Source organism: Sporomusaceae bacterium, from assembly GCA_031460455.1.
In the GTDB taxonomy this organism is placed as follows: domain Bacteria; phylum Bacillota; class Negativicutes; order Sporomusales; family UBA7701; genus Anaeroselena.
The window spans coordinates 1-115343 of the sequence record JAVKTQ010000010.1; the positions used below are offsets into that span (position 1 = coordinate 1).

Consider the following 115343-nt stretch of genomic DNA (forward strand, 5'->3'; position numbering starts at 1 on the left):
TCGACTTGCATGTGTTAAGCACGCCGCCAGCGTTCGTCCTGAGCCAGGATCAAACTCTCCAAAAAATTTATTCTTGGAGCCTTTGATGGCTCTTTGAAAACCGAATCATTGTGTTTTTGACTACACTTCCGAAGAAGCGCAGCCCGCACATCTGGCTTAATTACCTACATTGTTCAGTTTTCAAGGAACACTCCGGTCGCTGATGAGAGCGACCTCGTTCCGGCGCTTGACCGGAACTCTATGTTAACATAACCTCGCGGCCCTGTCAACATTCAGTTTTTGGAAACCTTGTCGCTGCTTGCCTTGCCTGGTCTTTTGCACCAGCTCCGCTTGCGGCGACTTTGTTATATTAACACGTCCCGACGGGCCGTGTCAATAGGTACTTATTGGTTTTTTGCGCTGTTGCTCCGCTTAGAGAGGCGCTTTATTAATATATCATATTAGCAGCTATTACTCAACTGCCGTAAACGGCGATTATCGGATGGTCGCGGCCAAATTTTTACGTGTGTTTATAGCTTTGATTATATGCTTGTATATGCTAAATTATGCTCGTGCTTGGATAAATAATTAGCCTGCCTTTTTACAGGCAGGCTTTTTCTGACTACCAGAAGGTCCTCGGCATGATGCGCTCCAGGGGCCAGACCGGGTTGCCGACGGCGTCGGCGGGACCGATCTTGTCGGCGATCTCCTGGACGGCGGAGGTGGCGACAACGGACAGACCAAGTATTTTGGCTGCTTCTGAGACGCCTATGGCGCCTTTCTGGACGATGTCGACGGTGGTTTCTTCGGCCATGTGGGTGTTGTTGAGGAGGGCGTCGACCCGTCCTAAGGTGGCGACGTATTCGAGGATGTTTTCGACGGTGGAGGTGAAGGGGCGCGACATGTTGATGACGGCGATTATTTTAAGGAAGGGATTGTCGAAGGCTCCTTCGATTAGGTTGAATATCCGCGCGCCATGAACGCCGTAGCCTACGTCCATGATGATGTTGCCCGGACGCCGGAGTACCCAGCGCATGGAGCCTTTGATGACGCTGCCGGCTTCGCCCAGGCCGACGGTGTCCCGTGTTTCCCAGGCGACGACGTTTATGCCCATGGCTTCGAGTTCTTTTTTGATCGGGCGGATGGTGTATACGGGTTCGACGGTGTCGAGGTCGACGAGCGTGACCGGCAGGCCGCGACGGCAAAGGTCGATGGCCCGGTTGACGGCGTTTTCGCTTTTGCCGCTGGCGTATTCGCCGACGTATGCTTCGATGATCGGTTCCATGTTGTCACCCCTTGTCCAGCGAAAGGGCACTTCATACCCGGGGGCCAGGTATCAAGTGCCTTGTGCGTCATTTTCTATAGTCTATCATATGGATGGGGAAAAAACCAATCAGGCGACAAATAATTTGAAGAGGATGAGGAGGACGACGCCGGGTATGCCGAGGAAGCCGGCTATGAGGGCGGTGATGGGATTGATGGCGATGGCGAAGCCGAAGTGCCCGCCGATGAAGTTGACGATCCAGAGCATGATGCCGCCAATGATAGCGTTGTAGACAAGTTTGAGGATGAGCTTGATGGGCATGAGGAAAAGCCGCCCGATGAGGTAGAGCAGAAAGATCCCGAAGACAAAGGCGATGATGACGTTCCAGTCCCAGGCGAGTCCGGGTATGCTCGGCATACTCATTCTCCTTTCGGCAGATGCCTATTCCTATTGTAAACGAGATCACCCGTCCTGTCATGCGTCGGGTTATCTTCCTTACAATATATCTGTGGCACGTCCTAAGTATGCCAAAAAAACGAGGCTGTTTGCTTTTTCAAACAGCCTCGTACTGTCAGCAGTATTTTGTGTTGGTGACGCCCTCGCTGCGGGCTTTTTTCAGCAGGTATATGTATTTCTTTTCTGCTGCCTGCATGAGGTAGACGGCGTGGTCGACAAGGTCGCTGTCGGATACGGAGTTATAGTAGTGCTGGGCGGCCAGCCACTCGCGCCTGGCCTGCTCGACGACGTCGGTGAGGGCGGGCATGGGGGCGGCGGGGCATGGGTCGCTGTCGACCAGGTTGGCAAACAGCCGTTTCGTCCAGGAGATTTTCATTGTCTTCCCCTCCCGGTAATATTATTACCAGAAAGAGGGAGAATTATTCCTACTATTTGTCCCGGATTTTTACCGGCTACATTTCGCGGCGGTTTTCGAGCGCCTTGGACAGCGTGACTTCGTCGGCGTATTCGAGGTCGCCGCCCACCGGCAGGCCGTGGCCGATGCGGGTGACTTTGACGCCGAGGGGTTTGAGGAGCCTGGCGGTGTACATGGCGGTGGCCTCGCCTTCGACATCGGGGTTGGTGGCCATTATGACTTCCTGGGTTTCGCCGTCCTTTATCCGGGCGAGCAGTTCTTTGAGGCGCAGTTCGTCGGGGCCGACGCCGTCGAGGGGCGACAGCGAGCCGTGGAGAACGTGGTAGCGGCCGCGGTATTCCCGCGTTCTCTCCATGGCGGCGACGTCCTGGGGTTCTTCGACGACGCAGATGAGGCCCGCGTCGCGAGTGTCGCTCCCGCAGATCTGGCAGGGGTCGCAGTCGGTCAGGTTGAAACAGACTGAGCAGTAGCCTATTTTCTCTTTGGCTTCGATGATGGCCTCGGCGAGGTCACGGCTCTGTTGCCGGTCCATGGCCAGCACGTGGTAGGCGAGCCGGGTCGCCGATTTGGGCCCGATGCCCGGCAGCCTGCGGAATTGTTCGACCAGTCTGGCGAGGGGGGCGATGTGCGGCATTTAAAACATCCCCGGTATTTTCATGCCGCCGGTCAGCTTGCCCATTTCCTGGGTCATCATGTCGTCAACTTTCTTGAGCGCTTCGTTGACGGCGGCCATGATCATGTCCTCAAGCATTTCGATGTCTTGCGGGTCGGCGGCGGCCGGGTCGATTTTGATGGACAGTATCTGTTTTTCGCCGTTGACGACGATTTTTATCGCGCCGCCGCCGGCGGTGGACTCAAGGGTCCTGGTTTTGAGCTCCTCCTGCAGTTTGGCCATGTCGGCCTGCAGTTTCTGCACTTTTTTCATCATGTTGGCCATGTTGCCCATGTTGCCGAACATCGATCAGACCTCCTCGTTCTTTTCCTCTTTGATTATTTTGCCGCCAAAGATCGCCAGGGCCTGGCTCAGGGCCGGATGCCCTTCGCCGGGGGCTGCGGGTGCGCCGCCCGCGGCTGCAGGCGGCGGGGCCGCGTCCGGCGACGGCGGGACGGTGGCGGCCACACAGTTCAGTTTCACCGGGTGACCGGTGATCTGGGCGAGGCTTTTTTCGACGATCTGGCGGTAGTCTTCTTTGTCGCTGCGTTCTTTGGCGAACGAGGATGCGAATTGGACGGTCGCCTGGCTGTCGGTTAAGGATACTATTTCGCCTTGGGAGACGCAGGCGTGGACGGAGCGTTTGCCGCCAGCGACGAGTTCTTTGAGGACGACGTCCCAGATTTCTTTGGGGCTGGCGCCGGCCGGCAGGGCCGGGGCAGCCGGCTTGGGTACGGGAGCCGCCGGCGCCGGAGCTGCCGTGGCGGCGGCCGGCGGCGGGGCGGCCTGCGTTGTCGGGACGGGGCGCGGCTGCGGGGTGGAGGCGGGGGCCGGACGGGCGGGCCCGGCGGCACCGCCGCCGGCGAGGGCGGCTTCGAGGGCGGCGACCCGCTCGGCGAGGACGGCCAAGTCGCCTTCGCTTTCGCGGCGGCAGACGGCGAGCAGGGCTATTTCGGCGGTGATGCGCGGCTCGACGGCCCATTTGGCTTCGTTGGCCGCGTTCTGGAGCAGTTGGATCATCCGCACGAGTTCGTCGTGGCTGAAGCGGGCGCTCTGGTCGGCGAGTACGGTCCTGTCGTCGCCGTATGTGTCGAGGCCGGCCGTTTCGGGGGCGGCCTTGTATATCATGAGGCTGCGCCCGTGCTGGGCGAGCTCGAGGAGGAGCTGCCGGACGTCTTTGCCGAGGGCGATGAGTTCTTCGAGGGTGAGCAGCACGGCTGACGCATCTCGCGCGGCCATGGCGTCGGTCAGCCGCCAGACCCATTCGTGGCCGACAAGGCCGAGGAGGCCGCGGACGGCGTCGGCGCCGATCGGTCCGTCGCCCAGGGCGGTGCACTGGTCGAGGATGCTGAGGGCGTCGCGCAGGCCGCCGTCGGCGTGCAGGGCGATAAGGCGCAACGCTTCGGCGGTGATGTCGAGACCACTGTCGGCGGCGACGACAGCGAGGCGTTTTTCGATATCCGTTACCGGAATGCGGCGGAAGTCGTAGCGCTGGCAGCGGGAGTGGATGGTGGCCGGTATTTTGTGCGATTCGGTGGTGGCGAGTACGAAAACGACGTGGGCGGGCGGCTCCTCAAGGGTTTTGAGGAGAGCGTTGAAGGCTTCCGCGGTTAACATGTGTACTTCGTCAATTATGTATACTTTGTAGCGTCCCTCGACCGGCGAGAACTTGACGGCCTCGCGGAGGTCGCGGATTTCGTCGATGCCGCGGTTGGAGGCGGCGTCGATCTCGAATACGTCCATCGAGATGCCGGCAGTGATGCGCTCGCAGTTCGGGCACTTGTTGCAGGGCGTCGGGGTGGGTCCGTGGACGCAGTTGAGCGCTTTGGCGAGGATTTTGGCGGTGCTGGTTTTGCCGGTGCCGCGGGGGCCGGCGAATAGGTAGGCATGGGCGACCTTGTTGGCGGCGATGGCATTTTTCAGGGTCGTGTTGATATGTTCCTGGCCGATCAGGTTGTCGAAGTCCTGCGGCCGCCATTGGCGATAGAGCGCTACATACGCCATGAACCGACACCTCCATAACAGGTGAATAGATTCCACACGCGTCCCGGCATTCCCTTTCGGCGCCGGCGGCCAAATACAAGAAAAGCAGCCCAGGGAGGCTGCCGTTTGCGGATAACATCGGCCCAAGGCAGCCGTCAGGCTCCCTCGCGGCACATAAGAATTGTCACTTACCGTTGCTTCCTTCCGGACCTGGCGGGGTTCATGAGTTCCTATTGCGCAAGACCCAACGGCTACCGTGGGCCGACCTTAAGAAGCGAAATCAGGTGGCGGAGAGAGAGGGATTCGAACCCTCGGTACAGTTTCCCGTACACACGCTTTCCAGGCGTGCTCCTTCAACCGCTCGGACATCTCTCCGTGTTGACGTAAATGATTATATATGAATTTTGTTTTGTTGGCAATATGGCGGGGGTGTTTGCCATCCCCGATAACCATGTAAAACCGCGAATATTATTTTACATCTCCGGGCCGCCGTTGTCAACTGGCGGCCGCCTTGAATTATCTTCCTGCCCCGGGACTTCTTCCGCCGTCATTTTCGGCGCCGCTAATAATTGGCTTTCCCCATATTATGTAGCGTTAGTTCTGTCCTCACCAAATATGAAATGCTCTCATTCAATAAAATGACCGATTCTCCCCGATGGCTTGCCAAAAAACACTTTTTTATCCGCCAGGACAACGAAAAACGCGAGGGCCACGAATAAAAATGTTTCGATACATTTGGCGATGTTTCCCATGAGGAATATTCCCTGCAGATTTGCCGAAGCGTGAACAAGTACCGCAACGAGAATACACCCCCTGTTTTTGTACCAGAGCCAGTTGATCAGGAAACCCGCCGCAATCGCGCTGGCGAAGTAATTCAGGACATAAAGCCAACCCGCTCGCCACAACAAGTTCATATAATAGTTGTCGACAAAAAATAGCGGCGCATGCCACAGACACCACACCAGCCCAAAGATCAGCGAAGCAGTAAAAAAATTATATTTGCTGCGCAAACTGTCCATCCCGTAGCCTTTCCAGCCCAGTTCTTCCGACAGAGGCGCGGCAAACAAAAAAAACGGCGCAGGGATAACGCCTGTTGCAAATATGACCCCTTTATCAATACGGAACTGTTCCAGGCTTTCCCCCATAAAAGCCGACAAATAAATGGATGCTGCCGCCAATGCAGGCATCGTAAACAGTATCATGGGAAGGTAGTTCAGCTTTATCCTTCGCAAATCAAAAGCCCGACTGAGAAAATCCCGTGTAAGTTCGCGGCTCCCTGACAAAAAAATCATCAGGAGCGCCACAATGCACGGGGTAAGCAGCGCAATAAATAGCATTAGCGAAAAAAGCTCTTCATACGCCCGCTGCTCACTACGGTTGCAGCTCAACCAAACCATGCCCGACTCAATTATCCAGGTTATAATGATCACGCTGGAAAAATACTTGAACGGCTTATAAACGTAGCCCGCGTTCACGCTATTCCTCCTCCCGCAAAGGTCAGATGAAAATCGCCGAGGTCCAGGCGCTTATTGAAGCCAATTAATTACAAATTTCGTTATTCCAGTCAATAATCCTTCGACTTATACGGTTTATAGGGGGCGGGGTTGGGGAGAAAAAAACAAACCAGGCAGCCTGCCTGGTTGTTGTTTATTATGGCGGAGAGGGTGGGATTCGAACCCACGGTACCTTCCGGTACACTTGATTTCGAGTCAAGCACCATCGACCACTCGGACACCTCTCCGTATGCTGCGGCGGCTGATAAGGGCCCATCCGCGTTGTTGCTCCTGCGGTTGCTTGCTTGCGTACGTTTCGAGTACGCGGCGCGGCGCAATCCTCGTCGCGCCTAGCGGCTGCACCCTTCTGAGCCGCCTTAACTTTACTCTTTACTGCGGCGTTCGCGGAAGAACTGTTTCATCAATTCGCCGCATTCGTCGCCCTTCACGCCGGCGAGTACTTCCGCCTTGTGGTTGAGGGCGTCGTTCTGGGCGACGTTGAAGATCGACTCCACCGCACCCGCCTTGTAGTCGGGGCTGCCGTACACCAGGCGGTCGATCCGGCTCATGACGAGCGCGCCGGCGCACATGGGGCACGGTTCTATTGTGACATAAAGCGTAGCGCCGGTCAACCGCCACCGGCCGAGTTTGCGGCAAGCTTCGCGGATAACGATGATTTCGGCGTGAGCGGTGGCGTCATGCCACGTTTCGCGCATGTTATGGGCGGCGGCGATGATTTCGCCGTCGATAACGAGAACCGCCCCGATGGGCACTTCGCCAACGGCATAAGCCTTGCGGGCCTCCGCCAGGGCCAGTTCCATATAGTAATCATCGTTCGGCATCCGGTTCACCACGCTTAAAAAGCCTGGTGCGCCCGAGACGAATCGAACGTCCGACTCGCGGTTTAGGAAACCGCTGCTCTATCCCCTGAGCTACGGGCGCGTCATCAGTTTTGCGTTGAGACTATTTAGAGTAGCGCCTCTGAAGACGACTACTCTACCGGAAGAATTATAGCACTCCGGCCCCGTGATGTCAATAACGGGCCGCCTGGCAAATTATGCGGTACGGCGGAAAAAGGCACGGGACTTACGCCCCGTGTCTTGTCGGTATGACGCCTGTCAGGTTCGCGCAACGAATTCTAGCATATCGGTCGGGTCGCGGTCAAGCGGGCGCCGACCGTCAGGCGGGAAGTTATAAACAGTAATCGGCGCTAATTTGACATAATCCAGCAAAACGCAATTACAGGCGGTTTTTTATCCACAACTGTAAGTGTTTTGTGGATAGTTTTGTGGATAATTCGGCAATTCTGCCGATTACGCTGTCGTCCGCGTCAGGACGCCGGTACCGGGCGGCTCCAGTCCACATAAACCCCGGTCTGCTGCCACAGGCTGGTGAGCGAGAGTTTGAGGGCGGCCAGGCTTTCGGTCGGCATGGCGGTTTTTTCCCGGAAGTCGAGCAAGGTGCGCTGCGCTTCCCTTAGCAGGTGCTCGCTGTGAAGAAAGGCTTCCACCGTTTTGCGGACGACCGCGTCGGCAATAACGACCGTGACTTTCTTGGTCTCGATGTCGTATTCGATGTACCCGCAATCGTTGTCGTGATGAATGGCTACCCGGTATTTTTCTCCCATAGTACATCCTTCCCTATCCGTCGCAGTATGGCAGTATTAATTATACTTCTTGCGCCGGGAAAATCCTGCTCATTTACATATATTTTTTCCGCGAAGACGGCGTTTTAGCAAGGAAAACCGGCAGGAAATAATCCTGCCGGTTTTTGAAGCGGCGCTTTACAGCTTGAATTCGCTGACCGGCTTGCCGGGGGTGATTACGTGGACGGCGCAGGCGAGGCAGGGGTCGAAGGAGTGGACGGCGCGGACAACGGCCAGGGGGTTGTCGGCATCAGGCACCGGCAGCCCGATGAGGGCCTGTTCGAGGGCGCCAGCCTTGCCGCCGGCGTCGCGGGGCGAGCAATTCCAGGTTGTGGGTACCACCGCCTGGTAGCGCTCGATACGGTGGTTCCTGATGGTGATCCAGTGGCCCAGGGCGCCCCGCGGGGCTTCGACAAGGCCGACGCCGGACGCGGTGTAGGGGATCTCGACGGCCGCTTCGCACGGGGCTCCGGGTTCGAGTTCGTCGAGCCACTTGGCCAGCGCTTTGGTGATGAGGGCGGCTTCGAGCGTCCGGGCGACGATGCGGTCCATGGCGGATACCCCGGAGGTGTAGCGGCCGGATATCCACATGCGGGCCAGCGGGCCGACTTCGCATACTTCGCCGCCGTAGCGCGGCGCTTTGACCCAGCTGTACGCGCCTGCTTTGCCGTACTGGGCGTTGGTGGCCGTCTTGGCGGGCGAGCCGTCGGCGGTTTTGTCGTACCAGGAGTGGGCGGCATCTTCGGTGATCTTGCCGATGTCGAGGTCGGCCGGCTTGCCGCCGATGTGGACGCCTGCGCCGATGAGCTTGTCGCGGCCGATGTCGTTGAGCGGGAAGACGCCGTAGGAGAGGAAGTTGGCCGGGCCTTTGCCGACCTGGAAGTAGTCGCTGTAGGCGTTGGCCAGGAGGCGGGTGTCTTCGGCGTATTCCTTCTCTACGAATTGGGCGATTTCGGCCAGCAGTTTGCGATAGGCGTCGATCTTTTCCTTCTGAGCGGTCATGGAGGTGCCGCCGGCGATGATGGCGACCTGATGGGGCATTTTGCCGCCGAACAGGGCGACCATTTCGTGGCATTTGCGGCGGATTTCCAGAGCCTTGAAGTAGTTGCCGACGAGCCGCTCGTTTGTTTCTTTGTTGAGGCGGTAGTCGCCGGTGTAATGGTGGGTGAAGGGGGCGATCGCCGGGAACTGGGCGTAGTCGGGCAGGGAGAGGTTGTAGAAGTGGATTATGTGCGACTGGAGGTAGTTGCCGCCCAGGATGAGGTTTCTGATGATGCGGCCGTTGGCCGGCACCTGGACGCCGAAGGCGTCGTCGAGGGCGAAGGCGGCGGCGGTGGCGTGGCTGACGGGGCAGACGCCGCAGATGCGCTGGGTGATGTAGACGGCGTCGCGCGGGTCGCGGCCGGCGAGGATGGTTTCGAAACCGCGGTACATGGTGCCGGCGGCTTCGGCGGCCACGACCTTGCCATTGTCGGCCATAACTTCAACCTTGAGGTGGCCCTCCAGGCGGGTTACGGGGTCAATTACGATTTTGCGCATTATTTGTCACCCCCGATGATGTTGCCCTGGCGGGGCTGTGGCGAAGGTGTGCCAGCCGGGCCGTATTCGGGCATGCGCTCGAAGAAGGGGCTGGTATGGTCGGGGAAGCCGGGCTCTACGCAGGCGATGCAGGGGGCGTTGGCGGCCACGCACCAGCTGGTGTTGTTGTTGTATTGGCGGGTGGGGCAGTCGTTGTAGGCCATCGGGCCCTTGCAGCCGAGCTTGTAGAGGCAGCCGGGCTCGGACAGGCGGGTGGCGAATTTGCCTTCGTCGAACATCTGGCGGCGCCCGCAGAGGTCGTGGACGCATTTGCCGAAGAAGACGGTCGGTCGCTTGAGGTGATCGAGCTCGGGTATGCCGTACTTGATGGCGTGCACCAGCGTGCCCAGCACCCGGTCGGGGTGAATGGGACAGCCGGGGACGTTGATGAGCGGCACGCCGCTGATTACGTCGCTGACCGCCTTACTGCCAGCGGGGTTGCTGCCGGCGGCGGGGATGCCGCCGAAGGTGGCGCACGTGCCTACGGCTATGACCGCTTTGGCGCCGGCGGCCATCGTTTTGACCCACTCGGCGAAGGATACGGGCTTGCCGTCACGTTCGCCGAGGGTGGAGTACATGACTTTGTCGCCGGTGGATACCGAGCCTTCGACCACCAGGTAGTACTGGCCGGCATACTGTTTTTTGACTGCCGGCAGTATTTCCATGGCCGGTTCGCCGGCGGCGGCCATGAGGGTCTGGTGGAACTGGAGGCTGATGACTTCGGTGAGCACCTTGCCTATTTCGGGCTGCACGCCGTTCAGCAGAGACACCGAACAGCCGCTGCACGAGCCGCCCTGGAGCCAGACGATCGGCGGCTGGCCGCCGGCGGGGCCGGCGAAGGCTTCAAGGATTTCCGGCTTTATCGCGTGGGTCAGGCCAAGCGCGGCTCCGGTCGCACCGCACAGGCGCAGGAATTCACGACGGCTTAAATTTCGCATCTTTTTCCCTCCTGGCGGCTATATGATGTAGAGCAGGGTCGGCTTGGTGCCGAAATCGGGCCTGAGCTGCTTGGCTTTGGCCAACTGCTTGGCGAATTCGCCCTGGGGGTTGTCGAGGTCGCCGAAGTAGCGGGCTTTAGTGAGACAGGTAGCCACGCATACCGGCTCCTCGCCCTTGCTGACGAGCGACAGGCACATGTTGCAGGCTTGGACGACGCCCTCGTCCTTGAGATAGGTGCGGGCGTTGTAGGGGCAGGCGGGCACGCACCGCCGGCAGCCCATGCACTTGTTTTTGTCGATCATGGTGAGGCCGTTCTTGTCTTTGTGGGAGGCGGTGGTGGGGCAGACGGGAACGCAGGGGGCGTCCTGGCAGTGCTGACACTGCAGGGGGACCATGACGTATTTGGGGTTGGGATATTTGCCCGTTTCCCGGTCCTCGAAACGGATAAAGGCGTTTTCCGGCCCCAGTTCGTTCTGCATCTGGCAGGCGACCTGGCAGGCGTAGCAGCCGACGCATTTCTTGGCGTCGATGATTATGGCGTAGCGCGGCATGGTTATTCACCCACCTTTCTGATGGTGACGGTGACTTCCATCATCATGGCGTGTCCCGAAATGGCCTCCGCCCGGCAGGGAGTAAAGTCGTTGGGGTTGATGCCGTAGCCGACGCCCGTCTTGAGGAAAGGGGCGAAGCGGCCGTAACCGGCGGGAAGGTAGGCGGCCTCTGGGTGGACGCGTTCGGTGACTTTGACCCGCACCTTCCGAGTGGCCTGCGGCGAGGCGACTTCGACAAGGTCGCCGTCTTTGATGCCCATCTTTTTGGCCCGGTCGGCGTTGATCCACAGCCTCTCAAGATCGCCCCGCTTGGCGACGGCGAGGAGATAGGGGTCGCTGATGCTGGTGGTATGAGACAGGAAGCCCTGCTTGCCGTGGATGAGGACGAAGCTGTTCTTGTCGGCCTTGGCGAAGGGCGGCTCCCACTCGGGCACCGGTTTGTGGCCGTGGTCGGCGAAGGCCTTGCAGTAGAGTTCGACCTTCTTCGATCCGGTGGCAAAACTGAGCGGTTTGGCAGCCGGGGCTTTGACCTTGACGGTGCCTTTGGCCCTGAGGTCCTCCAGGGTTACGCCGAGTGGCTTGACCATAGCGGCGGCCACTTCTTCGCGGGTGAAGTTGAAGTATTTCTCCAATCCCATGTGGCCGGCGAGTTCGGTGACGATCTCGGGCAGCGGCTTGGTCTCGGAGTGGACGACATCGATGGCGGCGGTGCGCATGGTGACGGTGGCGCCGACGATGGCCGGCAGGTCCTCGCGCTCGGCGGCGCTGCACTCCGGCAGTACGTAATGGGCGCACATGGCCGACTCGGACCACTTGATGTCGCAGACGACAAAGAGATCGAGAGCTTTGTAGCCTTTGGTGAGCAGTTCGGGCTGCGGGGCGTTGCGGGCGACGTTGATGCGGTAGAGGAAGCCGGCCTTGGCTTTGCCTTCGAGCGCGCGCTGGGGCATCATGTGGACGATGCCCTGGTTGGGCTGGCAGAGGGGGTATTCGCCCTTGATGCCGACGCCGTCGCAGCGGGCGGCCTTGGGTTTGGGCGGGGCCGGGTATTTCTTGGCGTCGAGCGAGCCCAGTTTGGGCGCGTTGCCGAATTTCATGCCGCCGTCCTGGCCGTAGTTGCCGAGGAGGGCGTTGACGCAGGCGACCATGCGGAACATCTGGGTGCCGTTGGCGTAGTTGCAGCCGTTGGGGGCTTTGTAGCCCTGCTCGATGCAACTGGTCGGCCTGTTTTTGCCCAAGCCGCGGGCGATGGCGTAGATGGTGTCCGCGGGGATATCGGTGACGGCGGACGCCCACTCCGGGGTGTAGTCCTTCATGCCTTTCTTGAACTCGTCGAAGCCGACGCACCATTCGTCGACGAACTCTTTGTCGTAAAGGTTCTCGGCGATGAGGACGTTGGCCACGGCCAGCAGAAGGGCGAGGTCGGTGCCGGGCCTGATCGGCACCCACTCGGTGGCGAACAGGCAGGCGTTACTGTGGCGGGGATCGACGACGATTATGGTGGTGCCCTTCCCGTGGGCTACAGCCATGCCGGCCGCCGATGAGGGAGAAAGACCCTCGACGTAGTTGCGGCCGAGGAAGACGATGTACTTGGTTTTGCCGAGGTCGGCGTTCGCCATGCCGCCGGTCGTCCACTTGTAGGCGACATCGCGGCCGGTGCTGCACATGGAGTGGTGGGACTGGATGGTGTTCGAGCCGACGGCCGCCATCAGCCGCGGCCAGTAGAACGCGTTGGTCGGCCGGGGGTTATGGGAGAAAAAGACCTTGTCAGGTCCATGTTCTTTGAGCACCTTCTTGAGCTTGGCGGCAATTTCGCTGTACGCCTGCTCCCAGGTGATCGGCATGAAGTCGTTCTCACCGACGCGCTTCATGGGGTGGGTGATGCGGTCCTTGTGGTAAGCCTGGGCGATGCCGGCATGGCCGCGGGCGCACAGCTGCCCCTTGCTCTGGCCATGATCTTTCTGGCCGGTCACCTTCCAGATTCTGCCGTTCTTGACGTGCACCCACATGCCGCACGCCGCGGAACAGGTCTCGCACAGGGACGGAATCTTGGTAACCGGAGCGGCACTGGCCTGTTTCATCCACTCGCCGAAAGAAAAGACATCCCCCGCCCCCACGGCGGCCGCTGTCGCTGCCGTGGCCTTGAGGAAGGTCCGTCTGGGGAACTTGTTGGCCCACATACTTGTTCTTCGCCTCCCGTTCCAGTTTGTGAAACAATTCACTGAACTTCCTAGATAATATTACTGAAAATACTGTTTAAACTTTTTTTGCTTATTCCCCTCCCAAAATGCGTTTATATCTGCATCAAAATCCATTATGGGTACATAAGCATCCTCTATGCAAGAAATAAAGGAGGGCTCGTCGGCCCCCCTCAGCTGTATTAAATATGGTTGTCGCGGCTCGCGGCAATGCCTCTCACCAGTAGAAGTTCGGCCCCTCGCCGCCTTCGGCGGCCTTGTCGCCTTTTAGGACCTTCTCGGCCTTGGCGAGATCGTCGACCTTCAGTACGACCCGCGCCTCCTCGGCGGCCGGGGCGGCAAAAGCATAGACATACTCGATGTTGATGCCGGCGGTGGTCAGTTTTTTCACTTCGGCGAGCAGCCCGCCCGGCTTGTCGGAAACCTTCATGGCCAGCACCGGCGTCGTCTTGACGGCAAGGCTTGCACCCTTGAGGGCCTGTTCGACTTTGTCGGGTTCGTTGACCACCAGCCTGAGGATGCCAAAGTCGGCGGTGTCGGCCACCGACATGGCCCGGAGATTGATGTTGTGGCGGTCCAGCACGGACAGCACCTCTGCCAGTGTCCCCGGCTTGTTCTCGAGGAAAACCGAGATTTGCTTGATGATCATGCTTGTCGCTCCCCCTTTACAGTTTGCGGTTGTCGATTACGCGTTTGGCTTTGCCTTCGCTGCGCTCGATGCTCTTGGGTCCCACCAGCCGGACCTGGGCGGTCACGCCGAGCACGCTGCCCAGGGCGGCTTCGATTTTGTGCTCGAGCGTTTCCAGCCTGCGGACCTCGTCGGAGAACATCGACTCGGTGACCTCGACGAGGACGGTGAGTTTGTCGAGATTGTCTTCGCGGTCGACGATGAGCTGGTAGTAGGGCGAGGTCTCGCCAAGGCCGAGGAGCACCGTTTCCACCTGGGAGGGAAAGACGTTGACGCCGCGGATGATGAGCATGTCGTCGCTGCGGCCCAGCACCTTGCCCATGCGGACGAGCGTGCGGCCGCAGGCGCACGGCTTGTGGGTCAGCACGGTCAGGTCGCGGGTGCGGTAGCGGATCATGGGCATGCCTTCTTTGGTGATGGTGGTCAGCACCAGTTCGCCCTTTTCCCCGTCCGGCAGCGTCTCGCCGGTCTGGGGGTTGATGATTTCGGGGTAGAAGTGGTCTTCGTTGATGTGGAGGCCGTCCTGGCACTCGCACTCGCTGGCGACGCCCGGCCCGATGATCTCGCTGAGGCCGTAGATGTCGATGGCCTTGATGGCCAGCCGCTCTTCGATTTCTTTGCGCATCCGCTCCGACCACGGCTCGGCTCCGAAGACGCCGGCGCGGAGGGAGAGATCTTTGGGTTCGAGGCCCATCTCGCCGAGGGTCTCGGCGATGTACAGGGCGTAGGAGGGAGTGCAGGCCAGCAGGGTGGTGCCGAAGTCCTTCATGAGCATTATCTGGCGGGCGGTGTTGCCACTGGAAACGGGGATGACCGATGCGCCGACGAGCTCGGCGCCGTAGTGGACGCCCAGGCCGCCGGTGAAGAGGCCGTAGCCGTAGGCTACCTGGATGAAGGACTGGCGGTTGGCGCCGGCCGCGGTCAGCGTGCGGGCCATGACTTCCGACCAGATGCCGATGTCGCGCTTGGTGTAGCCGACGACAGTCGGTTTGCCGGTGGTGCCGCTGGAGGCGTGGATGCGGACGATTTCGGCGAGCGGCACGGCGAACAGGCCGTACGGGTAGTTGTCGCGCATGTCCTGCTTGGTGGTAAACGGCAGCCGCGCAAGGTCTTCGAGGCTGGCGATGTCTTCGGGCAACAGACCGGCCGCCTGCATGCGGCTGCGGAAGAATGGCACCTGGCGGTAGACTCTGTCGATGGTGTCGCGCAGTCTGGTCGTCTGCACGGCGGCGAGCTCAGGGCGATTCATGGTTTCTATCGGTTTATTCCAGAACAATTCAATCCCTCCTGCTTTTTCGGTCGCACGGGTCACCCGGCCGGCAGCGGCAGGGTGTCGGCGGCGTGGGGCATGACGGTGGCGGTGTAGCCGTCGCGCCCGATGCGGGCTTCGGCGAGCGCCAGGGCGGCGGCGAAGTCGGCCGCCGGCGTCATGCCCGCTTTTTCGATAAAAGCCCGGTTTTCGGGCCGGGTAACGATTATATGTTGGATACGCCGGGCGTCGAAGCCGGTTTTCAAGGCCACGTAGCCCGGCACGGTAAATCGTTCCCTCAGCGCCCGTTCCCGGTCGAAGAGCGAGGATATGTCGAACCAGCCGCTGAAGTCGGGCGGTTCGGCGATATTGCGGCATTCCATGAAGGCGATGACGACGCCGTCCTCTTTGCAGGCCGCGAGCGCGTTCTCGGTGGCTTTGGTGGCCTGATAGAAGTTGATGTCCTTGGGATAGCCGCCGGCCGAGGCAACGACAAGGTCGGTCCGCGCGCGGACAGGCACGCCGTAAATGGCGGCCACCTGCCGGCAGCCCTCTTCCCACGCGGCGCGCCAGTGGCCGGCCACGAAGCCGGCGTGGCCGCCGCCGGGCGCGGGGATGACGTTGAGCAGGAAGGCGGGCGCAAGCAGGGCGGCTATTTCCATCTGGTCTTCGTGCAGTGGGTTGCCGGCCAGCAGACCGCTGCCGCACAGGGGGTTGACGCCGCCGCCGGCCGTGTCGTTCAGGCAGAAGCGATGATTGGCTTGGATGGTGCCGTAGCTCGCCACCCCCGGCACGACGCTTTTCCGGCCGCCCGCGAAGCCCGCCATGGGATGGTAGGCGATGCCGCCGGTGAGGATGACTTTGTCGGCGGCGGCGACGTGGCGGCTGATTCTGGCCGTGACCCCGCGGGAGGTGGCGCCGATGCGGACGAATTCGGCCTCGTCCTGGGCGAAACTTTGCTCGATATGGACGCGGCCGACCGTTTCCCGGCCGTAGGTGGCGACGTTTTCCTCATGAGTATGGCGACGGTGGGCCCCCAGGGCGACGACGAGCGTGATGTCGTTGTCGGGGACGCCGGCGGTGTTGAGTTCGTCGAGCAGCACAGGCAGGAACAGGTCATGCCGCAGGCTGCCGCGGGTCAGGTCGCTGGCTACGACGGCCACCCGTTCGCCGGCCGCCACCAATTCGCCGAGAGGCGGCGCGCCGATAGGACGGGCGAGCGCCTGACGCACGGCGGCGGCCACGTCGGCCACTGCCGGCGCCGGTTTGCCGTCCACCACCTGGATTTGCCGCGCGGCCGGCAGTGAGATCGCCACCGTACCGTCGCCGAAGGGGAGAGAGAATTGAGCCATGCCCGCTACACTCCTGTGTTCCGAAAATAGTAAAACCCCAGCGAAAATTCCCTGTGGAACTTTCCGCTGGGGTATTTTATACCCACGGTGTCGACCCTGTCGCAGGGTCTTGCGCCGCTTGGACCTGACGCCGCCGGAGCGGCCGGAACCCTAGGCGCACTTCCATCAAACCATTGTATACATTATACATATGTTACAATATAGTATACGTGGTGCGGCTGGACCCGTCAAGGGGTTATGGGCCGAAACGGTGGATACTCTACACGTTGCGGCGGTAGGCGGGCTTGAGCCGCTTCTCGAGCGGCAGTTCGTCCCGCAGCGCGGCTTGGCGGGCCTGATGGAGAAATTCGGCCTGGCAGCTCACGGCCTTGGACCGCTTGTCGGCGCGGCGGTAGTTGCCGTCGTTCCTCATGATGTAGGCTTTTTGGTTGTCCTGCAGCAGGAGGTCGATGATGCCCGTGATGCGCTCCACGTGGGCTGGGGAATCGACCGGAAAGAGGAGCTCGACCCGTTCGCTGAGGTTGCGGAACATCCAGTCGGCGCTGGAGAGAAATATGCGTTCGTCGCCGCCGTTGGCGAACAGGAATATGCGGCTGTGTTCGAGGAACCGGCCGACGATGCTCCTGACGGTGATTGTTTCGCTGACGCCGGGGATGCCGGGTTTGAGCTGGCAGATGCCGCGGACGATCAGGTCGATTTTGACCCCGGCGTGGGATGCCTCGTAGAGTTTGCGGACGATTTCCTTTTCGACGAGGGAGTTGATTTTGGCAACGATGCGGGCCGGTTTGCCGGCGCGGGCGAAGCCTATCTCCCGGTCGATCAGGTCGCCGAATTTCTGCCGCAGGCCGATGGGCGCGACGGCGAGCTTGTTCCACACCGGCGGATCGGAGTAGCCGGAGATGACGTTGAAGAAGGCGGAGGCGTCGGCCCCGAACTGGTCGTTGGCGGTAAAAAGCCCCAGGTCGGTGTATACTCTGGCGGTGGCGTCGTTGTAGTTGCCTGTGCCCATATGCACATAACGTTTGATGCCGGACGTCTCTTTTCTGACGACCAGAGCGATCTTGGCGTGGGTCTTGAGGCCGACAAGGCCGTAGATGACGTGGCAGCCGGCCTCTTCGAGCCGGCGAGCCCAGAGGATGTTGTTTTCCTCGTCGAACCGCGCCTTCAGCTCGACAAGCACGGTCACCTGCTTGCCGTTCTCGGCCGCCTGGGCCAGCGCGGCGACGATGGGGGAATCGCCTCCCACCCGGTACAGCGTCTGCTTTATCGCCAGTACCTGCGGATCGGTGGCTGCCCTACGGATGAACTCCACCACGGGGGCGAACGATTCGTACGGGTGGTGGAGGAGAACGTCGCGCTGACGGATGGCGGCGAAGAGGTCTTCTTCGCCGACGAGGTCGGCAGGCACGGCGGGGGTGAAGGGCTCGTAACGCATCCGGCTGCACCCCGGCAAGTCGGCGAAGCGCATGAAATAGCTGGTGTCGATCGGGCCGCGGATCTCGAACACGTCCTGTTCGCCGATCTTGAGGCTGTCGACGAGGAATTCCCGCAGCGTGCGGTTGGCCGTCCTGGCGATCTCCAGGCGCACCGTCTGGCCGCGTTTGCGCTGGCGGAGCGATTTCTGAACCTCGGCGAGGAGATCGTCGGCGTCTTCTTCGTCGATGTCGAGGTCGGCGTTGCGGGTGATGCGGAACGGGGTGACATCCTTGACGGTGTAGCCGTGAAAGAGTTCGCCGCAGTAGGCTTTGATGATCTCTTCGAGGAAGACGAACCGCCGTTTCCGGCCGCTCGCCGGGGTCTCGACGATCCTGGGCAGCACGCTGGGCACCTGGATGACGGCTGTCTTGGCCTCGCTTCCCTGCCGCAGTTCGACAGCCAGGTTGAGGCTGCGGTTGAGCAGGAAGGGGAAGGGGTGGCTGGAGTCGACGGCCAGCGGCGTGAGGACGGGATAGATGGTATTGTGGAAGTAGCGCTCCGTCCAGGCGCGGTTCTTCTCGGGCAATTCGTCGACGGGAGCGAAAAAGATGTCCTCTTTTTCCATTTCCCGCCTCAGCACCCGCAGATAGTTGTATTTCTTTTTAACCAGTTCCCTCGTCGCCAGCGATATCTGACGCAGTTGTTCGTCCACCGTCAGCCCGGCGGCGTCGAGTTTGTTGATGCCGTTTTCGAGCTGCCGCCGGAGACCGGCCACGCGGATCATATAGAATTCGTCAAGGTTTGAGCCGGTGATGCCGATGAAACGCACCCTTTCCAGGAGGGGGTTGCGCTTGTCCTGGGCCTCGCGCAGAACGCGGAGGTTGAACTTCAGCCAGCTCAGCTCGCGGTTGAAGAAGTATTCGTGTTTATCGAACACGGCGTTCTTCCCCCTGCCTCACCAGAATCGGCCTGATGCCGAAGACGTTCTCGAAGAAGTCGGCTTTGTCGATGAAGGTCCATTCCTCCAGCGATATGTCCTGGTCGGCGGACACGGTGATGACGACTTCCTCGCCGCTCAGGGATATGTCGCGGATGGTAGCTTTCTGCATATGGCTGCGGTCGACCGCGTCGGCCACTCTGATGATGGCCGCGAGCTTGGCGAGCGTTATCCGCTGGTTCGGCGTCAGGGCGGCGAAGTTGGCGTCGCTGAGGGAGGGCGTGCCTTTGGAGTGATAGTAGGCAATATTGGCCATCAGCGCCCGTTCCTCCTCGGAGAAGCCGATGATGTCCGAGGAGATGATGAGGCGGTAGGAGTAAAAATAATGGCGCCGCAGGCTGACGTATTTACCGATGTCGTGCAGGATGGCGGCGATCTTGAGCAGGAAGCGCTCGCGCTTGCCGAGCCCGTGGTGCTTTACCATGCGGTCGAAAAGCAGCAGTGCGGTGCTTTCGACGCTGGCGGCGTGCCCTATGTCGCGTTTGTATTTGTTGCCGAGGGTGTGGGCGAAGCTGACGATCTGCTTTTCGATGACTTCCAGCCACTTGTCGTGCGATTTTTCGGCGATATGGGAGATGGTGATACCGTCGCCGAACTGGGCGCCGGAAACGACGATCTGAGTGACGTTGCTCAGGGCAAGGATCTGCTGGTACAGCACGATGGTGGGCAGAACCATCTCCGCCCGGCTTTCCGACAGATTGAAGGCCTGCATGAGCTGGGGAAGGTTGAGCTGCTTGACGCGGTCGTAAAGCGCGAGGAAGTCGTCAATGCCGACATAGGTCAGCTTGGCGGCCTCGTCCCGTCCCAGCATTTTGAGCAGCAGCCCGGTTTCGACGCCCGACAGCACAAGATACTTGATCTTGTGCTGGTTGAGTTCGAGTTCGACGAGGTCGATGGTGCTGTAAATGTATTCGGTCAGCGCCTGGTAGAAATGGGCCGAATCGCGCTGGTACCGCTCGAAGCTTTCCTTGATGCGCAGCGCGCCGATGTGGATGTTCTGCTGGTACCGGAGGACGCCGGCCTCGTACAGGGTGAAGGACAGTCCGCCGGAGGATATGTCGACGAACAGGATGCCCTCCTGCTCGGCCGCCAGACCTTCGGCTTCGATGGCGCGGAACAGGGCGATGTACTTGTGGTACATCTCCTGGAGCATGTCGACGACCTCCACGGTCAGCCCCGTCTTCAGCTTTATCTGGTCGATGATGTACTGCTGGTTATCGGCTTCGCGGATGGCGGTGGTGGCGAGCAGCCGGTAGTCCTTGACGCCGTATTCCTGGAGGATGCGCCGGTAGCCCCTGAGGAGCTCGCACAGTTCCCGGACGGTGGCGAAGCTGATCCTGCCGGTCTTGAAGGTTTCCTCGCCCATGGTGACTTGGGAGCTGGCCCGCTCGACGATTCTCATGTCTCCCAAAGAGGTATATTCGACTATCTGCAGGCTGACCTGCTCCGAACCGACGTGCATAACGCCGAAAAAGTTGGACATTGTGACATTCCTCCACAAGCTTATCGGTAAAGGTTTCGACAGTACAACGATCAAACTCCTCTTTCCCGAGATTAAGACTATGTTAATTTGCCGTAAAAGTCTGTCAATTCAGCCGCAATTGTTTTTTCCCGGCGCCGGCAAGGTTTTTGCAAAAAAAGCCGAATACTATGGTGGGGAGTGATAGATAATGACGGAAAGAATCGCCATCATCGACCTTGGTTCGAACTCCGCCCGCCTTATTGTCATGCATATTTACGCCAACGGCGCCTATAACCTCGTCTATCATCAGAAAGAAACGGTGCGGCTAAGCGAGGGGATGGGCAAGTCGCACACTCTCCGCCCGGACGCTGTCGGGCGGGCGGTTGAGACGATGCGGATATTTGCCCACATGTGCCTGCTGTTCAAGGTCGACAAGACGCTGGCCGTGGCCACGGCGGCGGTGAGGAGCGCCAAGAACGGCCTGATGCTTATCGAGCTGATCGAGTCGGAAACGGGCATTCGCCTCGAATCGATCACCGGTCATACCGAAGCGCATATCGGCTACATAGGGGTCATCAACACCATCGATGTCGAGGACGCCGTCATTTTTGATCTGGGCGGCGGCAGCACGGAGCTGACGCTCATCCGCGGCCGCAAGCCGCAGAAGGTCGTCAGCCTGCCTTTCGGCGCCGTCAACCTGACCGAACAGTTCGGTACCCAGGACAGGATCACCGATCTCCAGTTGGAAAAGCTTCGCAGCTATATTATGCACCATTTGGAAAAAAACCCGTGGCTCAAGGACGTCAGTCTGCCGCTCGTCGGCGTGGGGGGAACGGCCCGCAATATCGCCAAGATGGACCAGAAACGGAAGAACTACCCCTTCAACAAGGTTCACAATTACCGCCTCGGCGACATTTCGCTCACCGATCTGTGGCGGGGCCTGACGCTGGCCGACTATAAGCAGCGGCTTAAAATCCCCGGGCTGAGCAGCGAGCGGGCCGACATCATCACCGCCGGCTCCACCATCGTCAAGTGCCTGTTCGACCATACCCGCGCCAACCGTCTGATTGTTAGCGGCTGCGGCCTGCGGGAAGGTCTCTTCCTCCGCCATTATCTCGCCCGCACCGGCCAGCCGGAAGTTATCGCCAACATTCTCCTGCACAGCACTAATAACATGCTGCTCTTCTACAAGGGCAACGCCCCGCACGCTTATCACGTCGCCGAGCTGGCCGAGGCGATGTTCGACGGCTGGCAGGACCTGCACAAGCTCGACGACCGCGACCGCCTGCTGCTGAAAGTGGCGGCCCTGCTGCACGATATCGGCATAACGATAAATTATTACGACCATCCGCGTCATAGCGCCTACCTGGTGGAGAACGCCCGCCTGTTCGGCCTCACCCACCGCGAACAGATGCTTACGGCGGTGGTGGCGGGCTGGCACGAGGGCCCGACCGCCAAATATATGCGCAACCGCCTGTATTCGGAGTTTCTCGATGACACCGACTGGCAGAAAGCCCGCAAGATGGCGCTGCTGCTGGGCTTGGCCGAATGCCTCGACACAACCCAGATGGGGGTGGTGACCAAGCTGACGGCCAGCCTGAAGCCCAAGACCGCCAACCTGCTTATGACGGTGGGCAGGCAGGGGGCGGCGATCGAGATTCAGGAAGCGGAAAGACACCGCAAATGGTTCAAGAAGGAATTCGGCGCCGAGATCGTCTGGCAGCAGATGCCGTCCGCGCTTCAATAGCCCCGCTTTTCAGGAGGAACAATGCCTTCGCTTTTGTCTACGGCCAATAGCCTTAATCTTATCAGGCGCTTCGTCAGCCAGGCATTCCCGCTCGTGGACGGCGAACTGGCCGGCTGGCGGCGGCGAGCCGCGGACGCCGAGCCGGAACTGGCCGCCCAGGCGCTTGCCAGCATCAGGGATAAGCGGTTCCACTGCCAGGGGGGCGCCATCTACAGCCTCTACCCCGGCGTGGATGCCGGCCGCTTCGTCCGGCTGGTCGTCGCCCTGCAGACGATCAGCGATTATCTCGACAACCTGTGCGACCGGGCCGGGATCGCGGATGAGGCGGCCTTCCGCCAACTCCACCTGGCGATGACCGACGCTCTCGACCCTGACGGCGAAACCCGCGATTATTACGGCAGCTACCCGCTGAAGGCCGACGGCGGCTACCTCGCCGCTCTTGTGGCGGCTTGCCGCGAGGAGACGGCGCGCCTGCCGAAGTACGGCCTGGTGAAGCCGGCCGCGCTCAGGCTGGCCGCTCTCTATAGCGAGCTGCAGATATACAAGCACCTCGACCCAGCGGTGCGGGAGGATAAGATGCGCGCCTGGGGCGGACGGCACCTGGCGGATTATCCCGGCGTGACGCTGTGGGAATTCGCCGCCGCGACCGGCTCGACCCTCGGGATGTTCATGCTGTGCGCGCTGGCGTCCGACCCCGACCTGACCGCCAACGAGGCGGAGACAACCTGCGCCGCTTATTTCCCGTGGATATGCGGCCTTCATATTCTCCTCGACTACTTCATCGATCTTGCCGAAGACCGCTGCCACGGCGATCTTAACTTCGTCGCCTACTATGAGAGTCCGGACGAAATCGTCGCCCGTCTCACCCATTTCTGGCGCCAGGCGCTGGACGGCGCTGGCCGCCTGGCCCAGCCGGGCTTCGCGTCGACGGTCGTGCACGGCCTGCTGGCCATGTACCTCTCCGACCCCAAGACCCAGGCGCCGCTGGAGCGGAAGGTTAAAGCCGCCCTTTTGGGCACCGCCGGCGGTTACGCGCGCCTGCTCCACAGCCTCTGCCGGCTGCTCCGCCGCCAGGGAGTGCTTTGACAACGCCGCCTAAGGCCGGCACACCAAAAGGAGGAAAGCCGGACATGGATAACTGGCCGGAATTCATCAAACAGCACTTCATGACCGTACCCTTCATCCGTTTTCTCGACGCCGTCGTCGTCGAAACGGCCCGCGGCCGTTCGCTCCTCACCGTGCCGATGCGGGCGGAGTTCGCCAATTCGTACGGCATGACCCACGGCGGGGTCATCGCCGCCCTCGTGGACATGGCGGCCGGCATCGCCCTCCGCACCCTCAAGGTGCGCGTCGTCACGGTGGAGACGGCGGTCAATTACTTCCTGCCGGTGACGACCGACGACAGCCTCACGGCCGAGGCCCGCCTGGTGCACGAAGGCCGCAAGCTCCTCCACGCCGAGGTCGATGTCGTGAACGGCGAAAATACGCTGGTGGCCAAAGGGCGGGCGGTGTTCTACGTCACCGGCGAGGATACGGGAGAATATTAGTAAAAGCCCTGGCGGGATATCCCGCCAGGGCTTTTTGTGCCGATACTTTACGGCTGTTCTAATATTACTGTTTCTTGACCTTGGCAGCCTCTTTGATGATCGCTACGACAAGCTCGGCCGTCTTGTAAAGGTCGGCCTCCTTGATGAATTCGGCTGTCGTGTGCACCTTGGACATGCCGGTCGCCAGCACGGCCGACGGTACGCCGAAGGCGTTGAAGAAGTTGGCGTCGCTGCCGCCGCCGGTGGCTTCGAAAACGGGGGTCAGGCCGATGCTTTCCGCCGCCTGGCGGGCCAATGCGGCCACCGGCATGTCGGCGGTCAGCACATAGGGGTCGTAGGCGGTCTTGACGGTGATTTCCGCTTTGGCGCCGTTGGCCGCGGCCACCCGCTCGAAGGTTTCGACCATGTGCTTAGTCTGGGCGGCGAGCTTCGCTTTGTTGCGGCTGCGGGCCTCGCAGGCGATCTCGACGTAGTCGGGCACGATGTTGGTGGCCTGGCCGCCCTTGATGATGCCGACATTGGCGGTCGTCTCGTCGTCGATCCGCCCCTGGCGCAGCTCGGCCATGGCCTTGCCGGCCACGACGATGGCGTTGATGCCCTCTTCGGGGGCCACGCCGGCGTGGGCGGTCTTGCCGCGGATTATGACCTTGATGCTGTCCTGGCCGGGAGCGGCGTTGATTATCCGTCCGGGAGCGCCGCCGGAATCGAGGATATAGCCGAAGTCGGCCGCCAGCAGTTCGCGGTTCATGTTCTTGGAACCGTTGACGCCGCCTTCCTCGGCCACGGTAAACACCACCTGGATGTCGCCGTGGGCGGCGCCGGTCTCGCGGATGATCCGCAGCGCCTCAAGGATGCCTACCACTCCGGACTTGTCGTCGGCTCCCAGCACGGTATCGCCGCCGGAGGTTATCACCCCGTCCTTGAGCTGCGGCTTGACGCCGCCGCAGGGCTCGACGCAGTCGAGGTGGGCGCTCAGCATCAGGACCGGCGCGCCAGCGACGTTGCCTTTGAAGTAGGCCAGCACGTTGCCGCAGTTGCCGCCAATACGGCCGCCGACATCGTCTTCTTCCACCTTGAGGCCCAAAGCGGCCAGCTTGGCCTTGACCACGTCAGCAACTTCCCGTTCGGCTCTTGTCGAACATCTGATGCTCACCAGTTCGAAAAACTCGGCCAGCATTCTTTCTTGATTAACCATTGTTCATCGCCTCCCCAAACAGTCTGTTTTAATCTTTAGGCGAACACCGGTCCCGTTCCTGCCTCATAGGCCTCGCCGCCACATATTTTTTCCCGCCGGAGGGATACTAGCGGCAATCGCCGATCAACAGCGAAGGAACGGTCCGAGATGAAGAAAACCGTCGCCCTCCAGCACCCCGCGACCTGGCTGGCCGAAGCGCTGACCGCCAGGGGGTACAAGGTCATCAGCCTGCAGGAAGCCGTCAGCTTCCGCGCCGAGGTGGACGCCGTCCTCTACTCGTCCCGCCGGGCGGAGACCGTTCCCGCTTTCCATAGCGGGCTCGAATCCGCCGACATCAGCGTGGGGCACCGCGGCGAAGAGGCGACGGGCGACGCCCTGCCTGGCGCTATTATGCTCAACATCACCGGGCTGCATCCCGAGCAGGTGGCGGCGGAGTTGGAGGCGCGGCTTCGCCACCGCCCCTGGCGCATATAATTCTCGGCCGTTGATAAGCCCCCATCTGCGTCGTTGCTCCTCGGATGGCCCACTCGACGTACGCAACCAAGTACGCCTTCGCGGGCCATCCTCCGGTGCGCCTTGCATCTGGGGGCTTCTGAACGGCCTTTTGCCTTTTTATCTTTGGGCAACCCATTAGGGTTGTTTTATTTTTCCTTTTTCGGCGGCATGAGGCGGCCGCGAGTGACGGCGCCTTCGCCGAATTTGTCCTTGAGGCGGTCGACGGCGACCGAGGCTTTGAGTTTTTTGTCGTCGTCGCCGGCGAACAGGCTGATCTGACTGCCGTGGACCTGCAGGTTGGACAGGGTCACCCCGAGGAGGCGCACGCCTTCCGTGAGTTCGATGCCGGCCATGATGGCCTGGGCGGTCTCGTAGATGGTGTCGCCGAGCAGGGTAGGCTCGCCGAGGGTACGGCTGCGGGTGATGGTACGGAAGGAGCCGAAGCGGATCTTGACCGTAACCGTCCGCCCGGCATAGCCGGCCTGACGCAGTCGGCGGCCGACTTTCTGGCTGAGGGCCAGCAGGCAGGTACCGATATCGTCCCGCGTGCGGAGGTCCTCGGCGAAGGTGACCTCGTTGCCGAGCGACTTGGGCTCATGATCGGGGATCACCGGCCGGTCGTCCTCACCCCTCGCCAACCGCCGCATGTCGTCGGCCGAGTTGCCGAAGTGCTTGCGGAGGATGGCTTCGTCGGCGTCGGCGAGCTGGCCGATGGTGGTGATGCCGATCCCCTTCAGCAAGGAGGTTGTTTTCTCGCCCGCCCCCCACAGGCGGGCTATGGGCATGGACCGCAGGAAGGCGGTCACTTCTTCCGGCCGCACGACCACCAGACCGTCCGGCTTGCCCCAGTCGGACGCCAGCTTGGCGAGAAACTTGTTGGGCGCCACACCGGCCGAGGCGGTCAGGGCCAGCTCGTCCCTGATGCGCGCCTTGATGGCTGTGGCGATGTCCTTGGGGTCGCTATAGAGCCATTCCATGCCGGAGACGTCGAGGAAGGCTTCGTCGAGGGACAGCGGTTCGACCAGCGGCGAAAAGGCGGCGAGGATGTCCCGTATCTCCCCCGCCACCTGCGCGTACTTCCGGTGGTCGCCCGCCATAAAAACGGCGTGGGGGCAGCGGCGCCGCGCCTCTTCCATCGGCATAGCCGAATGGACGCCGAAGCGGCGGGCTTCGTAGGAAGCGGTGGAAACGACCCCGCGCCGGCCGACGCCGCCGACGATGACCGGACGGCCGCGGAGGGCGGGGTCGTCCCGCTGCTCCACGGCAGCGAAAAAGGCGTCCATATCGACGTGGATTATCCAGCGCTGCATATTTTCACCGCCCGGTTCCGCGATATTTCCCGCGCGCGGGGAAAAAAAATTCACACCTGTTCCCATGCGCGTCCGGTGTGAATTTATCCTATTATTATTTTAGAACACACGTTCCGGTCTGTAAAGCCAATTAAGAAACGAAGTAGTCGTGGCCGCCGAGGGTCGATTTGGGCACGGTGACAGGGTCGAGCGCCTGAAACCGGGTTGTTTCGAGTATTTTGAGCTCGTCGCCGAGCTTGCTCAACTGGTTATGCAGCAGGGTTTTGGTGTAGCCGAGGTCTTCCAGCCTTGACGCAGCCTCGTCCAGCTCCTTCATCTTGGCTTCGTATTCCTTATGCAGCTCCACGATTTCCAGCCCGCTCCGCACGTTCATGCCGATGCCTCCGTTCGTCGCACTATTCCAGTATAGAATAACCCCGCGCACGGGGAAATATTCCAGCCGGATAGCGCAGCCGCAAAAAGCGATCGCACTGAATAATACGTTGCCGTCGGCGGTTTACCGCTGCCGCCAGGCCCACCAGTTGGACAGGACCGCCCCGACGGTCAGTAAGGCGAAAATCTCCATTGCTGCCCCCAGCCTTCTCGACAGAATACGCCTCATTTACTTTCTTTATCGTCGTTTCTGCCGGGGGACTTAACTTTTTGCGCCTCAGCCCGTTTCTCACGGCCCCATTTTCGCCATCCACTGGTACTTCTTGCGCGGACGGCCGACCTTGCCGTAGCTGCTCGACGCGGTGAGCTCCCTGCGGCCCTGCAGGAACTGCAGGTAGCGGACGATGGTCTGATAGGCGAGGCCGGTGCCTTCGGCCACTTCCTCGGCCGCGAACGGGCCGGCGGCGCCGCGGCAGAAGGACCGCACCAACCCCAGGGTGGCTTCGTTGATCCCCTTGTCGCAGAAGGGCGCCGGCGACTGCTCCTGCTGCTGCCGCATGTGCATATGGACTCTGATCCTGGCCGCAAGGTCGGCGATTTTTATCGGTTTGTTGGCGAAGTCGTTCGCGCCGGCGTCGAGGAAGCGGTCGGCGATTTCCTGCCGCTCGTCGACGGTGAGGACGATGATCGGTGCACTGTGGTCGTGGGTGCGAATCAGGTCCACGGTCGAGAGGCCGTCGAGGCCGGGCATGTGGTAGTCGACGAGGATTATGTCGGGCTTCAGGCCGCGGACTTTCGCCGCCGCCTGCCGGCCGTCGTTTTCGGTTATCACCCGCCAGCCGTAGGTCCTGCCGATCGCCGCCAGGGTAAAAAGGATGTCCTGGTCGTCGTCGATCGCGAGGATGGTGATCGCTTTATCAGTCATGGTCCGTTACCTCCGGCAGGGTGATGATTACGCGCGTGCCTTGGCCGCCCACGCTGTCGATGACGATGGCGCCACCGTTCGTTTCGACCGTCTCGCGGACGAAAGGCAGCCCGAACCCGGATGAGTTTTTGGTGGAAAAACCCGGTTCCCAGATGAGCTGCGACTGGTCGGAAGGGATGCCTGAGCCGTTGTCGGTTATCTCGATGACCGCCCGGCCGTCCCTGGCCGACACCCGGACGCCGACCCGGCCGTTGTCGCCGCCGACCGCCTCCATGGCGTTTTCGAGCAGGTTGACGATCGCCCGCGACATTTTGATCTTGTTGACCGCCACCGCCGGCAGCGGCTCGACGGCTTCGATGCGGAAGCTGCGCAGGCCGCTGAGTCCGGGGACGTGGGCGGCGGCGTATTCGACGATTTCGCGGCCGCTGATGATCTGGCGGGTATCGTCGCGCAGCATTTCGCTGATCATGCTGCTCATCTTGTCGCTGGCTTCGACGATGCGCGCGGCGTACTGGCGGTTAGGGTCGTCGGCGACCGAGACGGCCAGCACCCCGGCCAGCCCCTGGATGGAGGTGAGCGGTGTTTTGAGGTCGTGGACGAGCGACTGCATTTCCCTGAGCGACCTGTTCTCCAGCGTCCGCAGCTTGAGTTCGCTGTCGAGGCGGACCTGCTCGGCGACCTTGAGCTCCTTGGTGTAGACGCTCAGCAGGCGGGCAAGGATAAAGGAGTTGGTTGTGCAGATTATGAACAGGGCGATGCCGGTGATGTTGAGTATTTCCTCCGCCTCCAGGAAGGCGGCGATTTTTTTCAGGTCGGTGGAAATCTCGCCGCGCCCGAACCAGTAGCCGCTGAGGAGGGGCACGGTGTCCAGCCACTCCACCCCGAACAGCAGCAGGGCGAGGACGAGGATTTTGTGGAATACCCTGCGGGTCATATTCTCCAGCCGGCTCATGAGGAGGATGGCCAGCATGAGGCTGATGGCGGGGATGCCGAAATCGTAGGCGATGCCGTAGATCAGCTTGATCGCCTCATAGGCCGCCGGGATGACGGCCAGCGGCAGGACAAGGAGGATGCGGGGTGCGCCGGCGCGGAAGGTGCCGAGCCCCTGGGCGAGCAGCAGCGTGCCGATGTAGATGGGCAGGGCGCGGAGGGTGTTAAGGGCAACCAACTTAAGGGACGCGGTGAGGAGGGCGCCGCTGCTGGCGTGGACGAGGCTGCGCTCCATCAACGGAAAGATGCCGAAGCCCTTGACGCTAAGGACCGCCGGGGCCAGCAGCCCCAGGAGGATGAGGCCTAACCCGGAAAGGATGTGGGGATAATTTATCGCTTTCAGCGACATGGCCCGCGCCACCACTCTTTCCTGCGCCCGCCGTACCACAGCACCCAGACGGCGGCCGCCAGCCAAGCGGTTATCGCCAGACGGGTGGCTGCCGGCACGGCCCGTGCGTACATCACAGCGCTCGTTCCCGGAGGATTGTCGGCTTTGATGCCGTTGGCGGCCGCCAGTTGGCCGATGTTGAGGAAGTGGATTACCGGACGGTTGTTGTCGACGAAGGGGGCCGCAAGGCCATCGGCAACCTGCCGCCGCGGGGTGTAGCCGGCGGTGAGGGCTTGCCGGAGGGGCGAATGGTGGCCTTGCCGGCCGAAAATGACGTGGCTGCCGCCGACGTTGACGAGCGCGGCCGGCAGCTGGCCGTCCCGCCGGTAGACCGCCAGGCGCAGCGCTACCGCTTCGTCGAGGTCGGCGGGCCGCATTTCGGCCACTCCCGCCCGGCTAATGGCGGCCTTGGCCGCGGCTACGCCCTCGGGGGTCAAGCCGCCGCCGACGTCGCCGACACCGCCGACCGAGGCGGCCGCCGACCGCCATGCCCACAGCCCCTGGCCGGCGAGCGTCTGCTCGATATCCAGCCAGGTATAATCCGGGTCGCTGGCGCCCCAGGTGGAGGAACCCACTGAGCTGGTTATCGCCGGCTCGGCGCCGACGGCCTGGATGGCGGCGAGGACGGCGACGTTGATGGCCGGGAAGGAGCCGGAGAAGTTCACAGCCACCCGGTCGCCCGGCCCGACGCCGGCGGCCAGCAGGTAGCGGACGGCGAGGGCGGCGAAGTCGGGGTGCCGGGACAGTTTTTTGGCGGCAAGCGGGCCGAGGGTGGTGGTTATTTCGGTGTATTCGGGGCCGATGAGCCGGTCGCCGACAACCGCCTGCGCCCTGACGGCAGTAGCCACGGCGGCGGCCATAACGGGGTGGGCGGCGTCGGGCTCGTGCCTGACCGTTCCCCGGGCGCAGGCGAGCAGCAGGAAGCTGGCGAGCACCAGCAGCGCGAGGCGGGGACGGCTCACCATAGCAGCCCCTCCCCGGCCAGCGAGGCCAGCGCGGTCAGCGCCACGGCCAGCGCCAGGGCGAGGAGCGTGGGCACGATACCCTGGCGGGCGAAGTCGCGGGCGATCAGCCCCGGCACGAGGTAGCCGATGACGAGCAAGCCCCAGTCGAAATAGCTCCCGCCGCGGGTGACGAGCATCGCCCCCTGGCCGACGAGCATGCCGACAAGGATATATACGGCGAACTGGCGGCGGCCGTAAAGGAGCAGGCGCTTTTCCAGCAGGCGGCCGGCGGCCAGCGTCACGAGCGCGGCGGCGACCGTGCCGGCGAGCCAGACCGGGTGGCCGAGGAAGAGGGCGAGGTAGCCCGCCACGACGATGCCTCCCGGAGAAAACCCGGTAAGTTCGGCGGTAAGCAGCGATACGACGATGCCGATGAAGAGTACGTGCATATCAGGTGTTCACTCCTGCCGTCCGGCAATTGAGGAAATTCTCCAGCCCCTGGACGTTGCCGGCCGCGAAAACGGTCAGTTTTCCGCCGTCCGTGACGCCAGCCAGGTCGGCGGGGCTGGACGGGCGGGCGATCACGCGGATATCGGCGGCGGCAATGCCCTGCTTGAGGAGTTGACGCCTGGCGAACGCGCCGTCGCCGGTGACGAGGTACGGGCCGCGATGCAGGGCGGCGAGCGCCTCGGCCAGCTGGACGGTGCGGTATTTGCGGTCGGGGCGGCAGTTGAGCATTATTACGGACGCCCTGCCGGCGGCGTACCGCTGCCACAGGATACGGGTCGATTCGGGGTCGTTGGCGGCCAGGGCGTTGACGAGGGTGACCGTCCGCCCGGCGGCCGCGTATTCGCCGACAGTGACGTTGCCGGGGTCGGGGCTGGCGGTCTGCATGCCCCGCAGGGCGGTGGCGCGGTCGACGCCGGCCAGTTCGCACGCCGTCAGGGCGAGGGCGACATTCTCAGGGAAAACCTCGCCCGGAAAAGCCTCCAGGCAGGCCGGCGGCAGCTCGTCCGGGCCTGCCAGGCGCACCGCGCCCGCGGGAGCGACGCCGGCGGCTGCAAGGGCATCCAGCGCGGCGGCGGTGGTGACGAGCGCGCCCTGCCGGGGGATTGCGCCCGCCAGGGCGCGGGCGACGCCCGGTCCCTCACCGGTCACTTCTTCGTGGTCGGGCCGGATGGTGGTAATGACACCGATATGGGCCCTGACAAGCTTGTCCTCGGCGAAGCGCTGCATCTCCGGCCTCACGGCCATGCACTCGACGACGATGGCTTCGGCCCCGAGGGCGGCAGCCTCGGCCGTAAAAGGGACGAGTTCGCGAATGTTGGCCGGCCCCCGCCTCGCCAGGGGCCGTTCACTGCCGTCCGGCAGGATGACCCGCGCGGCCGAGCCCGTCGTCTTGGCGACGACCACGCGGCCTCCCGCCCTCAGACCGGCGGCGATCAGGCGGGTGACCGACGATTTGCCGCGCGTGCCGTTGACGTGGATACGCAGGGGGATGCGGTTTAGGTTACGTTCGTGCTTTAGCCGTTCCGCCGCATAGTAGCAGGCGGTCAGGAGGAATACGGCGAGCGCCGCGAGGTACTCGCCGGCGAAACCGGTCACTGTGCGTCCACCCATTCCTGGCGAAGAAGGCTGCGGACAATGGCGACATGCTGGGCGGCGCGCTCCTCAATGGGCTGCTGCCCGCTCGTCTCCACGGTGAAGGCGGCCAGGCCGAGGGCGGCGCCGGCGTGGTAGGCGGCGCTGCCGGGGATGGGATGGGCGCCGAAGGCGAATTTCTTCACCGGGTCGGCGATAAGGGCGTTGATATGGTCGATGGCGGCGAGCGCCAGCTCGGCGCTGCGGTCGTTGGCGGCGAACAGGATCATCTGCCCGAGCGAGGTATGGTCGAGGCGGTGGAAGGTGCGGGCCTCGTGGAGGTCGATGAGCATTGTGACGCCGTATTGCCGGATGAGTCCTTCGACAGCGGCCGCGATCTGCTCGGCCGGCGTGCCGCTCTCGCGGCCGGGGTAGGCGCGGTTGATGTCGCCGATTTCCGGCAGCGTCCTGATGCCGGCGGCCAGAGCAAGCTTGTTCACCCGCGGAATGACGATAAGGGCGCCCTTGCTTACGGCGAACCCGCGCACCTGCTCCGCGGCCAGCGCCCCGGCCGGCTCGTTGCCGTGCACCCCGCCCATCACGAGGACGGCGGGGCCGGGGGCGGCGCCGCTGACGTAAACCTCGGTGGCGTAGGGCGTCCCCGGCAGGAGGAGAAGCTGTTCCGGCGCCGCGGCCGCCGCTACGGCCGTAGCCAGGACGAGCAGCACTAACACGATCAACGATACGCGCATATTCCCACCTCTACAAGAAAAATTCCCCGTTTTTTTCCATTCCCCTGCCGAAAAGAGGCTGAACAGCAAGAGGGGGGAGCCGGAACTCCCCCCTCAGCGGGCTGTGTGAATTAGTAGCCGAACGCCTGGCCGAGGCGGCGGTTATCGGCCGCGCCGTGCAGGCTGCCGTCGGGCAGGATCATAATGCCCTGAGCGCCGCCGAAGTACGCGGAGCGCTCGGGCCGCAGGTTGATTTTGTGGCCCCAGCCCATGAGCTCGTTGACGGTCGCCTCGTCGATGGTCTGCTCGATCTGGGCGACCGCGGCGTTGGGGTTATGCATCCGCGGGTCGGTGATGGCGGCTTGCAGATCCATCTTGAAGTCGACGACGTTCATGATTATCTGGGCGACGGTGGTGATGATGCGGGGCCCGCCGGGGGTGCCGAGGGTCATGAACGGCTTGCCGTCTTTGAGGACGATGGTCGGGGTAATGCTGCTGAGCGGCCGTTTGCCGGGGGCGGGCGCGTTGACCGAGTTGGGATTATTCGTAACAAAGTCGTCCATTTCGTCGTTCATGAGGATGCCTGTTCCGTCAGGCACGACACAGGCGCCGAGGAAGTCGTTGATCGTCTGGGTTACGGTGATCATGTTGCCGTCTTTGTCGACAACCGAGAAGGAGGTGGTGCTGCCGGCGCTGTATTTGCCGGGATCGCCGGGTTTGACGCCGTTATTGGCGGTATCGGGGCTGATGCCTTTGGCGCGCTCGGCGGCATAGTCTTTGTTGACCAGTCCGGCCATCGGCACCTTGACGAAGTCGGTGTCGGCCATGTAGCGGCCGCGGTCGGCGTAAGCCAGTTTCTGGGCTTCGATGAATGTATGGTGGAAGGCGGTCGAGGAGCGGCCCATCTTGGCGACATCGAATTTTTCCATGATATTGAGGATGTTGGCGAGGGTGAGGCCGCCCGAGGAAGGCGGCGGCGAGGTGACGAGCGTGTAGCCGCGGTAGGTGGTGGTGACAGGCTCGCGTAGTTTGACCTGATAGTTGGCCAGGTCGGCCTTGGTTATCCAGCTGTTGGCGTTTTTCTCGTAATAGGCGGCGAGCTTGTCGGCGATGACGCCTTTGTAGAAGACATCGACACCGCCGGCGGCGACAAGTTTGAGCGATTCGGTGAGTTCGGGGTTTCTCAGGACATCGCCGGCATCCAGGGGCAGGCCGTCTTTAAAATAGTGCTTTTTGAACCATTCCAGCGACGGGGAGTATTTCTCCATCCGGTCAATCTGATCGCCGATGATGCCATTGAGGTTTTTCGTAACCGGTAGGCCGGCCTCGGCCTGGGCGATGGCGGGGGCCATGAGATCAGCCCATTTCTGGGTGGCGAATTTGTGATGGATCATTTCCATGCCCCGCAGCATGCCGGGCACGCCTGACGCATAATAACCGGTGACGGTGGCGTTGTCTTTGACTTTGCCTTTCTCGTCGAGCGCGTACATGTCGGGGGTTGCCTTGGCGGGCGCCATTTCGCGGTAGTCGATCATGTAGGTCTTTTTCTCTTTGGCCACATAGACGATGGCGAAGCCGCCGCCGCCCATGCCGGATGCATTGGGCTCCACGACGTTGAGCATGAAGGCGGTGGCGATGGCGGCGTCGAAAGCGTTGCCGCCCTTCTTGAGGACTTCCACCCCTGCCTGGGCAGCCAGCGGGTGCGCCGCCGCAACCACGCCGTGCGCGGCGATTACGTCGCGTTTGTCCGCGGCATATGCGGGGATACTGCAATTGCCGACGATGCCGACGGTGAAGACGGCGATCACCAGCCATGCGAGGATGTTGAACTTCTTGCCCTTCACTTAATAAACCTCCCTTTTTGTGTTATAAAAAGGCGCCTACGCCTTTGGTAACAATCTCGCGGAATGAGGGAACGCCGGTTATGACGACCGCCTGGCGCGGGTCTTTCTCGAAAGAGTCGCGGATGAGTACCATGGTGGCGGCGACGTGGCGGGCAACCCGCAGGCTGAGGGGCTGGCCGTTTTTGTCGTAGGGAATGAACAGCCGGCCGAGTTTGGCGGCCCGTTCGTACATCCTATCCTGGCCGGTGACCACCAGCGCTTCGTTGGTGGCGCCCCGCAGGCGTCCCTGGGCGGGGTTGCCGGTCTCCATCAGCACGGCCATCGCCTGGGTGGCGTCGCCCCACTCGCGGTGCGACAGGCCGCGCAGCGTCTTGGGCGAGGGTTCGAGCCCGATTTTGATTTTTTCCATTTCGAGGTCCAGAGCTGCGACCGCCGCCACGTCCATGGCGCGTTCATGGAAAACCAGGGCGTTGATGACCGGATACTCCGGCGAGGCTTCGTGCAGGTCGACGGCCAGGTTGACCTTCTCCTGACGAATCAGTTCGACAATGCCGTAGGCGATCTGTTCGGTAAGCGTACCGTCCGGGCGGCCCGGATAGGCCCGGTTGAGGTTGCGGGTCTCGCTGCCCGACAGCTTCTGGCCGGAGGCGGCGTGGACGTAGATGTCGGGGTCGGGCCACTGGTGGATGGGGTTGGTAGCCCGCGACCCGTAGCGGAACGAGCGCTCGCCGCCGGGTGTCGTCAGCGCGAACCGCTGCGGCGACCCCTCTGAATAGTCGTTGTGGGTGAAGCCGCTGGCGTTGGCCTGGGGGATGACGATGAGCTTGCCTTTGGTCGGCCGCGCTTTTTCGACCAGCAGGATAGCGCCGATGTAGCCCGAGGGCTCGTTGGGGTGGGTGCCGCCGACGACGAGCACCGTGCCGCCGGGTTTGCCGCTGTCGAGGACGTAGACCGCCGTGTCGCCGGGGGTGTTCTTCAGGCCGGCGAAGTAGTCGCTCAGCATCTTGACCGCGGTGACGCCGGGGCCTTTTTTGATGGTGTCGGCGCTGTGCATGGCGGTGAACTGGGGCGTCACCAGAATAAGGATGGCGACGACGCCCGCCAGCAGGGCGAGGGCGGTCTTCTTCGTTCCAACCATGGCTTCCCCTCCCTACACGAGCATGAAGGCCCGCAGCACGAGGGGAATGAGCACCAGCGCGGCGTTGGCCTGCCATTTGATTTCCTTCTGGGAGAAAAGTTCCCAAACCACCAGGACGGCTACAACGACGACGATGAGCCGGTAGACGACAGTTATCATCGCTTTCCCTCCTACAGGACGAGCTTGCCGATCGGATTGGCGTACATGATCATCAGGATGCCGATGATTATGGCGACAAGCGAGGGCAGGATAAGCGGTCTCACGATCCGCAGATAGTTTTCTTCCCCCACCACCTGGGCGGCGATTACCGCCGTCAGCGCGACCGGCGGCGTGAAGCTGCCCATGGCGGCGATGAGCGACAGCGCCGTGGCCGTGACGATGAGGTTTTGGGCGAGGAAGGCCAGGATGAAGGGCACGCCGAGGACGCTGGCGGCGCCGAATACCGAGATGCCGCCGAACAGGGGCAGACTGACGGCGATGCTGCCGAGCAGCAGGTAGGCCGGCAGGCTGAGGCTGCTGACGGCGATATAGCCTCTCACCCCGGTGAGGGTGATGATTTGCAGCAGCATACCGACACCCATGAGGATGCCGATGACGGGGAGGATCTCCCTCACCCCGTCCCGCGCCGCCTGGGAGAAGGAGAACTTCCGGCCGACGAACAGGCCGGCGATGCTGCCGATGACGAAGGTGAGCGGCATCCGCGGGTCGGGGAATATGCCGGGCAGCGCTTTGGGGCCGACCATGAGGACGGCGATAAGGATAAGGGGCAGGTATAGCGCCCAGCCGCGGCTGGTGTCGGCATCGCCGAGCTTGTCGACGAGTGCGGCCAGGTTGGCGCTCCGGGCGTAGCGGTAGCCGAGGAATACGGTCGTCAGCACCGCCAGCGGCACGGTCACGAGCAGGAGGATAAGGTCGAAGCCCACATACGGCATGTCGATGCCGCCGCCGATGATCATGACGACAATGTTGACCGGCGGGGCGATCATCCCGTACACCGAGGCCATGGCGATTATCGCGCCGGCGATATGGCGCGGCATGTCCATGCCCAGCAGCACGGGGGCGAGCAGCACGCCGGTGCTCAGCACCGAGGCGGTGCAGGAGCCGGTTATGGCGCCGGGGAACATGATTATGAGCGTAAGCACGGTGAGCATAGCCAGCGGCGAATGCCCGAACCGGCAGGTCAGGTCCCGCGTAAGGCGTTCGAGCAGGCCGTTGCGTTCGATCACTTTCATGAAGATCATCGCTGTGAACAACACGAGCGAAACGTCGAGATAGCCGAACATGCCCTCGACGAGATGCCTGAGCGGCAAGCCCTGCCCGGCGGCGACGGCCAGAGCGGCGCTGGTCGCCGCCAGGGAAAGGCCGACCGGCAGCTTCAGACAGAGCACGCAGGCCAGAAAGACGGCCAGCATGACGACTGCGAGCATGATTTCCGACATAGAACAACCCCCATCAAAAACGGGACGTGATTATTTGAAAGCCGCTTTCAGGTAGCCGCCGGCTTCGCCGACCGTGCCGGGATAATCGACGGGAATGGTTTCGCCGGCGATCTGGCCGAAAATATTGTCATGATTACCGTCAGCCACGACGATCAGATAGTCGGCCTTGGGAGCCGTGGCCCGCACGAAGCGGTCGGTGAGGTCGCCGCGCCGGGATTCGCCGCCCACGTGCATGACGACGACGCCGATGCCGCTGCTTTTGGCGGCGGCGATCAGGGCATTGGCGCGCTGCTCTTCCTGGTCGAGGTTGATGCCGGCGGCGCCAAGTCCCTTAGAGCTGCCGCCGACGACCAGCACAAGTGTCCTGTAACCGGAAACGGCGTCGGCGCCGGCCAGGGAGTCGTAGGTGAAGTTAAGACCCCCGCGCTGGGCGAGAACCCGCACCATTTGCCCGTCGGCGCTCTGGCCGACACTGGTGATCAGCAGCGGCTGCTCGAACTGGGCGCCTGTCAGCCCGGCGGCCGACACGGCGCCGGCAAAGGCGAAAACAACCGCGAATACTAGCCCAAGTACGGTCAGGGTCAGTAATCTTTCTTTCATTGCTGCATCCTCCTTGTAAAAAAGGTTTTCCCGTTTACATTTTGCCGTCTTTTGAATAATCCCTATTTTTTCTCTTTTTTATCTTAACCGTATAATGTATTCACTGTCTGTCACCGTAAATTCCGGCTCTGAAAAAACAAAGCCGCCCCTGAAGGGCAGCCGAATATCGGTATGATTTCTCAAAGTTTATCCTGTGGCCTGTGGTTGCTCCGCCTTGATGATGAACATGTCGATTTTGCCGTCGGCGTTTTTGCGCAGCACCAGCCGGCCGCATACCGTCCACCGCTCGGTGTCGAAGTAGATCTTGTTGTCGTTCGTGTCCCAGCGCATCGCGTTTCCCAACTGCAATTCCCCGGCGTTCATGCCGCTTACCTCCGTCTCCCCCCTTGGGGGTGATGGATTTAATTGGCTTAATACGGCCGATAATCCTACCAACTTTAGTACGCATTTTCTGGGCCTCTGGTCCTATTTCGCCCGTCTTGCCGCGGCGCGGCAAAAGTGGTATTCTGGTTGCGGATAAATATCGCCCGAAGGAGACGCCGCCCTTGGAAACCGCCGCTCTCGACAACCTTTACCGCCTCTTCGCCGCTTATGTCAAAACCTTTTACTGCGACGACGCCGAAATACAGCCGAAGATCCTTCAGAAAGAGGAGCATAGCTTTATTGTCGCCGGGCTCAGCGGCGATCTGGCCCGCAGCCTCGGCCTGGACGACGCCGAAACGCGGCTGGCCGAAGCCATCGGCCTGTGCCACGATTTCGGCCGCTTCCGGCAGGCGACCGTCTACCGCACCTTCCGCGACGCCGATTCGGTCGACCACGGCCGCCTCGGGGTCGAGGAGATGCTCGCCGCCGGCGTCTCGGACCTCGTCCGCCCCAACGACTGGGAGGCGCTCGCTTTCGCCGTCCGCTGGCATAACGCGGCCGCCCTCCCCGCCAGCGACCCGCGCCTCACCCTCCACGGCCGGATTATCCGCGACACCGACAAGCTGGACATTTGCCGGGTGCTGCCGCCCGCTCCGCCGGCAACGGGCTGTTCGCCGCAGCTGGAGGAAACTTTCCTCGCCGGCAAGCTACTCTATTACGAAGACATCAGGACGGCCGACGACCGCAAGCTCGTGATGCTGAGCTGGCTGTTCGACGTCAATTTTTCCTGGACGGCGCGGGAGATCGCCGGACGCGGCTACATCGACCGTCTGCTCGCCTCCCTGCCCCCGTCGGCTGCCATGCCGGCCATCAGGGACAAGATCGGCCTGCTCCTGGCCGAGTTCGATTCCCGCAAGGGTTCCCGGTAAAAGGATTTCCCCGCCGCGGGGCGAAGTAAGCTAAAGATTGTCGTGCTAACAGGGGGCGCTATGCTTACCAAAGTAACTGCCGCTATCATCGTCCGCGACAACACCATCTTCATCGCCAAACGGGGGCCCGAAGGCAGGTTCGCCCACCGCTGGGAGTTCCCCGGCGGCAAGATCGAGCCGGGGGAAAGTCCCGAGGACTGCCTGACGCGCGAGATGGCGGAAGAGTTCGCCATCGAAGTCCGCGTGGGCGAATTCTTTACCGAGAGTCTCCACACCTTCCCCGGCGGCCAGATCCTTGTCCTTGCTTATTTCTGCCGCTGGACCGGCGGCGATATCCGCCCGGTCGAGCACGAGGAATACCGCTGGGTGGCAGCGTCAGAGCTGGGCGGCTACGATTTCGCCCCCGCCGACGTGCCGATCGCCGCGAAGCTGATGCGCGAATTCCCCGGCGCAACTAAAGCTACGGAGATGTGATTTTCCCATGCATACCGCAGGGGGCTTTAGCCTCCCCATCGCCCGGCTGCTGGTGGAAAGGGGCGATCCCCACGCCCGGGGCGCCTGCTTTCCTTTGGAGCCGGACAAGATAATCCTCGGCCGGGGCACCGCGTCGTTCAGCCCCGACATCGCGTTTGCCAGCCTCCTCGTATCGCGCCGGCATTGCAGCTTCGAACTGCTCGACGGTCGCTGGACGGTCCGCGACCTGGGCAGCCGCCACGGTACGACGGTCAACGGCCGCTCGCTGCCCCAGGACCCGTCGCCACTGACGTCCGGGGACAAGATCGGCCTGGCGGCGAACGTGGTCATGCTGCGCTTCACGCTCGCCGAGGAAGCCGAACAGACCCTCACTTTCGGCGACACCCAGCCGGTCAACGATCCGCCCCAGCCGGCGCAAGGGTTGCCGGTCGTCGTCGACACGGCCCGAAAAACCCTGTTCGTCGACCATGCGGAGGTATCCCTGTCGGTCAAGGAATGGCGCCTGCTGGAGCTGCTGTACGAGCACCGCAACGAGCTGGTCCCTTACGCGGCCATCCGGCCGGCGGTGTGGAGCGAACGGCCCCTGCTGGCCGGCGCGCCCGATGTGGGGCTCGACGAACTAAGTATCCTGCTTTACCGGCTGCGGCGAAAACTCGGCGCCCACGGCCGCATTCTTAAAACCCGCCGCGGGCAGGGCTGCATATTGACGATCTGACAGGCGCCGGCGCCGCTTTTTGCGGCAGCGCCTGTTTTTTTGTAAGAAAACTGTAAGCCTGCGGCTATTTTTTCCCCGGTCGCCGCCGATTAGAATGGAGGCAGAACGCGATCAAGGGAGGAAAAAAGATGAAAAAAATACTGTGGTTCCTGTGCGCGCTGCTGCTCGCCTGCGCGACAGCAGCCGCCGAGGCTTCGCCGGCGGTCGAGGTCCGCGACGACCTGGGAAAGTATTTTCGGGGGTATGCGGGAACGATGGTCATATACGACCAGCCGGGCGACAGGTATATCGTCTACAACGAGCCGCAAAGCCGCAAGCGGCTGTCGCCGTGTTCGACCTTCAAGATTTATAATTCCCTCATCGGCCTTGAGACCGGGGTGCTGGACGCCGCCGACGAGAACACCCTCATGAAGTGGGACGGCACGCACCGTTCCATCGACGGCTGGAACCGCGACCACACGCTGGCGTCCGCCACCAGCAATTCGGTGGTCTGGTACTTCCAGAACCTGGCGGCGCGCATCGGCGAGACAAGGATGCAGGAGCGCCTCGACGCCATCGGCTACGGCAACCGGGATATCTCCGGCGGCCTGACGACCTTCTGGCTGCGGTCGTCGCTGCGGATTTCGGCGGTGGAGCAGGTCGATTTGCTAACCAGGCTGTATTCCGGGCAGTTGCCGTTTTCCGCCGGCAATGTGGCGATCGTCAAACGAAACATCACCCTGGCCGAAAACAACGGCACGGTATTTATGGGCAAAACCGGGTCGGGGTTCGAGGACGGCAGGTGGCTGCATGGCTGGTTCGTCGGCGGCGTGGAAAAACAGGGCGGCCGCTATATCTTCGCCGTCAACATCGAGGCCCCGGACGGCGCCACCGGCGTAGCCGCGCGGAAAATCGCCGAGGCCGTACTGAAAGACCTGGCCATCCTGCCGTAGAACACCCTGTTCCATGCAAAAAAGCTTCCGGGTTGCCCCGGAAGCTTTTCGTTCCTGCCGCTACTGCTCGGTGGTGTAAGTGTTCGTCGCCACGTTGTATTGAAGCCAGTCGGTCGCTATCTGCTGGCCGTTGTCGTCGATCTTGACGTTGTTGCGGAAGATTCCCTGTTTCGTCTGCCAGTTGAAGTCGGCTTCGTCGGCTGTTATGTAGATGTTGCCCCGTTTGAAGGTGACGCCGCCCTTTATCGTGGCGCTGTTCTGCGGCCCGTTGACGTAGACGCTGTCGCCGGTAAAATAGGTGTCGTCCTGCTTGAGCGTGATGCCGCCTTCGCCCCAGACCTCGAGCGTCAGCACCTTGACGCGGGCCTCGCCGGCGGTTATAATGCGGCTGCCCACCTCGACGGTGACGTTGCCCTTCAGGACATACATGCCCTTGGCGAAGTCGAAGGAGGTGCTGTCGGCTTTGATGACCGGCTTGGCGGCGTGGGCGGTGGCGGCGAAACCAAAGCACAGGATCGCCACAACCAGGAACAAGCAAATTCTGCTTCTCATATATTTCTCCTTTTTGGTCGAATCAGGGTACCTATTTAGTTTTCTTGCTTTGTGGCCGTATTCCTCTTAGAATTATGTGGAATTTGCCTTAGCAGCTGACCATCGCGGTAGCAAGCCCGCCCTTCCCCGTCTCCCCGAACTGCTGCGGCGTAGCCCTGCCATTTTCCAGCATGGCGGCAATTACCCGGTCGAGGTCTTCCCCGTGGCGGGCCGCGATCTCATTTTTGGCGACGAACCAAGCGTTATAGGCCTTGACCGCCGCAAAGGCGTTCCTTTCTATGCAGGGCAGCAAAACATAGCCACCGACCTGGTCGCAGGTCATGCCCCGATGGTGCTCGAGAGCGATGGCGGCCGCGAGTTCGGTTACTTCGAGCGGGGCTCCGGTGGCATGGGCAAGCATGGCCGCCGCCATCGCCGCGGCGACGCCGATCTGGCCCGGGCAGCCCGCCGCCGCAACGCCGGCGTTGTTCCTGCACAGAAAACCCACCAGCGCTGCGGCGAGAAGGCCCTTGCGCATCGCTTCGCGGGTAAGCTGCAGGTGTTTCTTCATATAGTAGACGATCGCCGGCATGGTACCGGCCGAGCCGAGCGTCGGCGCGGTGACGGCGAGGCGTCCGGCGGCGCTGCCTGCGGCGACGGTGAGGGCGTAGCTGCTCAACAGGCCCATAAATCGCTCGTCCGCGCCCGCCAGCAACGCCCCCCCGTATAGCTGTTTCGCTTTGCGGTGGAACTCGAACGGCGCCGGCAGCTGGCCCTCCTCGCCAAGCCCGCGGCGTACCCCTTCCTCCATGGTCGCCAGCACCAAGTCGAGATGGGTGTATATCTCGCGCTCGCCAACCCTGCGAATGGCTTTTTCGTTGGCGAGCATTACCTCGTCAAGGCTTTTGCCGCTCGCCTGCACGATTTCCCGGAAACGCGCCATACTGCCGTAAGGGTAAACCGGCTCACCCCGGTCATCGGCCGGCTGGCCCTTCCAGGCGAAGAAGCCGCCGCCGGTGGAATAGTATTCCCGCTCGCAGACGACCGACCCGTCGGCGGCGAGCAGGCTCATGACCATGGTATTGGCGAACGGATAGTCGTGTTCGTGTTTATCCCAGACGATGGTCGCGCCGCTCAGCGCGAAGCCGATGCCCCTTATAGCGACGACGTACTTGCGCGCCGGGTCCTGCAGTTCGTCCATCAGCCGGGTGTCGCACGTTCCGGGCTTCTGACCCAGGAGACCGGCGAGGATGGCGCGGTCGGTGCGGTGCCCGCGACCGGCGGCGCTCAGGCTGCCGTACAGGCGGGCTTCGATTCTGGCCCCGCGGCGGAGGTCGTCCTCCGGGAGCCGCTCAAGCACCGTCCAGAAATCGTTGGCGATCCTGAGCGGAGCGAGCGTGTGAGAGCTGGACGGCCCAGGCCCAACCTTGAACAGCTCAGTCAGCGTTGTGCCGATAACCCCTGTAGGCGGCCCCTGATAGCACTTGCCGGGAGGGGACCCGGGAAAGGCTGCGGCAGATATGCCCCTTGCCCCGGCGGGGCGAAGGTCGACCGCCGCCCCGCCCGCCAGAGCCGCCAGAAGGGCAAGTTTCAGAAAGTCGCGCCGGTCCACCGCATCATCTCCCTATAGGCGTCGTTCACTCCTCCCTTCGCTATAATCCGATAATTTCCTCCCCCGGAAGCGGCCTTGCACTTGCGCCCCGGCACAAAAAAGGCTATCAGCATCTCTGCTGATAGCCTTTTGCTCTTATGTGTGGCGGAGTGGGTGGGATTTGAACCCACGCACGGTGTAACCCGTCTAACGATTTAGCAAACCGTCCTCTTCAGCCACTTGAGTACCACTCCGTAGCGAAAGCTGCCAAAGTACGATCCCGCCGCCAGGCACGTGTGGCGGAGGGGGTGGGATTCGAACCCACGGTCCCTTGCGGGATCACTGGTTTTCAAGACCAGCTCCATAAACCACTCGGACACCCCTCCGTGTCCGGCACATATTGTATTATAACAAAAGGCCCCTACCCTGTCAATAAAGCCTTCCTGGGAATTTTGGCCGCCGTCGGCCGGCTGGTAAAGCCGCCGCCGCCGGGACAGAATATAACCGACGCCCCTGTATTGACTAATCGCTGTCATGGGAGTATAGTTTTAGTGTTAAACAAGTCCTACGATGAAAGCGGGTGAGAAATATGGATATAGACCCATCTAGATGTCTCAAACGTCCTACAATAAGCGAATACAGGGAAATATCCTTATTTTTTGCCTTTTGTTTGGCAAAATAGGATGGCGTGTTTCCCGGCACGAAGGAGGGAACATCCATGCTGCGCATTTATAAAACCAACTGCGAAACGCTCCGCGAGCTTTCCCTGGCGGCGCTCGAAAAAGGGGCCTGGCTGAATCTGACCGCTCCCGACGCCGACGAACTGGCCGCCGTCGCCGACCTCACCGGCGTCCCCCCGGATGCCCTCAGGGCGGCGCTCGACGAAGAGGAACGTTCCCGCGTGGAGATCGAGGACAACTACATCCTCGTCATCACCAACGTCCCCACCCTTAGGGACAGCTACAGCTACGACACGCTGCCGCTCGGCATCGTCCTGACCAAGGACCATTTTATCACCGTCTGCCTGGAAAGTCATCAGGTGCTGGAGGAATTCGCCGCCGAAGGACCGCGGACTTTCTCCACCTATAAAAAAACGCGCTTCCTTTTCCAGATACTATATAAGTCGGCTATCCTGTATCTCAAATACCTCAAACAGATCAACCGCCGCACTGACGAGATCGAGCGCGACCTCCGCCAGTCGGTGAAAAATCAGGAGATTTTTCAGCTCCTGGAGCTGCAGAAGGGCCTCACCTACTTCACCGCCTCGCTGCGCTCCAACGGCATCGTGCTGGAACGGCTGCTCCGCCTGCGCTCCAACCGCGAACTCCAGCACCTCATCGCCATGTACGAGGAAGACGAGGATCTGCTTGAAGACGTCATCATCGAGAACAAGCAGGCCATCGAGATGGTCGAGATGTACAGCAACGTCCTCAGCGGCATGATGGGAGCCTTCACGTCCATCATCTCCAACAATCTTAACTTGGTCCTCAAGTTCCTCGCCGCCGTGACCATCCTACTGGCGATACCGACGATGGTCGCGAGCTTCTGGGGGATGAATGTCGGGGGCCTCCCTTTCAGCGGCGAGAACGGGTTCGCGATCGTTCTCCTCATCGCGGTGGCCGCCGCCGGCGTCAGCGCCTACGGGTTGTGGCGGCGCGGCCTGCTGTGATCTGCCGGCCCCGGGGCGTATGCCCCGGGGTTTTCGTTTGCCGAAACGGGTAGGAGAAATTGTCGAAAAAAGTGGTGCTGAGCAGGATATCCGGAGATCGGCAGTTAAGTACATATATATGTTACAAAAAACTTTATAAGGAGCTGTCCAATGAGAAAGTTGCTTTGCGGGGCGTTATTCGTCCTGGCAATCGTAGCCTTCGCCGCCCCCTGCGCGGCGGCGTCCGCCGACCAGCCGGTCGGCGCGGAAAAAATTGTGGCTATCGGCAACCCGAATGTCTGCATCCTGGTGGACGGGGCGATCGGCAAAAAGACCCCCGACACGCTCGCGAAACGGCTGCCGAATCTTGTCGATCAGACCAAGTACACCCTGATCCCTCTCGAGAAAAGCAACGCTGCGGTTCAACAATACAAGACGGCCAACAAGATGGTTATCAACCAGTTCTACACCGAACCGCTGCACACTTCGGACGCGACCGCCATCGCCCGCAGCCTGAACTGCGACTACGCGGTCTTCGTCCGCCTCGTCCATTCCATCCCCAAGCTCGACGGTGGCCTGATCAACACCCGCTATGAGGTGTTCCTCACCTTCCATGTGCGGGTGATCAGCACCGCCGACGGGAAGATCGTGCTGAACAAGAATACTGTCAAATCGGGCACGAGCAACGCCATCTACATGGGCTCGCCCTCACTGGAGAACGCCTACGCCGAGGCTCTGGGCAGGATCCTCGACGAGGTCACCGCCGCCCCCCTCGTCTTCGCCCCGGAGCCTGCCCAGGCACCGACGAAGTAAACACTGCATACGACAGCCTCCGGCAAATTTTTTTGCCGGAGGCTGTTTTGCTGTTATCCCGTATATGCCGGTTACTGCTGCCAGGGCTGCTGCCCCGGCCGGTCCCGCTCCTCACGGCGGCGGTAGTCATCCTGCCTCCCGGCGCTGCGATGGCTGCCGGCGTAGCTGATACCGGCGAATTCGGCCAAGTCCCTGTCCACAGTCACGAGGTCGCCGCGGTCAAGCTCACTGAGGGCGTTCTTGCCGACCGCCTGCACAGCCAGCTTCATTTCGGCGGTGCATGATTTGAGGAAGTTGGCCAGATGCCGCGCGGCTTTCTCGATATCGACTTTGTCGTTCATCTTGCCGTCATAGAGGGCGAGCTGGGAGGGCGGCGCCTGCGGCAGCACCTTGACGACCTGGCTCTGCAGCGCGGCCATCAGCGCGATTGTGCCGATATAGACCGCGTCGGCCCCCAGGGCGAGCGCCTTGAGGAAGTGGCCCGGCGTAACCAGTCCGCCGGCGATGATAAGGGAATACTTTTCCCGCAGACCGTTGTCGACCAGCCAATCCACCGCCCGCACCAACGAGTGGAATGTAGGCAGCCCCATGTCGTCCTCCAGCGTGGGCGGAGCCGCCGATGTGCCGCCTTCGGCGCCGTCAATGACGATGTAGTCGGCCTCGGTCTGGGTGATGACCGCCAACTCATACTCGATATAGTCGCTGCCGGCGATTTTCACCCCCACCGGCACGTCGTACTGCTCTTTCATCGTATTGACCATCTTGATGATATCCCGCGTGTTGTCTTTGCCGGGCATGCGGGCGTTGATAGCCGTATCCTGGCCCTTTTCCAACTGCCAGGTCCGTCTGAGGTGCTCGCCGATGCTGTCGTGCATGATGGGCTCCTCGACCGCCCCGCCCCAGGCTCCCTGGCCAAGCTGGATTTCGATGGCGTCCAGGCGGCCGAGCTGCTCGGGTCCGCTCAGCCATCCGCCGCGGTGGTACTGGCCGATAAGGTATTTGGCGCTGCCCCGCTCTTCGTCGGTAACCGCCGACTCGCCGGTGTTTGTGGCCGTCCCGGCCATCGACGCCCCTTGGGCCAGCGCCATCTTCATCTGCAGGCTGAGGGAGCCGCCGTACGACATGCCGGTGATAAGGATGGGGATGTCGAGTTGAAGCGGCTTGGTGGCCCGCGGCCCGATCACCGTCCCGGTGGTGATCTCGATCGTGTTGGTGGTTGGCAGTTTGAAGAGCTGACAGGGATTCAGCAGCAGCTTGTTCCACGGTGACAGCACCACCGGGCTGCCGAGCGGCCTGCTGATCGTCGTGCCCATCTCGGCGCGGATGCCGGCTTCGATTATCCCCCGCGGGGTCAGCTTCTCGGCCACCGTCGCCAGCAGGAACGGGTTGTCCTTATAGTCCTCGGTCAGCATCTTCACCGTCGCCTCGTCGAACATCGGGTCCATCATTTTCATCATCAGCATACTCATCAGCATCGCCAGCACCTCCCGCTTTTCGCTTCCCATAGTGTTTGCCCCGGCCGGGGATTTTAACCGGCGCCTGCATAAATCGGGGGCCGCCGGCCACAATAAGCGTGAAGTAAACATGATGCGAGGTGCAGGCATGAACACACTTAAATTCTGCGAAACAAACCTCAACGCCCACGAGGGCATGGCGAAGCTGACTGACAAGGTCAAGGCCGAATTCACCAATGTCGATATATCCACCGAGCCTTGCCTCGGCCAGTGCGGCCAGTGCGCCGAAACGCCCATCGCCCTCGCCAACGACCAACTCGTCAGCGGCGACACCACCCACGTTCTGTTCGAGCGGATCAAAAATATCATCGGCGAGCGGGAGGTCGCCGCCCCGAACACGAAGCGGTAGAAACTGCAGGCCGAAACAAAGAAACCTCGGACAACTGTCCGAGGTTTCTTTGTTTTTTGGTGGAGACGAGGGGGTAGATTAGGTGCATACTTGATAACTTAAAAGCAGGTATATTCAAAAAAGGTAGGCAAAAGCCTACCCCTTTTTTCCCCTTTGTCTCATATTCTACATACTTGGATTTGGCTAGCTCGATAGCTTCAATCCAATTAATATTCCGCGACAAATTATTACAGGATTTTCCACGACAAGCGAGGAATAATTGTTGTAATGAAGAACACGGGGGGCGAAAACATGGGACGGTTTGATTTTATCGGTGACGAATCGTTAAGGGCATCCCTTGAATTAGACTATTTAGAATTACAAAACTGTATGAGAGAAGATACAGGAGCATGGAAAGCCGCGCATGTGCTCGCTGGTAGCATAATAGAAGCAGTGCTTATTGACCATTTATTGATGATCGGTTACACAAAAGCCGATCCGCTAAAAATGTCGCTTGATAAAGTAATACAGGCGTGTGAAGAGGAGAATATTATTAGCGAAAGGACTGTGCATCTCTCACATGTAATCCGCTCTTACCGCAACCTAATTCATCCTGGCCGTGTTCTTCGCCTTAAAGACACCGCAGATGCTGAAACTGCCAAAGTCGCCGGTTCGCTAGTCCACATCGTTGCCCAAGATGTTTCTAGCCGAAAAAGCGTTTCTTATGGTTATACTGCCGAACAAATTGTATCGAAACTAGAGCGGGATACGTCCGCAATTGCCATTTTACCTAATTTGTTATGCGAACTCAATCATCGAGAAATAGAGCGCCTTTTACTCAAAGTTATTCCTGAACGATATTTTGAAATTCAACCTTATGATGATGAGCCCCCTCCAGCGGACACAATGCATGCCTTAATAACATGCTTTGAGCAAACTTATACTATAGCTGTTGAGGAGGTACGAAGAAAACTTGCAGATAAGTTTGTTTCCCTTGTTAAAGAAGAAAGCCACTATATGGTGTTTGAATATTCAAAGGCTTTCTTTAAAGCTGAATACATTGAACTTATATCTTCTCCACAGGATAAGACAATCGCCAAAAAACATCTCTTGCTGCGCTTAGAATCCGACTTTGATTCAAAGCCACAAAAGTATTTATCTGGTATTAAAAATCATTTAGAGCCTGCGGACATTATACCCTTCGTTGATTCGTTTGTTAAGTGGTATATGAAGGACGAGGGCATTCGTGGAGATATTGAGGCTTTTTGGACTATGGAGTTTGACTCTGAAAAGTTTCCGTATGTTGAAATCATTAAAAAGCGTCTTGACATCTGGATAGATCATTTAGATAAACTCAAACGGTTTCCTGATGCAAAATTAGTAAAGCAGTTCAAAGACAATTGGTTATTCTGGTTATGTGAAAACTAGGTGCAAACACGAAAAAGGCTTCTGAGGAAAGTCCTCAGAAGCCTTGTCGTTAGTGGTGGAGACGAGGGGGATCGAACCCCTGACCTCTTGAATGCGAGCCAAGCGCTCTCCCATCTGAGCTACGCCCCCATGTGCCCAAAGCAAGTACAGTAGTATTGTATAACAGCGTACGCCATTTTGCAAGTCTAAACCTACTCTGTCAACCCGCCCAGCGCCTCCTCCTCGGCCGGAATGCGCACAGCCAGCAGCAGCCAGGCATTCGCGATCCCGGCCGCCAGCGCGGTGAACCACGCGCCGAAGATAAGCGGCCCGCACAACAGCTCGGCCGCCACCGCCAGATAGTTGGGGTGGCGGAGATAGCGGTAGGGGCCGCGGCGGACGGGCGGAACGCCGGGCAGCACGAGGATGCGGGTGCTCCAGCGGCGGCCGAGGCTAACGATGCACCAGTAGCGGAGACCCTGGGCCGCGAGAAAGAGACCGAGCCACAGCGGCCAGGCCTCACCGGGGCCGCCGCCCCGCGCGAGCCCTTCAGCCAGCCAGCCTGCCAGCCAGCCGGCGTGGAGAACGACGAACAAAGGATAATGCCCGGCCCCCGATTCGCGGGCGCCCCGGCCTAGCAGCCAGCGGCGGTTGCGGGCCGCCAGGGCGAGCTCGGCGAGGCGCTGGACGGCAACCGCCGCCACCAGCCAGCCTACCACCGGAACAGCACCTGCTCGGCGCTGAACCCCGGTCCCAGGGCCAGCATGATGCCATATTGATCCTGGGGCGGCGTCGCGCGCATAAACCGCTCCAGCACGAACAGCACCGAGGCGCTGGACATGTTGCCGTACTCGGCCAGCACCTCATAGGCCGCCGCCAGCGCCGCCGCCGGCAGACCGAGGCTGTCGGCGTAGGCGTCGAGGACCTTGGCGCCGCCAGGGTGGACGACGTAGTGGACGATATCCCGGCGCGTCAGCCCCCATTCGCGGCAGGCGTCGGCCGCCAAACCGGGCAGGTATTGGCGGACGAAGGCGGGGATGTCGCGGGAGAAGCGCACCTTGAGGCCGGTGTCGATAACGTCCCAGCCCATAATATCCTCGGTGTCCGCAAATAGTGTGCTGCGGGCACCCAGCAGCTCCGGCCCCTCGCCGTCGGCCGTTATCACGGCGGCAGCCGCGCCGTCGGCGAAGATGCCCGCCCCTACCAGATTCGATTTGGAAAAATCGTTCCGCTGAAAGGTGAGGCTGCAGAGCTCGGCCGCCACCAGCAGCACTGCGCGGCCGGGCACGGCCGCGGCCAGCTCCGCCGCCCTGGCCAGCCCCGTCACCCCGCCGGCGCAGCCCAGGCCCCACACCGGCAGGCGGGCGGCATTAGGCGAGATACCCAGCCGCTGGATGAGTTTGGCGTCGATGGTCGGCGTGGTGATGCCGGTGGAGGAGACGAAAACGACCAGCCCCACGTCGCCCGGAGCAACGCCGGCGCGCGCTAAGGCCTGCGTCGCGGCGGCGGCCGCCAGCTCTAGGGCAATCTCGCCGTAAAGAAGATTAGCCTCGGCGAAGGAGTGCCCGGTCGCGTACCAGGCCAGCGGCTGGGCGAGGTGGCGCTTGGCGATGCAGGCGTTGTCGAACACCGGCAGCAGACGCTCCAGATGCTCGAGCCTATCCTGGAAGAGGGAGGCGGCAAATTCCTTGATATCCTGCTGGCGGACGGCGTAAGGCGGCACAGCCAGCCCCACTGCCCGCACCCTCGGTCCGGACACGAAAACCACCCCGTCTCAAAGTGCGTTATCACACCTTATGTGACGGAGCGGCAAAAAATTACTCTACCGGTCGCGGCGTTCTATTCTGCCAGCGTCGCGGCCGCCTCGCCGGCCGGCAGCTCCTGGACCGTCTTTAGCTTGCGTTCGATTGTGCGCGACTTCTGGGCCGCCGTCTCGATGGAGTTGGAAGCCTCCTGTAGCTTCTTCTGGGTCTTCTCAAGCATCTCTCCGAAGCGGCCGAACTCGGTTTTTACCGCCCCCAACAGCGCCCACACCTCGCTGGAGCGTTTTTCCACCGCCAGCGTTTTGAAGCCCATCTGCAGGCTGCTGAGCAGCGCCGTCAACGTTGTCGGGCCGGTTATCATCACCCGGTAGTCCCGCTGCAGCGTATCGCACAGGCCGGGCCGGCGCAGCACCTCGGCGAACAGCCCCTCCACCGGCAGGAAGAGGATGGCGAAATCGGTGGTGTGGGGCGGGTCGATGTATTTTTCCCGGATGGTCTTGGCCTCGGCCTTAATCCTGGCCTCCAGGCAGCGGGCAGCGTCTTCGGCAGCCACCGGGTTGGCCTGCTCCTGGGCGTCCATGAGCCGCTGGTAGTCCTCCTGGGGAAACTTGGCGTCGATCGGCAGCCACACCGTTCCCTCGCTTTTGTCCCGGCCGGGCAGGCGGATGGCAAACTCCACCCGCTCGGCGCTGCCCGGCTTGGTGGCCACGTTGCGGGCGTACTGCTCGACAGTCATTACCTGCTCCAGCAGGCTCTGCAGATGGATCTCCCCCCAAATGCCACGGGTTTTGACGTTGGTGAGTACCCGTTTAAGGTCGCCCACCCCTGAGGCCAGCGTCTGCATCTCGCCCAGCCCTTTGTGGACAAGCTCGAGCCGCTCGCTCACCAGGCGGAAAGACTCGCCCAGTCGTTTTTCGAGGGTGGCGTGCAGCTTCTCGTCCACCGTCGTCCGCATCTCTTCCAACTGCTTGTTGTTGTCCGCCTGCAGCAGCTTCAGCCGCTCCTCCACCGTCTCCCGCAGCCGTTCCAGTTTCTGCTCGTTGCTCTGGGTGAGCGCGAGAAGCTGCCGGGAAAAGGTCTCCATATGCCCGGCCTGGAGAGTGGCAATCTCGGCCATGCGGGCCTGCACCGAATCGCCAAACTGGCGCAGGGCATCGCCATTCTCGCGGCGGCTGAGCGCGATTTCCTCTTTCACCGTTCTCTCCAGCCGTTCCTGGCCCTCCTGGCCGCTGCGGCCGCGGGCCAGCGCGAAGGCGCCCAGGGCAAGCACGGCGATATTAAGTCCCAGGGAAATAAGCAACAGCGTTTCCGGCATAAGTCAGCCCCCCAGCCAAACATTTGTTCTAGTATTATTTCCCCTCCAGACCGGCTTTTCCTTCATGCGGGCGAAACAAAAAGACTTGCGGCGGCAGCCGCAAGTCTTTGCGAGGCGTCAAAACCCCATGGAAAACTTCTTGTAGCCCTCCGGCACCTCGAACAGGACGGGATCGGGCTCGCCGACCTTGATATTCCGGTACTCCTGCCACCACGAGCCGTCTTCGGCTGCTGTCTTGACCGGCAGCAGGGAGTCTTTCGCCAGCCACTGCAGGAAGGTGTGGCGCTTGCCGTCGGTCTGGACGGTAATGCGGTACTTGTCGGCCGCCACGCCGTTGACAGCCTCGCTGCCGAGCAGCGTCCTCTCGACCTCGCCGGCCGCCGGTTCCGAACTGGGCACGATGTTTTCCGGCCGGAAGGTCTGCTCCATGAACATTTTCTCGCTCGGCATCAGCAGCCAGACGACCTTCTTGTCCATCCGGGTGATGGTCGCCATCCCCGCAGCTTCAAAGCGCATTTTCTCCCCGGAAACAAAGATTTTTCCCTGCATGGTCTGCTTGCCGTGGGCGGAGACGATGTCAGCGCTGAAACCCTGGGCAGCCAGCGCCACAGTCATCGTGCCGCACAGCAGCGCCGCCGCCAGTATCAGGCATACCCAAAAACGAAACTTCATTCTGATCATCCCCCTGAAGTAGTGCTATATATGGGAAAGTTCGGTAACACAGGTTAATTCCCTGCCGACGCCGCAGAAAAAGGGCGGATTTACGCCTGCTAACGGATAGCCGCCTTGCCGCCGGCTCATATTAATCGTGAAGGAGGTCGGGACACTGCCCGAGGAACGGACCATCATCGCCAGCTTCTCCTCCGGCAGCAGAGCCCGAACGGCCGCCACAGATCGCAAATAGACCAGGGGGTGTTTCTGATCAATAAGCCATCGATAAACCAGGAGTACGGACCTAACAATCCCGAACCGCTGGCCATGAAAGACTCGGCCTTGGTGCGCGATCCCTCCCGTGATTCGCTGCACGCCGCCCTCGAATACATCGACGGCGCCAGCAACGCAGCCGCGCACCGCCCCGAGCAGTAGCCACAGGAGAGCGGCGGACATCCACCGCCGCTCTTTCTTTATCCCCTTGGCCGCATGATGCGGCGATTAAAAATCAACGGAAAGTTGTTTTTTCCATAAATAATCTTTTTTTGGACAAATGTTGCAGGAATTATGTCATTTATAGCGAATGATGTCTGTTACCAACAAATTTTTCCGTCGGAAGGAGGGAGAAAGTGTACGACCAAATCCGCGGCCCATCGAGGGTTGCAAGGCTGAAAAAACGCAAAGGCGGCGGCACGCTCCGCTTTGCCGGCAAAGCGGTCTTCAGTCTGACGGTCGCCCTTGTTCTGACCCTGATGATTCCCGCCGTTCCCGATCTTCATAACCCCTTCGCCCCAGGGATTTTCTCCGTATCCGGGCATCAGCAGCCCCCGCCGGCGCCTCCGAAGATCGAATACGCGGTCGTTTATGTGAGCGGCGCCGTCGCCACTCCCGGGGTGGTAAAAGTCCCGATGGGAACCAAGGTAGCCGATATCGTCCAGTTGGCAGGCGGGCTAGCCGCCGGCGCCGACGCCGCCAAGCTCGATCTGGCCAAACCGGTCAAAGACGGCATGCATATCCACGTCGACAAAACAATAACCCCGACAAAACCAGCACCCCCACAGGTTAAGAAAAGATAAGAACGGATCGGCCAAAAGCCAATCCGTTCTTTTGTTTGACTATCGCTTTGCAGGCGGGGGCTTATCAACGGCCGAGAATCACAGCCGCCCCGACAGCCACAGAAACTGGATGGGGTATATCACCAACAGATACACGGCGGTCGTGAGCACGAAGGCGGCCATCGTGATGTGGACGTTGAGACGGTGGAGCTTGACCGCAACCACCGAAAAAATAGCAGTGGGTGTGCTGGCCGTTATCAGCAGGGTGTTGATCGCCACAGGGTCGCTGAGCACCAGCATGCCGATTACGTAGGACAGGGCGGGCGTAATGACAAATTTGATGACGTTGAGGTCGAGGATGCCGAGCCAATACTGACGCATCTCGCGGAAGTCAACGGAATGGCCCACCGGGATGAGCGACATCCATGCGCCGATATGCACGAGGGGGTCGAAGATCGCCCCCGCCCAGGCAGGCCTGGGCACACCGCTGTAATAGAGCCATGCCCCCACGAACAGACCGAGAGCAGGCAACTGGTTGCGGCTAAACACCACGGAAAGCACCGACACCCGTTCGCCGCCCGCCTGACCGCCCCTGGCCGCGTACCATCCCGCCAGCGGGAAACAGATCAGGAAAAGGTAGAGGGTCCCGAGCAGCGTTATCAACTGCACATAGGCAAAACCGGTCTCCCCGTAAATGATGAACGCCGATATTCCCCCGAGGGTGAGGGTGTTGGACATCGTCGCCGCCATGACGTAACTGCCCTGGTCGAGGCTGTCGGTATATTTTGTTCTGGCGCGGAAAAAAGCCAGCACGCCGGGAATGACACTGAGCACGATGCCGAGAACAGGCAGCCAGATAAGCTCCGCGTCGAGCCGCGTCGCCCAGAAGCCGAGCAATGCGAGAACAGGATAGATGAGCATGAGCCCAAGTGTCATCATCCGCTGGAAGAAATCGTCGTCCAGCCTCGTCTGCCGGCGGCACATATAGCCGACTGCCAGCGGCAGCAGCAGATCGAAAAAGAAATAAACTACTTTAGCGCCGATATCCATGCGGGCGAAAGTTCCCCTTCCCTGGTCACCAGTATCGACCCATTATCCCGTCGCGGCTGACGCAGCCGCGGCAGGCGTCTAGCCCCCCTGCTCGCGCAGGCTGGCGATAATCTCGTCGATCTCCGCCTTGTAATGCGACGGAGCATATACCGCCCCCCAGCCCTTCTGAGTCTGGAACAGGCCGTCATAGGCGGCGTCGTAGTACGACTTGAGGACGTGGGGAATCTGACGCTCGGCGAAAATCTCCGCCAGCAGTTGCGCCTCGAACTGGTTGTCGACAACCGCGATCTTCTCATAACCTTCCATCCGCCGACCTCCTTCCGTCTGGTTTAATTATACCAGACCGACGGCGGAAAAAAACCGGGAAACGGAAAAGCCCGCCATATGGCGGGCTTTTCCGTTTCCCGGCGGACGATTAGTAGCGGCGGGCGCCGATATACCGCTGCGCGTAGTACGCCTCGTCCAGCTTGGAGATTGTGACCTCTTTGGCGCCCGAGCTGGCATGGAGAAATTTGCCGTCGCCCATATAGAACCCGACATGGGAAGCACCCGGTTTATAGGTGGTAAAGAAGACCAGATCGCCGACCTGCAGGCTGGACTTTTCCACCGGCGACCCGGCGGCGAACTGCTCGGCGGCCGTGCGGGGAATCGCGATACCGTTCTGCTTCATGACATACTGCGTAAAGCCGGAGCAGTCGAACCCGGCCGGGGTCGCGCCGCCCCAGACATAAGGTACGCCCATATACTTCTGCCCGGTCGCGATGATCGCATTCCGGTCCGCAGTCGTCGCCGGCGTCGTACCAACGCCGAGAACCTTGCCGATGTCCGTGCCGCCGCCGTCGGAGCCGCCCAGCAGTTTGCCGAACAGCAATCCGAGCAGGATGTTGAGCAGCCCGCTGCCGCCGCTATCCTTGCCCAACAGGTCGGAAAGCGGCGCGGCATGGGCGACGGTCGCCGGCGCGAACAGGGTGAAGCTCATCGTCAGCAACAGGAGCAGGACGACGGAGAATTTGTAACGGTTCATATCCCGACCCCTCTTTCAGTACAAATTTGATCCGGCCTCAGCCGGCAGCAATCATTATACCACACGTAAATATATTATGTAAATTAATTCACCGCAAATAAAGCCCGTCTACCGGCACAATGGGTCGGAAACGGGCTTTATCAACGCTCTTTTGTAATTCCACAGGCCAAGACCGTTCAGAACGCCCCCGATGCAAGGCGGCTCCAAGGGCGCGCTGCGCAGCGTACACGAACGTACGTAAGCAAGCGCCCGAAGGAACAACGCCGCAGATGGGGTGTTATCAACGGTCGGTTATGCCTGGAGGCAGCGGACGATCTTCTGCTCGGCATTCTCCCCCAGCTGGATGCATTCGCCGTCGGCCGTCCTGACGGTGAGGCGGTCCCAGGAAATCCAGTCCATGAAGATTACCTCGGCCAGCCGCCCGTCGCTCAGCTCAACGGTGGAACCTACGAAGTAATCCTTGAGATTGTTGAGGAAGACCGTGCACATCGCGGCATCCAGCTTGTCGAACATGTTCTCGAACAGTGTTTTGATGACATGGAAAGGCGTCATCTTGCTGCGGTAAACCCGGTCTGAGGTCATGGCGTCGTAAATGTCGCTGATAGCGATAATCCTGGCGCTCGGCAGAATGTTGCCGCCCCGCAGGCGCCGCGGGTAGCCGCTACCGTCGAGGCGCTCGTGATGCTGCCGCACCCCTGCGAGCACGTCGCCGGCCAGCACCTTGGCCTTTTTCAGCATATCGTAGCCGTACGCCGTATGCTGCTGCATCACTTCCATCTCGGCCGGGGTCAGCAGGCCGGGCTTGTTGAGGATTTCCTGCGGCACCAGCGCTTTGCCGACATCGTGGAGCAGCCCGGCCAGCACCATATCCCGCATCCGTTCGGCGTCGTCGCCCAGCCAGCGGCTGAGAACGCCGGAGATGATGGCCACATTGACCGAGTGCTGAAAGGTGTAGTTGTCGGCGTCGCGGAGCGAATGGAGGTACCCTAGCGCTCCCGGCGTCGCCGTCAGGGTGACGAGGGCGTTGTCAGACAGGTCTTGCATCTGTTTCAGGGGCACTTCCCTGAAATAGCGTATCTCGTCGAATGCGTTCTTTACCAGGGAAACGGTCTGTTCGTATTTGGCGTTGAACATCACCCGCTCCGACAGCCGCTTTTCTCTCACCGCGTCGCTCACGGTTTCGTCCTCGAGGATTATGGCACTGTCAAACCCCCAGTTTTCCAGGAGTTTTATTATCGCCTCGGTGAGCACGGTGTTCGCGCTCAGCATCACCTTGCCCCGGTCCGACACAGCGTCCGTCCCGAGTATCATCCCCGGTTTGATCTCCGCGACAATATACCGCTTATACTTCAGCGCCACAGTCTTAGTCCCCCTCGCAACCAACGCCGTGACCAGATGCTCATTTCCAGTATATTTCTAAAAATTGTCCGACAATTCCTTCACCGACATGATAATTTTCGCTATAGCGCTTTGTCGTCGGCCACCCTAATCCGCCGCAGGCCCGCGCCGGTGCCTGGCGGCCAGCGCGGCCAGCCGGGCGGCGAGTTCCCCCTCCCGGTAGCCGGACGGGCAGCGCCATTCCCAATTGCCGCCGACCGTTCCGGGTTTGTTCATCCGGGCCGCTCCGTCCAGGCCGAGGATATCCTGCATCGGCGCGATTGCGGTCGCCGCACGGCAGCCATAGGCAAGCTCGACCAGCCGCCACGCCGCGTCGCCCTCGCCTAGATAGCGGTCTGCGCACGCCTTGCCGGCCGCATCGGTTGTCGCCAGTTCCTCGTACCAGCCGCGGGCGGTGTCGTTGTCGTGGGTACCGGTGTAGACGACGGTATCGGCCTCGCAGCCGAGCGGCAGGGGGTCGCCCTGCCCGTCGCAGGCGAAGGAGAACTGCAGCACCTTCATGCCGGGAAAACCGCAGCGCCGTCTCAGCGCCACAACATCCGGCGTTATTGTGCCAAGGTTCTCGGCGATGACCGGCAGCTTGCCCAGCCGGCGCGCGAGCGCGGCGAACAGCGAATATCCCGGTCCTTTTATCCACTGGCCCTGTTCGGCGGTGGCCGCTCCGGCCGGCACGGCCCAGCAGGCGGCAAATCCGCGGAAGTGATCGATACGGACGACGTCCACCAAGGCGAGCAGGCTGGCGAGGCGGTCGTGCCACCAGCGATAGTCTTCGCCCGCCATCGCCCGCCAGTCGTAGAGCGGATTGCCCCACAGCTGGCCGGTGGCGCTGAAGTAGTCGGGCGGCACGCCGGCCACGGCCGTGGGGCTGCCGGCGGCGTCGAGGCGGAACAGCCGGCGATTGGCCCATACATCGCTCGAGGAGTGGGCGACGAAAATTGGCAGATCGCCGATGATCTTCACGCCGCGGCTGCGGGCGTGCCGACGCAACGCCTCCCATTGGCGGCGGAAGATGTACTGCAGAAAGACGTGGTAATTGATTTCAGTCGCCAGCATACCGGCGTAACGGACAAGCGCTGTTGCCTCGCGGCCGGCGATGTCGGCCGGCCAGTTCTGCCAGCAGCCGTCGCCGAAGTGATCCGCCAGCGCCATATATAAGGCGTAGTCGTCCAGCCAGGCGGCGTTGTCGCGCCGGAAAACGCTGTAGCCCCCGTCAGGGATAAAGCGGCCGAAGGCCCGGCGGAACAACCGGCTTTTATACTCCCGGACCGCCGGATAATCCACCCTGGCGTCCGCGAGTTCGGCGAAGCTGCATGCCGTCTGGGCGGCGGCGACTTCGGCGGCCGAAACCAGACCGTCGGCGACAAGTTGGTCGATGTCGATGAGCAGCGGCTCGGCGGCAAAGGCGGATACGCTCTGGTAGGGGGAATTGCCGCAGCCGATGGGGTTGAGGGGCAGTATCTGCCAGTAGTTCTGCCGGGCGGCGGCGAGAAAGTCGACGAATTCGCGGGCCTCGTTCCCCAGACCGCCGATGCCGTGGGCGGAGGGCAGCGAGGTGGGGTGGAGAAGCACGCCGCACTCGCCCCGCGCCCGGCCGCCGTCGCTCACCAGCACCCGGCCCCCGAAGGGCTCCAGCGTCAGGGCGCAGCGGCCGTCGCCAGCCGCCGCTTCCGCCCCGCCGTCCAGGGCGTCGAACAGCAGCCCCCTATAACGGCCTTCGAAATCGATCTCCACCCGTACCGCCGTATCGCTGCGGTTGAGGAGGACGGCGGCGACGCCGTCATCCTGCGGCCCATCGCTTTCCTGCCAAAGGATGTAGCCGAAAACGTCGCGATGAGGAGCAAGGGGCTGCCAGCCGCCGCTCCGCAGCACTGGATAGCGGTTGCGCAGCGCGATGGCCGTGCGGTACCAGGCTGTGAGGGCGGCGTCCTCCCGGCCCCAGGGGAAGGTGCGCCGGTTGAGCGGCTCGGCGTAGCCTTCCAGCCCGGCTTCGTCGCCGTAATAGATGCACGGCACGCCGGGAAAGGTCATCTGCCAGAGGGCGAGCAGCTTCAGCCGCCGCACCGCCAGTTCCCGCCCGCCGGGCCCCAGGCGCTGCTGCCGCTGCTCGCTGAACGGCACGTGGTCGGGTTCCTCGTAGCCGCTCAGCAGGGTAAGGACCCGCGGCACGTCATGGCTGCCGATAACATTGAGGGCGGCAAGGAAATTTTCGCGCGGATAGTTTTCATAGAGACTGTATAGCGCCTGCCGCGTTGCCTCGGCATCCTGGCGGCCGAGGAGAAAATCGAGGGCGGCGCGGCGGAAGGGGTAGTTGGTGGCGGCGTCGAGCTCGTCGCCCCGAAAGTAGCCCCTGAGCCGGTCGTAGCTTACCTTGCGGGATGCGTCCTCCCACACTTCGCCGATTATCACCGCTTCGGGATCGGTTTCCTTCGCCGCCCTCCTTAAAGTCCGGATAAATTCGTCCGGCAGCTCGTCGGCGACGTCGAGGCGCCAGCCCTTCGCGCCCAGCCTTAGCCAGCGCCTGACAACGCTGTCCTCGCCGCCGGCGATGAAATGCAGGTAGGAAGGTTCCAGCTCGTCGACGGCCGGCAGAGCGTCAACACCCCACCACGCTTCGTAGTCGTCGGGGTGGCGGCGGAATCGGTACCAGGGGTAGTAAGGCGAGTCGGTCGACTGGTAAGCCCCCGGACCTGGATAGCGTCCGTCGCGGTTGAAGTAGATGCTGTCGCTGCCGGTATGGCTGAAGACGCCGTCAAGGATGACGGCCATACCCAGCTTGCCCGCCCGGTCGCACAGTTCGCGAAAAAGATCGTTGTCGCCGAACATGGCGTCGATGCTGGTGTAGTCGGCGGTATCGTACTTGTGGTTACTGGCGGCCTCGAAGACCGGGTTGAAGTACAGGGCGCTCACGCCCAGGCCCTTGAGGTACGGCAGCTTGGCCATCACCCCCGCGAGGTTGCCGCCGAAAAAGTCGTAAGCGAGGATATTGCCCGTCTCCCGCTCCCGCACATACACAGGATCGTCCTGCCAGCAGGCATGGATAAGACTGCCGGGTTTGGCGTTTTTCACCCGGCCGCCGGGGGTACCGTTAAAGAAGCGGTCGACGAATATCTGGTAGACGACCGCGTCCTTATACCAGGCAGGCGCGGCTGCGCCAGGCAGATGGACGGTGATCTGGAAAGACGGCGGCGGCGAGGCGTACACCGCCCCCGGTCCGCCCACCTGGCGCTCGTTGTTGCCGTAAAAATGCACCTCATCGCCGGTGCGGACAATAAAATAATACCACACCAGCCCCGGCTCGCCCGGGGCGGCCAGAGCGGCGTGGTAGTATCGTTCGCCGCCGTCTTCCGACAGCGTCATGGGGATAATATCTTCTCCGCCGCCGTCACGCCAGGTGCGGAGCAGCACCTCGTCGACCCGGCGGCCGGCGTCGACCGCCAGGCGCAGGTCAATGACCGTCCCGCAGGCGACAGCGCCGAACGGGCTGCGGAAAATGGCGGTGCGGGAATCGTGGTACAGCCAGTCGCGCGCCATCAGAGCACCATCCTCATTCACCGATCGGTACCGGCCGGATGTTCCAGATGCCGATCGCGTATTCGCCGACGGTATGGTCGCTGGAAAACTGCCCCGAGCGGGCGATATTGATCGCCGACATCGCCGACCACGCCCGCCGGTCGCGGAACAGTGCGTCAACCCTGCCCTGGGCGTCCAGGTAGGCGGCGAAATCCTGGAGCTCGAAGAAATCGCCCTTGCCGTGGACAAGATAGTCGTAAAGGGGCCGGAATTCGTCCGGGCCGCCGGGAAGGCTGCCGTCGACCAGTTGCTCGGCGATCATGCGGATGCGCGGGTCGCTGTGGTAAAGGTAGCGGGGGTTGCACTGGTCATTGGCGCAGATATCAATCACTTCGTCCGCCCTGAGGCCGAAGATAAAGATATTGCCGTCCCCCACCGCCTCGCGGATCTCGACGTTGGCGCCGTCGAGCGTGCCGACAGTGATTGCCCCGTTCATCATGAACTTCATGTTGCCGGTGCCCGACGCCTCCTTGCTGGCGGTCGAAATCTGCTCGCTGACGTCGGTGGCCGGGATGATGAGTTCGGCCAGTGTAACCCCGTAGTTCTCCAGGAAAATAACCTTCATTTTGCCGTTCACCGCCGGGTCGTTGTTGACCAGCGTCGCCAGAGCGTTGACGAGCTTGATGACCTTCTTGGCCAGCAGATAGCTGGGGGCCGCCTTGCCGGAGAAAATGAATGTCCGCGGCACGACGTCGAGCTGGGGGTTTTCCTTAAGTCGGTTATAGAGCTCCATAATCCTCAGCAGGTTTAGAAGCTGACGTTTGTAGACGTGAATGCGCTTCACATGGGTGTCGAAAATCGAGGCCGGGTCGAGGTCGATGTCATAGCGGGTTTTCACGAACCGGGCCAGCGCCGTCTTGCGTTCGCGTTTGATGGCCGCCAGGCTTTCCTGGAAGGGGGCGTCGGCGGTGAAATATTGCAGCCTGTTGAGGTCGGTGGGGTGATGAACCCAGCTCGGGCCGATGGTGTCGGTGATGAGCGCGGCCAGTCCGGGGTTGGCCTTCATCAGCCAGCGGCGGTGGGTTATGCCGTTAGTCTTGTTGTTGAACTTGTAAGGAGTATATTGGTAGAACAGCTTCATGCAGTCTTTCTTGAGGATCTCGGTGTGGATCTTCGCCACCCCGTTGACGCTGTGGCTGCCCGCCACCGCCAGGTGGGCCATCTTGACGAAGCCGTCGGCGGTAATGGCCATGGCGGCGATCCGGTCCCAGTCGCCGGGGTAGAAATGCCATAGGTCGCGGCAGAAACGCTCGTTGATCTCGTTGACGATCTCCCACAGGCGCGGCAGCAGGCTCTGGAAAATGTCGATCGGCCATTTCTCCAGCGCCTCGGGCATGATGGTGTGGTTGGTGTAAGAGACGGTGTTGGTCGTCAGCTGCCAGGCCTCGTCCCAGCCCAGCCCCTCCTCGTCCATGAGGATGCGCATCAACTCGGGCACCGCCAGAGCAGGATGAGTGTCGTTGATATGGATGGCGACCTTCTCCGGCAGCAGCCGAATGTCGCCGTGCTTGCGCCTGAGGGTGCGCAGGATGCTCTGGATGCCGGCCGAAACGAGGAAATACTGCTGCTTCAGCCGTAGTAGGCGGCCCTCGTAGTGGGTGTCGTCGGGGTAGAGGATCTCGGAGATCGCCTCCACCGAATACTTGTACTCCACCGCCTTGAGGTAGTTGCCCTGGTTGAAGGAGGCGAAATCCATCTCGCCCTCGGTGGGTTCGGCGCTCCACAGTCTGAGGGTGTTGACGGTGTTGTTGCCGTAGCCGAGGATGGGTATGTCGTAGGGGACGGCCAGCACCGCCCCGAAGGCGCCGCCGAACTCGACCCTCACCGCCTTGTCGATTTTGCGGTACTCCCAGATGTTGCCGTTCTTGAGCCAGTTGTCGGGATGCTCGACCTGGTCGCCGTCGATGATCTTCTGCTCGAACAGGCCGTATTTATACCTGATGCCACAGCCGTGGCCGGGCAGCTCCAGCGCGGCCAGCGAGTCGAGAAAACAGGCCGCCAGCCTGCCGAGGCCGCCGTTGCCAAGGCCGGCGTCGTGCTCCTGGTCCTCAAGCTCGGCGTAGTCGACGCCAAGCTCGGCCAGCGCCTCGACCCACGCGTCGCGGATACCCATGCCGCGGAGGTAGGTGTCGAGCAGGCGGCCGAGCAGAAACTCGATTGAAAAATAGTAGACCTGCTTTTCACCTTTGGCGGCGTACTGCCTGTTGGTATTGACCCAGCGTTTGCCGATATAGTCGCGGACCAGGCTGCCCAGGGCGGCATACTTATTCTGGGCCGACGCCTCCTCAAGGCTCTTGCCGTGGAGGGCCTGCAGCCTCTCGATAAAGGCGGCCTTGAACTCTTCCTTATCTCTAAGCATCTTTTTCCCCCGCAATATAAACGTCGTACGTCAGGTCAGTTTCTCGTAGACTGCCACATATTCGGACGCCGAGCGCTGCCAGCTGAAATCGGAGGCCATCGCGGCCTTGACGATCCGCGGCCACACCTCGCCGTCGCGGTAGAAATCCATGGCGCGGCGGAGGGTATACAGCATATCGCCGGCGTTGGGCTGGGTAAAGCTGAAACCGTTCCCTTCGCCAGTATATTCATTGTACGGCTGAATTGTATCCTTGAGGCCGCCCGTCTCCCGCACCAGCGGCACGCAGCCGTAGCGCAGGGCGATGAGCTGGCCGATACCGCACGGCTCGTGGAGCGACGGCATCAGGAAGAGGTCGGCGGCGGCGTAAATCTTGTGGGCCAGCGCCTCGTCGAAGTAGATGTTGGCGGACAGCTTGCCGGGGTGGCGGTGGCCGGCCACCCGGAACATGCTCTCGTATTTGTCCTCGCCTGTGCCGAGGACGACCACCTGTACATCGGCGGCGAGGATTTCCTCCAGCGCCGCGGCGATGAGATCGAACCCCTTGGCCCATACCAGCCGCGATACGACGGCGATCATCATCGCCTCCGGCCGCACCTCGAGGCCGAGGAACTCCTGCAGCTTGGCCTTGTTGGTCTGCTTGCGGCCGATCGACCGCCGGGTATAAGGCTGATACACGAGCTTGTCGTTGCCGGGGTCGTACACTTCGTAGTCAAGGCCGTTCAAGATGCCGGTTACGTCGGCCTCGCGCTTCTTCAGGACACTGTCAAGCTGCCAGCCGCCTTCGGGGGTGAGGATCTCCCAGGCGTACGTCCGGCTGACTGTCGTCACCGCGTCGGCGAAGACGATTCCCCCCTTGAGATAATTGACCCGGCCGTGGAAATCCAGCCGGTCGGCGGTCATATACTCGCCCTCGTCGAGCGCCAGCAGGTCGCCGAGCACCCCTTTTTCGAACACGCCCTGATATTGGATATTGTGGATGGTGAGCACCGTCCGCAGCTTGTGGTGCGGCGTCACGTTCCGATAATGCGCGTGCAGCAGCACCGGCACCATGGCGGTGTGCCAGTCGTGGCAGTGGAGGATGTCGGGCGCGAAGTCCAGATACGGCAGCACTTCCAGCACCGCCCGGCAGAAGAAGCTGAACCGTTCGGCGTCGTCGAGGAAGCCGTAAAGCCCCTGGCGACGGAAGTAATACTCGTTGTCGATGAAATAGTATACAAGCCCGTTATGTTCCAGCCGCTCGATGCCGCAATAAAGGCGCCGCCAGCCGAGCGTCACCTCGATGTGGCGCACGTGCACCATCTGCTCGACCCACGCGGCCGGGATGTCGCCGTACTTGGGCATGATGATCCGCGCGTCGACGCCCTGCCGCGCCAGTTCCTTGGGCAGCGAGCCGGCGACATCGGCCAGGCCGCCCGTCTTGACGAACGGCACCGCCTCGGCGGCGACGAATAACACTTTTTTAGCCGTCATACTACCATCCCCTTTTCGATAACAAGTACATAATTCTTGTCGCCGATAAGCCGCTTGGCGTTCGAGATCCGCACATCCTTGTCGCAGATGACGTTCTCAAGTACGGCATTGGGGCCGATTTCGCACTTCTGCATGATGATGCAGTTGTTGACGTACGCGCCGCGGTGGATTATGACGCTACGGGACAGCAGGCTATTCTCCACCCGGCCTTCGATGACGCAGCCGTTGGCCACCAGCACATTGCTGACCGCCGCCTGGTCGCGGTAGTTGGCCGGCGGCTCGTCCTTGACCTTTGTGTATACGGGGCCGGACTTGAGGAACAGGTCTTGCCATATTTCGGGGTGCAGCAGGTCCATGTTGGCGCGGAAGTAGGCCTGGACGGAATTGATTTTGGCCATATAGCCAGTAAAAGGAAAACCGAAAATTTTATGCCGGCCGAGGCGTTTGACAATGCCCTCCTTGACGAAGTCGTATTCGCCGTGGGCGATGCAGTCCTCGATAATCTGGAGCAGCAGCGATTTGCGCATGATGAATGTTTCGAGGCAGATGGGGCCTCCCGCGACGCGGCCGGTGGTGACGTGCATGTCGGTGACGCGGCCGTCGCCGTCGACCGTCACCGCTGTGGCCAGCGAATACTGCTTGCCGGGCACGGGCGGTTCATCCTTATATATTATCGTGATGTCGGCCTGCTTCTCCTGGTGGAAGCGGAACGCCTCCCGATAGTCGGTGTTGTAGACGGTATGGCTGCCGGCGACGATTACGTATTCCTGGCTGCTGCGCTGCAGGAAATCGACGTGGCTGTGAAAATGCTCAAGGTCACCCTTGTAGATGCTGTTCGAGTAGTGGATATGGTCGGGCGGCGGCAGGACAAACAGGCCGTCGCGCTTGCGGGCCAGGTCCCATTCCTTGCCTGACCGCAGGTGGTCCATTATCGACCGGGCCTTGTTCTTGACAACGATGCCGACGTTGACGATGCCCGAGTTGACCATGTTGGACAGCGCGAAATCGATAAGCCGGTACCGGCCGCCAAAAGGCACCGCCGCCAGCGGCCGGTGGCGGGTGAGCTCCTTGAGCAATTCCTCGTTCTCGTGGAGGTTGATAAGCCCCAGAACGTTTTTCATCTTCGCCCCTCCTTGCTGCCGCGCCCGCGGCTCCCTATTCTACCACCGCGCCGCGCGGAACGACGGTATCGGCGCTGACGCGGGCCCGCTCGCCGATCACCGTGATCGCCTCGGAAGCGGCATCGCCGACCAGACCGATCTGACAGCCGTCGCCGATGACGGCGTCCTGGCCGACGATCGCCCGCTCAATGACCGTGTTCGCCCCGATCCGGACATCCTGCATTATCACCGAATCCTTGACGACCGCCCCGGGAGCGACGTGGACGCCGGGGAAGAGCACCGCGTTCTCGACCTCGCCGAAAATGCGGCAGCCAACGCTGGCGATTACCCGCCTGACCTTGCCGCCCTCGGCCACGAAATGGGGCGGCTGCGTGGGGTTGATCGAATAGATGCGCCGGCTGGGATCGTAGAGGTCGAGCTCGGGCCGGTCGCTCAGAAGATCCATGTTGGCCTCCCACAGGCTCTCGACCGTGCCGACGTCCCGCCAGTAGCCGTCGAAGGCGTACGCCATCATCTTCCGGCCGCTGCCCAGCATGGCGGGGATGACGTTCTTGCCGAAATCGTGGCTGGAGAATTTGTCTTTTTCGTCCAATTCAAGGTATTTTCTCAAAACCTTCCAGGAGAAAACATATACCCCCATCGAAGCCAGGTTGCTCTTGGGCTGCTTCGGCTTCTCGGCAAACTCGGTAATGCGGCCCTCCTGGTCGGCGCTCATGATGCCGAAGCGGCTGGCCTCCTTCCAGGGCACCTCGATGACGGCGATGGTGGCGTCGGCCTCCGTCTGCTTATGGAAGGCCAGCATGCTGGCATAGTCCATTTTATAGATATGGTCGCCGGACAGTATCACCACGTACTGGGGGCTGAACTGTTCGATAAAGGTGGCGTTCTGGTGGATGGCGTTAGCGGTCCCCTGGTACCATTCGCCGCCCCTGGCCCTCACGAAGGGAGGCAGGATATGCACCCCGCCGGTGTTGCGGTCAAGATCCCACGGGGCGCCGATGCCGATATAGTTATGCAGCTCGAACGGCTGGTACTGGGTAAGGACGCCTACCGTGTCGATGCCGGAATTATGGCAGTTGCTCAGCGTGAAATCGATCAGCCGGTATTTGCCGCCGAAGGGCACCGCCGGTTTGGCCACCGTCTTGGTGAGCACGCCCAGCCGGCTGCCTTGGCCGCCGGCAAGAATCATGGCCACGCATTCCTTGTGCAGCATCTCTTCTCCTCCCTACTCCTCCATAGTCGCTTCCTTCTTGATGTAAACCGTAGCCAGCGGCGGCACAGTCAGAACGACGGAGAATGGCTGGCTGTGCCAGGGCTGCTGCTCGGCGCAAAGCTCGCCGTTCGTCACCCCCGAGCCGCCGAACTCCGCACGGTCGCTGTTCATCACCTCGCGGTAACAGCCGGCCTCCGGTACGCCGATGCGGTAGCCGCGCCGGACAACCGGGGTAAAATTGGTCACCGCCACCGTGCATTCGCCGTCGTCGGCGCGGCGGAGGAAGCTTATCACGCTCTGGCGGCTGTCATGGCAGTCGATCCATTCGAACCCCCGCCAGTTGTCGTCGTTTTGCCACAGGCACCGGTCGTCACGGTAGAAACGGACAAGCTCGCGGGTATAGCCGTGCAGCTTGCCGTGCAGCTCGTAGCCTAAAAGCATCCAGTCGAGGCCGCGGGCCTCGTACCACTCGCTGAACTGACCGAACTCGCCGCCCATGAACAGCAGCTTCTTGCCGGGATGGGCCATGAAATACCCGTAGAAGGCCCGCAGGTTGGCGAACTTCTGCCAGTAGTCGCCCGGCATCTTATCGAGCAGCGACTTCTTGCCGTGCACCACCTCGTCATGCGACAGCGGAAGGAGAAAATTCTCAGAAAAGGCGTACATCATCGAAAAAGTCAGCAGGCGGTGCTCCCACTGGCGGTGCACCGGATCGAGGGAGACGTAGCGGAGCGTGTCGTTCATCCAGCCCATGTTCCATTTGTAGTCGAACCCCAGGCCGCCAAGGTACACCGGCCGCGACACCAGCGGCCAGGACGTCGACTCCTCGGCTATGACCAGCGCCCGTGGGTAATAATAATGGACGACCTCGTTGAGCTTCTTGAGGAAAGCGATGGCGTCGAGGTTCTCCCGGCCGCCGTGCTCGTTGGGCAGCCACTCCCCGCCCTCCTGCCGGCCGTAGTCCAGGTAAATCATGTTGGCCACGGCGTCCACCCGCAGGCCGTCGAGGTGGAAGACATCGAACCAGTACAAAGCGTTCGATATGAGGAAACTCCATACCTCCGGTTTGCCGAAATCGAAGTTGAGCGTGCCCCAGCCAAGGTTCTCGGCTCTGGCCGGCCACCCGCACTCGAACTGCGGACTGCCGTCGAACAGTCTGAGGCCGTGGTCGTCCTTGCAGAAGTGTCCCGGCACCCAGTCGAGGATGACGCCCAGCCCCTTTTGGTGGCAGCGGTCTACAAAGTACTTGAAATCGTCGGGGCTGCCGTAGCGGCTGGTGGGGGCATAGTAGCCCGTCGCCTGGTACCCCCAGGAAGCATCGAGCGGATGCTCGGCGACCGGCAACAACTCTAGATGGGTAAACCCCATATCGACGGCATAATCGCTCAGCTCGTCGGCCAGTTCGCGATAAGAGTAGAAACTGCCGTCCGGTTTGCGCCGCCACGAGCCGAGATGCACCTCGTAGATGGCCAGCGGCTTGTTAACGCCGCCGGTGGTCCGTTCGCCGCCCTGCCACTGGCTATCGCCCCACTGGTAGCCGTCCAGCCCGTGCACCCGCGAAGCGCTCAGCGGCCTCACCTCGGCCCAGAAGGCGTACGGATCGGCTTTTTCGCGCACATCGCCGTCGGCAGACACGATCTGGTATTTGTAAAGCGCCCCGCGACCTAGCCCAGGCACGAACAGCTCCCAGATGCCGGAGGATTTCAGCCGCCTCATCTGGTCGCCCGTCCAGCCGTTGAAGTCGCCGGTCACCCTCACCGACCTCGCGTTCGGCGCCCAGACGGCGAAGCGGACCCCCTTCACGCCCGCCTTCTCCGCCGGCTGCGCACCCAGCATCCGGTAACTGCGGAAATGGCGGCCTTCGTGGAAGAGGTACCGGTCGTAGCCGCTTATTGCCCTCAGATGACTCATCATAATTCCCCGTCTCTTTGTATTTGGCCAACAGGGATAATTTTACCCCAGCGATTCCGAAAAATTTTGCCGAAACACGGCAATCAGCAAAAAGAACCTACCAGGCATTGCTGGAAGGTTCCCTCCTTTTTCTCCGAATCTCGTCAGACACGCCCAAAGTCGGCGGCCAAAGGCATGACGCTTAAACGGGGCTATTCATCTTATCGCCCCGGTATCATCCCGGCGACTGTCGGCGCTGACATATGTACAACTATCTTATTATCTCTATGATACCAGTAGCGCTTCCCACCTGTCAATTAGTGCCATTGCCGGACGGCGTACGGTTTTCTACGCCGGCTTTCTGACGCAGGTAGGCTATCTGCAGCACGGTGGGGATTATCTTGCGGTACGCCGGGCCGGCGAGGTCAACCGAAACGATGACGATCCCCAGGATGATGCCCAACGGGCCCAGCAGCATGTTCAGCCCTCCGGCCACCAGCCCCCCGAGCGCTTCGACGCCGGCCTGGCGGGCCGCAGCCAACGCCACAATGCGGGCGATATTCCACGTTACCAGGTAGCCGATCGTCGGCATGAAATCCACGATCGTGCCTTCGACCAGCAGCCTGCTGATCCGTTCGGTCTCCAGACCCTGCTCGGTGAACAGTTTTTCGATGGGCGCGCGCTCGGCCGGCGACATCTTCTGCCAGGCGCGGGCAAAAATCGCCCCGAGGATTTTCTTCTCGACCGCCTCTTCGTCCTCTTCGGGCGACCATGGCACATGCACCTTATCGGCCACGTTGCGGACGATATCCAGATACTCCGCGTCCCTGCCCAGCAGGTGGGCGATGGTGTTCGAACCGTTGTAGCGAATCCGGGCCACCAGTTCGTCGCACGTTTTTTCGCCGGCAGCCTCGCCAAAGTTATAATCCCGCAATAGGCCGAGATCCGCCGGGTCGCACCGGCTGAAAAGCGCGCACAGCCCCTCCGTGGAACGCCGCAGCATTTCTTTCTCCATCATCGTAACACCTCGCTTGCCGAAAATATTCCCCGCCGTTTGACGAAAAACCTCCTTTCCTCTTATTATGTAAGAAGACCCCGCCGGACGGGGAACAAATTACTGCGAGGACATCATGCTGAAACAATTGTGGCCCTGGGTCGCCATCGCCGCCCTGGCGGCCGCCATCCACCTTGCTCAGCCCGCTTTTTTCCCTCAGGTATTGGAGCTCATTCGCGCGGGCGACGCCCAGGACATTGCCGCCTACCTTCGCTCTTTCGGCTCCTGGACGGTGGCGGTCAGCATCCTGATAAACATCATCATCAACCTCTCCGGCGTCCTCCCCACCGTGCTCATCTCCGGCGCCAACGCCGTCGTCTTCGGCCTCGGCGGCGGCATTGTCGTGTCGTGGGTGGGCGAGTGTCTGGGCACAGTCATCGCCTTCCTCCTGTGGCGCAGCCTTCTCCAGCAGACCGCCCGCCGCATCATCTGCCGCAGCCCGCGCCTTGCGGTCGCCGACGAATTCAGCGGCAAAAACGGTTTCAAGGCCATGCTTGTCGCCCGGCTAATTCCTCTGGCCCCCTCGGGACTCATAACCCTCCTGGGGGCAGTCAGCAGCATGTCCTTCGCCGATATGTTGTGGGCTACCCTAATCGGCAAATTCCCTTCAATCGTCCTTGAGGTGCTGGTCGGCCACCAGCTGGCTTTCGCCCGGGATAACTCACTGCGCCTGTTGCTGCTCCTCCTCATCGTGGCAACCGGCTACGGCTACTTCTGGTGGCGGGGCCGCCGCCGGCAGGGCGGTGACGACGATAAACCCCGTTGCCCGTAAAAGCGGCGTCTTTTGTCTTATTCGCCTGCGCGTCATGCGCAGGCTTTTTTATGCCAAAGGCCTCGCGCCGAGCGAGGCCTTTTTTCCGTCAGCGGCTCTGGATGAGGAACAACCCGGTCGCGGGATGGAACTTGACGATCTTATCGGGGTAGTGCCACGTCTCTTCCCCTGCACTCTGCACGATACTCAGCGGCTCACCCCAGGCCAGCCGTACCTGGTCGGGAACCATGCCGGCCTTAGCCACCCCGTCGTTGATGGCTGCCCAGGTCTGGTCGTCCCAGGCGAAAAGCAGCCGCGGGTCGCTCTCGAACAGCACCGATTCCCACGGTTTGGCGGACGGCCAAAAACCGTGCTGCACGTTCGTCAGGCTGTAGGCGATAGCGATGTAACCTTTGCGTTTGTCGGCGGTCGATACCACCAGCCAGATAGGCTCGTCGGCATCGATGCCGGCGATCACATCCTCCACAGTCAGCGGTTCATTGATCTTCACCCGGATGGTGCCGGGTTCTTCCTGGTAGGCGGGGATGGCCAGCCGCTTCGAAAATACCTCCTTGGCGGCGAACTGCTTCTGCGCCGCCGCCAGGTCGTCGGCCGGCACCAGCTGCGCCACCTGGCCGCCCTGTGCCTTGGCGGTCAGGGACGCGTCACCGCCCTGGATGCGGAATACGACCTCATAGTCGTTGACCAGCGGCCCCTGATCGAAGGCAGGCAGTTTTTTCACCGCCACCACCTCCAGCCGTTTTCCTTCGAGCCAGTCGGCGCGGATATTGCCTCCCGCGGTCAGCAGTTCGGGCCGCGGCGCCGCCAGGGTAAAGGCGTAGCCTTCCGCCTTTTTGCCGCGCTCCAGGGGCAACACGACAAAAACCTTGCCTACCCACTTCTCCAGCGGCTCGGCCGTATCCGGCCCCGGAGCGCCCAATACCGGCCCGGCGCCCAGTCCGGCCAGCAGCAGGGCCAGAAGAGCCACCAGACCCACTCGCCATTTCTTCACACGCGCGACCTCCTTATTTGGAGTATATTACCAGTTATATTGGACGTCTGCGGGCCGATTCCTGCCGCAGTTTTTGTCATCAATTCGCGCCTTTCCGTCATACAATATACCGACAAATGTATCAACAGCCTCGAAGGTTGTCCCCGGCCTCCCGGCGGGCAAAACCTGCGCCGCCGGAGCTGCCGGTCGTCCCAACGGCATGAAAGGAGGGCCCTGTATGAAAAAGCTCCTTGGCCTGGTCGCCGTCGCGCTGTTGCTGTCGTTCGCCACGGTCTCGGTCGCGTGGGCGGGCCCGGCGCAAAATCACGACCAGCACAAACGGCAGGGCAAAGAAGAGCAGCGGAAAACGGCAAAGCAGCCGACCGGCGTCAAGCGCCACAAAGCCCCCGGCAAAGAAAGCGTCAAGGCCCCGCCGGCCCATAACCGCACCCAGATCAAGCAAAACCGCCAAGACCGACACCCCGCAAAAATAAGCGGCCGCACACCCGCGAACCACAGCCGCGACCAAGTAAAACACCATAACCGCCAGCCCCAAGGGCCGGACAGGATCGGCGCCAAAAGGCCCGACGGCAACAACCGCCAGCTAACGCGCAACAACGACCGCCATCCGGCAAAAAACCGCGACAAGATCAACCCGCCCGCAAACCACGGCCGCCACGACATCCACCGCTACCACAGCCGGCTTCAGCACTGGCCTACCGGCGATGAATGGCCCCGCCACTTCCGCGACTGGTCCTGGTTCTCGTCCCACCACGTGCGCAGCCTCGGCGCCTGCTACGCCGACGACCGCCGCGACCGGGCGCTCTACATCCACTTCGAACCGCAGGACAGCGATTACTTCTATCTCCTCGAATCGCGCTACGGCCACCCGGCCTACCGGGAGCGCCACCGCCGCTACGGCCACGACGGCTGGTGCCACTACTGGTTCCGCGGCGATAACGTCATCGCCTTCTTCATCGGCGACAACGGCTACTCCCAGGCATTCGTCTGGCGGCGGGACGAAGTGGAAAACCGCTCACTCGCCTTCGGCATTCTCACCCCCGACCTGCAGATAGTCTACAGCAGCTACGGCGCCGACCTGCCGCCCGACCTGGCCGCCGGCTACACCCGCGAGATCCTGTGGGCGACAGTCGACGACGAATCGTAATACCGAAAAAGCTCCGTGCCGGCGGAGCTTTTTTATCGCCGTAAATTAATAATAAATATTTATAAATAATTATTGTAATTTATTTTATTCTTTGCTATAATTAAGGCGAAGGATGGAGATGGGGCCAAGTGAAGCATTCTTTACCCGCACGAGTCCCCCTCCAGACAAATCCATCTCCCCTTCTTCTACATATCACCCAAAGGAGGTCGCCGCCATGGTCTGGATGATGCTTAGACCCGTCACCCACTGCAAGGAAGGCTGCCAGCAATAGTCCCGGGCACGACGGTAAACGGCCCGCGGGCGGTCTTCAAGCTCGCCATACGATAAAGAGAGGCTCATGCGAGCCTCTCTTTTGACGTTCCTTGCGTGGCCTATTCCGATTTGGTCTGGGTAGCCGCCGGCGCGGGCACCGCGACCATGTCCTTCGCGGTGAGTTCATCGAGCGTCTTGCCGGCCGTTTCCCGCCCGAGGAAGAATATGTTGGCGGCGATGACTGCCAGCACGGCGGTGAACATCATAAACACGGTCGGGATTTTTTCCGGGCCGGTCATTATCCAGCCGACGACGATCGGGGCGATGATGCCGCCCGTCCGGCCGAAAGCCGCGGCCCAGCCCACCCCGGTGGCGCGGGCGTAAGTCGGGTACTGCTCGGCCGAGTAAGCGTGGGTGATGCCCCAGGCGCCGAGGTTGAAGAAGGAGATCATGCAGCCCCAGAAAACTATCTGGGTTACGGATCCGGCGTTGCCGAACATATAGGCGGAAACGGCGGTTACGGCCAGGAAGCTCCCCAGCGTCGCCCGGCGGCCTATCTTGTCTACCAGATAGGCGGCGGCAAAGTAGCCGGGGACCTGGGCCATCGTCATCCACATCATGTATTCGAACGACCGGACCAGCGTGTGGCCGCCCTTGACCAAGAGAGACGGCAGCCAGGTGAACATGCCGTAGTAGGCGAACACGATGCCGAACCACAGTATCCACAGGCAGATGGTGCGGCGGATGAAGGTCGGGCCCCACAGGTCGAAGAAGCTGACCGTCTTGCCGACCTCGACCTTAGAAATCTCCGACGGCTTGGGCGGCTCGCCCACCGGCACGCCCAGCTCGCGCTCGATCTTGGCGACCTGCTCGTGGGCTTCCTGGTAGCGGCCTTTGCTTTCGAGATACAGGGCCGATTCGGGCAAAGTCCTGTAAACATAGACAACCAGGAGCGCCGGCGCCGCGCCGATGATGAACGCCAGCTGCCAGCCGAATTTGGGGATGATGGTGTAGGAAATCAGCGAGGCCACCAGCCAGCCGACCGCCCAGGAACAGTTCTGGAGCACCAGCATCTTGCCGCGGTGTTTGGCGGGGGCGTATTCGCTCATCAGGGCGTTGGCCACCGGCGGCTGTCCGCCGACCCCGAAGCCGACGATAAAGCGGAACAACAGCAGCGATTCGAGATTCCATGAAAAGGCGCACAGCGCGGTGCCCACGCTGTATACCGCCAGCGTCGCGGCGAACATCGCCTTGCGACCGATGCGGTCGGCCAGTGTGCCGGAGCAAATGGCGCCCAGACACATGCCGACGAGGGCGGCGCTGCCGATGTAGCCCATCTGGACCGGGGTAAGGCTCCACGAACCGATCATCTTCGCCAGCACGAAAGCGATCAGCGCGGTATCGAGGGCCTCGAAAGCAATGCCCGATCCGATTAGCACCAGTAATCGCCAGTGGAATGCACCGAGAGGAAGGTTGCTCACACGTTCGGAAATACTTGCCATTACATTCCCTCCTTTTTAATAATGAGTGCAAATACCCGGCCGGATCTGCCGGCCGCTCAGGCCCGGCGCTTCACCTCCTTGGCGTCGTCCGCCGCCCTGTTGACGAGGTACTGCTGGGCGATGTCGCGGGCGTACTCGCGGATTGCCGGCGTTCCGGCCACACTAATCGGTGTCGAGGTGATCCGTTCGCGGAACAGCACAACCTCCACCTCCGGCAGCAGCATCTGCAAAGCGACAGCCATCGGCATGCCGTTCTCCAGAATCTCCATGGCGTGGGAATTGCCGACGATAAAATTCATGCCGAGTTCCTTGGCCTTGGCAATCAGCGGATGATCGCCGTACACGCGGCTGATCGACGCCAGCACGGTGTCCGCCTCCGGGAAGCGGCTTTTGACCTGCTCCAGATGCGCAGGCGTAAACCCCGTGTGGGGGAAAATGTGGATGACCGTGCTCACCTTGCTGTCCCTGTCGCCTAAAAGGATAACGCCGCCGGTGGCCACATTCGTCTCGATTATCCCGTCGCAGCCGCGCGCGACGCGTTCGGCCATCAGCATCCGCTTCTCTTCGTCCATCCCCATGAAATAATCGAGGCGGTCGATCATGTCCCCCAGCGTATTCACCCCTTTGAGCGCCTTGCCGACGAACAGGATATTGCCCGGCACGCCCCCGAAGGCGATATCGGCGTGAAAGACCTGGTGCCCGTGGATGAAGGACAGGCCGGGGTGCAGGCCGTGGAACGCCTCATGCAATTCGAACGCGGCTAAGCCGTACAGGTCGAGGTAAGTGCGCATCGGCACGCCACCGGTGTTAGCGGCCTCGGCCAGCGGGTGATGAGCGACAATTGCATCCACCCCCGTGGCCCCTGCCAATTCGATATTGCACTCCGTCAGTGTCATCGTCACGGCGAGCTTATTGACGGCAGCCTCCGGATTGCCGCATACCAGGCCCGGCGTCTCCAGGCATGCTTTGCCCGGCACATCCGACGATTTGCGGATAACGAACTTGTGCCTACCGCTGTAAATATCCTCCGGGTCTTTCACGCACCGACCGCCGGTGATCTTGTCGAGAGCATCAAGCACATCCCTGACCTTTGCCACCCTCATGCCTCCCTTTTCTTCGTCACCCGCCGGTCGTACCCGCCAAAACAAAAAAGCTACCGCACCGGTAATGATGTTCGCGCAAACGCTGCATTCCGCATGCGCGGCCGCCATTCCGAAAAAGCGGTAGCTTTCGGCTCTCCTAATGGAGCTCCTACGACCAGACCGGGTCTATCGATTTGTCTGTTGCCGCTCATCGTTGATGAGCTTATTTTTCATTATTCGCCTTTTGGGGGAATATTCCTTTTATTAAACAGAATAATTTTAATATTTTTTTAACGGGCCACTTCCTGATGCTTGCGCATAAACGACTCTTCCACGATTATCACCGTCACTGCAAGCTCCTGGTCGGGGTCGTAATCCTTCATCACGCTAAGCACCGGCATCTTCAGTTGCTCGGTCAGCGCCACCCGCAGCCGCCGCTTGAACTCGTCGAGAATGGCCACGTCGGTGTTGCGGGTTGTCATGCGCTCCAGCTTGTCCAGCGCAGCAAGGGCCGGGACGCGCTTATGGTCGGCGGTTATGATGATTTTGTCCTCCGAAACCAGCACCCGCTGCTTTCTCAGGCCGGTACCGAATATGCTGATATTGACATTGTTGTTTACCCGCATAATCTCCTGCCTCAGATCTATCCCAACCGACATCCCGGAGCCACTCCCCTCCGCACCATAAACTGTCACCTAATATATACTCCCTGCTTGCGATAAGTCCTGCCGCGCCCGGCAAAGAGATTGCGGCGCCCAAGAGTAAAATAATAAAAGCCGCACTGAAAACAGTGTGGCTTCATTGCCGGCGCGGTCGTTTTCGTTATTATTCTGCACCGCGCAATATTTTCCTGCCGAATTGCTCCAGAATCTTTTCCGCCCAGTAATCCGGCCCTTTATACGACAGGAAATTCTGCTTGCCGACAGCCAGCGCCCCAAGCTGAGACTCTTCCACCATTGCCGCCGCCTCCGCCAGCGGAATACCCGCCCGACAGGCCAGCGCCTCGACGACATATCTTCTGAAAACGCTACGGTGATTCAACAAAACCGCCCCCCATTTTAAACTACAGGGGCAGTATATGCGCCCCGCAGCCGAAAAAGACCGGCGGAAAATTCCTGATATTCCAAAGCTGGCGCGAGACACAAAAAACCTTCGCAGAAATACTGCGAAGGTTTTGTTTCCTGGTGGGGCATGCTGGTTTCGAACCAGCGGCCTCTTGAATGTGAATCAAGCGCTCTCCCGCTGAGCTAATGCCCCAAAAGACAAGCATTGGTAGCCTGTGCTGATAGTACTTTGCCGATACTATTGAGAAGGAAGAACACCTGGCAATCAAGCGTTCTACACCTGATAGTATACCCCTTAGAGGGGTGGTTAATCAAGTATATATTTTTTTCTTGTCCTGGCTATCAGTGGAAATTACATTTTGATCGTCTACTTTTCCAGTTCCCGCCTCACTTCTGCGGCGATTCTTTTCATCCTGGCCGCGTGCTCTTCCGGGGTGGAACGGTACTGCGGCAGCTCCCACTCCATTGTGTTGAGGCTGTCCACAAGGCCGGGAAGCACGTCAAAGGGGAGCGACAACAGCAGCAGCCCTTCCGGGAACAGGTTCCGCGCCTTCATGCCGTGGTGCAGTCCGGTGACCATCATGTTTACTTCGCCGTGAATATAAGGGTGCATATATAGCCACGCGCACCCTGCCACCGTCGTCCCCCTGGCGTTCCACCCCGCCCCGGTCTTATAGCCCGCAGCCCTCAGCACGATCTCCGCCTGGCTGGGTCTGGCGGTAACGATCAGCAGGTCGGGGTCAAAGGACAGACGGGGCAGCGGAGCGAAAGCTACATAGTTGACACTGCCCTCCGCCAGCCGCGACATCTTATCGTAAATTCTTCTGTTTGCCCTGGCATCCTCGTATACTCCCAGCTTAGGGCCGATCATCCCGCTTTCAAAAACCGGATCGGGTTTATCCATGCCCAGGAGTATCGGTCCCACCTTGCACTCGTGCTCGTCCTTTGTCGTATAGAAGGCGCCCCCGTCCTGCGCCTCTCTCAGCATCTGACAAAAGGCCGCCTTTTTATTGAGCCGCTCCAGCCCGTCCGGCTTTGCCAAAAGAAATTTCACGCCAACCGGCTGATAATCGAAATTGAACCGCCCGAAAACAGATAAGTCGCACCGTGTTTTCATCTGACCCTCCCGCGCTATATGTCGCCGGCAGCCGGCAAAATCACTAAGGCAACGGCATTCACCGGATATTTCTCCGCCGGCGGGAACTCCTCCTCCACGAAATACTCACAGCCAAACAAAAAGGCCTCGTGCTTTTCGACACAAGGCCACAAAACTAATATTCCCCTCTTTGCGGTTGCCCCCGAAGGAGAGGCGGGCCTTTACATGGCACGCTTGTCGATGACCCGCTTGGCCTTGCCCTCGCTCCTCTCGATCGTCTTCGGCGGCACCAGCCGCACCAGCGGGCTGAGGCCGGTCGCCGCCTTCATCCGCTCCTGGACCTTGTGCTCGGCGGCGCGCACCGCTTCGGGCGGGCCGTCGACCAGGCCGTTGGCCTTCTCGACCAGCACGGTGAGCTTGTCGAGGCTGCCCTCCCGCTCGACCAGCAGCTGGTAATGGGGCGCTGTCTCGCCAAGGCTTAGCAGCACATCCTCGACCTGCGAGGGAAATACATTCACGCCGCGGATGATGAGCATGTCGTCGCTCCGCCCGAGCACCCGGTCCATGCGGGTCTGGGTCCGGCCGCAGGCGCACTGCTCCCGCCGGAGAGCGGACAGGTCGCGGGTGCGGTAGCGGATCATCGGCATGCCTTCCTTGGTCAGGGTGGTGATGACCACCTCGCCCTTCGCCCCTTCAGGCAGCACTTCGCCGCTTTCCGGGTCGATGATCTCGGTATAAAAATGATCCTCCTGGATGTGGAGGCCGTCGTGGGCGGAACACTCGCACGCCACCCCCGGCCCGATTATCTCGCTCAGGCCATAGACATCGAACGCCTTGACGCCGTATGTTTCCTCGACCTGGTCGTGCATGCGGTCGGACCACGTCTCCGCCCCGCAGAAAATCGACTGCAGCGCGGTATCTTCGGGCTTGACGCCCATCTCCCGCATCGTCTCGGCAAGGTGCAGAGAATACGAAGGCGTGATTATCATCGCCGTTGTGCCGAAATCTTTCATCAGCATGACCTGGCGGGCCGTATTGCCGCCCGAGATCGGCACGACCGAGGCGCCCACAAGCTCGGCGGCGTAATGGAAGCCGAGGCCGCCGGTGAACAGCCCGTAATTGACCGCCACCTGGAAAACCGAACTGTCCGTCAGCCCGCCGGCCACCAGCGTCCGCGCCAGCACCTCGGCCCATACCCCAAGATCGTGGCGGGTATAGGCGACAACGGTCGGCCGACCGGTGGTGCCGCTGGAGCAGTGTACCCTGACGATCTGCTTCATCGGCACGGCCAGCATCCCGTAAGGGTAAGCGTCGCGCATATCCTGCTTGGTCGTGAAAGGCAGCTTGCCGATATCGGCCAGGGTACGGATATCTTCCGGCTCGACCCCTTTAGCCGCCATCTTGGCCCGGTAGGACGGTACATTATGATAAGTCCGCTCGACAACCTCGCGCAGACGGGTTAGCTGCAGTTCCTCGATCTGCGAGCGGCTGCCCTGCTCCATCGTATAGTTCCAGATCATGCTTTCTCCTCCTCTGCGGCAACATCCGCCGGTTTGCCGGCAAAAAGCTTCACAGCCGGGAAATAGAGCACCTGGGCGACGACGCAGTTCACCGCCCCCACCGTCAGCACCACCGGCAGCATGCCGTAGAGATAAACCTGCATCGGGATGTTCATCACGAACTTAGTGAGGGTGATGAAGACAAAGCCGCTGACAAGGGTACCGATGAAGGTGCTGACCGCCGGCTGGAGGGTCAGGCCGAATATCTTCAGCCGCCCGGTGAGACCGGCCACAAGGGCGCAGGCCACCGCGCCGACCGGCTCGCTGATGAGGTTCGCGTAAGGGAAGATCGCCTTGGAGGTCGCCATGCAGACCACGCCGGCCACCAAGCCGATGCCCGCCGACTGTTTCAGGCCGGGCCGCACGATGAGGATGGCCAGACAGTACATGGCGATCAGCCAGTTGGGGGTGATGCCCGCTATGCTCGGGCTGACAAGCCGCAAAATAACGCCGATGGCCAACAACAGGGCAGTAACCGCCACCCCTCTGGTATTGCTCCCGGTCTTCGCCACGCGGATGAGTTCCTGATTGTCTCTGTTTTCCATTTTTATTCTCCTCCCGTTATTTAAAAGTGCATATAAAAAGACCCGTCCCCAGCCAGGGACGGGTCTTTTGCCCGTGGTGCCACCCAAGTTAGCCGCAACGCGGCTCACTCTTCCGGATGAGGGCGCTGCGCGCCGCCATCCGTTTCCCGTTAACGGGGGAATCCGACGGCTCCTACCCCGCTCGCGCGGCTCGGGCCGTGTCTCCCGGGTCCATTCGCCATGCCGAGCGGTGCCAACCTCACACCATCGTTGGCTCGCTGAGACTCTCTTGCATGGGTACTATTCCCGTTCCTCGACTTCTCATATTCCCGGTTGCCTACTAAGGCCAGCTACGGCGTTGCTCCTCGTCTGCGCGCTCGACGTACGTCCGAGTACGCCAGCGCGGCGCAGACTGCGGTGCGCCTTGTATCTGGCTCTTATTAGGCAACCTTCAGCGTATTCTATGAACCTTACCGATAAAACCTCATCGCCACGACCGCCGCCGTGCCGGCCGCCAGCGCGGTCAGCGCCAGGTAGTCGCGGGCGCCGAACGCGATGCTGGTGCCGTAGCTCCCGGCCCGGCTGGCGCCGAACCCCCTGAGCTCCAGGCTCATGGCCATCGTCTCCGAGCGGGCCACCGACCGCAGCACCAGCGGCTGAACGATCGTCAGGTAATTTTTCATGCGCCGCACGATGCTTCCCCTGTTGGAGTAGCCCCGGCAGGCCTGGGCTTCCTGCACCGCCTTGATCTCGGCGAGCAGGTCGGGGATGAACCGCAGCGAAGCCGTCACCATAAAGGCGTATTCGTACGGAATGCTCAGTTGCCGCACCAGCGAGGCGGTGAGGTCCTGGATGCGGGTGGTGGCCATCAGAAGGATGAACAGGCCGGTCATCATCGCCATGCGCATGCCGACCACCGCCGAAAACTCCGCCTCCGCCCCCAGCGCGAACTGCATGGCCGCCAGCGCCGCGGCGAAGATGCCCAGGCTGCCCAGAGCCTTGTAGGTGCCGGCCGGCGTCTTTGATAAGGCGAACAGCGTCACCAGCGCGGTCGTCAGCAGCGCCAGGGCGGCCGCCGAGTCGAGAAGCATCGCCCACAGCGACACGAGAAAAACCATCGCTATTTTCGTCAGGGGCGCCGTCTTACGCATACAGTCTCCTCCTCGCCACACAAATTTCGCCGCTCAGTTCCTCCGGCACGATCGGCCCCGGCGCCACGCCGCAATCCCGAAGGCCCCTGGCCACCTTCGCCGCCGTCGGCTCGCGGAGACCCCAGGCCCCCACGTCGGCGTCGCCGGCGAACAGTTCACGCACGCCGCCGTCGAACACCACCCGGCCGGCGGTCATCACCACCGCCCGCCGCGCGTAGCGGGCCAGCAGCTCCATATCGTGCGTCACCAGCAGTATCGCCATACCCTTGGCGTTCAGCCCGGCCAGCAGCTCCATCAGCGCCGCCTTCTCGCGGGCGTCCTGGCCGCTGGTCGGCTCGTCGAGGATCAGCAGGCGGGGCGACAGGGCCAGGGCCGAAGCGATCGCCAGGCGCTGCTTCTGCCCCTTGGACAGCGTCCGCGGGTAAGCGGCGGCCAAAGCGCCGAGGCCGGTGGCCTCCAGGGCCGAGGCAACCGCGTCCCGGACCGCGTCGGCGGCGAAACCGAGCTGTTCGGGGCCGTAAGCCGCTTCTTCGGCCACCGAATCGCGGAATATCTGCCTGTCAGGGTTCTGGAACACATAGCCCACCTGGCGGGCGATGGCCGCCGTCGCTGTCCCGGCTGTCGCGCGGCCATCCAGCGCTATCCTGCCCGATGTCGGCCGCAGCAGCCCCATCACCAGGCGGGTCAGGGTCGTTTTGCCGCTGCCGTTGCGGCCGGCGATGGCCACGAATTCGCCGTCGCCCACCGTCAGGCTTACATCGCTGACAGCATACTGGCCAGGTTTATAGCAGTAACTCACATTTTCGATTTCAAGCACTTTTCGTATCCTCCCGGCGACGGGCGCCGATAAAAGCGCCCAGTTCCTCGACCGCCTCGCCCTCGTGCCGCCAGGGGGCGAACCCGGCCTCAAGCCGCTCCTCCAGGCCAAATTTGAGCTGCCACAGCGGCGGCACCATCGCCGCCAGCTCTCCCCTGCGGGCAAGCGCCGGCAGCACCTCCTCCGGCCGCCCCTGGCAGGCCACCCGTCCGCCGGCCAGCACCACCAAGTTATCGGCATAGGCCAGCACCCGGGCCAGGTCGTGCTCCACCACCAGCAGCGTCATACCGTACTCGCTGTTAAGCCCGGCCAGCAGGGCGTAAAGCTCCTCCGCCCCCTCCGGATCGAGGGCCGAGGCCGGCTCGTCAAGCACGAGAATCTCCGGGCGGGTCGCCAGCACCGAGGCGATCGCCAGCCGCTGCTTCTGCCCGCCTGACAGCGAACCGACCTCCCGGTCCTCCAGCCCCGCCAGCCCTACCTGGGCCAGCACCTCGCCGATCCGGCGGGATATCCTGTCGTGCTCGACGCCGCGATTCTCCAGAGCAAAAGCGACCTCCTCGGCCACCGTCATCGTCACCAACTGGCTCTCGTAGTCCTCCAGCACCGTGCCCACATGGGCGGCAAGTTCCCCCATGCTGCTGCCGGCGGTAGCCACCCCGGCCACTCTTACGCCGCCCGCCATGCTGCCTCCGAAATAATGGGGTACAACGCCGCACGCCGCCAGACACAGCGTCGTCTTGCCGGCGCCGCTCGGTCCGGCCACCACGGTGAACGAGCCGCGGGCCACGGTAAGGCCGACGCCGTCCAGCGCCTTCACGGCGCCGTCGTATGCATAACTGAAATTATCGAACACAATCGCCGCCATCGCCAAACCTCCCCACGAAAATATAAAAACCCCACGTCCCGGTGTGAAGGGACGAGGGGTTAACCCGCGGTGCCACCCTAATTGGCCGCCTGAGCGGCCCAGCTTTACATGGTACGGGAGTCAGACTCCGATACCCGCTTCCCGTTAACGGAGGAAGACTCCGACGGCGCCTACCCCGCGTGTGCGGCTCGGACCGTATCTCCCAGGCCCATTCGACATGTCGAGCAGTGCCAAACTCCCACTACCGTTGGCTCGCTGTAACCCTCTTGCCATGTGTACTCTTCCTGGTCATCGATGTTAATATATGTATTTTGGTATGAGTATAGCAGACCGGACGCGCCCTTGTCAACACATTTTCCCCCGCCCGCCGCTAATACGCCGGACGGGTATCGGGCACACTACCCAGGCGGAGGTGTAATCATGGAAGGAATCATATGCGCGAACTGTCACTCCTGGCTGGCTCTCGAAGCGGCCGCCTGCCCCGGCTGCGGCTGCCCCGTCGTGCTCGACGGCGAAAGCAAGAGCGTCATCGACCATCTCCAGCCCGACTGCCTCATCCATCGCTACGAGGGGTCCGACATGCTCGAACCGGCGGTCGTCGTCAAGGAAGGCAAAACCAACATCAAAGCCGCCACCCGCCTCAAAGAGTACGTCCAGCCCGTCACCGTCCCCAAAACCAAGGTCTATGCCTTCGACCAGAGCATCCTCGGCAGCATCCAGTCCCTCCGTAACGAACGCACCGCGACCATCAGGAGGTATGACCAACAAATCGCCAGCCAGTGGCAGCAGCTCAAACCTTATAAGCCAAAATAGGGAGGTTGCCTAAAAAGTCCATCTGCGGCGTTGCTCCTCAGAGCGCTTGCTTGCGTACGATTAGTACGCGGCGCGGCGCGCTCGCACCCTTCCGGGTATAAGCGATCACATCGACGCTAAAGCGTCGTGTGTCTGCTTATCCGGTGCGCCTTGCATCTGGAGCTTTTTAGACAACCTCCGGCAACACAAATATAAAGGCCGGGGATTTTTCCCCGGCCCTTCGTCATTCTTATTTCCCGCAGCCGCACGAACAGGAAGGAGCAGCGGCTTTGTCCCACTCGGCGCAGGCCGCGCCTACCGCCGCGCCGGACTGTACCGGCACGCCGAGAGCGTTCAGCGCCCGTTCCACCGACGACAGCGTCTTGACGATCTCGGTAATGCAGACATTACCCATATGGCCGATCCGGAACGCCTTACCCTTGATCTCGCCCAGCGCGCCGGCCACGACCACGCCGTAGTCTTCCATCTTGGCCCGGAAGGCGGCGCAGTCAACCCCGGCGGGATAATAAGCCACCGTCAGCGTCGGCGCCAGCGCTTCGGCGGCCGTAACCGTCTTGACGCCGATCGCCGCAAGTCCGGCCCGCACGCTGCGGCCGATGCGCTCGTGGCGGGCATAGCGGTTCTCCAGCCCTTCGGCCAGGATGATCTTCACCGACTCGCCCAGCGCCAGGATAAGATTGACCGGCGGGGTGGCGAAATACATGCTGGGGTTATCCATGATCGGCAGCCAGTTCTTCCAGTCGCTATAATAGGTCGGCACGGTGCCCAGCGACTCGCGGCGGGCGAGAGCCTTGGCGCCTATAGCCACCATCGTCAGGCCGGGCGGCGTCCCGAAAGCCTTCTGGCAGGTGGTGACGAGGACATCGACGTTCCAATCCTGCATCGGCTCAGGGATACCGGCGCTGGCGCACACGCCGTCGAGAATGAACAGGGTGCCATATTTCTTGGCCAGTTCGCCCACTTCCTTGGGCTGAGACATAACGCCCGAAGAAGTATCCACGTGGGTAAGGGTCATGGCGGCATATTTCTTCGCCGCCAGCTTCGCCTCGATAGCGGCCAGCGGCACCCGCTCGCCCACCGGGCAGCTTAGGACGTCGGCCTTGATGCCAAGCGCCTTGGCCACGAGAGCGTAACGGTCGCCGAACACTCCGTGGGTGACGACGAGGATTTCCTCACCGGCCCTTACCGTGTTTATCAGGCCCATCTCCATCGACAGCGTGCCGGCCCCGCCGACGACGATCATCTGCTCGGCCTGAAAGATGGTCTTGAGGCCGGCCAGGCACTCCTTGTAAACCTTCACAAATGCGCTGTAGGTATGGCCATAAGTCTGGGTAGCCATCGCCTGCCGGATGGGATCGGCCACCGGCGTCGGCCCGGGAATCATCACTAACGGATCGGTTTTAATCATGTCAAATCGCCCCTCTCAATAACACTGGTACAAATCTAATACGGTGCGGGCCGCGGAAAATCCTGCCCCGGCGCCATTCCTTTCTCGCATAGCCGGTATGCCTTAATCCATAGCATCCGGCGGAATGAACCGCCGCCGCCGGCAATATAATGTAATAGTTTGCACAGGAGGGACGCTATGGCTTGGCACCGCACAACCCTCGCCTTCTTTGCCGTGTTCATCGGCATATGGCTGACGGCCTGGCCGGAGGCGGCCGCCGCCCCGCCGCAGATAAAAGCGCGGGCGGGCGTGCTGATCGACGCCAAAACCGGCGACGTGCTGTTCGAGAAGAATAGCCGCGAACACAACGCACCGGCCAGCACCACCAAAATTATGACCGCTATCCTCGCCATCGAGAGCGGTCGCCTCGACAATCCCGTCAGGGTCAGCCTGCGGGCGGCCGCCACCCGTGGCTCGTCCATGCACCTCTACGCCGGTCAGGTCCTTTCCCTGCACGAACTATTAAGCGGTCTGCTGCTGCGCTCGGGCAACGACGCCGCCGTCGCCATCGCCGAGCATCTGGCCGGAACGAATGAAGCCTTTGTCGCGCAGATGAACGAACGGGCCCGCGCCCTTGGCGCCACCGACACCCACTTCCGCAACCCCCACGGCCTGAGCGCCCCCGGCCATTACTCCTCAGCCTACGACCTCGCGCTCCTCGCCCGCTTCGCCCTCGCCGACCCGACCTTCGCCGCCCTCGTCGGCAGCAAGGAAATCAGCATCGAATGGCTCGACCGGCGCGGCCGCGAAAAAGACGTCAACCTCCGCAACACCAACAAGCTACTGTGGATGCTCGAAGAGGCGGACGGCGTGAAAACCGGCACAACCGGCGAGGCCGGCCCCTGCCTCGTATCCAGCGCCACCCGCGGCAACCATAAGCTGATCGCCGTCGTCCTTAACGACCACTCCCGTTGGTACGACTCGATGCAGCTCCTCAAATTCGGGTTCGACAACTACGACCTCTACGAATACGCTGACCAGGGCGCCCTGATCGCCACCCTGCCCGTCGAAAGCGGCCTCGCCGCAACGGTTGACGCCGTCGCCGCCGCCCCGGCCGCCCTCGTCCTCCCCGCCGCCGACTACCCGCGGGTGACAGTGGAGGTCGACCTGCCGAAAAAAATCAAGGCCCCGGTATACCAGGGCCAGAAAATCGGTGAAATCATCTTCTTCGTCGGCGACAAGGCCGAAAAGACGGTCGATATCGTCGCCAGCCGCGAAATCAGCGAACGGACCGCCGTCAAGACCTTTCTCCACGGCCTGCTCCGCACCTTCCGCCTGCTGGCGGGCTGGGGCGTGCTATAGCGGCTTGCGGTAGAAAAAGGGCAGGTAATGCTGAAAACCGATATCGCGGAAATTGAGGATCGCCTCGGTGCCGCCGACGAAGAATACCCCGCCCGGCTTCAGGGCGGCGAAGAAGCGCCGGTAAAGGGCATCCTTGGCCTCCTCGGTGAAATAGATGACCACATTGCGGCAAAGGATAAGGTCGAAACCGGTTTCGAACTTGTCAAGCAGCAGATTGTGGCGCTGAAAATCGACCAACGCCTTGATCTCGTCCTTGACGGCGTAGCTATCGCCGTTTTTGATGAAATAGCGGTCAAGCCGCTGCGCGGGGATATTCTTCAGCTCGCCGGCCGTATAAACCCCCTGCTTGGCCTTGGCCAGCATCTCGACATCGAGATCGGTCGCCAGAATGCGGTGGCGGGCCGAAGCGGCCTTCTGCAGCAGGATCATCGCCAGGGAATACGGCTCTGCGCCCGTCGAGCACCCGGCGCTCCAGACGTTAAGGCGCGGACTGCGCGCCAGCAGATCGGGGATAACCTTTTCCTCCAGCTCCACAAACTTCTCCGGCGTGCGGAAGAACTCGGTCACGTTGATTGTCAGGTAATCGATGAAATCCTTATAGATCTTCGGATTGCCTTCGAGCAATTGAAAAAACGCCATATAAGTCGATACGCCGTGCCGGTTCATCAGGTTGGTTATCCTGCGCTGCATCTGCGCCGGCTTGTACTGATTAAGGTCGATGTTGGATTTTACGAAAAGTTTTTGTTTAAAAAGCTCCCAATCGTCTTGTACCATGCTGCCTCCACACATTCATCTTTTAATTGGGTCGAAGGTGCTGATTTCGCCGCCGGACCGGTCGTTACGCAAAATAACGACATCCACCCGGCGGTTCTTGGCCCGGTTCTCGTCTGATGTGTTGGGGTACAGGGGGCGGTACTCGCCGTAGCCCAGCGAAGCCAACCGTCTGGGGTCGGCGCCGTGCTTGCCGATGAGATAGCGCGTCACCGCGATCGAACGGGCGGCGGACAACTCCCAGTTGGAAGGGAACTGCACCGTGTTGATCGGCAGGTTGTCGGCGTGACCCTCCACCCTTATGTAGCGCGGCGTATTCTTCAGCGCGAGGCCGACCGCGTCCAGCATGGCCAACGATTCCTGGCGCAGTTCGGCCTGGCCGAGATCGAACAGCACATTATCCAGAAAACGGATCGTCAGCCCACGCTCGTCGACGACGAACGCCATCTGCTTCTGGTCCTTGACATTCGCCTGGACTTTCCGGATGATATCCTGGAAATCTTCCGTCTCCCTGCTGCCGTCCATGCTCATAGCCTGCTCGACCGCCTGGGTGCCCTGCTGGGTATAAATAAGGCTTGAGGCCGAGCCTTCGGTACGAAAAGCCACCGCCAGGGAGTTCTTGAGAGAATTGAACTTGGCCGCGTCCGCCTTGCTCATCGCGTACATGATGACGAAAAAAGCCATCATCAGGGTGATCAGATCAGCGTAAGTCAGCAGCCAGCGCATCATGCCGGCCGCATCGTGACCCCCTCCGCCGCCTCCCCCGCCGCCGCGTCTTTTGGCCATATTCCCACTCCTTCAGTCGCCATCGAAGTGTCTATACATAACAAGTCCCCGTATTTGGCTTTCTTCGACAACAACCGGCATTATTCCTACAAGAAATGTAAAAGCAATTAAAGGGATGGTGAATTTTCACCATCCCTTATCATCGGCCGCTTATTTTTGCCTAAAGACTTAAAGCGCTTCGGCCAGCGGCGTATACCCCAGCCCCAGCGCGTCCGCCACCGCCTGATACGTGACCTTGCCGTTCACGACATTGACGCCCTTGGCCAGGCCGGCGTTATCCATGACTGCCTGCCGGTAACCGTTGTTGGCGATCTGCAGCGCATATCCGAGCGTCGCGTTTGTGAGCGCGAACGTCGACGTGCGGGCCACCGCGCCCGGCATATTGGCAACCGCGTAGTGAACCACGCCGTGCTTGACATACGTCGGCTCGCTGTGGGTGGTTACGCGGTCGATGGTCGCCACCGAACCTCCCTGGTCGATCGCGACATCGACAATCACCGAGCCCGGTTCCATTGTCTTGACCATTTCCTCGCTGACCAGCTTGGGCGCCTTGGCCCCCGGCAGCAGCACGGCGCCGATGAGCAGGTCGGCCTTGCGGGCCCAGCAGGCGATATTATAGCTGTTGGACATAATCGTCACCACGCGGCCGCTGAACAGGTCGTCGAGATAATTCAGCCGCTCGGTCGAGCGGTCGATCACCGTGACCCTCGCGCCCATGCCCACCGCGATTTTGGCGGCGTTGGTGCCGACGATGCCGCCGCCGACGATGACCACCTGGGCAGGTTCCACGCCCGGCACGCCGCCGAGCAGGATGCCCTTGCCGCCTTCCGGCTTTTCGAGGAACTGGGCGCCGATCTGCACCGACATCCTGCCGGCCACTTCGCTCATCGGCGTCAGCAGCGGCAGCGACCTGTTGGGGCCTTCGATCGTCTCGTAGGCGATGCCGACGACCTTCTTGTCGAGGAGCGCCTTGGTCAGGGCGGGCTCGGGCGCCAGATGCAGATAAGTGAACAGGATCTGCCCGGCGTGGAAGAGGTCGTATTCCGCCGCCAACGGCTCCTTGACCTTCATAATCATCTCGGCGTCGTCGAACAGCCGGCGTTTATCGGCGATAATCCGGGCGCCCGCCTTCTCGTAGGCCGCATCGCTGATGCCGCTGCCGAGGCCGGCGCCGGCCTCCACCATCACGTCGTGACCGGCGGCCACAAGCGTCGCCGCGCCGGCATGGGTAAGGGCCACCCGATTTTCATTATTCTTGATTTCCTTTGCAACTCCGATAAGCATCCTTATATTCCCCCTACTTACGTTGATTGTGTGCAAAACACGATTAAATAATGCAATAATTGTGCCAGCACACAATAGCGGCATACAGCAAGGGATTCGTCTATTACGGAAGCTTTCGTTTACAATATCGGAACTATTTATTTCCACCACGGAAACTTTTATTACCGAAACAGGGTGTAAAATGACCCGCCGCCTTGCCGGCCAGCGGGTCAGGCATTTCCCTATTCTCGCCAGGCGGAAATCGTCTGGGCGGCGTCGATTTCGCCCACCGCACCGTCGAGTACGACCAGCCGCGGCCGCGAAGTCACCGCCAGCGGCGGCCCGTCCCACACCACCACATCCGCGTCCAGGCCGGGCGCGATGCGGCCCACCCTGTTACCGACCCCGAGGATGTCGGCCGCTTCGGCCGTGATCGCCTTGAGCGCCTGCTCCTCAGGGAGACCGAACCGCACCGCCAGCCCGGCATACACGGGCAGAAAAGCCGCAGGCAGCACCGGGTGGTCGCTCATCAGGGCGAAGCGGACGCCATGGGCGGCGAGCACCGCCGGGGCTGCGAAGCTGCGGTCCTTAAGCTCGAGCTTGCTGCGGGTGGTCAGGTTGGGGCCCACCACCAGCTTTGCCTGCCTTGCGGCCAGCAGCTCGGCGATATTATGCCCTTCGGTGGCGTGCTCGACGATTACCTCCACGCCGAACTCGGCCGCAATCCTGAGCGCGGTGACGATATCGTCCGCCCGATGGGCGTGAGCCCGAAGAGGCATCTCGCCCCGCAGCACCCTGGCCGCCGCCTCCAGGCCGAGATCGTACTTCCAGTCCTTCTCGCCGGCGCGGGCGAGGTAATCTTTCGCCCTGAGCAGCGTCTCCCGCACCAGAGCGGCGGTCGCCATCCTGGTGACGGGGGCTTTTTTCTGCTCGCCGTAAACCCGCCGGGGGTTCTCTCCGAAGGCAATCTTCAGTCCGGCGTGGCGCTTGAGCAGCATCTCCTCCACCGCCGCGCGGCGGCGGGTCTTGATGACGCTGCACTGGCCGCCCACCGGGTTGGCGCTCCCCGGCGCCACCATGACCGTCGTCACTCCTCCGGCCAAGGCGTCGGCCAGGCCGGCGTCGTCGGGGTTAATGGCGTCGATGACGTCCATCTCCGGTGTTGTCGGCTTGCTGGTCTCGTTGACCTCTTCCCCCGCCCAGGCATACGACTCGGTATACACCCCAAGATGGGTGTGGGCGTCGATAATCCCCGGCGTCACGTACCGGCCGGCCGCGTCGATGACGGTCGCCGCCGCCGGCACGGCCACACGCTCGCCGACGGCGACAACCCTGCCGCCCTCGATCAGCACCGTGCCGCCTTGCAGGGCCGGCCCGGCCATCGTCAGCACCGTTCCTCCCGTCAAAGCCAGCATATTAAATTCCCTCCCGGCCGGCGGCAGCCTTCTTGACCGCAACCTGGGCCCGCAGCCAGTCGTACCAGGCCTCCAGGCCTTCGCCGGTGCGGCACGACGCCGTTATAAGCGTTATCTGCGGGTTGATGCTCATGATATCCTCGGTCGCGGCGGCCAGATCGAAGCTGGTATAGGGCAGCAGGTCGATCTTGTTCACGACAGCGGCGCCGGCCTGCTTGAAAACCAGCGGGTATTTGAGCGGCTTGTCCTCGCCCTCGGTGACGCTGAGCACCGTCGCCTTCATATCCTCGCCGATGTTGAACTCGGCCGGGCAGACGAGGTTGCCGACATTCTCGATTATCAGCAGTTCGAGACGCTCCAGGTCCAGCCTGTCCAGGACGCCCCTGACCATGCTGGCGTCGAGGTGGCAGCCGCCGCCGGTGTTGATCTGCACCACCGGCACCCCCTGGCGGGCGATGCGTTCGGCGTCCTTATCGGTGAACAGGTCGCCCTCGATGACCGCCATGGACAGCTCGTCCTTGAGGGCGGCGATCGTCCTTTCCAGCAGCGCCGTCTTGCCCGAGCCGGGCGACCCCAGCAGGTTGAGAACGAAGATGCCGCGGCGCGAAAGCTGCGCATTTACTGCGGCGGCGATTTGGTCGTTTTTATCGAGGATATTGGCCATAACTTTGATTTCCATTATTCCACCTCCAAATGCTCCACCCGGAGTTCCCGCCCGGAGACGATCTCCACCCCCGCCGACCCGCATCCGGGACACAGGAAGCGGAACCGCTCCACGCGGAATTCGCGGCCGCAGTCCCGGCACCTGCCGACGAGTGGCATAACCTCCACCTCCAGCTCGGCAGCAGCAGCAGCCGTCCCGGCCGCCAGCGAAGCGAAACAGAAGGTAAGCGCCTCAGGCACCACCTCGGTCATCTCCCCCACCTGCAGCTTGATGCGGACGACGGCCGCGGCGTCATTTTCCGCCGCGGCCTGCAGCACTATATCCAGGATTCCCTGGGCGATTGCCATCTCATGCATCGTCTAAGCCTCCCAATTCCGCGGCGATCAAGTCCGCCACCCTCCTCGCCGCGGCCGCAACCGGCGGCGACAGCTCCAGTCCCATGTCCATGCCGGCCGGCTCCACCCCGAAAATAACGATGGGCGGCAGCGTGGCCGACCGGGCCAGGAGCGCCAGAGTCTGGGGAAGGGTGAATTCGTGCAGCGAATAACCGGGGGGCGCGGCTGCCGTCCCAATATCGTCCGGCGTCAGGCGGTAGACCGATCCCGGTTCGCCGCCGCCCGCGAGGGCGTCGACAATGATAATCCTGGCGGCGTCAAGCAGCGAACCCAGTATATCCAGCGACGCCACGCCGCCATCCACCGTGTCCACGCCGGGAGGCAACGTTCTTGTCGCCAGCTCGCGCACGACATGGATACCCACCCCATCGTCACTCATCAACAGATTGCCGAACCCGACAACCACCGTTCGTCCCATTCTACCCTCCGCCCGATCTCCATTATTTCCGGGAAATAGATAAATTCCGACAAACCGCTGCGCGGTTAGTTCCTTTTCCGCCGCAGCAGCGCCAGCGCCTCGGCCGCCGGCCGCGTGTTCACGATATCGGCGGCTGTCAGCCACCCCTTGCGGGCCATGGCGACGCCGTACGCCACATAATCGAGCTCGGCCGGCGCATGGGCGTCGGGGTTGACCGCCAGCAGCACCCCCGCCTCCTTCGCCTTGCGGCACCACCGCCAGTCAAGGTCAAGGCGGTAGGGACTGGCGTTGATTTCGATAACCGTCCCCGTGGCCGCCGCCGCGGCGACGACAGCGCCCAGGTCGACGCCGTAGCCGTCCCTGGCCAGCAGTATCCGGCCGGTGGGATGGCCGAGAACGCCCACATAGCGATTCTCCATCGCGCGGATGATCCGGCGCGTCATGTCAGCCTCGCTCTGGCGGAAGGCGGAATGGACGGAGGCGATGACGAAATCGAACGCCGCCAGCACCTCGTCCGGGTAGTCGAGCGACCCGTCAGGCAGTATGTCGCACTCGATGGCCGCCAGCAGCCGGAAATCGGGGTTGGCCGCGTTCAGCCGCTCGATCTCGCGGCGCTGCTCGTCCACCGTCTCCAGCCTGAGGCCGTGGGCATACACCGCCGTGCGGCTGTGGTCGCTCACCCCCAGATACCCCCAGCCCCGCTCCCGCGCGGCTGCCGCCATCTCCGCCGGCGTCGCGCTGCCGTCGGAAAAAGTCGTGTGCACATGGAAAACGCCGCGGATATCCTCCGCGCTTACCAAGGCGGGCAGCGCACCGGCGGCGGCGGCCCCGATCTCGCCCAGCCCCTCGCGCAGCTCAGGCTCTATATAAGCAAGCCCCAGCGCCCGGTAGAAAGCCGCTTCGTCGGCCACCGGCAGCCGCTCGCCGGCTGCCGTCTCAATGCCATACTCGTTGATCTTCAGCCCCTTGTCCTTGGCAAGGCCCCGCAGACCGACATGGTGCTCCTTGCTGCCCGTAAAGTGGTGCAGCGCGGCGGCAAACTCCTCCGGCCTCACGGCGCGCACATCCATATTCATGCCGTTGGCCAGCTTGACGCTCGTCTTGGTCGGCCCCTGGCCAAGCACCGCTTCCACGCCGGGCAGCGCGCCCACGAGCTCCATCGCCGCCGCCGGCTCGGCCGCCGCCACGACGATATCGATATCCTTTACCGTCTCCTTACGGCGGCGGATGCTGCCGGCCACCGCCGCCCTCTCCACCCCCGGCTGGCCCTCCAGCCAGGCGGCGATCTTCGCCGCCAGCGGCAAGGCGTCAGCCAGAAGAAACTGGCCCTGGAACCGTTTCACGTAGTCGATCCCCTGCAGAATCCGCTCCTGGGTCTTGGCGCCGAATCCGGGGAGCGTCACCAGCCGGTTCTCGCGGCAGGCATACTCCAGCTCCCCGATCGAGTTGACGCCCAGCTTCTCATGGAGCTGCAGCGCCTTCTTCGGCCCCAGCCCGGGGATTTTGACCAGCTCGAACAGCACCGACGGCACGGACGCCTTCAGTTCCTCGTAATACGCCAGCCGGCCGGCGGCCAAAAACTCGCGGATCTTGAGGCCGAGCGCCTGACCGATCCCCTTGGTCGCATCCATCCGGCCGCTGGCCACAAAGCTCTCCAGGTCGCCGTCGAGCTCCTCCAGAGTCCGTGCAGCCGTCTCGTACGCCCGTATCTTGAAGGGATTTTCCCCTTTCAACTCCAGCAGCACGGCAATCTCGGCGAAAATCCCTGCCAGCGCTTGCTTATCCGCCATGCGGCACCTCCTACCTGGGTTCGAAATAAACGGTCACTTCCGCGCCCGGATTGACGATAGTGTTCGGCGGCACCGTCTGCCTGACCGCCACGCCGCTGCCCACCGGCACAAAAACCAGTCCCGCCCCGGCCAGGAGATCCCCCGCGTCGCGCATACTCCGGCCGAGGACATTAGGCGTCGCCACCTTACCCGGTCCAGGCTTCACGGCCGGCGCCACCGCCTGTTTGGCCGGGGCCAGCGCCGGCGGGGACGGCCGCGCCGCCGGCACGCTGGCCAGTTCGGCGGCGTTATGCGGGCGGATAGTGAGATAGCGCATCACCTGATTCATAATCTCCCCGAAAACCGGCGCGGCAATCTCGCCGCCGTAATACGCGCCCACCGGGTCGTCGATGACGACCAGCGCCGCCACCTGCGGATCCTCCGTCGGCCCGAAACCTACGAAAGATGCGATATAGCGCCCGGCCTCGTAGCCGCCGCCGCTCTCCTTCAGCCTTTCAGCCGTACCCGTCTTACCGGCGAAGCGATAACCCTTCACGGCCGCCCGCCTCCCGCCGCCTTCGCTGATGACCTTCTCCATCAGGCCGGTGAGCAGCTTGGACGTTTCGGGACTTATCACCTGCCGCACCCGCTGCGTGGGCGTGGCCGACGCCAGCGAGCCGTCGGCGTTGTATATTTCCTTGATTATATACGGCTTGACCAGTACGCCGTCGTTGGCGATCGCCGACACCGCCGTCAGCAGCTGCAGAGGCGTAACGGCGATACTCTGGCCGATGGCCATCGTGGCCAGGTCGGAATCGCGCATATCCTGGGACTTGAACAGCAGCCCCTCTTCCTCGCCGGGCAGCTCGATATCGGTAGCCTGTCCGAACCCGAAAGCGCGGGCGTAGTTATTCAGCCGCTCCGCCCCCAGCCGGAGGCCAATCTGGACGAAGCTCGTGTTGATCGAATTCTTGATCACATCGATGAACGGCACCGTTCCGTAGCTGTCGCCGCTCCAGTTCTTGATGCGGCGGCCCGACACCTCGATATAGCCGTTATCGACGAACCACTCGTTCATCCCGATCACCTTTTCCTGCAGGGCAGCCGCAGCCACCACCGCCTTGAAGGTCGAACCGGGCTCATAGATTACCGAAACGGCCCTGTTCTTCCACTCCCCGGCCCCGTAACGGTAAAAGCGGTTGGGGTCGAACCCCGGCCGCGACGCCATCGCCAGGATCTCGCCGGTGCGCGGGTTCATAATAATAACCGTGGCGCCGCGGGCCTGCGTCCGCGCCATCACCTTGTCCAGGCTCTGCTCGACGATGAACTGGATGGCGCTGTCGATGGTCAGATAAACGCTCTTGCCCTGTTTCACCGGCTTGAACATCACGCTCGACCGCAGAATGGGGATGCCGTAGCTGTCGGTATCCACCGCCTGTCTCACAAGTTCGCCCTTAATCGTCTTATCGAGCGCCATCTCGATCCCGCTCAGGCCGACATCGTCGGTGCCGACAAACCCCAGCACCTGGGCCGCCAGGCCGTCGTTGGGATAATAGCGTTTGCTCTCTTCGATAAAACTGAGGCCGCGAATATTCTCCGCCTTGATGAGATCGACAACCTTCTGGGCCGCCTCCGGCTCCAGCGTCCGCTTCAGCCAGACGAAGCTTCCTCCCGCCAGCAGCCTGTCGCGCACCGCCTCTGTCTTCATATCCAGGATGGGGGCCAGCTTCGCCGCCATTGCGGCCGGCTCCTTGTTAAACTCGCGGGGATTAACGTACAGCGACTTGCGAAGACTACTTATGGCCAGTTCGCGGCCGCTCCGGTCAAAAATCGTGCCGCGCGGCGACTGAAGCAGCTTGCTGTCGCGGAGCTGCGTGCGCGACTTCTCCGCCAGATGCCGCCCCTCGACAAACTGCACCCAGGCGATGCGCCCGACCAGCGCTACGATTGCCGCCAGCAGCAGGAACATAGCGACTGCGATCGATTTTCGCACCTGCGGCGTGGCCCTCGACATCGTTGCACCCTCCAATAAGCTAATCTTTATGTATATTCGCCGCCTGCCCCGCTTTCCCTGTCCTGTCGGCCATATTATTAGCCCCGCCCACGGGCGCGACGCAGGCGTATCCCCTCGCCAAAAAATAAAACCGGGGCGCATCCCCGCCCCGGTTAATAGGTTCAGTTAAGCTGTTCGTCGGCGGTCGCCCGCTCCTCGGCAGCTTCGACCGTTGTCTTCCGGTACTTATTGTTCCATACCCCGGCGGCAATAACTGCGGCCGTAATCACTGCCGGCAGCAGCCAATGAGGCATCATTTCCGTGTAAGCGGCCATAAGTTTATCGCTTTGCATCATCTCGCCGGCCGTCCAGGCGATAAGCCCGGCCCCGGCGTACACGATGACCGGGAAACGATCCATCACCTTCAGAATGATCTGGCTGCCGAACACGATCAGCGGAATGCTCAGCGCCAGACCGAGGCCGAGCAGAACATAGTCGCCTTTGGCAACCGCGGCGATCGCCAGCGTATTATCCAGGCTCATGATGATATCGGCGATGATAATAGTCTTGACTGCCTTCCACAGTGAACTCGAAGCTTCGATATTCTCCTCGCCGCCGTTTTCCAGCAGCAGCTTGGCGGCTATCCAGACGAGCAACACGCCGCCGAAAAATTGAACATACGGTATGTGCAAAAGTACAACTGCTACGACGGTCAGTACCACCCGCAGCCCTATCGCCCCAGCACTACCCCACAGGACGGCCATCTTCTGCTGCTGCGGAGGAAGCGCGCGGCTTGCCAGCGCAATAACCACGGCGTTATCCCCGCTCAGCACGATGTTCACCATCATGATTCCCAATAGTGCGCCAATGAACTCCATTTTTTGTACTCCTTTTCGTGCGTAGATATAGTGCGACCATGACTATATTCAGTTAGCGACGAACCCGCTCCGCCTCCTTCTTGACCAAGTAATAATACCAGGTATCAATCAATGCGGCCATGCTTTATTTTAACAGGGGATAATGCGGCCGACAAGAGGACATGTCGCAAATATCCTGTATACATAACAAAGCTGCTCTTTCTCTGCTATAATAGTATTATCGTATCACCCGTCTTAACAAGGGAAGGTGCCCCGATGCCTCTGTTACCCGAATGGAAAAAGAATCTCGCCGCCCTGTGGTTCGCCCAGCTCGCCGGCATGGGCGCCATTACCGGCGTCATGGCTTTTCTGCCCCTCTATGTCCGCGAACTAGGCATTACCAGCCTCGAAGAGGCAGGGGTGTGGTCGGGCGTCCTTATGGGCGCCGCGCCGTTGACCGCCGCCCTGGCAGGGCCGTACTGGGGAGCGGTGGCCGACCGCCACGGCCGTAAACTGATGGTCATGCGGGTCATGTTCGCCTTCTTCACCGTCATGGTGCTGATGGGCTTCGTGGCCTCAGTTAACCAGCTGCTCTTCCTCCGCGTCGTCCAGGGCGTCTGCGGCGGCTTCACCGCCGCCGCCCTCGCCCTCGTCACCTCGCTGAGCCCTCCCGACCAGATAACCTGGACCCTCGGCATATTCCAGACGGCCATGATTGCCGGCAGCGCCTTCGGCCCCATGTTCGGCGGCATTATCGCCGACCATTTCGGCTACCGGTGGGCGTTCGTCTCCTTCGGCCTCCTCTGCCTCGTGTCGCTGATCATCATCCGCCTCGCCGTCGTCGAACGCTTCACGCCCGCGGCCGCCACAGCCAAGCAACCCGTCTGGCGCGAAATCGGCGCCATCATCACCATTCCGGGGCTCTGGCTGACACTCGCCCTCCAGTTCCTCATCCAGTTCGCCATGATGATCATCGCCCCCATCCTGCCCATCTACGTCCACGTCCTGGCCCCCAACCTTACCTACATCGCCAGCGCCGCCGGCGCCATCATCGCCGCCGCCGGCCTCACCAGCGCCGTAGCCTCGGCCGCGATGGGCAAAATCAGCAAACGGTTCAGCCACCGGGCAATCCTGATAGCGGCCGGCGCCCTGTCGGCGCTGTGCTTCGCCGCCCAGGCTCTCGCCGACAATGTCCTCCTCTTCGGGGCGATGCGGGCCGTCAGCGGCTTTTTCCTCGGCGCCATGCTCCCCACCGTCAACGCCCTCACCTACTTCCTCATCCCCGAGGAAAAAAGGGGAGTCGCCTACGGCGTCACCACCGCCTCGATGCAGATGGGCATCGTCTTCGGCCCCATCAGCGGCGGCGCTCTGGCCGTATACTTCGGCTTCCCGTCCGTCTTCTGGCTTTCTGCGCTGCTGTTCGCCGCCGTGGCCGTCGGCGTAACGCTCGTTCGCAGCCTTCCCGACACCGGCAGCGGCAAGGACCCCGGCTGATACGCCCCCCGGCGCCGCAAACCACAATTTTTACTTAATCGCAAACCTCGCTACAACTTGTCACTATTCGTTTTTTTGCGCGAAAATAACCCTTCCTCATCCGTCGGTTCAGAGCCAGCACATAGTGACATTTCGCGCGCAGCCTACGACTATTGCCAGACAGCTCGAATTCCCCCTTCGCAGGGGAATCGGTCCGCGTGTTGAATTTATAGGGATAAACCCCATACTAAGGCGGTGTACCTTATGAAGAAACTTCTCATCCTCCTGATAGCGCTGTTCTTCGTGCATTCTCCGGCTTTTTCCGCCCCTCAGCAGCCTCCCGCCGCGCAGTCCGGCCAAACCGTTCAGGAACAGCCCGTTTTGTCGCCCGCTCCCGCCTGGCCCGCCAAGGCCGCGTGGGTCGGCCAGCAGGCGACCGTCGTTCCCGCCAAGCTCTACGCCTCCGCCAGCTACCTGCTGATATTCAGCGAGCCCGGCAAGGACACCAGCGGCATCGATCAGCTCTTCCTGGCCCGCAAGCACATCGGCCAAACCTTCACCATCCAGGGCCTGCACAAGCTGACGAAAAAAGGCGCTATTACGCAGTACTTCTGGAAGCTGACCGGCAAAGACGGCGCCGTCCTGTGGGTAAGGGACTATCCGGACGTCGAGCTGTCCGGCCTGCCGTTCGCCCTTGCCAGCGAAATCGAGGCCGAAAACCAGGCTATCGCCGAAATCAATTCTCTCGTCGGCGCCACCCTTTGGATCGACCGCAACTTCATCCCCGCCGGGGAGCTAACCGCAAAAGTCAGCCACCTCGCCCCCCTCACCGTCACGGCCTTCAAGTCCGCCGGCCCCTTCAGCGAGGCCTACTCTCTGGCCTTCCGCCAGGCAGACGGCGCCCCGGTGGTATGGACCGTCGCACCGACGGGCGTCCGGGCCGCTTTCAGCAACAGGCAGTTTTTCGGCATGATCAGGAGCGGCTTCATGCGCCATGAGCCCCAAACGCTCTTCCCCCACTGGACGCAGGAGGACTGGCGGCTCGTCCGGGCCCAGGAGATCCGCGTCGGCTGGGACCGGGAGAAGGTCATCCTGAGCTGGGGCGAGCCGCGAACGGCCCCCATGCTGGTGCCCTCGGGCCCGGAAGAGGATGCCTACGAATGGCGATACGGCAAGTATTACCTGTACTTCCGCAAAAACGTGCTGACGAAGATCAAGATTCCCGACCCGGCCGCCGTCAACCAAAAGCCTGGCGATAAAAAGAGCGACAAAGACGCACTCCCGAAAATGATTGAGCTACAGGCGGCGAAAAAAAACGAGGCCGGTGAGCCCAAATAACAAAGGAAGCGGCATAATGCCGCTTCCTCTGCTTGTAGACAAAGTCAGAATTGGTGAGAAAGGTCCAGATGCAAGGCGCACCGGAAGAGCGCGCCGCGCCGCGTACTGTGGGACGTACGCAAGCAAGCGCTCTGAGGAGCAACGCCGCAGATGGGCCTTTATCGACAGTCTGAGGAAGCGGCAAAATGCCGCTTCCTTTTGTTATGTCTTATATCAGGCCTTGTCGTCCGCGAACAGTCGTCTTTCGATGGCCATCCCCGTAGGCGTCTTCGCCAGACCCCCCTGGGAAGTCTCCCGGAGGCTCGCCGGCAGGGCCATCCCCACCAGCCGCATCGTGTCGACGACCTCATCGACCGGGATGACGCTCTCCACGCCCGCCAGCGCCATATCGGCGGCCACCAGGGCCTGGACGGCGTAAAAAGCGTTCCGTCGCACGCACGGCACCTCCACCAGCCCGGCGACCGGGTCGCAGACCAACCCCAGTGCGTTTTTCAGCGCCAGAGCCACCGCCATCCCGACCTGCCGCGGCGAACCGCCGTCCATCTGAACGATCGCCGCCGCCGCCATCGCGCCCCCGGCGCCGCACTCGGCCTGGCAGCCGGCCTCGGCGCCCGAGATCGAAGCGTTTTCAGCAATGATCATCCCGGCCCCGGCCGCGGTGAGCAAGCCGTCGATGATCGCGGCCTCGCTGTAGCCCCGCGCCTCGGCCGCCGCCGCCACCGCCCCCGGCATAATACCGCAGGAGCCGGCGGTGGGGAAGGCCACGATCCGCCCCATGCAGGCGTTCACTTCGCTGACAGCCAGCGCGTAGGCGATCGCCCGGGCGGCGATGTCGCCGGCCAGCGCCTTGCCGCCGGCGATCCGGTTGTTGTAAAGGCGCGCGTCGCCGCCCACCAGCCCGCTGGGCGATTTCTCGCCGCTCGCCAGTCCGGCGGCGATGGCCTCGCGCATCACCTGCCAGTTGCGGGCCATATCCGCGCGGATGGCGTCCGCCGGCCGCCGGGCGTGCCTGCTCTCCTGCTCCACGATCACGTCGGCCAGCGACGCGCCGGTCGTCTCAGCCCGCAGGATCCATTCGCCGAATGTGCGGATGCTGCTCATACGCTCCCCCCCAACGCCGGAACGGACAATACCGCTTTCATGGCCGCCACCGCCCTGATCGGCGGCAAAGCCTCCGCGGGAATGGCCTCGTCCGCCTCAATAACCATCAACGCCTCCTCGCCCCGTTCCTGGCGGGAGACCTGCATAAAGGCGATGTTGACGCCCTCCTCGGCCAGCCTCTTGGTCACGACCGCAATCACCCCCGGCTTGTCGTCGTGGATGGTGATGAGGGTGTGGTACTGGCCGGTCACCCGCACTGGATAACCGTCGATGCGGGTGATGAGGATATTGCCCCCGCCGACCGAGGCCCCCGTCACCCGGCGCATCTGGCCCGACACACCGGTAAGTTCGAGCAGGGCGGTATTGGGGTGAACGTCGGGCAGCTCAACCGTCGAAAAAGTATACTTCAGGCCATGCTCGGCCGCAAGGGTCAGGGCCGTCTTGATCCGCTCATCGTCCGGGGCGAACCCCAGCAGACCGCCGATGAGGGCCTTGTCGGTGCCGTGCCCCCGGTAGGTCTGGGCGAAGGAGCCGTGCAGCTTGATCTGCGCCTCCGCCGGCCGCTCGCCGAGGATTATCCTCGCCATAGCGCCCAGCCTGACCGCCCCGGCGGTATGGGAGCTTGACGGGCCGACCATTATCGGCCCGGCGATATCGAACAGACCGCGCATATCAGTCGCCTCCTCTGCGCAGGGAAGACGTCCTCGCCTGGTGGATCGCCCGGCCTTCGATCGCGTGCACGCTTTCCATCACCGTCTCCGCCAGCGTCGGGTGCGGATGGATGACCTGGCCGATTTCCTCGGCCGTCAGCCCGTGGCGGATGGCAATCGCTCCTTCCATCACCAGATCGCTGGCATGCGGCCCGAGGATATGCATGCCCAGCACCTTGCCGTTCCCGGCGTCAGCCACCACCTTCACCAGGCCATCGGCCTCGCCCATCGACACCGCCTTGCCGTTGGCGGCAAAATTGAAGCGGCCTGTCTTGACCAGACGGCCGGCGGCGAGCGCCTCCTGCTCGGTCAGACCGACGGCGGCAATCTCCGGGTCGGTGAAAATGCAGCCCGGCACAGCGCCGTAATCCATCTCCGCCGCGCCGCCCAAAGCGTTTTCCGCCGCCGCCAGGCCCTCGCTCGAAGCCGCGTGGGCCCACATATAGCGCCCGGTCACGTCGCCGACGGCGTAGATGCCGGCGACGGTCGTCTCCATCCGGGCGTTTACCCCGATCCCCTTGCGGCTGAACGCCACCCCCGCCGCCTCCAGGCCGATGCCTTCGACCGACGGCTGGCGTCCCGTCGCGGCCAGCACCTTCTCGGCCGCCAGCTCCTGCTCCTTGCCGTCGGCCGTCGCTACCGCGACCGTCAGTCCCTCCGGCCCCGGCGCGATACCCGTCACCCTCGCGCCGGTCAGCATCTTAATCCCTTGCTTGCGCAGCAGCAGCGCCATTCGTTTCACCAAATCCGTATCAATACTGGGCAAGATAGCCGGCAGCATCTCGACAATCGTCACCTGGCAGCCAAAGGCCCGGAAGATGGCGGCGAACTCCACCCCCACCGCGCCGGCGCCGACCACCACCAGGCTGCGCGGCACCGCGTCCAGCGCCAGCACCTCATCGCTCGTCAGCACCCCCGGCAAATCGGCGCCCGCTACCGGCAGCTTCATCGGCGCCGAGCCGGACGCCACGATAATCTTGCGGGCGGCGACCTCCTCCCGCCCGGCGTTGCTGCTGACCGCCAGCGTCCCCGGACCGGTCAGCGCCGCCTCGCCGTACCGCACCTCGATGCCGTTGCCGGCCACCAGTTGGACGACGCCGGCCTGCAGTTGGCCCACCACCTGGTCCTTGCGGGCCATCACGGCGGCGAAGTCGAAGCCGATATTGTCGGCCCGCAGGCCGAAAGCCGCGCAATTCTGCAGGCTCTGCCACTTCTCCGCGCTTTTCAGCAGCGTCTTGGTCGGGATGCAGCCGCGGTTGAGGCACACCCCGCCCAGCTTCTCCTTTTCGACCAGCAGCACCCTGGCGCCCAGCTGCGCCGCCCGGATGGCGGCCACATACCCGCCGGGGCCGCCGCCCACGACCGCGATATCGTACATAAAACAATCCTCCTCGATTAGCGCAGCAAATTCCAGCTATCCTGGCCGTATTTCTCCGCTGCCAGCCTTGCCGCAACCGCTTCCTCGTCCGCAGTCAGTCCGCCGGGCATAAACTCGTCCTCCAGCGCGGCGGCGAAACCCGCCGTCAGTGCGGCGGTCAGCTCGCCCCAGGCCGGGGAGCGCCCCAGCACCTCTTCGAGAGCAACGGCCCGCCGGGCCAGCATGTCCGCCGTCGCCGCCCGCGCCTCGGGAGAAGGCAACCTGAGGACAGCCGCGGCTTTGACGGCGTCGAACCTGAGCAGCAGCGACCCGTGCTGCAGAATGACCCCGCCCTTGCGCACCTGAGCGCTGCCGGCCAGCTTGCGTTCCGCACAGGTCAGCTCGTAATGCGCCGGGGCGTCGAAACAGGCTGCCGAGGCATGCTGCGGTCGCCTGCCCTGCCCGTAAGCAGCGCGGGGGATATTCAGCCCGGCCTCGACCCCCAGCCGTTTAAGCCCGTCCAGCAAACCGCCGCTGAACCAGCGGTAAGCGGCGGTGATCGTCGGCGGCACGCCCGGATAATCCTCCCGCACCGCCACGCTGTAGGTAAGCTCTGCGTCGTGCAGCACCGCCCGGCCGCCGGTAAGGCGGCGCACGACGTCGATGCCGCGCGCGCGGCAGGCGGCCAGGTCGATCTCCGCCGCCGCCCGCTGGAAATAACCGAGGCTGACCGCCGCCGGCCGCCAGCCGTAAAAGCGCAGCGTAGGCGGCGCTTCGCCCGCCCCGTGGGCAAGCATTATCGCCTCATCCGCCGCCATATTCGTCGCGGCGTCCGCCGCGCCGCTGTCAATCACCCGCCACGGCACGATCCCCGCCCCCGATCACTTCGCATTCGGCGATCGCCCGCGCCGTTTCGTCCACAGTCAGCGGCCGCGGGTAGTTATATATCACCCCGCCGGGGCGTTCGTTGTAGTAAGGGCGATTACAGTCCGGGCAGCCGCTGGTGCGGAACGCCGCCCCGTCGGCCAGCAGCCCGGCGAGACCGTCGACCGCAAAGCCGCCGATCATACCGTCGCGGCAGATTATCGCCTCCCGGCCGTATCCCTGCCGCAGCAGGTAGTGGGCCACCTGGACCCGCCGGTACTGGCCGACGGGCGGCGCCGCCATCCCGGACCAGGCTGTGCCCTTCACCGGCGTAAAGGCGAACAACCCCACTGTCACGCCTTTATCTATACAGGCCGCCAATGTGTCGGCCATCTCTTCCTCCGTCTCGCCCAGGCCGACGATGAGATGGGTCGTGACCCTTCCCGGCAGAGCGGCGGCGCACTCGGTAAGCAACCGCCATTTGCCGTGCCAGTCGCCTTCCTTGGCCTCACGATATGCCGCAGGCGTGGCGGCGTCCAGCGCCACGCATATACGGTCGGCGCCCGCCACCGACAGCCGCCGCGCCTCGTTCACCGTCTCCAGATGGCTGGACACGCACACCGGCACCCTGCTGAGAGCGCTCAGGGCGGCCACCGCCGCCGCCGCCCGTTCCCGGTCGCCGCCGTCGTGCACGACCTGCAGGCAGGCCCGTTTGATCCGGCCTGCCGTGTAGGCGGCGTCGATGCCGATAATTGCTCCGGCCGCCTCCGTCGTCGGCCAGGTGACGCGCGACAGCATGTTCGCCCCCGCGTCGCTCTCCCGGGCCTGGGTGCAGAAACGGCAATTATTGCGGCACCTCTCCCCGAGCATCACATAGGCGGTCGTCGGCGGCGCCTCGCTCCGCGTCGTCCTGCCGGCAACGGCGGCGGCGGTTCCCGCCGACAGCCTCCAATAATTCATAACACACAGCACTCCCCTCTTCCGACGGCGGCCAGACCAAGACTCTCGGCCAGCCTCACCGCGGCGGGCGTAGGATTGACGATAGCATTCAGACCCAGCCGCACCGCCGCCTGATCCAGGGCAGCGCGGTAACGGCCTCCCGGTCGCATGCAGCCCAGGCTGACGGGTACTTCCGGAAACAACTGCCGGGCCGCGGCCATGACACACAGCGCCTCTTCGAGCGCCGGCGGCTTGCAGTCCGCGTAGCGCGTGCCCCTGGTGGGGGTAAACACGATCAGCGTCAGGCTGTCGGCGCCGAGCATCCTCAGCAGCGCCAGCGCCTGATACTCGCCGCGGATCTCGCCGCCATGCAGGCCGATGCAGATGTGCGGCGCCACCCGGCAGCGCGTCCTGAGCTTCTTATAGCAGGCGGCGTAATCGGCCACCGTCCGGTCAAGACCGAAAACCTCGCGAATTGTTTCGTCGTCGCCCACGAAATCGAAGGACACCACATCCGCCAATGGGGCGACGACGTCGATATCGGCGTCGTCCATCAGCCCGGTATGGAGGTTGAAGCGTCGCCCCGGCTTGAGCGCCGCCAGCCGCGCGGCGTGCGCGGCCAGCGGCACGCTGCCGCCGGCCGTGCAGCCGCCGCTGATCAGACAGCTGGGACCGAGCCCTTCGCCCCGACCGGCCACTGCCGCCAGCGGCTTCATCCTCTTCAGGTATACCCCGCCGCAGTGGGCGCAGTCGAGAGCGCAATCCCCGCCGGTCACACTCACGGCGGTAGTCTGCGCCGGATAAGACAAAAATATCGTGGGGAAAAAGTTTTCCTCCCTGATAGCCCAACACTTCGCCGCCAGCGCCTCTATACCCTCCATCGCACCACCGGTTTGCGGGCGGCGGTCGCCTCATCGAGCCTTCCCACCACGGTGGTGACCGGGGCGCTCTTAACCTTGGCGGCGTCCTCCTCCGCCTCGGCGGCGATTTTAAGCATAACGGCGATAAACTCGTCGAGCGTCTCCTTGCTCTCCGTCTCGGTCGGCTCGATCATCAGCGCCTCCTCGACGATCAGCGGAAAGTAGATGGTCGGCGGATGATAGCCGTAATCGAGGAGCCGCTTGGCGATATCCAGCGTCCTCACACCGTTAGGCTTCTGGTTCTTCGAGGTCAGCACGCACTCGTGCATACAGTAGCGCTCGAAAGGCGAATGGTACTTCTCCTTCAGGCGGCTGAGGCAGTAGTTGGCGTTCAGCACCGCGTCCTCGCTGGCCGTCTTGAGTCCGTCGGGGCCCATCGATCGGATGTAGGCATAGGCGCGGACGATCACCCCGAAATTACCGTAAAAAGACTGCACCTTGCCGATCGACAGCGGCCGGTCGTGCTCGAGGCGGTATCCGCCGCTCTCGGCCACGATCACCGGCGCCGGCAGGAAAGGAATGAGCGCCTTCTTGACGCCCACCGGCCCCGAGCCGGGGCCGCCGCCGCCGTGGGGGGTAGCGAACGTCTTGTGGAGGTTGAAGTGGATGACATCGAAGCCCATGTCGCCGGGGCGGGAAATGCCCATGATGGCGTTGGCGTTCGCGCCGTCGTAATACAGCAGGCCGCCGGCGCCGTGGACGATGGCGGCCACCTCGCGGATGTTTTTCTCGAACAGCCCCAGCGTGCTGGGATTGGTCAGCATCAACGCGGCCGTGTCAGGGCCGACGGCGGCGCGCAGCGCGTCGAGATCGACGGCGCCGTCCGGGTGGGACTTGATCTCGACTGTCTCCAGCCCGCACACCGTGGCGGTGGCGGGGTTGGTGCCGTGGGCCGAGTCGGGCACGATCACCTTTGTGCGGTTCTCGCCGCGATGGCGGTGGTAGGCGCGGATGAGCTTGATGCCGGTCAGCTCGCCGTGGGCGCCGGCCACCGGCTGCATCGTCACCGCGTCCATGCCGGCGATCTCCGCCAGGTAGCCCTCCATCGCCGCGATCATCGCCAGCGCCCCCTGCACCGACGCCTCGTCCTGGAGAGGGTGGATAGCGGCAAAGCCGCTCATGCGGCAGGCATCCTCATTGATCTTCGGATTATACTTCATCGTGCACGAGCCAAGGGGGTAAAAACCGGAATCGACGCCGAAATTGCGCTGCGACAGGGCGGTATAGTGGCGCATCAGCTCCAGTTGGCTGACCTCGGGCAAGACGGCCGGCGTCTTACGCCGGAAAGCGTCGGGGATAAGGGCGGCCGCGTCGGGGGCCGGGACGTCGCAGGCCGGCAGATCTACCGCGCGGCGGCCGGGCTGGCCCATCTCGAAAATAAGCGCCTTTGCCTTTCTCATGATACCGCCTCCATCAACCGCACAAGACGGTCGATCTCCGCCCTCGTGCGTTTTTCGGTCACGCACACCAGCATGCAGCCGGCCAGTTCGGGGTAATAGCGGCCGAGGTCGAGCCCGCCGATAATCTTCTCCTTGAACAGGGCGGCGTTGATCTCCGCCACCGGTTTGGCGCAGCGGACGACGAACTCCTTGAAAAACGGGGCGCCGAACACCGGCCGGCAGCCGGGGAGCTTCGTCAGGGAATCGTAAGCGTAGCGGGCCTTCTTCAGGCACAGCTCGGCAACCTCGCGGAACCCCTCGCGGCCGACCGCGGTAAGGTACACCGCCGCCGCCAGCGAGCACAGCGCCTCATTCGAACAGATATTGGACGTCGCTTTCTCGCGGCGGATATGTTGCTCGCGGGCCTGCAGCGTCAGCACGAAGCCGCGGGTGCCCTCGAAGTCGGTCGTCTGGCCGACGATGCGGCCGGGCATGCGACGCATCAGCTTCTCGGTCGCGGCAAAAAAGCCCAGATACGGGCCGCCATACGAGACAGACAGCCCGAGCGGCTGGCCCTCGCCGACGACCGCGTCGGCGCCGAGCGCGCCCGGAGCCTCCAGCACCCCCAGCGCCACCGGGTCGGCAACCGCGATCAGCAGCGCGCCCGCGGCGTGGGCCAGGCCGGCGGCTGCCGCCACATCCTCCAGACAGCCGAAAAAGTTAGGGGTCTGGACAATCACCGCCGCTGTCGCCGGCCCCACCATGCCGGCAAGGGTGGCGGCGTCCGTAACACCGTCCGTAAACGGCGCTTCCTTCACCGCGATATCCTTGTCGACGGCGTAGGTGCCGAGGATGGTCCGGTAGTGGGGATGTACGGACCGCGCCACCACCACCTCGCTGCGGCCGGTCGCGGCGCAGGCCATCATCGCCGCCTCGGCGAGGGCGGTGCCGCCGTCGTACAGCGACGCGTTCGCCACCTCCATCCCGGTAATCTCACAAATCATGCTCTGATATTCCCACAGCGCCTGCAGATAACCCTGGGAAATCTCCGGCTGATACTGGGTATAGGCTGTATAGAACTCCGAACGGCCGATGACATGGTCGACCACGCTCGGCACATAGTGGTCGTACGCCCCGGCCCCCAGGAAGCAGGCATATTCGTCCAGGTTGGCGTTCTTGCCGGCCAGAGCCTGCAGATGGCGGGCCAGCTCAGGTTCGGCCATAGCCGCCGGCAGCGCCAGCGGCCTGCCAAGGCGCACCTCCGCCGGCACGTCGGCAAACAGTTCCTGCGTCGACCCTACGCCGATGGCGGCCAGCATGGCCCGCCGGTCGGCGTCGGTATGCGGCAGGTAACTCCTGGTCATGCTAATGGCCTCCCTCCGCCGTAAACTTCTCATACCCGGCGGCGTCGAGCAGAGCGTCGAGCTCGCCGGGGTTGCTCATCTCGATGACCGCGATCCAGCCGTCGCCGTAGGGATCGCCGTTGATAATCTCCGGCGTGTCGTTGAGCGCGTCGTTGACCGCCGCCACCGTCCCGGAAAGCGGCGCGTAAATGTCGGACACCGCCTTCACCGACTCGACCACCGAAAAGCCCTGACCGGCGGTTACCGCCGCTCCCAGCGTCGGCACCTCGACAAAAACCACGTCGCCAAGCTGGTGCTGGGCGAAATCGGTGATCCCCACCGTCGCCCGGTTGCCTTCCACCCTGACCCATTCATGTTCGCGCGAGTACTTAAGTTCCTGCGGATTATTCATTCGTTATTTCCCCTCTCTTTTATAAAATGGCCTCGGGATAACTTCGGCAGCCACCGCCTTGCCGCGGATCTCGACCGCGAGGCCGGTTCCCGGCTTGGCGTACGCGGCCTCCACCAGCGCCATCCCAAGGTTTTTATCCAATGTCGGCGCGTACGAGCCGGTCGTCACAATCCCGATCCGCCGGCCGTCGGCCAGAACCGGATACTCCGCCCGCGCCACACCGCGCTCGGTCAACACGAAGCCCGCGATCTTGCGCGGCGGCCCCGCCTCTTTCTGCGCGGCCAGCACCGCCCGGCCGTTGAAATCCCCTTTATCGAGACTCACGAAGCGGGTCAGCCCCGCTTCCACCGGCGAAATCGTCGGCGATAGCTCGTGCCCGTAGAGCGGCATACAGGCTTCGAACCGCAGCGTATCGCGGCACCCCAGCCCGGCCGGCGCCAGCCCCAGCGGCGCCCCCGCCTCCATGACCGCTTCCCACAGGGGCGCGGCATCCGCGGGGCGGCAGTAGATCTCGAACCCGTCCTCGCCCGTATACCCGGTGCGCGACACCATCACCCGCCGCCCGGCCACCTCGGCCTCCGGCAAAAACCAGTAATAGCCGAGCCGGTCCAGGGGCGCGGCAGTCAGCTTCGCAAGGATCGCCCGCGCCGCCGGCCCCTGCAGCGCCAGTTCCGCCGTTTCCGCCGACAGATTGGCGAGCTTCACGTTGAAGCCCGCGCTGTTATCCCGGAGCCAATCCCAGTCCTTGGCGATATTCGCGGCGTTGATCACCAGCAGGTAATCCTCGGGCCCGTAGCGGTAGATGAGCAGATCGTCGACCGTGCCGCCGTCCGGGTAGCACATCGGCGAATACTGCACCTGGGTATCAGACATCTTCGCCACATCGTTGGTCACCACCTTCTGCAGGTAGGCCAGCGCCTCCGGACCCTTTACCGCCACCTCTCCCATGTGGGACACATCGAACAGGCCCGCCTGCTCCCGCACCGCCCGGTGCTCGGCAAGGATGCCGCCATACTGGACAGGCAGCAGCCACCCCCCGAACTCGACGATCTTGCCGCCGTACTTCAGATGGGTTTCGTATAAGGGCGTCTTCTCGGCCATGAAACTCTCCCCCCTTGATAATAATAGGCTTTCTCCCGGTCAGAATAATTATTAATGGGCTTAGCCCGTTCCCCCTGAAATCGGCGGGTACTTCCCCCATGTTCCCCACAGAAGAAAAGACAGAGACAAACGAGCACCCGCTCCTTTGTCTCTGTCCCTTTTACCTGAGAGATTCACCCGTGAGGGTTCTCCTTCGGCGGCGCCGGCGGCGCACTCTCCAGAGGATGGTCCGGCCATGGTCCTTTTGCCTGAGAGTTTGACAAAGGTTTTACTCCTTCGGCGCCGCTTGCGCGGTCTCTCCCGCGGCCATCATTCCCTATTTTGTTAATGAATTCCTTCGCTGTCGCCCGCGCTTTTCCTGCGGTGCGGAAAAAATTCTTTATTTCACAATCCGCCGTCCGTCGGATTTAATACAACTGCGGCCGGCGGTCGGCGAACACCGGCATCCGCCGCCTGATCTCCTCCCCGGCCGCGAAATCCACTTCCACGACCAACACCTCCTCGCCGGCCTCCGAGCCTTCCGCCAGCACCTCGCCCCACGGGTCGACGGCCAGCGAATGGCCGTAAAATACGTTGCTCTCGTCGCTGCCGACCCGGTTGACGGCGATGACAAACATTTGATTCTCGATCGCCCGGGCGATATTGAGCGCTCGCCAGTGCGCGCCCCGCGACGCAGGCCACTCGGCGGGGACGAACAGCGTCCGGCACCCTTCCAGCGCCATGGCCCGCGGCAATTCGGTAAACCGCAGGTCATAGCAGATAATCATCCCGGCGGGGCCGAAGCTCAGCTCAAAAGCCACCCTGCTGTCGCCGGGAGCGAGGTAGCGGTCCTCCGCCATCAGGCCGATGAGGTGGATCTTGCTGTACTTTGCGATCACCTCGCCGTCGGCGCCGATGGCATAGCAGGTATTGTAGACCCGCCCGTCCCGCGCCTCGGCGATCGACCCGCTGATGATCTCCACCCCGTGCCCGCGGGCGAACGCCGTCAGCATCGCCATCGTCGGGCCGTCGGCCGGCTCGGCCAGTCTGTCTATCTCCGCCAGCTTGTAGCCTGTCGTCCACATCTCCGGCAATACGAACAGCCTCGCGCCGCGCGCCAGCCCCGCAGCGAGCATCGCCTCCGCCTTGCGGCGGTTGGCGGCCACATCGCCGAGCGCAATATCCATCTGCAGCAGCGCAACCTTCATGTCATTCTCTCCTCTCGCCCGGGCAGCCCTTATTCCTACATAATAATATACGCCGCCGGCGCCTATTTCCTGCCGGTATGGCGTATAAAATTCGCCCCGGCCGGCGATTACCCCTCCTAGACAGAGACGCCCCGCGGCATCGGCCGCGGGGCGTCTCTGTCTAGGAGGGGGTAGGTAGGGGATCTATTATTTTAAGCGTTATTAGCTTCGCGGCCGGTCAATCGGCGAATTCCTGGATAAGCTCGGCGGCGCGCACCGGGTTGAACACCCCGCAGATACACGGCTTGGCCAGCAGCTCGCCCGCCTTTTCCGGACTCAGCTCCTTCCTCTTCACCTGACCGGCCAGCGCGAGGATCAGGTTGAACGACACCAGGCCGTGCCCGCACATCGTCGCCACTTCCTGGACCTTCTTGTCAGGCAGCAGCTCGGTCTTGCCCCATATCCCGAGAGAGTTGACGATCGTGTGCGGTGTCAGGCCCACCTGATCGCAGCATTCCTCCACATTGTGCATCAGCCCGGACACGGTCACGCACAGCCCGAGATCGGCCTCCTTCAGATCCTTCAGCACTGCTATCAACTGCTCGCGGCTGCGGAATACGCCGTGGACCAGCTCGTTCTCGACAATTATCTCCTTCACCTTGTCCGCGCCGCCCAGCGAAAACCGGCTGCCGCCCTTCGAATCGCCGATATTTACCGGGTTATGGCGGGCGAGGATCTCGAACACCTTATCCAGTTTGGGTTTGCTGCCAGCCGACGTCAGACCGCTTGAAGGCATCGCGAAGACGACAAAATCCTGTCCCAGCGACTCAAGGCTGCCTTGGCGGTGTAATGTATGTGTCATGATTGTCCTCCTATTCCACCAGGGGCCGGCCAAGCCCCACGTTAATCTTCGCGTTCGGGCGGAAATATGTCTTCGCCTCACGGAGCGTCGCCAGCATCGGCCAGCGGACCTCAAGCCCGGCGCGGCAGGCGACGTCCACGCTGAACACCGTCTCCAGCGTCGCGCCCGTCTTGCGGACAACCTCCAGCACCGCCAGCAGTTCACTCTCCGGCACGGCAAACTCGATGATCGCCGACAGCACCTTCTCATCGCGGATCTCCGGCGGCAGCTCGCCGGTGACGGGGTTTATCAGGTTGGTCAACGGGTTCTTCGGCTCGAATTCGACTCCGTAGCGGGCCAGCGCCATCGACAACTTCTCCAGCTCCCTGAGCCGCGCCCCGATACCGGGCCGGCCGATCTCCAGGGCAATGCCCACAAACCCGCGCTTGAACCGCCCGGTGACATCGTTTGTCTTGATCTCCTCCGTGCCGCGGCCGGCAAGGCCGGTCTCCTTATGAATATTCAGCGGATCGCTGTAGATGGCCCGCACTGCCCGCGGCCACTCCAGCGGCTGCTGCTCGATGGCGTCCACCGGACAGACGGCGACCCGGCGGCATACTCCGCACTCGACGCACTCGTCGAGCTCGATGCACGCGGTCGCCTCCGCCATTTTGATCGCATTAGCCGGGCAATAGGGAAGACAACTGCCGCAGCCGACACACTTTTCCTGATCAATTTTCACAGCTCTTTCCTCCTCACTGACGCAAATCTATCGACTCGCGTCACTTCTACGACTTCCGCGGCGCCTCGTCCCAGCGATAATGCCGGCCCCGCTTCGGCGCCCAATCGTCAGCGCCGTGCTCGCCGATCATCGCCAGGTTATGCGCCAAATCCTCATGGTTGGCCTTCAATGGCGCCAGCAGCCCGCATTCCCGGAACGCACCGCACTCCCAGCAGCCGGCGTAGTTCTTCTCCATGGCGCACTTCCGCACCGCGCAGCCCGGTTTGCCGCCTCCATCGCCGCACAGTTTGCGGCATTCCAGCCCTTTTATCGCCTGCAGCACGGCGGCGAACGTCGGATAGCCTGCGAAAGCGGCGTTGCCGCCGGCCTTGTATGCAGCATACTTAGCGAAATTCAGGTCTGTCAGCAAGCGTTCCAGTTTGCCCACCGTCTCGTACAGCGCCCTGTTGGCCGGGATGCAGTCCTTGCAGTACAGCCCGCAGCACGCCGTGAAATTTCTGTCCGTCATCGGTTTTCCTCCTGCGGCCCCATCCTGCCGGCTGTCCGTCAGGCCGGGCCGCCGCAGGCGATCACGCCTGCCTTCATTACCATCCTGACCCGCGCTACCGCCCGGATATCCTCCAGCGGATTGCCGGCCACCGCCACGATATCGGCGGCCTTGCCCTGAGCCAGACTGCCCACGCGCTGCTCCAGCCCGCAGACCATCGCTCCGTGCAGGGTGGCGGCTCTCAGCGCCTCCGCCGGTTTTGCCCCGGCGGCGACGATATATTCAAGTTCATGGGCCAATTGCCCGTGCGCCCCGTCGGTGCCTACGGCGTATTTCACGCCGCTCGCCACAATGGCGGCCAGCCGTTCCCTCACCTCTTCGCGGCCGCGGCGGAAAGCCTCCCGCCGCTGAGCGTCGAGCGTCGGCTTGTCGGCGAGGAATTCGCCCGGCGTCAGCACAAGCCAGGACTGCGCCTGCTCGAGCAGGGCGATCTCGCCGTCGGTGAGATAATACCCGTGCTCGATCGAATCGATGCCCGCCTCAAGGCAGAGCGCGAATCCCGGCCCGCCGATGCAGTGCACCGCCGTCCTTACCCCGGCGCGGCGGGCCTCCTCGGCCAGCGTCATCACTTCCTCCCGCGACGGGAAGCAGGCAATGCGCTCGCCGCTCCGCACCGTCCCGGTAGCGTAAAACTTGATCAGATCGGCGCCGTTCTTGAGGTTTTCCCGCACCGCGCACCGCCACGCCTCCACACCGTCGAACGGCAGGCCGACAAACCCGTGCCCGTGGCTGGCCCGAATGCCCCGCGTTGCTACCACCAGCCGGGGACCGGCCAACCGGCCCTCCTCAATCGCCTTGCGGCAGGCCACATCGATAAAATGGCGGTCGCCCATGCAGCGCGACGTCGTCACCCCCGAGCGGAGGTCGTCCGCCAGCGTCTTCACCGCCCGCAGCGTAAGCTCGCCCTCGCTGTCGTTCATCCTGAACAGGTAATTGTCCAGGGTGACGTCGAGCGACAAGTGATTGTGGCAGTCCACCAGGCCGGGGATAAGGACGTCGTCCCCACAATCGACGATTTGGGCGTCGCCGGCCACGGCCAGCAGCTCTGCCTTCGTACCGACGGCGGCGATCAGGCCGTCCCCGGTCAGCACCGCGCCGTTCTTGAGCGGCGGGCTGCCGGCTTCGGCGATCAGCAGCCCCCCGCATACCAACTTACGTTGTCCCATAATACTCATCCCTTTATATAGCTCGTCTTCCCATTAATCTGCAACCTTGCGCGACTGCCGCCACTTGTTAATAAACGGCCAGGACAGCGACACGACCCCGAACAGGAAGAACAGCACCGCGATCGGTCGCGTGAAGACAAGCAGGATATTGCCGTGGAACATGATCAGCGACTGCTGCAGCGCCTGCTCCAGCATCGGTCCCAGGATGAGCCCCAGAGCGATCGGCGACAGGGGCAGATCGTTCTTGACCATCACATAGCCGATAAGGCCTGATATGAACATCACCCACACGTCGAACATCGTCGTATCGCAGGCGTACGACCCGATGACCGTCAGCACGACCACCATCGGCGCCAGTGCGCTCCGCGGCGTCTTGACCACCGAGCAGGCCCCCTTGCAGAACGCCAGACCGATGAAATACAGCAGTATCTGGATGACCATAAAGCCGACCAGCATCGTATAGGTGATGTCGGCATGCTTGGTGAACAGGTTGGGACCGGGGCGAAGCCCGTGGATATAGAGGGCGCCGAGGAAAATCGCCGCCGGGGCGCTCCCCGGAATGCTCAGCGTCAGCAGCGGGATGAGCGAGCCGCCGGTGACGCCGTTGTTGCCCGCCTCCGAGGCAATGATGCCTTCCCACGAACCCTTGCCGAACTTCTCCGGCTCTTTGGACGAGCGTTTCGCCTCGTTATAGCACAGGAACGAGCCGATATCCGGCCCGGCCGCCGGGATGATGCCGATAATAATGCCGATGACCGCCGACTTCAGCGTCAGCCACCAGTGTTTGGCGAGCTCGCTTACCTTGATCGCCATCGGACCGACCGACGGGCAGACGGTATTCTTCGCCCCCCCTTCGATCATCAGGAAAATCTCCGGCAGCGAGAATATGCCGATCAGCACCGGCACCAGCGGCACACCGCCGATCATCTCGTGCAGGCCGTAAGTAAAGCGCGGAAAACCCTCCACCGGATCCTGGCCGACTGTTGCCAGTATCAGGCTCAGGAAACCCACCAGCACGCCCTTGACCATATTTTCCGCCGTCAGCATGCACACAACGCTCAGGCCGAAGAAAGCCAGCATCATCGTCTCCGGCGGGCCCACCTTCAGGGCGAAGATCGCCAGCACCGGCGCGCCCAGCAGCAGGGCGATCGAACTCAGAAAACCGCCCATTGCCGACCCGAAGGTCGACAGATGCAGCGCCTTTCCTGCCTGACCCTGTTTGGTCAGATAGAAGCCGTCAAAGGTCGTCGGCATCGACGCCGGCGTTCCCGGGATGCCCAGCAGCACGGCCGACACCGACCCGCCGTAGATCGCGCCGCAATAAATGCCGCTAAGGAGCAGCAGCGCCGCCTGCGGCGTCAGGAAATACGAGACAGGCACAAACACCGCCACACCCATCGTGGCCGTGAAACCGGGGAGAGAGCCGAACAGGATGCCGATCGCCGTACCGGCTATGGCGACGGCCACATTCATCGGCTCGAAAAAGTT

General features: G+C 62.2%; 110 protein-coding genes, 7 tRNA genes, 1 rRNA gene, 1 other RNA gene, 1 riboswitch and 2 other annotated features (1 of these 122 running past the window's edge). Of the genes, 21 read left to right on the forward strand and 98 right to left on the reverse strand.

Annotated features, from left to right (window positions below; genetic code table 11):
* From RIN56_14150 to RIN56_14260, 23 genes are all read right to left on the reverse strand, one after another.
* Positions 1–65, reverse strand: a 16S ribosomal RNA gene (locus RIN56_14150); the annotation flags it as partial.
* A 536-nt stretch (positions 66–601) separates the two neighbouring features.
* The gene (locus RIN56_14155; protein ID MDR7867942.1) at positions 602–1264 is read right to left on the reverse strand and encodes a hypothetical protein; all 663 of its coding nucleotides are present in this window, start codon (positions 1262–1264) and stop codon (positions 602–604) included.
* Positions 1265–1372: 108 nt separating this feature from the next.
* A complete protein-coding gene (locus tag RIN56_14160) occupies positions 1373–1660 on the reverse strand; it encodes a pro-sigmaK processing inhibitor BofA family protein (protein MDR7867943.1) in 288 nt (95 codons plus the stop codon).
* A 154-nt stretch (positions 1661–1814) separates the two neighbouring features.
* Positions 1815–2075 (reverse strand): DUF2508 family protein, encoded by a 261-nt coding sequence (locus RIN56_14165; GenBank protein MDR7867944.1) that lies wholly within the window; start codon positions 2073–2075, stop codon positions 1815–1817.
* Positions 2076–2151: 76 nt separating this feature from the next.
* On the reverse strand, positions 2152–2748 hold the full coding sequence (gene recR / locus RIN56_14170; protein MDR7867945.1) for a recombination mediator RecR: 597 nt from the start codon (positions 2746–2748) through the stop codon (positions 2152–2154).
* Positions 2749–3072: a YbaB/EbfC family nucleoid-associated protein gene (locus RIN56_14175; protein ID MDR7867946.1), complete on the reverse strand. Its 324-nt coding sequence runs from the start codon at positions 3070–3072 to the stop codon at positions 2749–2751.
* A gap of 3 nt (positions 3073–3075) precedes the next feature.
* Positions 3076–4770 (reverse strand): DNA polymerase III subunit gamma/tau, encoded by a 1695-nt coding sequence (dnaX, locus tag RIN56_14180; protein MDR7867947.1) that lies wholly within the window; start codon positions 4768–4770, stop codon positions 3076–3078.
* Between the two features lie 129 nt (positions 4771–4899).
* An RNA gene (ffs, locus tag RIN56_14185) (signal recognition particle sRNA small type) lies at positions 4900–4999 on the reverse strand.
* 35 nt (positions 5000–5034) lie between these two features.
* A tRNA-Ser gene (locus tag RIN56_14190) sits at positions 5035–5124 on the reverse strand.
* Between the two features lie 251 nt (positions 5125–5375).
* Positions 5376–6224 carry a CPBP family intramembrane glutamic endopeptidase gene (locus RIN56_14195; GenBank protein ID MDR7867948.1) on the reverse strand — a complete coding sequence of 283 codons (849 nt, stop codon included), beginning with the start codon at positions 6222–6224 and terminating at the stop codon, positions 5376–5378.
* A 178-nt stretch (positions 6225–6402) separates the two neighbouring features.
* Positions 6403–6490: transfer RNA gene (locus RIN56_14200), tRNA-Ser, on the reverse strand.
* A 135-nt stretch (positions 6491–6625) separates the two neighbouring features.
* Positions 6626–7084 carry a tRNA adenosine(34) deaminase TadA gene (gene tadA, locus RIN56_14205; protein MDR7867949.1) on the reverse strand — a complete coding sequence of 153 codons (459 nt, stop codon included), beginning with the start codon at positions 7082–7084 and terminating at the stop codon, positions 6626–6628.
* A gap of 24 nt (positions 7085–7108) precedes the next feature.
* Positions 7109–7184: transfer RNA gene (locus tag RIN56_14210), tRNA-Arg, on the reverse strand.
* Between the two features lie 388 nt (positions 7185–7572).
* Positions 7573–7869 (reverse strand): hypothetical protein, encoded by a 297-nt coding sequence (locus RIN56_14215; protein ID MDR7867950.1) that lies wholly within the window; start codon positions 7867–7869, stop codon positions 7573–7575.
* A gap of 156 nt (positions 7870–8025) precedes the next feature.
* Complete coding sequence (locus RIN56_14220; protein ID MDR7867951.1) at positions 8026–9426, reverse strand: nickel-dependent hydrogenase large subunit; 1401 nt, start codon at positions 9424–9426, stop codon at positions 8026–8028.
* Positions 9426–10403, reverse strand: coding sequence for a hydrogenase small subunit (locus tag RIN56_14225; protein ID MDR7867952.1), 978 nt, complete (start codon positions 10401–10403; stop codon positions 9426–9428). Before RIN56_14225 ends, RIN56_14220 begins: the two co-directional genes overlap by 1 nt.
* 18 nt (positions 10404–10421) lie before the next feature.
* Positions 10422–10955, reverse strand: a complete 534-nt coding sequence (locus RIN56_14230; protein MDR7867953.1) for a 4Fe-4S dicluster domain-containing protein — start codon at positions 10953–10955, stop codon at positions 10422–10424.
* A 2-nt stretch (positions 10956–10957) separates the two neighbouring features.
* Positions 10958–13135 (reverse strand): molybdopterin-dependent oxidoreductase, encoded by a 2178-nt coding sequence (locus RIN56_14235; protein ID MDR7867954.1) that lies wholly within the window; start codon positions 13133–13135, stop codon positions 10958–10960.
* Between the two features lie 235 nt (positions 13136–13370).
* Positions 13371–13802 (reverse strand): ACT domain-containing protein, encoded by a 432-nt coding sequence (locus RIN56_14240; protein MDR7867955.1) that lies wholly within the window; start codon positions 13800–13802, stop codon positions 13371–13373.
* 16 nt (positions 13803–13818) lie between these two features.
* Positions 13819–15117: a phenylacetate--CoA ligase gene (locus RIN56_14245; protein MDR7867956.1), complete on the reverse strand. Its 1299-nt coding sequence runs from the start codon at positions 15115–15117 to the stop codon at positions 13819–13821.
* A 32-nt stretch (positions 15118–15149) separates the two neighbouring features.
* Entirely contained in the window at positions 15150–16442 is a 1293-nt protein-coding gene (gene larA / locus RIN56_14250) for a nickel-dependent lactate racemase (GenBank protein ID MDR7867957.1), read from the reverse strand.
* 259 nt (positions 16443–16701) lie between these two features.
* Positions 16702–18795, reverse strand: coding sequence for an RNA degradosome polyphosphate kinase (locus RIN56_14255; GenBank protein ID MDR7867958.1), 2094 nt, complete (start codon positions 18793–18795; stop codon positions 16702–16704).
* On the reverse strand, positions 18785–20338 hold the full coding sequence (locus tag RIN56_14260) for an HD domain-containing protein (protein ID MDR7867959.1): 1554 nt from the start codon (positions 20336–20338) through the stop codon (positions 18785–18787). Before RIN56_14260 ends, RIN56_14255 begins: the two co-directional genes overlap by 11 nt.
* On the opposite strand from RIN56_14260, the gene RIN56_14265 reads away from it, so the two are divergent.
* From RIN56_14265 to RIN56_14280, 4 genes are read left to right on the forward strand one after another with little or no spacing between them, the layout of a single operon-like run.
* Positions 20331–20519, forward strand: coding sequence for a hypothetical protein (locus tag RIN56_14265; protein ID MDR7867960.1), 189 nt, complete (start codon positions 20331–20333; stop codon positions 20517–20519). The genes RIN56_14260 and RIN56_14265 overlap by 8 nt on opposite strands.
* A gap of 6 nt (positions 20520–20525) precedes the next feature.
* Entirely contained in the window at positions 20526–22064 is a 1539-nt protein-coding gene (locus tag RIN56_14270; protein ID MDR7867961.1) for a Ppx/GppA phosphatase family protein, read from the forward strand.
* Between the two features lie 21 nt (positions 22065–22085).
* Complete coding sequence (locus RIN56_14275) at positions 22086–23150, forward strand: tetraprenyl-beta-curcumene synthase family protein (protein ID MDR7867962.1); 1065 nt, start codon at positions 22086–22088, stop codon at positions 23148–23150.
* A 44-nt stretch (positions 23151–23194) separates the two neighbouring features.
* On the forward strand, positions 23195–23611 hold the full coding sequence (locus RIN56_14280; protein MDR7867963.1) for a PaaI family thioesterase: 417 nt from the start codon (positions 23195–23197) through the stop codon (positions 23609–23611).
* 64 nt (positions 23612–23675) lie between these two features.
* On the opposite strand, the gene RIN56_14285 is transcribed toward RIN56_14280, so the two are convergent.
* Entirely contained in the window at positions 23676–24806 is a 1131-nt protein-coding gene (locus RIN56_14285) for a M20/M25/M40 family metallo-hydrolase (GenBank protein MDR7867964.1), read from the reverse strand.
* 147 nt (positions 24807–24953) lie between these two features.
* Between RIN56_14285 and RIN56_14290 the strand changes: the two genes are divergently transcribed.
* Positions 24954–25280: a hypothetical protein gene (locus RIN56_14290; protein ID MDR7867965.1), complete on the forward strand. Its 327-nt coding sequence runs from the start codon at positions 24954–24956 to the stop codon at positions 25278–25280.
* 167 nt (positions 25281–25447) lie between these two features.
* On the opposite strand, the gene RIN56_14295 is transcribed toward RIN56_14290, so the two are convergent.
* The 14 genes from RIN56_14295 to RIN56_14360 all read right to left on the reverse strand — a co-directional run bounded on the left by RIN56_14295 (position 25448) and on the right by RIN56_14360 (position 37926).
* On the reverse strand, positions 25448–26611 hold the full coding sequence (locus RIN56_14295; protein ID MDR7867966.1) for a DNA polymerase IV: 1164 nt from the start codon (positions 26609–26611) through the stop codon (positions 25448–25450).
* A gap of 130 nt (positions 26612–26741) precedes the next feature.
* Complete coding sequence (locus RIN56_14300) at positions 26742–26984, reverse strand: hypothetical protein (protein MDR7867967.1); 243 nt, start codon at positions 26982–26984, stop codon at positions 26742–26744.
* Between the two features lie 288 nt (positions 26985–27272).
* Entirely contained in the window at positions 27273–27908 is a 636-nt protein-coding gene (locus RIN56_14305) for a response regulator (GenBank protein ID MDR7867968.1), read from the reverse strand.
* A complete protein-coding gene (locus tag RIN56_14310) occupies positions 27901–29247 on the reverse strand; it encodes a HAMP domain-containing sensor histidine kinase (GenBank protein ID MDR7867969.1) in 1347 nt (448 codons plus the stop codon). The genes RIN56_14305 and RIN56_14310 overlap by 8 nt, the downstream gene beginning before the upstream one ends.
* Positions 29238–30251: a poly-gamma-glutamate system protein gene (pgsW, locus tag RIN56_14315; protein ID MDR7867970.1), complete on the reverse strand. Its 1014-nt coding sequence runs from the start codon at positions 30249–30251 to the stop codon at positions 29238–29240. The genes RIN56_14310 and pgsW overlap by 10 nt, the downstream gene beginning before the upstream one ends.
* Positions 30245–30679: a poly-gamma-glutamate biosynthesis protein PgsC gene (pgsC, locus tag RIN56_14320; protein MDR7867971.1), complete on the reverse strand. Its 435-nt coding sequence runs from the start codon at positions 30677–30679 to the stop codon at positions 30245–30247. Before pgsC ends, pgsW begins: the two co-directional genes overlap by 7 nt.
* A 1-nt stretch (position 30680) precedes the next feature.
* Positions 30681–31835: a poly-gamma-glutamate synthase PgsB gene (gene pgsB, locus RIN56_14325; GenBank protein MDR7867972.1), complete on the reverse strand. Its 1155-nt coding sequence runs from the start codon at positions 31833–31835 to the stop codon at positions 30681–30683.
* Complete coding sequence (locus RIN56_14330) at positions 31832–32563, reverse strand: succinylglutamate desuccinylase/aspartoacylase family protein (protein ID MDR7867973.1); 732 nt, start codon at positions 32561–32563, stop codon at positions 31832–31834. The genes pgsB and RIN56_14330 overlap by 4 nt, the downstream gene beginning before the upstream one ends.
* Before the next feature lie 110 nt (positions 32564–32673).
* On the reverse strand, positions 32674–34386 hold the full coding sequence (gene ggt, locus RIN56_14335; protein ID MDR7867974.1) for a gamma-glutamyltransferase: 1713 nt from the start codon (positions 34384–34386) through the stop codon (positions 32674–32676).
* 22 nt (positions 34387–34408) lie between these two features.
* On the reverse strand, positions 34409–35524 hold the full coding sequence (locus tag RIN56_14340) for a succinylglutamate desuccinylase/aspartoacylase family protein (GenBank protein MDR7867975.1): 1116 nt from the start codon (positions 35522–35524) through the stop codon (positions 34409–34411).
* Between the two features lie 12 nt (positions 35525–35536).
* Entirely contained in the window at positions 35537–35683 is a 147-nt protein-coding gene (locus RIN56_14345; protein MDR7867976.1) for a hypothetical protein, read from the reverse strand.
* An 11-nt stretch (positions 35684–35694) separates the two neighbouring features.
* The gene (locus tag RIN56_14350) at positions 35695–36963 is read right to left on the reverse strand and encodes a TRAP transporter large permease subunit (GenBank protein ID MDR7867977.1); all 1269 of its coding nucleotides are present in this window, start codon (positions 36961–36963) and stop codon (positions 35695–35697) included.
* Between the two features lie 30 nt (positions 36964–36993).
* Entirely contained in the window at positions 36994–37563 is a 570-nt protein-coding gene (locus RIN56_14355; protein ID MDR7867978.1) for a DUF6305 family protein, read from the reverse strand.
* Between the two features lie 186 nt (positions 37564–37749).
* Entirely contained in the window at positions 37750–37926 is a 177-nt protein-coding gene (locus RIN56_14360; protein ID MDR7867979.1) for a hypothetical protein, read from the reverse strand.
* A gap of 182 nt (positions 37927–38108) precedes the next feature.
* Between RIN56_14360 and RIN56_14365 the strand changes: the two genes are divergently transcribed.
* The 4 genes from RIN56_14365 to RIN56_14380 all read left to right on the forward strand — a co-directional run bounded on the left by RIN56_14365 (position 38109) and on the right by RIN56_14380 (position 40976).
* On the forward strand, positions 38109–38855 hold the full coding sequence (locus RIN56_14365) for an HD domain-containing protein (GenBank protein MDR7867980.1): 747 nt from the start codon (positions 38109–38111) through the stop codon (positions 38853–38855).
* A 60-nt stretch (positions 38856–38915) separates the two neighbouring features.
* Positions 38916–39329, forward strand: a complete 414-nt coding sequence (gene mutT, locus RIN56_14370; protein ID MDR7867981.1) for an 8-oxo-dGTP diphosphatase MutT — start codon at positions 38916–38918, stop codon at positions 39327–39329.
* Between the two features lie 7 nt (positions 39330–39336).
* On the forward strand, positions 39337–40044 hold the full coding sequence (locus tag RIN56_14375) for an FHA domain-containing protein (GenBank protein MDR7867982.1): 708 nt from the start codon (positions 39337–39339) through the stop codon (positions 40042–40044).
* 128 nt (positions 40045–40172) lie between these two features.
* Entirely contained in the window at positions 40173–40976 is an 804-nt protein-coding gene (locus tag RIN56_14380) for a penicillin-binding transpeptidase domain-containing protein (protein MDR7867983.1), read from the forward strand.
* A gap of 60 nt (positions 40977–41036) precedes the next feature.
* Here the strand turns inward: RIN56_14380 and RIN56_14385 are convergent, their stop codons facing one another.
* From RIN56_14385 to RIN56_14400, 4 genes are all read right to left on the reverse strand, one after another.
* Positions 41037–41528 carry an OstA-like protein gene (locus RIN56_14385; GenBank protein ID MDR7867984.1) on the reverse strand — a complete coding sequence of 164 codons (492 nt, stop codon included), beginning with the start codon at positions 41526–41528 and terminating at the stop codon, positions 41037–41039.
* A gap of 88 nt (positions 41529–41616) precedes the next feature.
* Positions 41617–43119, reverse strand: coding sequence for an L-serine ammonia-lyase, iron-sulfur-dependent, subunit alpha (locus RIN56_14390; protein ID MDR7867985.1), 1503 nt, complete (start codon positions 43117–43119; stop codon positions 41617–41619).
* Between the two features lie 142 nt (positions 43120–43261).
* Positions 43262–43352 (reverse strand) — tRNA-Ser (locus RIN56_14395).
* A gap of 43 nt (positions 43353–43395) precedes the next feature.
* Positions 43396–43484 (reverse strand) — tRNA-Ser (locus RIN56_14400).
* 332 nt (positions 43485–43816) lie between these two features.
* On the opposite strand from RIN56_14400, the gene RIN56_14405 reads away from it, so the two are divergent.
* The gene (locus tag RIN56_14405) at positions 43817–44767 is read left to right on the forward strand and encodes a magnesium transporter CorA family protein (GenBank protein ID MDR7867986.1); all 951 of its coding nucleotides are present in this window, start codon (positions 43817–43819) and stop codon (positions 44765–44767) included.
* 150 nt (positions 44768–44917) lie between these two features.
* Positions 44918–45559 (forward strand): hypothetical protein, encoded by a 642-nt coding sequence (locus RIN56_14410; protein MDR7867987.1) that lies wholly within the window; start codon positions 44918–44920, stop codon positions 45557–45559.
* Positions 45560–45630: 71 nt separating this feature from the next.
* Here RIN56_14410 and RIN56_14415 read toward each other — a convergent pair whose 3' ends face one another.
* On the reverse strand, positions 45631–47064 hold the full coding sequence (locus tag RIN56_14415; protein MDR7867988.1) for an FMN-binding glutamate synthase family protein: 1434 nt from the start codon (positions 47062–47064) through the stop codon (positions 45631–45633).
* A 97-nt stretch (positions 47065–47161) separates the two neighbouring features.
* Here RIN56_14415 and RIN56_14420 point away from each other — a divergent pair, with 97 nt between their 5' ends.
* Together RIN56_14420 and RIN56_14425 are read left to right on the forward strand one after the other, a co-directional pair.
* On the forward strand, positions 47162–47422 hold the full coding sequence (locus RIN56_14420; protein MDR7867989.1) for a DUF1450 domain-containing protein: 261 nt from the start codon (positions 47162–47164) through the stop codon (positions 47420–47422).
* 291 nt (positions 47423–47713) lie between these two features.
* A complete protein-coding gene (locus RIN56_14425; protein MDR7867990.1) occupies positions 47714–48829 on the forward strand; it encodes a hypothetical protein in 1116 nt (371 codons plus the stop codon).
* 53 nt (positions 48830–48882) lie between these two features.
* On the opposite strand, the gene RIN56_14430 is transcribed toward RIN56_14425, so the two are convergent.
* From RIN56_14430 to RIN56_14450, 5 genes are all read right to left on the reverse strand, one after another.
* Positions 48883–48958: transfer RNA gene (locus RIN56_14430), tRNA-Ala, on the reverse strand.
* 62 nt (positions 48959–49020) lie between these two features.
* The gene (locus tag RIN56_14435) at positions 49021–49527 is read right to left on the reverse strand and encodes an isoprenylcysteine carboxylmethyltransferase family protein (protein ID MDR7867991.1); all 507 of its coding nucleotides are present in this window, start codon (positions 49525–49527) and stop codon (positions 49021–49023) included.
* Positions 49521–50567: a 3-oxoacyl-[acyl-carrier-protein] synthase III C-terminal domain-containing protein gene (locus RIN56_14440; GenBank protein MDR7867992.1), complete on the reverse strand. Its 1047-nt coding sequence runs from the start codon at positions 50565–50567 to the stop codon at positions 49521–49523. Before RIN56_14440 ends, RIN56_14435 begins: the two co-directional genes overlap by 7 nt.
* A gap of 80 nt (positions 50568–50647) precedes the next feature.
* Entirely contained in the window at positions 50648–51886 is a 1239-nt protein-coding gene (rmuC, locus tag RIN56_14445) for a DNA recombination protein RmuC (protein MDR7867993.1), read from the reverse strand.
* A gap of 117 nt (positions 51887–52003) precedes the next feature.
* Entirely contained in the window at positions 52004–52558 is a 555-nt protein-coding gene (locus RIN56_14450) for a DUF4412 domain-containing protein (protein ID MDR7867994.1), read from the reverse strand.
* A 240-nt stretch (positions 52559–52798) separates the two neighbouring features.
* On the opposite strand from RIN56_14450, the gene RIN56_14455 reads away from it, so the two are divergent.
* Positions 52799–52972, forward strand: coding sequence for a hypothetical protein (locus RIN56_14455; protein ID MDR7867995.1), 174 nt, complete (start codon positions 52799–52801; stop codon positions 52970–52972).
* A gap of 194 nt (positions 52973–53166) precedes the next feature.
* A complete protein-coding gene (locus RIN56_14460) occupies positions 53167–53613 on the forward strand; it encodes an SLBB domain-containing protein (protein MDR7867996.1) in 447 nt (148 codons plus the stop codon).
* A gap of 78 nt (positions 53614–53691) precedes the next feature.
* Here the strand turns inward: RIN56_14460 and RIN56_14465 are convergent, their stop codons facing one another.
* From RIN56_14465 to RIN56_14515, 11 genes are all read right to left on the reverse strand, one after another.
* The gene (locus RIN56_14465; protein MDR7867997.1) at positions 53692–54642 is read right to left on the reverse strand and encodes a transporter; all 951 of its coding nucleotides are present in this window, start codon (positions 54640–54642) and stop codon (positions 53692–53694) included.
* Between the two features lie 78 nt (positions 54643–54720).
* Entirely contained in the window at positions 54721–54948 is a 228-nt protein-coding gene (locus tag RIN56_14470) for a hypothetical protein (GenBank protein MDR7867998.1), read from the reverse strand.
* A 109-nt stretch (positions 54949–55057) separates the two neighbouring features.
* Positions 55058–55666 (reverse strand): C40 family peptidase, encoded by a 609-nt coding sequence (locus RIN56_14475; GenBank protein ID MDR7867999.1) that lies wholly within the window; start codon positions 55664–55666, stop codon positions 55058–55060.
* Positions 55667–55957: 291 nt separating this feature from the next.
* Positions 55958–57025 carry an HD-GYP domain-containing protein gene (locus RIN56_14480; GenBank protein ID MDR7868000.1) on the reverse strand — a complete coding sequence of 356 codons (1068 nt, stop codon included), beginning with the start codon at positions 57023–57025 and terminating at the stop codon, positions 55958–55960.
* 126 nt (positions 57026–57151) lie between these two features.
* Entirely contained in the window at positions 57152–60595 is a 3444-nt protein-coding gene (gene malQ, locus RIN56_14485; GenBank protein MDR7868001.1) for a 4-alpha-glucanotransferase, read from the reverse strand.
* 13 nt (positions 60596–60608) lie between these two features.
* Positions 60609–62993 carry a glycogen/starch/alpha-glucan phosphorylase gene (locus tag RIN56_14490; GenBank protein ID MDR7868002.1) on the reverse strand — a complete coding sequence of 795 codons (2385 nt, stop codon included), beginning with the start codon at positions 62991–62993 and terminating at the stop codon, positions 60609–60611.
* Positions 62994–63023: 30 nt separating this feature from the next.
* Positions 63024–64463 carry a glycogen synthase GlgA gene (glgA, locus tag RIN56_14495; protein ID MDR7868003.1) on the reverse strand — a complete coding sequence of 480 codons (1440 nt, stop codon included), beginning with the start codon at positions 64461–64463 and terminating at the stop codon, positions 63024–63026.
* Complete coding sequence (glgD, locus tag RIN56_14500) at positions 64460–65584, reverse strand: glucose-1-phosphate adenylyltransferase subunit GlgD (protein MDR7868004.1); 1125 nt, start codon at positions 65582–65584, stop codon at positions 64460–64462. The genes glgA and glgD overlap by 4 nt, the downstream gene beginning before the upstream one ends.
* A 34-nt stretch (positions 65585–65618) precedes the next feature.
* Positions 65619–66797 carry a glucose-1-phosphate adenylyltransferase gene (locus RIN56_14505; GenBank protein MDR7868005.1) on the reverse strand — a complete coding sequence of 393 codons (1179 nt, stop codon included), beginning with the start codon at positions 66795–66797 and terminating at the stop codon, positions 65619–65621.
* Between the two features lie 12 nt (positions 66798–66809).
* The gene (gene glgB / locus RIN56_14510; protein MDR7868006.1) at positions 66810–68711 is read right to left on the reverse strand and encodes a 1,4-alpha-glucan branching protein GlgB; all 1902 of its coding nucleotides are present in this window, start codon (positions 68709–68711) and stop codon (positions 66810–66812) included.
* Positions 68712–69000: 289 nt separating this feature from the next.
* On the reverse strand, positions 69001–69705 hold the full coding sequence (locus tag RIN56_14515) for a hypothetical protein (GenBank protein MDR7868007.1): 705 nt from the start codon (positions 69703–69705) through the stop codon (positions 69001–69003).
* A gap of 112 nt (positions 69706–69817) precedes the next feature.
* Here RIN56_14515 and RIN56_14520 point away from each other — a divergent pair, with 112 nt between their 5' ends.
* Complete coding sequence (locus RIN56_14520) at positions 69818–70513, forward strand: VTT domain-containing protein (GenBank protein MDR7868008.1); 696 nt, start codon at positions 69818–69820, stop codon at positions 70511–70513.
* A gap of 88 nt (positions 70514–70601) precedes the next feature.
* Here RIN56_14520 and RIN56_14525 read toward each other — a convergent pair whose 3' ends face one another.
* Positions 70602–71504: a hypothetical protein gene (locus RIN56_14525; protein ID MDR7868009.1), complete on the reverse strand. Its 903-nt coding sequence runs from the start codon at positions 71502–71504 to the stop codon at positions 70602–70604.
* A gap of 217 nt (positions 71505–71721) precedes the next feature.
* Between RIN56_14525 and RIN56_14530 the strand changes: the two genes are divergently transcribed.
* Complete coding sequence (locus RIN56_14530) at positions 71722–72651, forward strand: hypothetical protein (GenBank protein ID MDR7868010.1); 930 nt, start codon at positions 71722–71724, stop codon at positions 72649–72651.
* Positions 72652–73022: 371 nt separating this feature from the next.
* Here the strand turns inward: RIN56_14530 and RIN56_14535 are convergent, their stop codons facing one another.
* The 11 genes from RIN56_14535 to RIN56_14585 all read right to left on the reverse strand — a co-directional run bounded on the left by RIN56_14535 (position 73023) and on the right by RIN56_14585 (position 82563).
* Positions 73023–74405 carry an MFS transporter gene (locus tag RIN56_14535; protein ID MDR7868011.1) on the reverse strand — a complete coding sequence of 461 codons (1383 nt, stop codon included), beginning with the start codon at positions 74403–74405 and terminating at the stop codon, positions 73023–73025.
* Between the two features lie 56 nt (positions 74406–74461).
* The gene (locus RIN56_14540) at positions 74462–75502 is read right to left on the reverse strand and encodes a Nif3-like dinuclear metal center hexameric protein (protein ID MDR7868012.1); all 1041 of its coding nucleotides are present in this window, start codon (positions 75500–75502) and stop codon (positions 74462–74464) included.
* 275 nt (positions 75503–75777) lie between these two features.
* Positions 75778–76146, reverse strand: coding sequence for a Na-translocating system protein MpsC family protein (locus RIN56_14545; GenBank protein ID MDR7868013.1), 369 nt, complete (start codon positions 76144–76146; stop codon positions 75778–75780).
* Between the two features lie 166 nt (positions 76147–76312).
* On the reverse strand, positions 76313–76528 hold the full coding sequence (locus RIN56_14550; protein MDR7868014.1) for a hypothetical protein: 216 nt from the start codon (positions 76526–76528) through the stop codon (positions 76313–76315).
* Between the two features lie 141 nt (positions 76529–76669).
* A tRNA-Val gene (locus RIN56_14555) sits at positions 76670–76744 on the reverse strand.
* Between the two features lie 174 nt (positions 76745–76918).
* Complete coding sequence (locus RIN56_14560) at positions 76919–77668, reverse strand: DUF169 domain-containing protein (GenBank protein ID MDR7868015.1); 750 nt, start codon at positions 77666–77668, stop codon at positions 76919–76921.
* Positions 77669–77868: 200 nt separating this feature from the next.
* Positions 77869–79167 carry a phenylacetate--CoA ligase gene (locus tag RIN56_14565; GenBank protein MDR7868016.1) on the reverse strand — a complete coding sequence of 433 codons (1299 nt, stop codon included), beginning with the start codon at positions 79165–79167 and terminating at the stop codon, positions 77869–77871.
* On the reverse strand, positions 79164–79751 hold the full coding sequence (locus RIN56_14570) for an ABC transporter (GenBank protein ID MDR7868017.1): 588 nt from the start codon (positions 79749–79751) through the stop codon (positions 79164–79166). Before RIN56_14570 ends, RIN56_14565 begins: the two co-directional genes overlap by 4 nt.
* 51 nt (positions 79752–79802) lie before the next feature.
* Positions 79803–80053 (reverse strand) — a binding site (T-box leader).
* A 147-nt stretch (positions 80054–80200) separates the two neighbouring features.
* Positions 80201–80881: an energy-coupling factor transporter transmembrane component T gene (locus tag RIN56_14575; protein MDR7868018.1), complete on the reverse strand. Its 681-nt coding sequence runs from the start codon at positions 80879–80881 to the stop codon at positions 80201–80203.
* A complete protein-coding gene (locus tag RIN56_14580; GenBank protein MDR7868019.1) occupies positions 80874–81698 on the reverse strand; it encodes an ABC transporter ATP-binding protein in 825 nt (274 codons plus the stop codon). Before RIN56_14580 ends, RIN56_14575 begins: the two co-directional genes overlap by 8 nt.
* Entirely contained in the window at positions 81691–82563 is an 873-nt protein-coding gene (locus RIN56_14585; GenBank protein MDR7868020.1) for an ABC transporter ATP-binding protein, read from the reverse strand. The genes RIN56_14580 and RIN56_14585 overlap by 8 nt, the downstream gene beginning before the upstream one ends.
* Positions 82564–82607: 44 nt before the next feature.
* Positions 82608–82864: a binding site (T-box leader), on the reverse strand.
* A 119-nt stretch (positions 82865–82983) separates the two neighbouring features.
* On the opposite strand from RIN56_14585, the gene RIN56_14590 reads away from it, so the two are divergent.
* A complete protein-coding gene (locus RIN56_14590) occupies positions 82984–83376 on the forward strand; it encodes a hypothetical protein (protein ID MDR7868021.1) in 393 nt (130 codons plus the stop codon).
* A gap of 229 nt (positions 83377–83605) precedes the next feature.
* Here the strand turns inward: RIN56_14590 and RIN56_14595 are convergent, their stop codons facing one another.
* Positions 83606–84784 (reverse strand): alanine--glyoxylate aminotransferase family protein, encoded by a 1179-nt coding sequence (locus RIN56_14595; GenBank protein ID MDR7868022.1) that lies wholly within the window; start codon positions 84782–84784, stop codon positions 83606–83608.
* Positions 84785–84961: 177 nt separating this feature from the next.
* Here RIN56_14595 and RIN56_14600 point away from each other — a divergent pair, with 177 nt between their 5' ends.
* Positions 84962–86125 (forward strand): D-alanyl-D-alanine carboxypeptidase family protein, encoded by a 1164-nt coding sequence (locus RIN56_14600; GenBank protein MDR7868023.1) that lies wholly within the window; start codon positions 84962–84964, stop codon positions 86123–86125.
* On the opposite strand, the gene RIN56_14605 is transcribed toward RIN56_14600, so the two are convergent.
* The 10 genes from RIN56_14605 to RIN56_14650 form a co-directional block, all read right to left on the reverse strand.
* The gene (locus tag RIN56_14605; protein MDR7868024.1) at positions 86120–86899 is read right to left on the reverse strand and encodes a protein-glutamate O-methyltransferase CheR; all 780 of its coding nucleotides are present in this window, start codon (positions 86897–86899) and stop codon (positions 86120–86122) included. The genes RIN56_14600 and RIN56_14605 overlap by 6 nt on opposite strands.
* Positions 86900–86914: 15 nt before the next feature.
* Complete coding sequence (locus RIN56_14610; protein ID MDR7868025.1) at positions 86915–87682, reverse strand: flagellar motor protein MotB; 768 nt, start codon at positions 87680–87682, stop codon at positions 86915–86917.
* Between the two features lie 168 nt (positions 87683–87850).
* Positions 87851–88966 carry an alanine dehydrogenase gene (gene ald, locus RIN56_14615; GenBank protein MDR7868026.1) on the reverse strand — a complete coding sequence of 372 codons (1116 nt, stop codon included), beginning with the start codon at positions 88964–88966 and terminating at the stop codon, positions 87851–87853.
* Between the two features lie 221 nt (positions 88967–89187).
* Positions 89188–90360, reverse strand: coding sequence for an amidohydrolase (locus RIN56_14620; protein ID MDR7868027.1), 1173 nt, complete (start codon positions 90358–90360; stop codon positions 89188–89190).
* Between the two features lies 1 nt (position 90361).
* The gene (gene hypB, locus RIN56_14625) at positions 90362–91039 is read right to left on the reverse strand and encodes a hydrogenase nickel incorporation protein HypB (GenBank protein ID MDR7868028.1); all 678 of its coding nucleotides are present in this window, start codon (positions 91037–91039) and stop codon (positions 90362–90364) included.
* Positions 91039–91380, reverse strand: coding sequence for a hydrogenase maturation nickel metallochaperone HypA (gene hypA, locus RIN56_14630; protein MDR7868029.1), 342 nt, complete (start codon positions 91378–91380; stop codon positions 91039–91041). Before hypA ends, hypB begins: the two co-directional genes overlap by 1 nt.
* Complete coding sequence (locus RIN56_14635; GenBank protein ID MDR7868030.1) at positions 91373–91837, reverse strand: hydrogenase maturation protease; 465 nt, start codon at positions 91835–91837, stop codon at positions 91373–91375. Before RIN56_14635 ends, hypA begins: the two co-directional genes overlap by 8 nt.
* A 65-nt stretch (positions 91838–91902) precedes the next feature.
* The gene (gene polX / locus RIN56_14640) at positions 91903–93627 is read right to left on the reverse strand and encodes a DNA polymerase/3'-5' exonuclease PolX (GenBank protein MDR7868031.1); all 1725 of its coding nucleotides are present in this window, start codon (positions 93625–93627) and stop codon (positions 91903–91905) included.
* A 10-nt stretch (positions 93628–93637) separates the two neighbouring features.
* Positions 93638–95620, reverse strand: a complete 1983-nt coding sequence (locus tag RIN56_14645; protein ID MDR7868032.1) for a penicillin-binding transpeptidase domain-containing protein — start codon at positions 95618–95620, stop codon at positions 93638–93640.
* Between the two features lie 161 nt (positions 95621–95781).
* On the reverse strand, positions 95782–96477 hold the full coding sequence (locus RIN56_14650) for a TerC family protein (protein MDR7868033.1): 696 nt from the start codon (positions 96475–96477) through the stop codon (positions 95782–95784).
* 255 nt (positions 96478–96732) lie between these two features.
* Between RIN56_14650 and RIN56_14655 the strand changes: the two genes are divergently transcribed.
* Complete coding sequence (locus RIN56_14655) at positions 96733–97950, forward strand: MFS transporter (protein ID MDR7868034.1); 1218 nt, start codon at positions 96733–96735, stop codon at positions 97948–97950.
* Positions 97951–98193: 243 nt separating this feature from the next.
* Positions 98194–99267, forward strand: a complete 1074-nt coding sequence (locus RIN56_14660; GenBank protein MDR7868035.1) for a hypothetical protein — start codon at positions 98194–98196, stop codon at positions 99265–99267.
* A 213-nt stretch (positions 99268–99480) separates the two neighbouring features.
* Here the strand turns inward: RIN56_14660 and sdaAA are convergent, their stop codons facing one another.
* The 16 genes from sdaAA to RIN56_14740 form a co-directional block, all read right to left on the reverse strand.
* Positions 99481–100368, reverse strand: a complete 888-nt coding sequence (gene sdaAA, locus RIN56_14665; GenBank protein ID MDR7868036.1) for an L-serine ammonia-lyase, iron-sulfur-dependent, subunit alpha — start codon at positions 100366–100368, stop codon at positions 99481–99483.
* Positions 100365–101039: an L-serine ammonia-lyase, iron-sulfur-dependent subunit beta gene (gene sdaAB, locus RIN56_14670; protein MDR7868037.1), complete on the reverse strand. Its 675-nt coding sequence runs from the start codon at positions 101037–101039 to the stop codon at positions 100365–100367. Before sdaAB ends, sdaAA begins: the two co-directional genes overlap by 4 nt.
* A gap of 1 nt (position 101040) precedes the next feature.
* A complete protein-coding gene (lpdA, locus tag RIN56_14675; GenBank protein ID MDR7868038.1) occupies positions 101041–102456 on the reverse strand; it encodes a dihydrolipoyl dehydrogenase in 1416 nt (471 codons plus the stop codon).
* Positions 102457–102473: 17 nt separating this feature from the next.
* Positions 102474–103301 (reverse strand): lipoate--protein ligase family protein, encoded by an 828-nt coding sequence (locus RIN56_14680; GenBank protein ID MDR7868039.1) that lies wholly within the window; start codon positions 103299–103301, stop codon positions 102474–102476.
* Positions 103282–104259, reverse strand: a complete 978-nt coding sequence (locus RIN56_14685; GenBank protein ID MDR7868040.1) for a radical SAM protein — start codon at positions 104257–104259, stop codon at positions 103282–103284. Before RIN56_14685 ends, RIN56_14680 begins: the two co-directional genes overlap by 20 nt.
* On the reverse strand, positions 104256–105119 hold the full coding sequence (locus RIN56_14690) for a radical SAM protein (protein MDR7868041.1): 864 nt from the start codon (positions 105117–105119) through the stop codon (positions 104256–104258). The genes RIN56_14685 and RIN56_14690 overlap by 4 nt, the downstream gene beginning before the upstream one ends.
* On the reverse strand, positions 105107–106558 hold the full coding sequence (gene gcvPB / locus RIN56_14695; GenBank protein MDR7868042.1) for an aminomethyl-transferring glycine dehydrogenase subunit GcvPB: 1452 nt from the start codon (positions 106556–106558) through the stop codon (positions 105107–105109). The genes RIN56_14690 and gcvPB overlap by 13 nt, the downstream gene beginning before the upstream one ends.
* Positions 106555–107901: an aminomethyl-transferring glycine dehydrogenase subunit GcvPA gene (gene gcvPA, locus RIN56_14700; GenBank protein MDR7868043.1), complete on the reverse strand. Its 1347-nt coding sequence runs from the start codon at positions 107899–107901 to the stop codon at positions 106555–106557. The genes gcvPB and gcvPA overlap by 4 nt, the downstream gene beginning before the upstream one ends.
* Position 107902: 1 nt before the next feature.
* A complete protein-coding gene (gene gcvH / locus RIN56_14705) occupies positions 107903–108292 on the reverse strand; it encodes a glycine cleavage system protein GcvH (protein MDR7868044.1) in 390 nt (129 codons plus the stop codon).
* A gap of 3 nt (positions 108293–108295) precedes the next feature.
* Positions 108296–109393, reverse strand: a complete 1098-nt coding sequence (gene gcvT, locus RIN56_14710) for a glycine cleavage system aminomethyltransferase GcvT (GenBank protein MDR7868045.1) — start codon at positions 109391–109393, stop codon at positions 108296–108298.
* A gap of 226 nt (positions 109394–109619) precedes the next feature.
* Positions 109620–109706: riboswitch (glycine riboswitch) on the reverse strand.
* Between the two features lie 94 nt (positions 109707–109800).
* Positions 109801–110580, reverse strand: a complete 780-nt coding sequence (locus RIN56_14715) for a carbon-nitrogen family hydrolase (protein MDR7868046.1) — start codon at positions 110578–110580, stop codon at positions 109801–109803.
* A gap of 217 nt (positions 110581–110797) precedes the next feature.
* Positions 110798–111421 (reverse strand): hypothetical protein, encoded by a 624-nt coding sequence (locus RIN56_14720; GenBank protein ID MDR7868047.1) that lies wholly within the window; start codon positions 111419–111421, stop codon positions 110798–110800.
* Positions 111422–111431: 10 nt separating this feature from the next.
* On the reverse strand, positions 111432–112142 hold the full coding sequence (locus RIN56_14725; protein MDR7868048.1) for a 4Fe-4S binding protein: 711 nt from the start codon (positions 112140–112142) through the stop codon (positions 111432–111434).
* 46 nt (positions 112143–112188) lie between these two features.
* The gene (locus RIN56_14730; protein MDR7868049.1) at positions 112189–112650 is read right to left on the reverse strand and encodes a DUF3795 domain-containing protein; all 462 of its coding nucleotides are present in this window, start codon (positions 112648–112650) and stop codon (positions 112189–112191) included.
* Positions 112651–112688: 38 nt separating this feature from the next.
* Positions 112689–113855, reverse strand: a complete 1167-nt coding sequence (locus tag RIN56_14735) for an amidohydrolase family protein (GenBank protein ID MDR7868050.1) — start codon at positions 113853–113855, stop codon at positions 112689–112691.
* Positions 113856–113888: 33 nt separating this feature from the next.
* Positions 113889–115343, reverse strand: partial view of a tripartite tricarboxylate transporter permease gene (locus RIN56_14740; protein MDR7868051.1) — the 3' portion only. The gene runs 30 nt beyond the window's last position; only the last 1455 of its 1485 coding nucleotides appear in the window; the start codon falls outside the window, past its right edge; its stop codon occupies positions 113889–113891.

Coding starts and splice junctions, on each gene's coding strand:
- tadA (MDR7867949.1), bottom strand. CDS start 7,084: ATGCCGAACGATGATTACTATATGGAACTGGCCCTGGCGGAGGCCCGC.
- recR (MDR7867945.1), bottom strand. CDS start 2,748: ATGCCGCACATCGCCCCCCTCGCCAGACTGGTCGAACAATTCCGCAGG.
- RIN56_14375 (MDR7867982.1), top strand. CDS start 39,337: ATGCATACCGCAGGGGGCTTTAGCCTCCCCATCGCCCGGCTGCTGGTG.
- RIN56_14270 (MDR7867961.1), top strand. CDS start 20,526: ATGACGGAAAGAATCGCCATCATCGACCTTGGTTCGAACTCCGCCCGC.
- RIN56_14355 (MDR7867978.1), bottom strand. CDS start 37,563: ATGAAAGAAAGATTACTGACCCTGACCGTACTTGGGCTAGTATTCGCG.
- RIN56_14415 (MDR7867988.1), bottom strand. CDS start 47,064: ATGGGAAGCGAAAAGCGGGAGGTGCTGGCGATGCTGATGAGTATGCTG.
- RIN56_14645 (MDR7868032.1), bottom strand. CDS start 95,620: ATGTCGAGGGCCACGCCGCAGGTGCGAAAATCGATCGCAGTCGCTATG.
- glgA (MDR7868003.1), bottom strand. CDS start 64,463: ATGACGGCTAAAAAAGTGTTATTCGTCGCCGCCGAGGCGGTGCCGTTC.
- pgsC (MDR7867971.1), bottom strand. CDS start 30,679: ATGCACGTACTCTTCATCGGCATCGTCGTATCGCTGCTTACCGCCGAA.
- RIN56_14220 (MDR7867951.1), bottom strand. CDS start 9,426: ATGCGCAAAATCGTAATTGACCCCGTAACCCGCCTGGAGGGCCACCTC.
- RIN56_14620 (MDR7868027.1), bottom strand. CDS start 90,360: ATGCTGGCTTTGACGGGAGGAACGGTGCTGACGATGGCCGGGCCGGCC.
- RIN56_14720 (MDR7868047.1), bottom strand. CDS start 111,421: ATGACACATACATTACACCGCCAAGGCAGCCTTGAGTCGCTGGGACAG.
- RIN56_14490 (MDR7868002.1), bottom strand. CDS start 62,993: ATGCTTAGAGATAAGGAAGAGTTCAAGGCCGCCTTTATCGAGAGGCTG.
- RIN56_14345 (MDR7867976.1), bottom strand. CDS start 35,683: ATGATAACTGTCGTCTACCGGCTCATCGTCGTCGTTGTAGCCGTCCTG.
- lpdA (MDR7868038.1), bottom strand. CDS start 102,456: ATGTACGATATCGCGGTCGTGGGCGGCGGCCCCGGCGGGTATGTGGCC.
- RIN56_14685 (MDR7868040.1), bottom strand. CDS start 104,259: ATGAATTATTGGAGGCTGTCGGCGGGAACCGCCGCCGCCGTTGCCGGC.
- mutT (MDR7867981.1), top strand. CDS start 38,916: ATGCTTACCAAAGTAACTGCCGCTATCATCGTCCGCGACAACACCATC.
- RIN56_14610 (MDR7868025.1), bottom strand. CDS start 87,682: ATGGCCAAAAGACGCGGCGGCGGGGGAGGCGGCGGAGGGGGTCACGAT.
- RIN56_14235 (MDR7867954.1), bottom strand. CDS start 13,135: ATGTGGGCCAACAAGTTCCCCAGACGGACCTTCCTCAAGGCCACGGCA.
- RIN56_14530 (MDR7868010.1), top strand. CDS start 71,722: ATGAAAAAGCTCCTTGGCCTGGTCGCCGTCGCGCTGTTGCTGTCGTTC.
- hypB (MDR7868028.1), bottom strand. CDS start 91,039: ATGGAAATCAAAGTTATGGCCAATATCCTCGATAAAAACGACCAAATC.
- RIN56_14425 (MDR7867990.1), top strand. CDS start 47,714: ATGGGACGGTTTGATTTTATCGGTGACGAATCGTTAAGGGCATCCCTT.
- RIN56_14305 (MDR7867968.1), bottom strand. CDS start 27,908: ATGACTGATAAAGCGATCACCATCCTCGCGATCGACGACGACCAGGAC.
- RIN56_14545 (MDR7868013.1), bottom strand. CDS start 76,146: ATGTCGGTTGGGATAGATCTGAGGCAGGAGATTATGCGGGTAAACAAC.
- RIN56_14405 (MDR7867986.1), top strand. CDS start 43,817: ATGCTGCGCATTTATAAAACCAACTGCGAAACGCTCCGCGAGCTTTCC.
- RIN56_14380 (MDR7867983.1), top strand. CDS start 40,173: ATGAAAAAAATACTGTGGTTCCTGTGCGCGCTGCTGCTCGCCTGCGCG.
- RIN56_14240 (MDR7867955.1), bottom strand. CDS start 13,802: ATGATCATCAAGCAAATCTCGGTTTTCCTCGAGAACAAGCCGGGGACA.
- RIN56_14350 (MDR7867977.1), bottom strand. CDS start 36,963: ATGTCGGAAATCATGCTCGCAGTCGTCATGCTGGCCGTCTTTCTGGCC.
- sdaAA (MDR7868036.1), bottom strand. CDS start 100,368: ATGAGCAGCATCCGCACATTCGGCGAATGGATCCTGCGGGCTGAGACG.
- ald (MDR7868026.1), bottom strand. CDS start 88,966: ATGCTTATCGGAGTTGCAAAGGAAATCAAGAATAATGAAAATCGGGTG.
- RIN56_14260 (MDR7867959.1), bottom strand. CDS start 20,338: ATGTCCAACTTTTTCGGCGTTATGCACGTCGGTTCGGAGCAGGTCAGC.
- glgB (MDR7868006.1), bottom strand. CDS start 68,711: ATGATGAGTCATCTGAGGGCAATAAGCGGCTACGACCGGTACCTCTTC.
- RIN56_14595 (MDR7868022.1), bottom strand. CDS start 84,784: ATGATTAAAACCGATCCGTTAGTGATGATTCCCGGGCCGACGCCGGTG.
- RIN56_14515 (MDR7868007.1), bottom strand. CDS start 69,705: ATGATGGAGAAAGAAATGCTGCGGCGTTCCACGGAGGGGCTGTGCGCG.
- pgsW (MDR7867970.1), bottom strand. CDS start 30,251: ATGGTGAGCCGTCCCCGCCTCGCGCTGCTGGTGCTCGCCAGCTTCCTG.
- RIN56_14585 (MDR7868020.1), bottom strand. CDS start 82,563: ATGGCGGCGATTGTGTTCGATAATTTCAGTTATGCATACGACGGCGCC.
- RIN56_14715 (MDR7868046.1), bottom strand. CDS start 110,580: ATGAAGGTTGCGCTGCTGCAGATGGATATTGCGCTCGGCGATGTGGCC.
- gcvH (MDR7868044.1), bottom strand. CDS start 108,292: ATGAATAATCCGCAGGAACTTAAGTACTCGCGCGAACATGAATGGGTC.
- RIN56_14410 (MDR7867987.1), top strand. CDS start 44,918: ATGAGAAAGTTGCTTTGCGGGGCGTTATTCGTCCTGGCAATCGTAGCC.
- RIN56_14635 (MDR7868030.1), bottom strand. CDS start 91,837: ATGGGACGAACGGTGGTTGTCGGGTTCGGCAATCTGTTGATGAGTGAC.
- RIN56_14275 (MDR7867962.1), top strand. CDS start 22,086: ATGCCTTCGCTTTTGTCTACGGCCAATAGCCTTAATCTTATCAGGCGC.
- RIN56_14280 (MDR7867963.1), top strand. CDS start 23,195: ATGGATAACTGGCCGGAATTCATCAAACAGCACTTCATGACCGTACCC.
- RIN56_14285 (MDR7867964.1), bottom strand. CDS start 24,806: ATGGTTAATCAAGAAAGAATGCTGGCCGAGTTTTTCGAACTGGTGAGC.
- RIN56_14560 (MDR7868015.1), bottom strand. CDS start 77,668: ATGAAAACACGGTGCGACTTATCTGTTTTCGGGCGGTTCAATTTCGAT.
- RIN56_14330 (MDR7867973.1), bottom strand. CDS start 32,563: ATGCGCGTATCGTTGATCGTGTTAGTGCTGCTCGTCCTGGCTACGGCC.
- RIN56_14660 (MDR7868035.1), top strand. CDS start 98,194: ATGAAGAAACTTCTCATCCTCCTGATAGCGCTGTTCTTCGTGCATTCT.
- malQ (MDR7868001.1), bottom strand. CDS start 60,595: ATGGCGCGCGACTGGCTGTACCACGATTCCCGCACCGCCATTTTCCGC.
- polX (MDR7868031.1), bottom strand. CDS start 93,627: ATGGCGGATAAGCAAGCGCTGGCAGGGATTTTCGCCGAGATTGCCGTG.
- RIN56_14230 (MDR7867953.1), bottom strand. CDS start 10,955: ATGCCGCGCTACGCCATAATCATCGACGCCAAGAAATGCGTCGGCTGC.
- RIN56_14165 (MDR7867944.1), bottom strand. CDS start 2,075: ATGAAAATCTCCTGGACGAAACGGCTGTTTGCCAACCTGGTCGACAGC.
- RIN56_14155 (MDR7867942.1), bottom strand. CDS start 1,264: ATGGAACCGATCATCGAAGCATACGTCGGCGAATACGCCAGCGGCAAA.
- glgD (MDR7868004.1), bottom strand. CDS start 65,584: ATGAAAAACGTTCTGGGGCTTATCAACCTCCACGAGAACGAGGAATTG.
- RIN56_14450 (MDR7867994.1), bottom strand. CDS start 52,558: ATGAAGTTTCGTTTTTGGGTATGCCTGATACTGGCGGCGGCGCTGCTG.
- RIN56_14600 (MDR7868023.1), top strand. CDS start 84,962: ATGGCTTGGCACCGCACAACCCTCGCCTTCTTTGCCGTGTTCATCGGC.
- RIN56_14225 (MDR7867952.1), bottom strand. CDS start 10,403: ATGCGAAATTTAAGCCGTCGTGAATTCCTGCGCCTGTGCGGTGCGACC.
- RIN56_14735 (MDR7868050.1), bottom strand. CDS start 113,855: ATGGGACAACGTAAGTTGGTATGCGGGGGGCTGCTGATCGCCGAAGCC.
- RIN56_14475 (MDR7867999.1), bottom strand. CDS start 55,666: ATGAACCGTTACAAATTCTCCGTCGTCCTGCTCCTGTTGCTGACGATG.
- RIN56_14730 (MDR7868049.1), bottom strand. CDS start 112,650: ATGACGGACAGAAATTTCACGGCGTGCTGCGGGCTGTACTGCAAGGAC.
- RIN56_14310 (MDR7867969.1), bottom strand. CDS start 29,247: ATGTCGCTGAAAGCGATAAATTATCCCCACATCCTTTCCGGGTTAGGC.
- RIN56_14290 (MDR7867965.1), top strand. CDS start 24,954: ATGAAGAAAACCGTCGCCCTCCAGCACCCCGCGACCTGGCTGGCCGAA.
- RIN56_14385 (MDR7867984.1), bottom strand. CDS start 41,528: ATGAGAAGCAGAATTTGCTTGTTCCTGGTTGTGGCGATCCTGTGCTTT.
- gcvPA (MDR7868043.1), bottom strand. CDS start 107,901: ATGACCAGGAGTTACCTGCCGCATACCGACGCCGACCGGCGGGCCATG.
- dnaX (MDR7867947.1), bottom strand. CDS start 4,770: ATGGCGTATGTAGCGCTCTATCGCCAATGGCGGCCGCAGGACTTCGAC.
- RIN56_14295 (MDR7867966.1), bottom strand. CDS start 26,611: ATGCAGCGCTGGATAATCCACGTCGATATGGACGCCTTTTTCGCTGCC.
- RIN56_14175 (MDR7867946.1), bottom strand. CDS start 3,072: ATGTTCGGCAACATGGGCAACATGGCCAACATGATGAAAAAAGTGCAG.
- RIN56_14470 (MDR7867998.1), bottom strand. CDS start 54,948: ATGGAAGGTTATGAGAAGATCGCGGTTGTCGACAACCAGTTCGAGGCG.
- hypA (MDR7868029.1), bottom strand. CDS start 91,380: ATGCATGAGATGGCAATCGCCCAGGGAATCCTGGATATAGTGCTGCAG.
- rmuC (MDR7867993.1), bottom strand. CDS start 51,886: ATGCCGGAAACGCTGTTGCTTATTTCCCTGGGACTTAATATCGCCGTG.
- RIN56_14160 (MDR7867943.1), bottom strand. CDS start 1,660: ATGCCGAGCATACCCGGACTCGCCTGGGACTGGAACGTCATCATCGCC.
- RIN56_14505 (MDR7868005.1), bottom strand. CDS start 66,797: ATGCTGCACAAGGAATGCGTGGCCATGATTCTTGCCGGCGGCCAAGGC.
- RIN56_14535 (MDR7868011.1), bottom strand. CDS start 74,405: ATGGCAAGTATTTCCGAACGTGTGAGCAACCTTCCTCTCGGTGCATTC.
- RIN56_14300 (MDR7867967.1), bottom strand. CDS start 26,984: ATGAACGTGCGGAGCGGGCTGGAAATCGTGGAGCTGCATAAGGAATAC.
- gcvT (MDR7868045.1), bottom strand. CDS start 109,393: ATGGCCGAGAAGACGCCCTTATACGAAACCCATCTGAAGTACGGCGGC.
- RIN56_14590 (MDR7868021.1), top strand. CDS start 82,984: ATGGAAGGAATCATATGCGCGAACTGTCACTCCTGGCTGGCTCTCGAA.
- RIN56_14420 (MDR7867989.1), top strand. CDS start 47,162: ATGAACACACTTAAATTCTGCGAAACAAACCTCAACGCCCACGAGGGC.
- RIN56_14215 (MDR7867950.1), bottom strand. CDS start 7,869: ATGGGAGAAAAATACCGGGTAGCCATTCATCACGACAACGATTGCGGG.
- RIN56_14575 (MDR7868018.1), bottom strand. CDS start 80,881: ATGCGTAAGACGGCGCCCCTGACGAAAATAGCGATGGTTTTTCTCGTG.
- RIN56_14570 (MDR7868017.1), bottom strand. CDS start 79,751: ATGGAAAACAGAGACAATCAGGAACTCATCCGCGTGGCGAAGACCGGG.
- RIN56_14340 (MDR7867975.1), bottom strand. CDS start 35,524: ATGGTTGGAACGAAGAAGACCGCCCTCGCCCTGCTGGCGGGCGTCGTC.
- sdaAB (MDR7868037.1), bottom strand. CDS start 101,039: ATGCGCGGTCTGTTCGATATCGCCGGGCCGATAATGGTCGGCCCGTCA.
- RIN56_14520 (MDR7868008.1), top strand. CDS start 69,818: ATGCTGAAACAATTGTGGCCCTGGGTCGCCATCGCCGCCCTGGCGGCC.
- RIN56_14690 (MDR7868041.1), bottom strand. CDS start 105,119: ATGGAGGGTATAGAGGCGCTGGCGGCGAAGTGTTGGGCTATCAGGGAG.
- RIN56_14360 (MDR7867979.1), bottom strand. CDS start 37,926: ATGAACGCCGGGGAATTGCAGTTGGGAAACGCGATGCGCTGGGACACG.
- RIN56_14605 (MDR7868024.1), bottom strand. CDS start 86,899: ATGGTACAAGACGATTGGGAGCTTTTTAAACAAAAACTTTTCGTAAAA.
- larA (MDR7867957.1), bottom strand. CDS start 16,442: ATGGCTCAATTCTCTCTCCCCTTCGGCGACGGTACGGTGGCGATCTCA.
- gcvPB (MDR7868042.1), bottom strand. CDS start 106,558: ATGAGAAAGGCAAAGGCGCTTATTTTCGAGATGGGCCAGCCCGGCCGC.
- RIN56_14565 (MDR7868016.1), bottom strand. CDS start 79,167: ATGATCTGGAACTATACGATGGAGCAGGGCAGCCGCTCGCAGATCGAG.
- RIN56_14655 (MDR7868034.1), top strand. CDS start 96,733: ATGCCTCTGTTACCCGAATGGAAAAAGAATCTCGCCGCCCTGTGGTTC.
- RIN56_14650 (MDR7868033.1), bottom strand. CDS start 96,477: ATGGAGTTCATTGGCGCACTATTGGGAATCATGATGGTGAACATCGTG.
- RIN56_14465 (MDR7867997.1), bottom strand. CDS start 54,642: ATGGATATCGGCGCTAAAGTAGTTTATTTCTTTTTCGATCTGCTGCTG.